This is a genomic window from Pseudomonas sp. (assembly GCF_030698175.1).
Lineage (GTDB): Bacteria > Pseudomonadota > Gammaproteobacteria > Pseudomonadales > Pseudomonadaceae > Aquipseudomonas.
The window spans coordinates 1-113193 of the sequence record NZ_JAUYNT010000025.1 but is presented as its reverse complement, the minus strand read 5'-3'; the positions used below and the strand labels follow the sequence as shown (position 1 = coordinate 113193).

103 protein-coding genes, 1 tRNA gene and 2 pseudogenes (1 of these 106 only partly in view) are annotated in these 113193 nt (G+C 61.0%); 56 read left to right on the top strand and 50 right to left on the bottom strand.

The genetic code is table 11. The features are described from left to right. Positions 1-200 carry the 3' portion of a carboxy-S-adenosyl-L-methionine synthase CmoA gene (gene cmoA / locus Q8R10_RS13370; RefSeq protein ID WP_305654324.1) on the top strand. Its footprint begins 544 nt before the window's first position, so the window shows 200 of its 744 coding nt (coding positions 545-744); the start codon falls outside the window, past its left edge; the stop codon is at positions 198-200. Continuing rightward, positions 197-1156 carry a tRNA 5-methoxyuridine(34)/uridine 5-oxyacetic acid(34) synthase CmoB gene (gene cmoB, locus Q8R10_RS13365; protein ID WP_305654323.1) on the top strand — a complete coding sequence of 320 codons (960 nt, stop codon included), beginning with the start codon at positions 197-199 and terminating at the stop codon, positions 1154-1156. The genes cmoA and cmoB overlap by 4 nt, the downstream gene beginning before the upstream one ends. 139 nt (positions 1157-1295) lie before the next feature. On the opposite strand, the gene Q8R10_RS13360 is transcribed toward cmoB, so the two are convergent. From Q8R10_RS13360 to Q8R10_RS13335, 6 genes are all read right to left on the bottom strand, one after another. Further along, positions 1296-1907 carry a DUF2846 domain-containing protein gene (locus Q8R10_RS13360; protein WP_305654322.1) on the bottom strand — a complete coding sequence of 204 codons (612 nt, stop codon included), beginning with the start codon at positions 1905-1907 and terminating at the stop codon, positions 1296-1298. 116 nt (positions 1908-2023) lie between these two features. Continuing rightward, a complete protein-coding gene (locus Q8R10_RS13355; RefSeq protein WP_305654321.1) occupies positions 2024-3172 on the bottom strand; it encodes a phosphatidylserine/phosphatidylglycerophosphate/cardiolipin synthase family protein in 1149 nt (382 codons plus the stop codon). Between the two features lie 9 nt (positions 3173-3181). Further along, positions 3182-3763, bottom strand: coding sequence for a YceI family protein (locus Q8R10_RS13350; RefSeq protein ID WP_305654320.1), 582 nt, complete (start codon positions 3761-3763; stop codon positions 3182-3184). Between the two features lie 65 nt (positions 3764-3828). Beyond that, on the bottom strand, positions 3829-4182 hold the full coding sequence (locus tag Q8R10_RS13345) for an amidase (protein ID WP_305654319.1): 354 nt from the start codon (positions 4180-4182) through the stop codon (positions 3829-3831). After that, positions 4179-5288: a serine hydrolase gene (locus Q8R10_RS13340; RefSeq protein ID WP_305654318.1), complete on the bottom strand. Its 1110-nt coding sequence runs from the start codon at positions 5286-5288 to the stop codon at positions 4179-4181. The genes Q8R10_RS13345 and Q8R10_RS13340 overlap by 4 nt, the downstream gene beginning before the upstream one ends. Positions 5289-5361: 73 nt before the next feature. After that, positions 5362-6252, bottom strand: coding sequence for an acyl-CoA dehydrogenase family protein (locus Q8R10_RS13335; RefSeq protein ID WP_305654317.1), 891 nt, complete (start codon positions 6250-6252; stop codon positions 5362-5364). 145 nt (positions 6253-6397) lie between these two features. Here Q8R10_RS13335 and olsB point away from each other — a divergent pair, with 145 nt between their 5' ends. The 3 genes from olsB to Q8R10_RS13320 all read left to right on the top strand — a co-directional run bounded on the left by olsB (position 6398) and on the right by Q8R10_RS13320 (position 9536). After that, positions 6398-7153 carry an L-ornithine N(alpha)-acyltransferase gene (gene olsB / locus Q8R10_RS13330; protein WP_305654316.1) on the top strand — a complete coding sequence of 252 codons (756 nt, stop codon included), beginning with the start codon at positions 6398-6400 and terminating at the stop codon, positions 7151-7153. Then, positions 7153-7953, top strand: coding sequence for a lysophospholipid acyltransferase family protein (locus tag Q8R10_RS13325; protein ID WP_305654315.1), 801 nt, complete (start codon positions 7153-7155; stop codon positions 7951-7953). The genes olsB and Q8R10_RS13325 overlap by 1 nt, the downstream gene beginning before the upstream one ends. Before the next feature lie 446 nt (positions 7954-8399). Continuing rightward, entirely contained in the window at positions 8400-9536 is a 1137-nt protein-coding gene (locus Q8R10_RS13320) for a glycoside hydrolase family 5 protein (protein ID WP_305654314.1), read from the top strand. Positions 9537-9684: 148 nt separating this feature from the next. Here Q8R10_RS13320 and Q8R10_RS13315 read toward each other — a convergent pair whose 3' ends face one another. From Q8R10_RS13315 to Q8R10_RS13300, 4 genes are all read right to left on the bottom strand, one after another. Next, positions 9685-11481 carry an ABC transporter ATP-binding protein/permease gene (locus Q8R10_RS13315; RefSeq protein WP_305654313.1) on the bottom strand — a complete coding sequence of 599 codons (1797 nt, stop codon included), beginning with the start codon at positions 11479-11481 and terminating at the stop codon, positions 9685-9687. After that, the gene (gene glk, locus Q8R10_RS13310; protein WP_305654312.1) at positions 11482-12531 is read right to left on the bottom strand and encodes a glucokinase; all 1050 of its coding nucleotides are present in this window, start codon (positions 12529-12531) and stop codon (positions 11482-11484) included. It abuts the gene before it with no gap. Positions 12532-12775: 244 nt separating this feature from the next. Then, on the bottom strand, positions 12776-13273 hold the full coding sequence (locus tag Q8R10_RS13305) for a glutathione peroxidase (RefSeq protein ID WP_305654311.1): 498 nt from the start codon (positions 13271-13273) through the stop codon (positions 12776-12778). Between the two features lie 97 nt (positions 13274-13370). Then, a complete protein-coding gene (locus Q8R10_RS13300; RefSeq protein ID WP_305654310.1) occupies positions 13371-13856 on the bottom strand; it encodes a peptidylprolyl isomerase in 486 nt (161 codons plus the stop codon). On the opposite strand from Q8R10_RS13300, the gene Q8R10_RS13295 reads away from it, so the two are divergent. The 4 genes from Q8R10_RS13295 to Q8R10_RS13280 all read left to right on the top strand — a co-directional run bounded on the left by Q8R10_RS13295 (position 13825) and on the right by Q8R10_RS13280 (position 18643). After that, a complete protein-coding gene (locus Q8R10_RS13295) occupies positions 13825-14253 on the top strand; it encodes a DUF3565 domain-containing protein (RefSeq protein ID WP_305654375.1) in 429 nt (142 codons plus the stop codon). The two genes, Q8R10_RS13300 and Q8R10_RS13295, sit on opposite strands and share 32 nt — an antisense overlap. After that, positions 14253-15455 carry an acetate kinase gene (locus tag Q8R10_RS13290; protein ID WP_305654309.1) on the top strand — a complete coding sequence of 401 codons (1203 nt, stop codon included), beginning with the start codon at positions 14253-14255 and terminating at the stop codon, positions 15453-15455. The genes Q8R10_RS13295 and Q8R10_RS13290 overlap by 1 nt, the downstream gene beginning before the upstream one ends. Before the next feature lie 10 nt (positions 15456-15465). Further along, on the top strand, positions 15466-17577 hold the full coding sequence (gene pta, locus Q8R10_RS13285; protein WP_305654308.1) for a phosphate acetyltransferase: 2112 nt from the start codon (positions 15466-15468) through the stop codon (positions 17575-17577). 157 nt (positions 17578-17734) lie between these two features. Next, positions 17735-18643, top strand: coding sequence for an acyltransferase (locus tag Q8R10_RS13280; protein WP_305654307.1), 909 nt, complete (start codon positions 17735-17737; stop codon positions 18641-18643). A 68-nt stretch (positions 18644-18711) separates the two neighbouring features. Here the strand turns inward: Q8R10_RS13280 and pdxJ are convergent, their stop codons facing one another. The 12 genes from pdxJ to rpoE all read right to left on the bottom strand — a co-directional run bounded on the left by pdxJ (position 18712) and on the right by rpoE (position 29373). Next, positions 18712-19458 (bottom strand): pyridoxine 5'-phosphate synthase, encoded by a 747-nt coding sequence (gene pdxJ / locus Q8R10_RS13275; protein ID WP_305654306.1) that lies wholly within the window; start codon positions 19456-19458, stop codon positions 18712-18714. A gap of 11 nt (positions 19459-19469) precedes the next feature. Next, a complete protein-coding gene (gene recO, locus Q8R10_RS13270) occupies positions 19470-20177 on the bottom strand; it encodes a DNA repair protein RecO (RefSeq protein WP_305654305.1) in 708 nt (235 codons plus the stop codon). A gap of 19 nt (positions 20178-20196) precedes the next feature. Further along, positions 20197-21147 carry a GTPase Era gene (era, locus tag Q8R10_RS13265; protein WP_305654304.1) on the bottom strand — a complete coding sequence of 317 codons (951 nt, stop codon included), beginning with the start codon at positions 21145-21147 and terminating at the stop codon, positions 20197-20199. Beyond that, positions 21140-21847, bottom strand: coding sequence for a ribonuclease III (gene rnc, locus Q8R10_RS13260; protein WP_305654303.1), 708 nt, complete (start codon positions 21845-21847; stop codon positions 21140-21142). The genes era and rnc overlap by 8 nt, the downstream gene beginning before the upstream one ends. Next, a complete protein-coding gene (locus tag Q8R10_RS13255; protein WP_305654302.1) occupies positions 21844-22221 on the bottom strand; it encodes a DUF4845 domain-containing protein in 378 nt (125 codons plus the stop codon). The genes rnc and Q8R10_RS13255 overlap by 4 nt, the downstream gene beginning before the upstream one ends. A 94-nt stretch (positions 22222-22315) precedes the next feature. Further along, positions 22316-23167, bottom strand: a complete 852-nt coding sequence (gene lepB / locus Q8R10_RS13250; RefSeq protein ID WP_305654374.1) for a signal peptidase I — start codon at positions 23165-23167, stop codon at positions 22316-22318. Between the two features lie 163 nt (positions 23168-23330). After that, positions 23331-25130, bottom strand: a complete 1800-nt coding sequence (lepA, locus tag Q8R10_RS13245; RefSeq protein WP_305654301.1) for a translation elongation factor 4 — start codon at positions 25128-25130, stop codon at positions 23331-23333. 158 nt (positions 25131-25288) lie between these two features. Continuing rightward, on the bottom strand, positions 25289-26713 hold the full coding sequence (locus tag Q8R10_RS13240; RefSeq protein WP_305654300.1) for a DegQ family serine endoprotease: 1425 nt from the start codon (positions 26711-26713) through the stop codon (positions 25289-25291). Positions 26714-26752: 39 nt separating this feature from the next. Beyond that, positions 26753-27205 carry a SoxR reducing system RseC family protein gene (locus Q8R10_RS13235; RefSeq protein ID WP_305654299.1) on the bottom strand — a complete coding sequence of 151 codons (453 nt, stop codon included), beginning with the start codon at positions 27203-27205 and terminating at the stop codon, positions 26753-26755. Next, positions 27202-28161, bottom strand: a complete 960-nt coding sequence (locus Q8R10_RS13230; RefSeq protein ID WP_305654298.1) for a MucB/RseB C-terminal domain-containing protein — start codon at positions 28159-28161, stop codon at positions 27202-27204. The genes Q8R10_RS13235 and Q8R10_RS13230 overlap by 4 nt, the downstream gene beginning before the upstream one ends. Positions 28162-28169: 8 nt before the next feature. Next, complete coding sequence (locus Q8R10_RS13225; RefSeq protein ID WP_305654297.1) at positions 28170-28760, bottom strand: sigma-E factor negative regulatory protein; 591 nt, start codon at positions 28758-28760, stop codon at positions 28170-28172. Between the two features lie 31 nt (positions 28761-28791). Then, positions 28792-29373 (bottom strand): RNA polymerase sigma factor RpoE, encoded by a 582-nt coding sequence (gene rpoE / locus Q8R10_RS13220; protein WP_305654296.1) that lies wholly within the window; start codon positions 29371-29373, stop codon positions 28792-28794. Positions 29374-29722: 349 nt separating this feature from the next. Between rpoE and nadB the strand changes: the two genes are divergently transcribed. Then, positions 29723-31339 (top strand): L-aspartate oxidase, encoded by a 1617-nt coding sequence (gene nadB / locus Q8R10_RS13215; protein ID WP_305654295.1) that lies wholly within the window; start codon positions 29723-29725, stop codon positions 31337-31339. Here nadB and Q8R10_RS13210 read toward each other — a convergent pair. Both Q8R10_RS13210 and Q8R10_RS13205 read right to left on the bottom strand, forming a co-directional pair. After that, positions 31308-31760: a protein YgfX gene (locus tag Q8R10_RS13210; RefSeq protein ID WP_305654294.1), complete on the bottom strand. Its 453-nt coding sequence runs from the start codon at positions 31758-31760 to the stop codon at positions 31308-31310. The two genes, nadB and Q8R10_RS13210, sit on opposite strands and share 32 nt — an antisense overlap. Then, positions 31744-31998, bottom strand: a complete 255-nt coding sequence (locus tag Q8R10_RS13205; protein ID WP_305654293.1) for a succinate dehydrogenase assembly factor 2 — start codon at positions 31996-31998, stop codon at positions 31744-31746. Before Q8R10_RS13205 ends, Q8R10_RS13210 begins: the two co-directional genes overlap by 17 nt. 286 nt (positions 31999-32284) lie before the next feature. On the opposite strand from Q8R10_RS13205, the gene Q8R10_RS13200 reads away from it, so the two are divergent. Then, positions 32285-33271 carry a folate-binding protein YgfZ gene (locus tag Q8R10_RS13200; protein ID WP_305654292.1) on the top strand — a complete coding sequence of 329 codons (987 nt, stop codon included), beginning with the start codon at positions 32285-32287 and terminating at the stop codon, positions 33269-33271. Between the two features lie 75 nt (positions 33272-33346). Continuing rightward, complete coding sequence (locus tag Q8R10_RS13195) at positions 33347-34183, top strand: HDOD domain-containing protein (protein ID WP_305654291.1); 837 nt, start codon at positions 33347-33349, stop codon at positions 34181-34183. Positions 34184-34317: 134 nt separating this feature from the next. Here Q8R10_RS13195 and Q8R10_RS13190 read toward each other — a convergent pair. From Q8R10_RS13190 to Q8R10_RS13180, 3 genes and pseudogenes are all read right to left on the bottom strand, one after another. Further along, a pseudogene (locus Q8R10_RS13190) lies at positions 34318-34455 on the bottom strand (uracil-DNA glycosylase); the annotation flags it as partial. A 28-nt stretch (positions 34456-34483) separates the two neighbouring features. Further along, positions 34484-35869, bottom strand: coding sequence for a sensor histidine kinase (locus Q8R10_RS13185; protein ID WP_305654290.1), 1386 nt, complete (start codon positions 35867-35869; stop codon positions 34484-34486). Then, on the bottom strand, positions 35862-36533 hold the full coding sequence (locus tag Q8R10_RS13180) for a response regulator (RefSeq protein WP_305654289.1): 672 nt from the start codon (positions 36531-36533) through the stop codon (positions 35862-35864). The genes Q8R10_RS13185 and Q8R10_RS13180 overlap by 8 nt, the downstream gene beginning before the upstream one ends. A 280-nt stretch (positions 36534-36813) precedes the next feature. On the opposite strand from Q8R10_RS13180, the pseudogene Q8R10_RS13175 reads away from it, so the two are divergent. From Q8R10_RS13175 to Q8R10_RS13155, 5 genes and pseudogenes are all read left to right on the top strand, one after another. Then, positions 36814-36921 (top strand): annotated as a pseudogene (locus tag Q8R10_RS13175) (OprD family outer membrane porin); the annotation flags it as partial. Between the two features lie 123 nt (positions 36922-37044). Continuing rightward, positions 37045-38022, top strand: a complete 978-nt coding sequence (locus tag Q8R10_RS13170) for a tripartite tricarboxylate transporter substrate binding protein (protein WP_305654288.1) — start codon at positions 37045-37047, stop codon at positions 38020-38022. A 60-nt stretch (positions 38023-38082) separates the two neighbouring features. Further along, the gene (locus Q8R10_RS13165) at positions 38083-38541 is read left to right on the top strand and encodes a tripartite tricarboxylate transporter TctB family protein (protein WP_305654287.1); all 459 of its coding nucleotides are present in this window, start codon (positions 38083-38085) and stop codon (positions 38539-38541) included. 1 nt (position 38542) lies between these two features. Further along, entirely contained in the window at positions 38543-40057 is a 1515-nt protein-coding gene (locus Q8R10_RS13160; protein ID WP_305654286.1) for a tripartite tricarboxylate transporter permease, read from the top strand. Then, complete coding sequence (locus tag Q8R10_RS13155; RefSeq protein WP_305654285.1) at positions 40050-41087, top strand: AbrB family transcriptional regulator; 1038 nt, start codon at positions 40050-40052, stop codon at positions 41085-41087. Before Q8R10_RS13160 ends, Q8R10_RS13155 begins: the two co-directional genes overlap by 8 nt. A 49-nt stretch (positions 41088-41136) precedes the next feature. On the opposite strand, the gene ung is transcribed toward Q8R10_RS13155, so the two are convergent. Beyond that, entirely contained in the window at positions 41137-41832 is a 696-nt protein-coding gene (ung, locus tag Q8R10_RS13150) for a uracil-DNA glycosylase (RefSeq protein ID WP_305654284.1), read from the bottom strand. Between the two features lie 163 nt (positions 41833-41995). Between ung and Q8R10_RS13145 the strand changes: the two genes are divergently transcribed. Further along, the gene (locus Q8R10_RS13145) at positions 41996-42409 is read left to right on the top strand and encodes a PaaI family thioesterase (RefSeq protein WP_305654283.1); all 414 of its coding nucleotides are present in this window, start codon (positions 41996-41998) and stop codon (positions 42407-42409) included. A 91-nt stretch (positions 42410-42500) separates the two neighbouring features. Here Q8R10_RS13145 and Q8R10_RS13140 read toward each other — a convergent pair whose 3' ends face one another. Further along, the gene (locus Q8R10_RS13140; RefSeq protein ID WP_305654282.1) at positions 42501-43382 is read right to left on the bottom strand and encodes an AraC family transcriptional regulator; all 882 of its coding nucleotides are present in this window, start codon (positions 43380-43382) and stop codon (positions 42501-42503) included. Between the two features lie 130 nt (positions 43383-43512). Between Q8R10_RS13140 and Q8R10_RS13135 the strand changes: the two genes are divergently transcribed. From Q8R10_RS13135 to mmsB, 5 genes are all read left to right on the top strand, one after another. Then, a complete protein-coding gene (locus tag Q8R10_RS13135) occupies positions 43513-45006 on the top strand; it encodes a CoA-acylating methylmalonate-semialdehyde dehydrogenase (RefSeq protein WP_305654281.1) in 1494 nt (497 codons plus the stop codon). Between the two features lie 102 nt (positions 45007-45108). Next, positions 45109-46272, top strand: coding sequence for an isobutyryl-CoA dehydrogenase (locus Q8R10_RS13130; protein WP_305654280.1), 1164 nt, complete (start codon positions 45109-45111; stop codon positions 46270-46272). A 92-nt stretch (positions 46273-46364) separates the two neighbouring features. Beyond that, a complete protein-coding gene (locus Q8R10_RS13125) occupies positions 46365-47183 on the top strand; it encodes an enoyl-CoA hydratase (protein ID WP_305654279.1) in 819 nt (272 codons plus the stop codon). Positions 47184-47278: 95 nt separating this feature from the next. Next, positions 47279-48382, top strand: coding sequence for an enoyl-CoA hydratase/isomerase family protein (locus Q8R10_RS13120; protein ID WP_305654278.1), 1104 nt, complete (start codon positions 47279-47281; stop codon positions 48380-48382). Between the two features lie 229 nt (positions 48383-48611). Next, positions 48612-49493: a 3-hydroxyisobutyrate dehydrogenase gene (gene mmsB / locus Q8R10_RS13115; protein WP_305654277.1), complete on the top strand. Its 882-nt coding sequence runs from the start codon at positions 48612-48614 to the stop codon at positions 49491-49493. Positions 49494-49603: 110 nt separating this feature from the next. Here mmsB and Q8R10_RS13110 read toward each other — a convergent pair whose 3' ends face one another. The 9 genes from Q8R10_RS13110 to bcsQ all read right to left on the bottom strand — a co-directional run bounded on the left by Q8R10_RS13110 (position 49604) and on the right by bcsQ (position 64583). Further along, entirely contained in the window at positions 49604-50755 is a 1152-nt protein-coding gene (locus Q8R10_RS13110) for a cell division protein FtsQ (RefSeq protein WP_305654276.1), read from the bottom strand. Then, complete coding sequence (locus tag Q8R10_RS13105; RefSeq protein ID WP_305654275.1) at positions 50755-52170, bottom strand: MBOAT family protein; 1416 nt, start codon at positions 52168-52170, stop codon at positions 50755-50757. The genes Q8R10_RS13110 and Q8R10_RS13105 overlap by 1 nt, the downstream gene beginning before the upstream one ends. A gap of 51 nt (positions 52171-52221) precedes the next feature. Beyond that, on the bottom strand, positions 52222-52887 hold the full coding sequence (locus Q8R10_RS13100; protein WP_305654274.1) for a cell division protein FtsQ: 666 nt from the start codon (positions 52885-52887) through the stop codon (positions 52222-52224). Beyond that, the gene (locus Q8R10_RS13095) at positions 52884-53552 is read right to left on the bottom strand and encodes an SGNH/GDSL hydrolase family protein (protein ID WP_305654273.1); all 669 of its coding nucleotides are present in this window, start codon (positions 53550-53552) and stop codon (positions 52884-52886) included. The genes Q8R10_RS13100 and Q8R10_RS13095 overlap by 4 nt, the downstream gene beginning before the upstream one ends. Positions 53553-53562: 10 nt before the next feature. After that, the gene (locus tag Q8R10_RS13090; RefSeq protein WP_305654272.1) at positions 53563-57645 is read right to left on the bottom strand and encodes a cellulose biosynthesis protein BcsC; all 4083 of its coding nucleotides are present in this window, start codon (positions 57643-57645) and stop codon (positions 53563-53565) included. Then, positions 57624-58856, bottom strand: a complete 1233-nt coding sequence (bcsZ, locus tag Q8R10_RS13085; RefSeq protein WP_305654271.1) for a cellulose synthase complex periplasmic endoglucanase BcsZ — start codon at positions 58854-58856, stop codon at positions 57624-57626. The genes Q8R10_RS13090 and bcsZ overlap by 22 nt, the downstream gene beginning before the upstream one ends. A 14-nt stretch (positions 58857-58870) precedes the next feature. Next, on the bottom strand, positions 58871-61099 hold the full coding sequence (gene bcsB / locus Q8R10_RS13080; RefSeq protein WP_371133336.1) for a cellulose biosynthesis cyclic di-GMP-binding regulatory protein BcsB: 2229 nt from the start codon (positions 61097-61099) through the stop codon (positions 58871-58873). A gap of 98 nt (positions 61100-61197) precedes the next feature. Then, complete coding sequence (gene bcsA, locus Q8R10_RS13075) at positions 61198-63291, bottom strand: UDP-forming cellulose synthase catalytic subunit (RefSeq protein WP_305654373.1); 2094 nt, start codon at positions 63289-63291, stop codon at positions 61198-61200. 86 nt (positions 63292-63377) lie between these two features. Continuing rightward, positions 63378-64583, bottom strand: a complete 1206-nt coding sequence (bcsQ, locus tag Q8R10_RS13070) for a cellulose biosynthesis protein BcsQ (protein ID WP_305654269.1) — start codon at positions 64581-64583, stop codon at positions 63378-63380. Positions 64584-64888: 305 nt separating this feature from the next. Between bcsQ and Q8R10_RS13065 the strand changes: the two genes are divergently transcribed. Next, positions 64889-65854 (top strand): IS1595 family transposase, encoded by a 966-nt coding sequence (locus Q8R10_RS13065; RefSeq protein ID WP_305654268.1) that lies wholly within the window; start codon positions 64889-64891, stop codon positions 65852-65854. A 58-nt stretch (positions 65855-65912) separates the two neighbouring features. Here Q8R10_RS13065 and efp read toward each other — a convergent pair whose 3' ends face one another. Both efp and earP read right to left on the bottom strand, forming a co-directional pair. Beyond that, complete coding sequence (gene efp / locus Q8R10_RS13060; protein ID WP_305654267.1) at positions 65913-66485, bottom strand: elongation factor P; 573 nt, start codon at positions 66483-66485, stop codon at positions 65913-65915. A gap of 46 nt (positions 66486-66531) precedes the next feature. Continuing rightward, entirely contained in the window at positions 66532-67665 is a 1134-nt protein-coding gene (earP, locus tag Q8R10_RS13055) for an elongation factor P maturation arginine rhamnosyltransferase EarP (protein ID WP_305654266.1), read from the bottom strand. Positions 67666-67841: 176 nt separating this feature from the next. On the opposite strand from earP, the gene Q8R10_RS13050 reads away from it, so the two are divergent. The 8 genes from Q8R10_RS13050 to Q8R10_RS13015 all read left to right on the top strand — a co-directional run bounded on the left by Q8R10_RS13050 (position 67842) and on the right by Q8R10_RS13015 (position 77982). Then, positions 67842-68822, top strand: coding sequence for a MoxR family ATPase (locus Q8R10_RS13050; RefSeq protein WP_305654265.1), 981 nt, complete (start codon positions 67842-67844; stop codon positions 68820-68822). 10 nt (positions 68823-68832) lie between these two features. Beyond that, positions 68833-69783 (top strand): DUF58 domain-containing protein, encoded by a 951-nt coding sequence (locus tag Q8R10_RS13045; RefSeq protein ID WP_305654264.1) that lies wholly within the window; start codon positions 68833-68835, stop codon positions 69781-69783. Then, positions 69780-70277, top strand: a complete 498-nt coding sequence (locus Q8R10_RS13040) for a DUF4381 domain-containing protein (protein ID WP_305654263.1) — start codon at positions 69780-69782, stop codon at positions 70275-70277. Before Q8R10_RS13045 ends, Q8R10_RS13040 begins: the two co-directional genes overlap by 4 nt. Next, positions 70264-71262, top strand: coding sequence for a VWA domain-containing protein (locus Q8R10_RS13035; protein WP_305654262.1), 999 nt, complete (start codon positions 70264-70266; stop codon positions 71260-71262). Before Q8R10_RS13040 ends, Q8R10_RS13035 begins: the two co-directional genes overlap by 14 nt. Beyond that, entirely contained in the window at positions 71262-72872 is a 1611-nt protein-coding gene (locus tag Q8R10_RS13030) for a VWA domain-containing protein (protein WP_305654261.1), read from the top strand. Before Q8R10_RS13035 ends, Q8R10_RS13030 begins: the two co-directional genes overlap by 1 nt. Beyond that, complete coding sequence (locus Q8R10_RS13025) at positions 72869-74212, top strand: hypothetical protein (RefSeq protein ID WP_305654260.1); 1344 nt, start codon at positions 72869-72871, stop codon at positions 74210-74212. Before Q8R10_RS13030 ends, Q8R10_RS13025 begins: the two co-directional genes overlap by 4 nt. A 439-nt stretch (positions 74213-74651) precedes the next feature. Next, the gene (locus Q8R10_RS13020) at positions 74652-76250 is read left to right on the top strand and encodes an arylsulfatase (RefSeq protein WP_305654259.1); all 1599 of its coding nucleotides are present in this window, start codon (positions 74652-74654) and stop codon (positions 76248-76250) included. 127 nt (positions 76251-76377) lie between these two features. Next, entirely contained in the window at positions 76378-77982 is a 1605-nt protein-coding gene (locus Q8R10_RS13015; protein WP_371133334.1) for a GMC family oxidoreductase, read from the top strand. An 87-nt stretch (positions 77983-78069) separates the two neighbouring features. Here Q8R10_RS13015 and Q8R10_RS13010 read toward each other — a convergent pair whose 3' ends face one another. Continuing rightward, entirely contained in the window at positions 78070-78966 is an 897-nt protein-coding gene (locus Q8R10_RS13010) for a LysR substrate-binding domain-containing protein (RefSeq protein WP_305654258.1), read from the bottom strand. 120 nt (positions 78967-79086) lie between these two features. Here Q8R10_RS13010 and Q8R10_RS13005 point away from each other — a divergent pair, with 120 nt between their 5' ends. The 5 genes from Q8R10_RS13005 (at position 79087) to Q8R10_RS12985 (ending at position 81785) form a co-directional block, all read left to right on the top strand. After that, entirely contained in the window at positions 79087-79737 is a 651-nt protein-coding gene (locus Q8R10_RS13005) for an FMN-dependent NADH-azoreductase (RefSeq protein WP_305654257.1), read from the top strand. A gap of 100 nt (positions 79738-79837) precedes the next feature. Then, on the top strand, positions 79838-80608 hold the full coding sequence (locus tag Q8R10_RS13000; RefSeq protein WP_305654256.1) for an SDR family oxidoreductase: 771 nt from the start codon (positions 79838-79840) through the stop codon (positions 80606-80608). Positions 80609-80689: 81 nt separating this feature from the next. Beyond that, on the top strand, positions 80690-80914 hold the full coding sequence (locus Q8R10_RS12995; protein WP_305654255.1) for a DUF6500 family protein: 225 nt from the start codon (positions 80690-80692) through the stop codon (positions 80912-80914). Positions 80915-81282: 368 nt separating this feature from the next. Further along, positions 81283-81525: a type II toxin-antitoxin system Phd/YefM family antitoxin gene (locus Q8R10_RS12990; protein ID WP_305654254.1), complete on the top strand. Its 243-nt coding sequence runs from the start codon at positions 81283-81285 to the stop codon at positions 81523-81525. After that, the gene (locus tag Q8R10_RS12985; protein ID WP_305654253.1) at positions 81522-81785 is read left to right on the top strand and encodes a Txe/YoeB family addiction module toxin; all 264 of its coding nucleotides are present in this window, start codon (positions 81522-81524) and stop codon (positions 81783-81785) included. Before Q8R10_RS12990 ends, Q8R10_RS12985 begins: the two co-directional genes overlap by 4 nt. Before the next feature lie 90 nt (positions 81786-81875). Here Q8R10_RS12985 and Q8R10_RS12980 read toward each other — a convergent pair. Further along, a tRNA-Ser gene (locus Q8R10_RS12980) sits at positions 81876-81965 on the bottom strand. Positions 81966-82214: 249 nt separating this feature from the next. Between Q8R10_RS12980 and Q8R10_RS12975 the strand changes: the two genes are divergently transcribed. Both Q8R10_RS12975 and Q8R10_RS12970 read left to right on the top strand, forming a co-directional pair. Continuing rightward, complete coding sequence (locus Q8R10_RS12975; protein ID WP_305654252.1) at positions 82215-82907, top strand: crotonase/enoyl-CoA hydratase family protein; 693 nt, start codon at positions 82215-82217, stop codon at positions 82905-82907. 258 nt (positions 82908-83165) lie between these two features. Beyond that, the gene (locus Q8R10_RS12970; RefSeq protein WP_305654251.1) at positions 83166-83891 is read left to right on the top strand and encodes a 1-acylglycerol-3-phosphate O-acyltransferase; all 726 of its coding nucleotides are present in this window, start codon (positions 83166-83168) and stop codon (positions 83889-83891) included. Between the two features lie 223 nt (positions 83892-84114). Here the strand turns inward: Q8R10_RS12970 and Q8R10_RS12965 are convergent, their stop codons facing one another. Beyond that, positions 84115-85359 (bottom strand): NADH:flavin oxidoreductase/NADH oxidase family protein, encoded by a 1245-nt coding sequence (locus tag Q8R10_RS12965; RefSeq protein ID WP_305654250.1) that lies wholly within the window; start codon positions 85357-85359, stop codon positions 84115-84117. Between the two features lie 171 nt (positions 85360-85530). On the opposite strand from Q8R10_RS12965, the gene Q8R10_RS12960 reads away from it, so the two are divergent. After that, complete coding sequence (locus Q8R10_RS12960; protein ID WP_305654249.1) at positions 85531-85833, top strand: helix-turn-helix transcriptional regulator; 303 nt, start codon at positions 85531-85533, stop codon at positions 85831-85833. A 52-nt stretch (positions 85834-85885) separates the two neighbouring features. On the opposite strand, the gene Q8R10_RS12955 is transcribed toward Q8R10_RS12960, so the two are convergent. Together Q8R10_RS12955 and Q8R10_RS12950 are read right to left on the bottom strand one after the other, a co-directional pair. Further along, a complete protein-coding gene (locus Q8R10_RS12955; protein WP_305654248.1) occupies positions 85886-86806 on the bottom strand; it encodes a response regulator in 921 nt (306 codons plus the stop codon). Between the two features lie 2 nt (positions 86807-86808). Further along, positions 86809-88113, bottom strand: a complete 1305-nt coding sequence (locus tag Q8R10_RS12950; RefSeq protein ID WP_305654247.1) for an ATP-binding protein — start codon at positions 88111-88113, stop codon at positions 86809-86811. A gap of 115 nt (positions 88114-88228) precedes the next feature. Between Q8R10_RS12950 and Q8R10_RS12945 the strand changes: the two genes are divergently transcribed. The 3 genes from Q8R10_RS12945 to Q8R10_RS12935 all read left to right on the top strand — a co-directional run bounded on the left by Q8R10_RS12945 (position 88229) and on the right by Q8R10_RS12935 (position 90719). Then, positions 88229-89083, top strand: coding sequence for an ABC transporter substrate-binding protein (locus Q8R10_RS12945; RefSeq protein ID WP_305654246.1), 855 nt, complete (start codon positions 88229-88231; stop codon positions 89081-89083). Positions 89084-89167: 84 nt separating this feature from the next. Beyond that, the gene (locus Q8R10_RS12940) at positions 89168-89335 is read left to right on the top strand and encodes a DUF2897 family protein (protein ID WP_305654245.1); all 168 of its coding nucleotides are present in this window, start codon (positions 89168-89170) and stop codon (positions 89333-89335) included. Further along, complete coding sequence (locus tag Q8R10_RS12935) at positions 89310-90719, top strand: hypothetical protein (protein WP_305654244.1); 1410 nt, start codon at positions 89310-89312, stop codon at positions 90717-90719. The genes Q8R10_RS12940 and Q8R10_RS12935 overlap by 26 nt, the downstream gene beginning before the upstream one ends. 64 nt (positions 90720-90783) lie before the next feature. Here Q8R10_RS12935 and Q8R10_RS12930 read toward each other — a convergent pair whose 3' ends face one another. Next, entirely contained in the window at positions 90784-91569 is a 786-nt protein-coding gene (locus Q8R10_RS12930) for an ABC transporter substrate-binding protein (RefSeq protein ID WP_305654243.1), read from the bottom strand. A gap of 148 nt (positions 91570-91717) precedes the next feature. Continuing rightward, complete coding sequence (locus tag Q8R10_RS12925; RefSeq protein ID WP_305654242.1) at positions 91718-92344, bottom strand: TetR/AcrR family transcriptional regulator; 627 nt, start codon at positions 92342-92344, stop codon at positions 91718-91720. A gap of 225 nt (positions 92345-92569) precedes the next feature. Between Q8R10_RS12925 and Q8R10_RS12920 the strand changes: the two genes are divergently transcribed. From Q8R10_RS12920 to ovoA, 10 genes are all read left to right on the top strand, one after another. Next, on the top strand, positions 92570-94357 hold the full coding sequence (locus Q8R10_RS12920; protein ID WP_305654241.1) for an acyclic terpene utilization AtuA family protein: 1788 nt from the start codon (positions 92570-92572) through the stop codon (positions 94355-94357). 130 nt (positions 94358-94487) lie between these two features. Further along, the gene (locus Q8R10_RS12915; RefSeq protein WP_305654240.1) at positions 94488-95357 is read left to right on the top strand and encodes an SDR family oxidoreductase; all 870 of its coding nucleotides are present in this window, start codon (positions 94488-94490) and stop codon (positions 95355-95357) included. A gap of 4 nt (positions 95358-95361) precedes the next feature. After that, the gene (gene atuC / locus Q8R10_RS12910; RefSeq protein ID WP_305654239.1) at positions 95362-96978 is read left to right on the top strand and encodes a geranyl-CoA carboxylase subunit beta; all 1617 of its coding nucleotides are present in this window, start codon (positions 95362-95364) and stop codon (positions 96976-96978) included. Positions 96979-96995: 17 nt separating this feature from the next. Further along, a complete protein-coding gene (gene atuD / locus Q8R10_RS12905; RefSeq protein ID WP_305654238.1) occupies positions 96996-98153 on the top strand; it encodes a citronellyl-CoA dehydrogenase in 1158 nt (385 codons plus the stop codon). Positions 98154-98452: 299 nt separating this feature from the next. Then, positions 98453-99247 (top strand): enoyl-CoA hydratase/isomerase family protein, encoded by a 795-nt coding sequence (locus Q8R10_RS12900; RefSeq protein ID WP_305654237.1) that lies wholly within the window; start codon positions 98453-98455, stop codon positions 99245-99247. A 158-nt stretch (positions 99248-99405) separates the two neighbouring features. Then, entirely contained in the window at positions 99406-101394 is a 1989-nt protein-coding gene (locus tag Q8R10_RS12895; protein ID WP_305654236.1) for an acetyl/propionyl/methylcrotonyl-CoA carboxylase subunit alpha, read from the top strand. A gap of 194 nt (positions 101395-101588) precedes the next feature. Next, positions 101589-102407, top strand: coding sequence for an NAD(P)-dependent oxidoreductase (locus Q8R10_RS12890; RefSeq protein ID WP_305654235.1), 819 nt, complete (start codon positions 101589-101591; stop codon positions 102405-102407). A gap of 226 nt (positions 102408-102633) precedes the next feature. Next, a complete protein-coding gene (gene ccoG, locus Q8R10_RS12885) occupies positions 102634-104049 on the top strand; it encodes a cytochrome c oxidase accessory protein CcoG (RefSeq protein WP_305654234.1) in 1416 nt (471 codons plus the stop codon). Positions 104050-104119: 70 nt separating this feature from the next. Beyond that, positions 104120-105529, top strand: a complete 1410-nt coding sequence (gene mapR / locus Q8R10_RS12880) for a GntR family transcriptional regulator MpaR (RefSeq protein WP_305654233.1) — start codon at positions 104120-104122, stop codon at positions 105527-105529. 172 nt (positions 105530-105701) lie between these two features. Further along, positions 105702-107819, top strand: coding sequence for a 5-histidylcysteine sulfoxide synthase (gene ovoA, locus Q8R10_RS12875; RefSeq protein WP_305654232.1), 2118 nt, complete (start codon positions 105702-105704; stop codon positions 107817-107819). A gap of 122 nt (positions 107820-107941) precedes the next feature. On the opposite strand, the gene Q8R10_RS12870 is transcribed toward ovoA, so the two are convergent. The 3 genes from Q8R10_RS12870 to Q8R10_RS12860 all read right to left on the bottom strand — a co-directional run bounded on the left by Q8R10_RS12870 (position 107942) and on the right by Q8R10_RS12860 (position 110291). Beyond that, positions 107942-108334 (bottom strand): VOC family protein, encoded by a 393-nt coding sequence (locus Q8R10_RS12870; protein ID WP_305654231.1) that lies wholly within the window; start codon positions 108332-108334, stop codon positions 107942-107944. A gap of 153 nt (positions 108335-108487) precedes the next feature. Then, entirely contained in the window at positions 108488-109090 is a 603-nt protein-coding gene (locus Q8R10_RS12865) for a glutathione S-transferase family protein (RefSeq protein WP_305654230.1), read from the bottom strand. Positions 109091-109124: 34 nt separating this feature from the next. After that, entirely contained in the window at positions 109125-110291 is a 1167-nt protein-coding gene (locus Q8R10_RS12860; RefSeq protein ID WP_305654229.1) for a PLP-dependent aminotransferase family protein, read from the bottom strand. Positions 110292-110373: 82 nt separating this feature from the next. Here Q8R10_RS12860 and Q8R10_RS12855 point away from each other — a divergent pair, with 82 nt between their 5' ends. The 3 genes from Q8R10_RS12855 (at position 110374) to Q8R10_RS12845 (ending at position 112764) form a co-directional block, all read left to right on the top strand. After that, complete coding sequence (locus tag Q8R10_RS12855; protein ID WP_305654228.1) at positions 110374-110829, top strand: MarR family winged helix-turn-helix transcriptional regulator; 456 nt, start codon at positions 110374-110376, stop codon at positions 110827-110829. A gap of 133 nt (positions 110830-110962) precedes the next feature. Then, positions 110963-111577, top strand: a complete 615-nt coding sequence (locus Q8R10_RS12850; protein WP_305654227.1) for a LysE family translocator — start codon at positions 110963-110965, stop codon at positions 111575-111577. Beyond that, on the top strand, positions 111577-112764 hold the full coding sequence (locus Q8R10_RS12845; RefSeq protein WP_305654226.1) for a benzoate/H(+) symporter BenE family transporter: 1188 nt from the start codon (positions 111577-111579) through the stop codon (positions 112762-112764). Before Q8R10_RS12850 ends, Q8R10_RS12845 begins: the two co-directional genes overlap by 1 nt. Positions 112765-113193: the final 429 nt, after the last annotated feature.

Genomic DNA, 113193 nt, shown 5'->3' with positions numbered 1-113193 from the left:
TCACCGAGCTGCATATTGCCTTCAAACGCGCCAACGGTTACAGCGAGCTGGAAATCGCCCAGAAGCGCAGCGCCCTGGAAAACGTCATGCTCCCCGACAGCTTAGAGGAGCACCGTGAGCGTTTGCTGGCCGCCGGCTTCAGCCAAGTCGTGGTGTGGTTTCAGTGCCTGAATTTTGCTTCCTTGATCGCCCTGCCATGATTGATTTAAGCCCCCTGATTCAACGCCTCAAAGGCTCGCCCCTGGAAAACTGGGCGGACGACTTGCAACAGCAACTCGACGCCAAAATGGCCGTCGGTCACGGCGACTTAGGCCGCTGGCAAGCCGCGCTGGATGCCCTGCCGGTGATGCAACCGAGCCAAATCGACTTAGTGAACAGCTTCAGCCTCGACAACGACTGCGACGCTGCCACCCGCCAACAGGTGCGCGACGCGCTGTTCGGCTTGTCGCCGTGGCGCAAGGGACCGTTCAACCTGTTTGGCGTGCATGTCGACACCGAATGGCGCTCGGACTGGAAGTGGGACAGGGTCGCCCCGCACCTGGACCTGCGTGGCAAGCGGGTGCTGGATGTCGGCTGTGGCAACGGTTATTACCAGTGGCGGATGCTCGGTGCCGGCGCCGAAAGCGTGATTGGCATCGATCCCAACTGGCTGTTCTTCTGCCAGTTCCAGGCCATGCAGCGCTACCTGCCCGACCTCCCCGCCTGGCATCTGCCCTTTGCGTTGGAAGACTTGCCCGAGCAGCTGGAAGGCTTCGACACGGTATTTTCCATGGGCGTGCTCTATCACCGTCGCTCGCCCATCGACCACTTGCTGGCGCTAAAAGACTGCCTGAAAAAAGGCGGCGAACTGGTGCTGGAAACCCTGGTGGTGGCCGGTGATGCCCAACAAGTGCTGGTGCCGGAAGACCGTTACGCGCAGATGCGCAACGTCTGGTTCCTGCCCTCGGTGTCGGCGCTGGAGCTGTGGCTAAGACGCGCCGGCTTTGTCGATGTGCGCTGCGTCGATGTCAGCGTCACCAGCCTGGAAGAACAGCGCTCCACCGACTGGATGCGCTATCAATCCCTGGGCGATTTTCTCGACCCTAACGACCCGAGCCGCACCGCCGAAGGCCTGCCGGCCCCCACCCGCGCGGTACTGGTGGGGCGCAAACCTTAACCGTCCCCCCCTGTAGGAGCGGCTTTAGCCGCGATCAGAACGCCAGTCCGGCGCCAATCCCCAGCCTTGTGTCGCGTTCCGGGGCCCCATCGCGGATAAATCCGCTCCTACAAAAGCGCTGCATCAGGTGAGCAGCGCCTTAGATACCGATACTATCCAGCGCCCGCCCAACCGAGCGCCAGAAGCCGCGTTGGGCGCGAATATGCTCGCCGTTGGCGTCGATCCTGGCGAACGGCTGCACCCGGTGGGTGGCGGCCAGCTCCGGCAGGGCGACCTTAGCCGAGACCAGCTGCAAGGGTCCGTCGCCACTGGCCGACAAGCTCTCATCGTGGGGCGGCGGGTTGCTCTCGTCATAGCGCAGGTAGTAGGTGGCGCCGGCCTCGGCGTCCAGGGCGAAGCTGGCGATGCGGGTAAAGTCCATCGGGCTTTCCGCCATCAGCGTCCAGTAGCTGCCCAGCAAGGGCCGACGCATTTCCAGCTGATAACTGGCCACCTCAAACTCCACGGCCAGGTAGCCGTTACTCGGTAGGCTGCCAGTCAGTTGGTTATTAATAAACAGGCCGGGGGCTTCCAGCTCTTGATCCGCCCAAGCACTCTGCGGCCGGTAGAGGTAGACCAGGACATGGTTCTCATCGCTGAGGCTGCGAGCCTTGAACAGCGGCCCATCACTGTCACCAAAAAACGCGCCAGGGCTCGAGCAGCCACCGAGCAGACTGGCCAACAACAATACAAACAGCGGGTAGCGGCGCATGCGCGCCTCCTTGGCAGTTATTTGCCCCGAGCATACCCAGCCGGCCAGCGTCTGACACCCGACAAAAGTCTGGGCTCAACGCCGCATGGCCGAACGTAGCAGTTGTTCACGGCCGGTTAGCGACGGCGATCAAGCAGATTCACCAACAGCCGGTCGAGCAAACCCCACACCCGGCGGCGCAAGCGCTGCCACCAGGGTTTGGCCTGCCATTGTTGCAGGTCGATTTCCAGGCTTTGAGCAAAGTCGGCGTTAAAGCTGGCGGCGACTTGGGCACTCAGGTGCGGGTCGATGGCTTCAAGGTTGGCGTCCAAATTGAAACGCAAATTCCAATGGTCGAAGTTGCATGAGCCGACGCTGACCCAGTCGTCCACCAGCAGCATTTTCAGGTGCAAAAACTGCGGTTGGTACTCGAAAATCCGCACCCCGGCCTTGAGCAATTTGGGGTAATAACGCTGGCCGGCGAAGCGCACCGGCGGCTGATCGGTATTGCGCGCGGTCAGCAACAAACGCACATCGACGCCGCGCAGCGCGGCTTTGCGTAACGCCCGACGGATCTTCCAGGTGGGCAAGAAATACGGCGTCGCCAGCCAGATGCGTTGCCGGCTTTGCAGCAGCGCGCGCAGCAGTGATTGCAGAATATCCCGGTGCTGACGACCATCGGCATAGGCGACTCGGCCGAAACCGGCCCCCGCCGTCGGAGTGCTCGGCAGCCGCGCCAAGCCCCGAACCGGCGCCGGGCGCCAGGCCAAACGAGCCGGCACCGCCTGCCACTGACGCGCAAACAACTGCTGCCAGTCGCCCAGCAAGGGGCCACTAATTTCCACCATCACCTCGTGCCAGGCGTGGCTGTTATCACTGGGCTGCCAGAACTGATCGGTGGCGCCGGTACCGCCGACAAACCCCAGGCGGCCATCGACCAACAACAATTTACGGTGATCGCGGTACAGGTTGCGCACGCCGCGCCGCCAACTCAGCGGGTTGTAAAAGCGCAGCTCGACACCGGCGGCCAGCAGTTCACGGCGTTGCGCGGCCGGCAAACCCAGACTGCCAAAAGCATCCAACAGGCAACGCACCAGCACGCCCCGTTGCGCCGCCCCGCAGAGGGCCGCGACCAACAGATCGGTGCAAGCGCCGCTGGCGACCAGGTACAGCTCCAGCTCCACCTGCTGCTCGGCGGCAGCAATGGCGGCGAGCATGCGCGGGAAAAACTGCGGGCCATCGAGCAGCAACTCAAACTGATTGCCGGCGTGCCAAGGAAAGATCATCGGCGCGACTTAACCGGCGGTGAAGATCAGCACCGCACTGACCGGAACCGCCAAGCTGATGGATTTCAATCCGGCCAGCTTGCGCAGCGTCTCAACCCCCGGCGTCAGGCCAAAATCGGCGGCACTCAATACCAGCGGCGCCAAGGAGACGACTTGAAAGCGCCGATCATCCAGGCGAGTGACCAGCAACTCACTGTTATAGCTGTGGCTGTGACCATGCAGATTGACCGTCAGCGGCAAACGCAACTCCAGCTGCGCGCCGGCAGCCAGGGTCAGGAGCGGGGCAATATCGAGCTGCGCGTCGATTTGCGCCAGGGCAAACTGCTCGACGTCAAACAACTGCTTGCGCAGACGCTCATCGCGCAACGGAATGCCGCTGTCGACCGACTCCATGCGCACCAACACTTGCACCTTGCCGGCATCGTCAACGCTGCCGGCGAGACTGCGAAAACGATTCACTTCCGCCACGTCAGTCTGCTTGGTGGTGGTATACGACAACCGCGAGGACTCTTTGTCCAACTGCCAGGCAGCCTGTGCAGGCAAGCTGAGCAAGGCGGCAAGCAGGCAGGGCAACAGTTTAACGCTCGGCATAACAAGGCTCACTAAAGCAATTCAGCCGCCACCATAGCCGCCACCAGCCGGCTTGCAAAGCCTCCCTAGCGGCTCGGCAGTGCCAGCGCCTGGGGTAATAACTGGCAACCTTGCCGTGGGCTTAGCCAAACGGCGCTGTGGCTGCGGCCCAGGCCAGTGGCGGTGACCTGTTTGTGGGCGACGTCATCGAAGAAATCGCTGACCGGCAGGCTCAATTTCACGTAGCTCGCGCAGTAGTCGGCGGGGTTGTCCATCACATAGCGGCAGGAGCAATACTCCTTGGCGGTGTAGGCACTGACGATGTCCGGGAAGACCTGTAAGTAAGTGCGGTTAGCCCAGGCCCAGGCGCCCGACAGCAGTATTGCCAGCAGCAACAGGCTGCTAAACGGGCGGGTTTTGATCAACTTAATCGGGCTCATTGCGCCACCTCGGGAGCGAAGGCCGCGAGGGCCAATTGCAGTAAGGCGTTGTGCTGATAGCTGTGGTCGCGGTCATCGGCGTAACGCACTATCACCAGCTTCTCGGCGGGCAACACGTACAGCGCCTGGCCCCAATGACCGAGGGCGGCAAAGGTCTCAGCCGGTGCCGCCGGCCAAGGTTTGGCGGAGCCTGCCACCGGCAGATTCAGCCACCACTGACCGCCCGGCACCGCCTCTCCGGCAATTGGCTGATACGCGGCGAACGGGGTGCGATTGAACTCAACCCAAGCCTTGGGCAGCAACTGGCGCTCGCCCCAACGACCGTCACGCTGCATCAACAGGCCGACGCGGGCCAGATCGCGGGCGGTCAGGTAGGCATAGGAGGAAGCGACAAAATTGCCGCGGGCGTCGGTTTCCCAGGTTGCAGAACTGATCCCTAGCGGCTCGAACAGCGCCGTCCACGGATAGTTGGCGTAAGCCGCGTCGCCGAGCATGCCGCGCAGCGCCGCCGACAGCACATTAGTGTCGCCACTGGAGTAGAGAAAGCGCGTGCCAGGCGCGACCGCCACCTGATGGCTGGCGACAAAGGCCGGCATATCGTGGCGGCCACGGGTGTAGAGCATGGCCACCACCGAGGACTTCAGTGGCGCCAGCTCGTAGCTTTCTTCGTAGTCGAGCCCCGAGGCCCAATTGAACAGGTGACCCAGTTTGATTTGCGGGTGCGCGGCAAACGCCGGGTAGTACTGCGCCGCGCTATCGCTGAGCTTGAAGCGCCCCTCGCCATAGGCCACGCCCAGGGTCGCGGCCAGCAAGCTTTTGCTCATCGACCAAGCCAAGTGCGGGGTGCTGGCCTTGGTCGGCCCGGCGTAGCGTTCATAGATGATCTGGCCGTCGCGAATCACCAGCAGCGCATCGGTGCGCACGCCTTTACGACTCTCATCATCACGCGGCGCAAACGCATAGGCTTCCAGCGCCGCAATGGCAGCACTGCTAGGCGTTATTGCCGTGGCCCAATCGGCGCTCGGCCAGGTTTCGGCGCTCGCCAGCGTGGCAACGGCGCACAGGCCAGTCGCCAGACACAGACGACGGAAGAATACAGTGGGCATAAGACCGCCTCATGTGTTATTTGAGGCTGCACCCTAGCACGCACCCAGTGACCGTTTGAAGGATGAACGCGCGCTATTGGGAGCTCATCCCCAAGCTACTCAAGGCCTTTTCCAGCCGCTTGGCCCGTGCGCTGGCGGCGATGTTCAGCAGGTTCTGATCACGCTGCCACAATTGCGCCCAGGTGGGCGGGCCGGCAGCCATGGCGGCGTCCACCTCGGGGCGCAAGGCGGCAAACTGCGTGAACAAGGCGGCCAACAGCAGATGACTGGTGGCCGCGTTCGGGCATTGCCGAGTCAGTTCGGCGCAGCCGGTCAGCAAGGCCAACAAGCGCAGTTGCAGGATCTGCGGCCAGGCGCCGTCTTGCCCGACGCCGTACAGCCAGGCGCCGAGGGCGGCCAGCACATGCAGGTCTTCGATGCTGCGAAACGGTTTCACGTAAGCGTCCCAGCCATCGCCGGCCAGCAGCTCGCAACTGGCTTGCTCCAGGTGCAAACGGGCGTGGCCGATGTCCGGCATCAGCGGCAAGCTCGGCAGCGGTTCGATGCGCACGCCCGGCGCGCCGCGATAGACCACCGCCAGCGACAAATGCACCGGCGCCCCTGCCGGCTCATCGCGGGCCGCCACCAACAACCAGTCGGCCGCTTCGGCTGCGGTGACAAAATCCTTGCGACCCGTCAGCGCCAGCCCACTCAGGCGAGTGTGCATATCGGCCGGGCGGGTGCTCTTGTTCTCGGTCACGCACAGGGCGCCCAGCCCGGCCGGCGCCGAGGGCCAGAGCACCCGTAACGCCGCTTGATAACCAGCCAAAAACGCCAGCCCTGGAGTCGCCGCCAAACGCCCGCCGAGCAGCGCCAAGTGCAGTGGAGCAACCTCGCCCAGTTGCAACTGCACAGCGGCAAACCAGTCTTCTAGCGGCTGCGCCGGCAGTCGTTCGGTGCGTTCAAGTAGCGATTGCCAAGGCATGCAAAACTCCAAAAAACCTAATGTGGGCTGTCATACAAGCATCACCACTCCGTCACGGCAATGACACCGGGGTTACTTAGTCTGAGCTGGCACAAGAAAGTCTACAGACCGCAACCCCATCCGGCTGCTTCATGGAGGCTACATAATGAATACAATCGCCCTCACCCGCGTTGCCAGCACGGAGCGTCGTCTGCAAGCCGAACGGTTAATCGGCGCCAGCGCTTTGCGCGAGGCACAAGCGCTGCGCTATCAGGTGTTTAGCCGCGAGTTTTCGGCCAAGCTGAAAGGCGCCGAACTGGGCCTGGACATGGACGACTACGACCCACACTGCGCGCACATCGGCGTACGGGATTTAAACAGTGGGCGCCTGGTCGCCACCACCCGGCTACTCGACCATCAGGCCGCCGCGACCCTGGGCAGTTTTTACAGTGAAGAAGAATTCAGCCTGCACGGCCTGGCCAAGTTGCAAGGGCCGATACTGGAAATCGGTCGCACCTGCGTCGATCCGGCTTACCGCAACGGTGGCACCATCGCCGTGCTCTGGGGCGAGTTGGCCGAGGTGCTGAATGAGGGCGCTTATCGCTACCTGATGGGCTGCGCCAGCATCCCCATGCAGGACGGCGGCGTGCAAGCCCAGGCAATTATGCAGCGCCTGCGCGAACGTTATCTGTGCCAGGAAAACCTGCGCGCCGAGCCGAAACACCCGCTGCCAAGCCTGGATTTACCCAGCAACGTAATCGCCGAAATGCCCCCGCTGCTCAAGGCCTATATGCGCCTGGGCGCGAAGATTTGCGGCGAACCTTGCTGGGACCAGGATTTCCAAGTAGCCGACGTGTTTATCCTGCTCAAGCGCGATGAACTCTGCCCGCGTTACGCCCGCCACTTCAAGGCGGCGATGTAATGCCGGCGCTGCGACTCGGCTGGCGCAGCCTGTTGTTAGTGCTCTGGGGACTGAGCAGTGTGCTGCTGGCCGGCAGCCTGCGCCTGGCCGAGTACTGCAGCAGACGTGAACTGCCGGGCCTGCGCCAGCAGCTGAGCCAGACGTGTTTTCGCCTGCTGCGCAGCTGCTTACCCGTGCAGGTGCAGGTGCACGGCCAGCTGCCACAGCAGACGGCGCTGTGGGTTAGCAACCATGTGTCCTGGGTCGACATTGCCCTGCTCGGCGCGCTGCAGCCGTTAAGTTTTTTATCCAAGGCCGAAGTGCGCCAATGGCCGCTGGCCGGCTGGCTGGCGGTACAGGCCGGCACCCTGTTTATCCAACGGGGCGCCGGCGACAGCGCCAGAATCGGCCAGCAAATAACCACACACCTGCAAGCCGGGCGCGCCCTGCTGTTATTCCCCGAAGGCACCACCAGCGATGGCCAGTGCCTGCGCACCTTCCATGGCCAGCTACTGAGTGGCGTGATTGAGCAAGCCATCGCCCTGCAACCGGTGGCGATTCGCTACTGGCGCGACGGCCAGCTGGACACTGCGGCGGCCTTTATTGGCGAGGATGATTTACTCAGCCATCTGCGCCGCTTACTCGCCGCCCCCGCCGCCCAGGTGCAGATTCATCTGTTGCCGCCGCTGCTCGCCACCCCTGGCGAGAACCGCAAGCAACTGGCCCGCCGCGCCCAAGCCTGCATCGCCCACTGCCTGGATAATCTGCCAGCGCCACAGTCGCCGACCGCTGCCGTGACTGACCGCGTGCAGCTTAACTAAAGGCCCTGTACCAGTTATGCGTTGCGAGAGACCTAAATTTTAGCGAGAGGGAATTAGCCTTGATACCTGTGTTGCCTGCACCGACCAATCGCGGATAAATCCGTTCCTACAGGGAGGCAGCCGATGAAATTATTGCAGGTGCAGGGCTTGTGTAGGAGCGGCTTTTTGTAACAAAGGGCACCGCGAAGCGAGCGCGAGCACGCTGACAATCCTGCAGGGCCACAAGCGCTCTTTGTCGCACCTTCATCTGGGTCACGAACCAGAGACTACGGGACTTGCGCGCTGCAAGAAGTAACAGGGACATAGCCTAACTAAACACCCGACTGGCTCAAACAAACGGCATTAACCGGGCGATCTATTGGCGCATATCAAGCTCGCGGCAAATCCGCCATCTATGCTTAGGAGGTCACGGCTTATTGCCGCCGCTTTGCTTGAAGGAGCGCCCTATGCAGCAGACCTCTTTGCCGGTATCCGCCCAATCCAACGCCACCAGTAAATTACGCGGAGTCAATCTGGGTGGCTGGCTGGTGTTGGAAAAATGGATGACCCCCAGCCTGTTTGAAGGCCTGCAGGCCACCGATGAAACCACTTGGTGCGCCGAGCTGGGCGCCCAAGCAACCGCCAAACTGCAACGGCACTGGGACACTTTTATTACCCACGACGACTTTGTCTGGCTGCACCAACGCGGCATTAATGCGCTGCGCATTCCGGTCGGCCACTGGATTTTCGGCCCCGGCTATCCCTATCACCGCAGCTATGGCGACAACCGCCAGCCCTTTGTCGAGGGCGGCATCGCGGTGCTCGACCGCGCCTTTGCCTGGGCCGCTGAGCTGGACCTGCGCATTGTGCTGGACCTGCACGCCGCCCCCGGTTGCCAGAACGGTTTCGATAATGGCGGCATCAAGGATGTCTGCGAATGGCACACCCAGGCCGACTACCGCGAGCACTCGCTGAATGTGCTGGAGCGCCTGGCTGAACGCTATCACGCGCAGCCCTGCCTGCAAGCCATTGAAGTGCTTAACGAGCCGCGCTGGGACGTGCCCACCGACTACCTGAAAAGCTACAACCTCGACGCCTACCAGCGCATCCGCAAACACTGCAGCGCGGCGGATGTCAGCGTGGTGTTCCACGATGGTTTTCGCGATTACCACGAATACTTGGGCTTTATGCAGGCGCCGGAATTTACCAACGTGGTGTTCGATATTCATCGCTACCAATGCTTCGAACGCGGCGACATCGACAGCGACATTTACACCCATATCCACAAAGCCAGCGGCGCATGGAAAGCCGAAGCCGACGGCATCATTCAGCAAATGGGCATGCCGGCCTATTGCGCCGAATGGAGCCTGGGGCTGGATTTGAAAGTCGTCTCGCTGTGGGCCGAAGGGCCGTTCAACCATGCGCTGGACCACATGGACAGCTTCCAGCAAAACACCGCCTACCGCGGTTACGCCGCCGCCCAACTGCTGACGTTCGAGAAGTATCAAGGCTGGTTCTTCTGGAGCTACAAAACCGAAACCACCCCCGCCTGGTGCTTTCGAGAATGCGTGCAGCGCGGCTGGTTGCCGGCCAATTTTGCGTAAGCCCTTAACAGGCCGTTGAAAAATGTAGCGAGCGAAGGTCAGGCAAGGCGAAATCAACCGAAAAAGCGCAGTTTACTGGTCGTAAATGAGCATTTTGAGGCTGATTTCAACGCCGCATGGCCGAGCGCAGTAGTTTTTCAACAGCCTGTTAATCTGCCGCCGTAACAACCGGGGTAACGGGCGCCGTGGTCAGCGAACACTCTGAGGTGCTGCAGGTGAGGTATTTGTCTTGCGCCGGCCTATTGAGCAGCAACTTGCGCTGGTAATGACGCTCCAAGCCGGTGTGAAAACTGATGGTCAGCAGCGTTGCATTGGGCAGCTCGCGGTAGAGCATGTCCATCATGCCCTCCTCGCCTTTGGGGTCGAAGGCGTCGGTGGCCTCCTCGATAAACACCCAGGCCGGTTGCTGCAGAAACAACCGGGCAAACCCCAGGCGCTGCTGCGCCCGCAGCGGTAACACCCGATCCCAACTGTCCAGCTCGGTCAGGCGCGGGGCCAGCCAGGCAATCCCGGCGCACTCCAGCGCATGGTGCATGGCCGCCTGGGTGAAGTGTTCGGCCGGCTGCGGATAACTCAGCACCGACTGCAGGCTGGCGTGGGGTAAAAACGGTCGCTGCGGCAAAAAGCTGATCGCCGGGCCCTCGGGCAGCCAGACCTCGCCATGGCCCCAGGGCCACAAACCGGCCACCACTTTAAACAAGCTGATGGTCACCGTTGGATCGCCGGCAATCAGCACGTGCTCGCCGCGACGAACCACCTGATTAAAACCCTCCAGCAGGATCAAGCCGTCAGGATTGGCGATGCACAGGTCGCGCAACACCAGCTCATGCTGAGTGGACTGCGCCACGCTGATGCGATGCTCTTGCGGCTCGCTCGCTTGCTCATCGAGCACTTGCATATCGTTATAGAGGCTCAACACCCGCTGTATCGAAGCCCGGCAATGGGCTAACTCGCCGAGGTTATCAATCGGCCAGGAAAGCGCCGAGGTGAGCTTCTGGAACGCCTGCGCGGCCTGCATCAGCACCCCCAAGGTCATGCCGCCGGCGATGTATTGCGGCGCCATCAGCAAGATCGGGAACACCGGCAACAGTGCGCCGTAACCAGAGGAAAACGACACTATGCCCAGATACCCGAGGGTCTGGCGGTTCCAGCGCTGGCTCAGCCGGGCAAAGAAGGTCTTGGCATTTTGCCGTTCGATGTCCTCGCCATGCATCAGGGCAATCGACTCGGAATTAGAGCGCGAGCGACCCAAGCCAAAGCGAAAATCCGCCTCGGCGGTTTGCAGTTTATTGGTCGCGGTAATTAATGGCCGGCCCAGCAGCAAGCCGAACACTGTGCCGGCGCCAGCATAGGCAAAAGCCAGAATCACCATATAACCGGGCACCATAAACGCGGTACCGGGAAAGGTGGCGCTGCCGGTGACAGTCAGCAGGATGTCGACAAAGCTGCCGAAAATCAGCAGCGAATACACCAGCGAATGGACCAGACCGATGGAGCTTTCAGTGACTATGCGGATATCTTCGGCGATTCGCCCGTCGGGGTTGTCATGCTCGCCACCGACCAATTGCAGTTGATAATGGTGACCGCGAGTCATCCACTGATCGAGCACCTTAGCGGTCAGCCAACGGCGCCAATCCAGCTGCAGCCAACGCTTAACCTGCATATGCAGGGCTGTCACCGCCATGGTCAGAATGAAGATCAAGACGAAGGTGCCGACCTGCATCAACAAGTCATTCAGCGACTTGTCTTCCAGCGCATCAAACAGCTCGCGACTCCAGTAGTTCATCCAGATCGCCAGCGCCACCTGGGCCAGGGTAAACAGCAGCAAGGCCAGGGTATAGCCGCGCACCTGCCACTTATTCGCCGACTTCCAGTAAGGCGTTACCAGGCGCAAAAACTGCCACGACAAGCGCCGCGGCGGCAGTGACGCAAGCGGCGCGCTCATTTACGCGGCTCCCCCAGCGGCCGCGTTTGGGCACAACTGGGCGACCAAATCCTGAGTGGCCGCGCACATAGTTGATCTACCCGAAGCTGCAGCCGAGTCGCAGCACAACTGCGCAGCCAAACTGGCGGCGCCGAACAAACCCAGCTGCTCATTGAGCACCACATGCAGGGGGATAGATTGCAGCAATTCGCGCATCGGCGGCTTGTTGACGAAGGCCTCAAGCACCGTTGGGCTTTGCAGAAAACTGAGGATTTTCGGCGCTATGCCACCGGTCAGGTACAGCCCACCGTGGGCCAAACTGAACAATGCCAAATTACCCGCGCTGGCGGCAAAGATTTGCGCAAACAACGCCAACGCGGCGCAGGCCAATGGCTCGTGTTGCTCGGCGGCTAGCGAGATCGCCCGCGCACTGAACGATGCATCGTTAAGCAGCACTCCCGTGCCGCTGAGAAAGCTGTAAATCCGCTCCAGACCATGGCCACACAACAGCAGTTCTTGGCTGACCCGCCCGTAAGCGCTTTGCAGCGCCTGGCAGAGCGCCAATTGTTCAGGGCCTCGGGGGGCAAAATCGGCCAAACCGCCTTGGCTGGGCAAAGCCTGCCAAAGCCCTGCGCAGGGCACCAGCAGCGCCATGCCCAAGCCCGTGCCGGCGCCCATTAAGGCGCGCACGCCATCGGCCTGGGGCGCACCGGCTTGCAAGGTACACAGCTCGGTTGCGGGTAAGGCATTGAGGCCATAGGCCTGGGCAGTAAAGTCATTCACCAAGCGCACAGTGGCGATGCCAAATTGCCCACTGAGACGCTCTGCATCCAATAACCACGGCAAGTTAGTCATCTGTACCCGGTGGCCTTCGAGGGGACCGGCGACGGCGATACAGGCCACCTCTGGCGGCTCACCGGGGCTGAGAAAAATTTCCAGCAAGGCCTCCAAGCTCGGGTAGTCGCGACCTAAAAAACTTTGCTGACGGATACAGCGCCAGCCAGTGGCGCAAGGCTCACCCAACAACAGGCGGGTCTGTGTACCGCCAATATCGGCTGCCAGAAAAACCATCCTCACCCCCGTAGGTTGTGGCCGTTAACTCGCCAGCTACCAGCCTGATGCAAAGGCTAGGTACCCGTTAACTGTTGCTGGCGGCTTTCGTAGGATGGGTTGAACGTAACGATACCCATCGGCGGCAGTCATGTCGGTAGCCTGCGATGGGTTACGCCACTACGCGGCTAACCCATCCTACAAATGCCCGACCTTCAGTGAACACGACCGCGCCAGGTTTACACCGCCTGGCTAAGAGCCGGCTTTACTCGGCAGCCAGTGCTGCCAAGGCTTTTTCCACCGCATCGATCAAGCCGGGATCGTCGGTAGTGGTGCGCGGGGAGAAGCGTGCAAGCACCCGACCGTCTGGGCCGAGCAGGAATTTTTCGAAATTCCAGCTGATGTCACCGGGAAACTCCGCGCCCTCACCCGCCAATAAACGGTACAGCGGATGACGCCCTGGACCGTTGACTTCTAGTTTGCTGCTGAGTGGAAAAGTGACGCCGTAATTGAGACTGCAAAACTTGCCGATCTCTTCTTCGCTGTCCGGCTCCTGCTCGGCAAACTGGTTGCACGGCAAGCCCAGCACATGAAAACCCTGGGCATGATAGTGCTGATACAAGGCTTGTAGCCCGGCATATTGCGGCGTCAGGCCACACTTGGAGGCAACGTTCACCACCAGTAAAACTTGACCTTTAAACGTCGACAGCGGCAGATCCTGGCCGTCTAGCGCACGCAAATTAAGGTCGTGAAAGGCACTCATGTAAATCTCCCTGTAAATCCTGGCGGACAAAAAAAGCGCCCTCAGGCGCTTTTTTTGCAGCTTGTTATGGCCTTGTCTCAGCTTAGCAGCTGATCAATCAGTGGTGGTGACCACCCTCGCCATGGATGTGACCGTGAGCCAGTTCTTCGGCGCTGGCGTCACGCACGCTGACGATTTTTACTGCGAAGGTCAGACGCTGACCAGCCAATGGGTGATTGCCATCGACAATCACGTCGTCGCCATCCAACTCGCGCACGGTAACGATTTGCATGCCGCCATCGGGACCGGAGGCATGAAACTGCATGCCCACTTCCATCTCTTCAACGCCTTCGAACATGTCACGACCCAGGGTCGCAACCAGTTCGGCGCTGTACTCGCCGTAAGCCTCTTGCGGCTCAACCGAAACAGTCAACTCGTCGCCGGCTTGCTTGCCTTCAAGGGCTTTTTCCAGGCCAACGATGATGTTACCTGCGCCTTGCAGGTAGGCCAGCGGTGCGCCGCCAGCAGAGCTATCGATCACCTCACCGGCATCGTTGGTCAGGGTATAGTCGATAGAGACGGCCTTATTGGCAGCGATCAGCATGGGGCTTAACCTTTTGCGAAAGAATAAAGAACGGACAAGTTTAACCAAGGCCCCGACTGAAAGCGAACCAAGCGCTGACCAACGGATGCAAATCTGCCGACATGAACAACTTTTACACCACGATCACCTGTTGATGAATGACGCAAAAAACCCGGCTAACGCGTCAACTGCGACGCATTCACCACGCCTGCTTGACTTCCATCAGGACGCTGACGGCCACTGGGTGGCAAGCTTGTCGTGCGGTCATACCCAGCATTTACGCCACCAACCACCCTGGCAAAACCGCGCCTGGGTGATGGCGGTCGCGCAACGCCAAGCTAGGCTGAAAGAACCCTTCCCGTGCGGCTGGTGTGCTCAGCGAGCGGCTGATTCGATCAATCAAGACGAGAATGACTGATGCCCTCAGGCACTATTTTAGTAATCAATTGCGGCAGTTCATCGATCAAGTTCGCCTTGGTTAACCCGGATGCTCAGGCGTTTGCCTTGAGCGGGCTGGCCGAACGCCTCGGCTCGCCCGACGCGGTATTGCACTGGCAGGCGGCCGGGCAAAAACACACTAGGGCCATTGCCACAGCCGATCACCGCGCGGCACTAGCGCAATTGTTGCCGCTGGTGCAGCAGGCGGCCGGCGAGCAACTGCTGGGGATTGGCCACCGGGTGGTGCACGGCGGCGAACACTTCACCAGCGCCAGCCTCATCAACCCGCAGACCTTGGCGGCGATTCGCCAAACAGCGCCCTTGGCACCGCTGCACAATCCGGCCAACTTGCAGGGCATAGAAGCGGCGCTGGCGCTGTTCCCCGAGCTGCCGCAGGTGGCGGTGTTCGACACCGCCTTTCACCAAAGCTTGCCCGAACATGCGTATCGCTACGCCCTGCCCGAGGTGCTGTACCGCGAGCATGGTGTGCGCCGCTATGGCTTCCATGGCACTAGCCACCGCTATGTCAGCCTGCGCGCCGCCGAGTTGAGCGGCTTGCCGGTGACTGATAGCAGTTGGCTGTCGGCGCACCTGGGCAATGGCTGCTCGACCTGCGCCATAGTCAACGGCCAGAGCCGCGACACCAGCATGGGCCTGACCCCCTTGGAGGGTTTGGCCATGGGCACCCGCAGCGGCGACGTCGACCCCAACCTGTTTGGCCACCTATCGCGCACCCTGGACTGGAGCCTTGAGCAGATCGAACACATGCTTAATCACGACAGCGGCCTGCTCGGTTTATCGGGTTTGTCCAATGACATGCGCAGCCTGGAGCAAGCCCGCGCCAAAGGGCATCCGGGCGCCACCCTGGCGATTGAGGTGTTTTGCTATCGCCTGGCCAAATCCCTGGCAGCCATGGGGTGCGCCCTGCCGCGACTGGACGGGCTGATTTTTACCGGCGGCATTGGCGAAAACTCAGCGTTGGTGCGCAGCAAAACCCTCGAGCATTTACAGCTGCTGAACCTGCGACTGGACCCCGCCGCCAACCTCGCCTGCGTCGGCGGAAATAGCGGGCCGATTGAGCTGCAGGGACATACGCGGGTGCTGGTGATTGCCACCAATGAAGAGCGGCAGATCGCCCTGGACACGCTTGCCGCGATCAACACAGTCGCGCTACCGAATTAAGGACTGGCACATGCATACTTTTCTTATCGTCCCCACCGGCTTTGGCGTCGGCCTGACCTCCATCAGCCTCGGCCTGGTGCGGGCGTTAGAGCTGGCCGGATTGAAGGTCGGTTTTTGCAAACCCATTGCCCAGCAACACGCCGGCGACTCCGGCCCCGAGCGCTCCAGCGAGCTGATCGCGCGCACCCATGGTTTGCAATCGCCCAAACCACTGGAGCGTGCCTATGTTGAGCGGCGCCTGGGCGATGGCCAGTTGGCTGAGCTGCTGGAAGAAATCATCAACCTGCACCAGCAAGCGGCGGCCGGCCACGATGTGGTGATAGTCGAGGGCATGGTGCAAACCCGCCAGGTCAGTTACGCCGGGCAGCTCAATCAGCACCTAGCCAAGAGCCTGGATGCCGAGGTGATTCTGGTCTCGGCCGCCGAATCCGAGAACCTCACCGAACTGTTCGACCGCATCGAAATTCTGATGCAGATGTTTGGCGGCGCCAAAGCCCCGAAAGTGCTGGGGGTGATCCTCAATAAAGTCCGCTACGAAGGCGCCGTCGTCGAGTTCACCCGGCGCTTGCCGGAGCTCGCCAGCCTGCAAGGCGGCGCGCCGTTGCGCCTGCTCGGCAGCATTCCCTGGCAGAGTCAGCTCAACGCCCCGCGCACCCGAGATGTGGCCGATTTGCTCGGCGCCAACGTACTTAACGCCGGTGACTATGAACAACGCCGGGTGCAGCAAATAGTGCTGTGCGCCCGCGCCGTGCCCAATACAGTGCAGCTGCTCAAGCCCGGCGTGCTGGTGGTGACTCCGGGGGATCGCGACGACATTATTCTGGCCGCGAGCCTGGCCAGCATGAACGGCGTGCCACTGGCGGGCTTACTGTTGTGCAGCGATTTCGCCCCCGATCCACGGATCATGGAGCTCTGTCAGGGCGCGCTGAACGCCGGCTTGCCGGTGCTGACGGTGGCGAGCAACTCCTACGACACCGCCACCAACCTCAATCGAATGAACCAGGAAATCCCCATCGATGACCGCGAGCGCGCCGAGCTGGTCACCGAGTTCGTCGCCAGCCATATCGATCATGAGTGGTTGCGCCTGCGCTGTGGCAGCCCCCGCGAGCCACACCTGTCACCGGCCGCGTTTCGCTATCAACTGGTTAAACAGGCGCAAGCGGCCAACCTGCGCATCGTCCTGCCCGAAGGCTGTGAGCCGCGCACCATCCAGGCCGCAGTCATCTGCCAAAGCCGTGGCATTGCCCGCTGCGTGCTGCTGGGCAATCCGGCAGAAGTGCAAAGCGTAGCCAAAGCCTTAGGGATTGAATTGCCTGAGGGCTTGGAAATTCTCGATCCTGAGCTGATCCGCAAACGCTATGTGGCGCCCATGGTGGAACTGCGCAAAGGCAAAAATCTGAATGCTCCCATGGCCGAGCAACAGCTGGAGGACTCGGTGGTGCTCGGCACCATGATGCTGGCGCTGGATGAAGTGGACGGTCTGGTCTCCGGCGCCATCCACACCACCGCCAACACCATTCGCCCGGCGCTGCAGCTAATCAAAACCGCGCCGGGCTATCAGCTGGTGTCCTCGGTATTTTTCATGCTGCTGCCCGACCAGGTGGTGGTCTACGGCGATTGTGCGGTGAACCCCGACCCGAATGCCGCCGAGCTGGCGGAAATCGCCCTGCAAAGCGCGGCGTCCGCCACAGCTTTTGGCATCGAGCCGCGGGTGGCGATGATCAGCTACTCCACCGGCGACTCCGGCACCGGCAGTGAGGTGGAGAAGGTCCGCGAAGCCACCCGCCTCGCCCGCGAGCGCCAACCACAATTACTAATCGACGGCCCCCTGCAATACGACGCCGCCGCGATTGCCAGTGTCGGCCAACAGAAAGCCCCCAATAGCCCGGTGGCCGGGCGCGCCACGGTGTTTATCTTCCCCGACCTGAATACCGGCAACACTACCTACAAGGCCGTGCAACGCAGCGCCGACTGCGTCAGCGTTGGCCCCATGCTGCAAGGTTTACGTAAGCCAGTGAACGACTTGTCCCGCGGCGCACTGGTCGACGACATCGTCTACACCATCGCCCTGACCGCCGTACAGGCGGCCAATATGTCGGAGAAAACCGAGCAAAGCCGCTAAGCATGCCGGCATTTACGCCAATCTAGATACCGGCGACAGGTTTGCAGCTCCGCCGGCAAGGGTTAATCTGTGCCACGTTTTAGCTTGTGGCATTACTGCCGCGTAAACTTTGACCAATTCAGGGCGCTTAGACGCCGAACTTCAAAGGTTTAACTCGATGCTAGGTTTTCTTCCAGGGCCGCTGCGCGGCGTACTGGCCAGCTTGACGCTGGCACTCAACACCCTGATTTTCTGCTGGCCGCTGTTTATCGGCGCGCTGTTCAAAGCAGTACTGCCGTTTCAGGCCGCCCGCCGCCTGATCAATAAGGTCGTGCATGGCTCGGCCAATGCCTGGATCTCGGTCAACAGCGCCTGGATGTACCTGGTGCAGCCGATTCAGTGGGACGTTCAGGGCCTGGAAAAGGTCAACCTGCGCGAATCCTATCTGGTCACCAGCAACCACCAGACTTGGGTGGATATTCTGATCCTGCAGCACTTGCTCAATCGCCGGGCGCCGTTTCTGAAGTTCTTTCTCAAGCAGCAACTGATTTGGGTGCCGGTGATTGGCCTGTGCTGGTGGGCACTGGAATTCCCTTTTATGAAGCGCTTCAGCAAGCAGTATTTGGCCAAGCACCCGGAAAAACGCGGGCAAGACATGGCCACCACCCGCAAGGCCTGCCAGCGCTACAAGACCAACCCGGTATCGGTGTTTAACTTCCTCGAAGGCACGCGCATGACGGCGGCCAAACAGGCGCAGCAAAACTCGCCCTTCACCTATTTACTCAAGCCCAAGGCCGGCGGCATCGCCTTTGTGCTGGACGCCATGGGCGAACAACTGGCCTCCATGCTCAACGTCACCATCCACTACCCCAATGGCACCCCAACCTTCTGGGACCTGCTCTGCGGGCGTTTGCAGCGAGTGGTGGTGCGCTTCGAGCAGGTTGAGATTCCCAAGCAGTTTATCGGCAAAAACTACGACCAGGACGACGGCTACAAGCTGGCGTTTCAGCAGTGGGTCAATCAACTATGGGAAGACAAGGACGCCCACCTCGGCCGCCTGCATCAAGAATTTCCGCCGACGCCGTAGCGCTAAGCCAACATAAAAAAGCCCGGCGCAATCAATGGCCGGGCTTTTTTCTGGGCGATGGCTAAGTATTAGCGGCGTGCAGCGGCCGCCACTATCAGTTGTTTCATCTCGGCCACCGCCGCTTTAAAGCCGACAAACAAGGCGTGGGCGACTATGGCGTGGCCGATGTTCAGCTCATTGATGCCGGGGATCGCCGCCACCGCCTCAGCATTGTGGTAATGCAGGCCATGGCCGGCATTCACAATCAAGCCATTAGCCAAACCGCAGGCCACACCGACTCGAATTCGCTCAAGCTCTATGGCTGTTTCAGCGGGCGTCTGGGCATCGGCGTAACGCCCGGTATGCAACTCGATAGCCGGCGCACCGACACGCTTGGCCGCCTCGATTTGCGCGGGCTCCGCATCGATAAACAGCGACACTTCGCAACCGATCCGGGCCAGACGCTCGACCGCGGCACGAATGCGTTCTTCCTGACCGGCGACGTCGAGGCCGCCTTCGGTGGTCAGCTCCTGTCGAGTCTCGGGCACCAGACAGACATGGGCCGGGCGGATGTCTTCGGCGAAGGCCAGCATCGACTCGGTCACGCCCATCTCGAAGTTCATCCGCGTTTGCAGCACCTCCTTGAGCACCCGCACGTCACGTTCCTGGATATGCCGGCGATCTTCGCGCAGGTGCACGGTGATGCCATCGGCACCGGCCTCTTCGGCATCCAGCGCCGCCTTGACCGGGTCGGGATAGCGGGTACCGCGAGCCTGACGCAAGGTGGCGACGTGGTCGATGTTGATCCCCAGCAGAATACGCGTTGCCTCAGTCACAAATGGACTCCTTAAAGTTGCTCAATACGGTGGCTCGATTGCAGATTAACAAATAGCTCACGGCTGACCAGCGGCTTGCCACCCAGATGTGGCGCCAAGGCTTGGCGCATCAGCCGTTTAGCCGCCGCCAAGGCGCCAGGGGCGGACCAGTCGGCGCTGGCCATGGCCAATAAATCACGGCCCTGAAAGACCCCAGGTTGCAGCTGCGTCACCGGTTCAAAACCGGCATCCGCGCGCAGGCGATACAGCCTCGGCGCCTCTATCGCCTGCCCGTGCAGGTCTTGATCGAGGGCAAAACCATAGCCTAATTCGTCCAGCAAGCGCCATTCAAAAGCCCGCAGTAACGGCTCCAATGGCCGCTTGGCCGCCAGTGCCAAAATGGTCATGCGATAGTGTTCGAACAGCTCAGGGTGCGGGTCTTCGGCGGGCAATAAGCGAATCAATAGCTCGTTTAGATACAGGCCGCTAAACAGCGCATAGCCCTGCAGAAAATTAGCAATGCCAACACTTTCCAGCCGGCCAATGGTTTTCAGCTCGCCACGGCCGCGCAGCTCGACTTCCAGTGGCACAAAGGCCCGCGCCTGGCTGCCGGCCTTGCCACGCGCGCTGCGCAGCACTGCCCGCAGGCGGCCTTGCGGCGTGAGCAGATCAACCAGCGCACTGCTTTCGCGGTAGGCCCGGCTGTGCAGGACGAAGGCCGGCTGCGCCTGGCTGAGCATGGCTTAGATCCTGATTTAGCTAGATGTCGCCGTAACCCAGCGAACGCAGGGCGCGCTCATCGTCGGACCAGCCGCTTTTCACCTTGACCCACAGATTGAGCATGACTTTGGAGTCGAACAACACCTCCATGTCTTTGCGCGCCTCCATGCCGATGCGCTTGATCCGCTCGCCGCTGTCACCAATGATGATTTTCTTCTGGCCGTCGCGCTCCACCAGAATCAGGGCATGGATATGCAGGGTGCGGCCTTGCTGCTTGAACTCTTCGATCTCGACGGTGATCTGGTACGGCAGCTCGGCACCCAGCTGGCGCATGATCTTCTCGCGCACCAGTTCGGCGGCCAAAAAGCGGCTGGAGCGGTCGGTGATCTGATCTTCCGGGAAAAAATGCTCACACTCCGGCAGGTTCTCGGCCACCAGTTTTTCCAGGGTGTCGAGGTTATGCCCTTGCTGGGCCGAGATCGGCACGATAAAAGCCTTGGGCAGTTGCTGCTGCAACCATTCAAGATGCGGCATCAGCTGGGCTTTGTCGTCGATGCGATCGGTTTTATTAATCGCCAAAATCACTGGCCCCTGCACGTATTGAATGCGCTCGAGAACCATCTGGTCTTCATCGGTCCAACGGGTGCGGTCGACCACGAAGATCACCACATCGACATCTTTCAACGCGGCCGAGGCGGTTTTGTTCATGTAGCGATTCAGGGCTTTCTCGCCATTCTTGTGCAGCCCCGGGGTATCCACGTACACCGCTTGCACCGCGCCCTCGGTTTTGATCCCGAGCATGTTGTGCCGGGTGGTCTGGGGTTTACGCGAGGTGATCGCCAACTTCTGGCCGAGGATATGGTTAATCAGCGTCGACTTGCCGACGTTGGGGCGGCCGACGATGGCGACATAGCCGCAACGCGATACCCCTGGGGTTGGCGCGTCAGTGCCTGGCTCTGTCTCAGTGCCCGGCTCGATATTGTCATTCATGGTCGTTCTCCACACCCAAGGCAATCAGAGCTGCCGCTGCCGCTACTTGCTCGGCAATTCGGCGGCTAGCGCCCTGACCACGGGTTTTATCATTCAAGAGGGCAATCTGGCATTCAACCAGAAAGATCCGGCAATGCGGCTCCCCCTGAATATCCACCACTTCATACTGCGGTAACTCGCAGGCCCGCGATTGCAGAAACTCCTGCAAGCGGGTTTTTGGATCTTTGTTGGTATCCACCAGGGTCAGGCCGGCCAGCTCGCCCGTCAGCCAGGCCAACACCCGCTCACGGGCTGCGTCCATGCCGGCATCCAGGTAGATAGCGCCGATCAAGGCTTCCAAGGCATCGGCCAGAATCGATTCACGGCGAAAACCACCGCTTTTCAGCTCACCGGAACCCAGACGCAGATACTCACCCAAGTCAAACCCACGGGCCAGCACCGCCAGGGTTTCGCCCTTGACCAAGCGTGCCCGCAAGCGTGACAGCTGACCTTCACGGGCCAACGGGAAGCGCACAAACAGCTCCTCACCGGCGACGAAGTTAAGGATCGCATCGCCGAGAAACTCCAGCCGCTCATTGTTGAGCCCGGCAAAGCTGCGATGGGTCAGGGCCAGGATCATTAGCTCCTGGTCTTTAAAGGTGTAACCGAGTTGGCGCTGTAAACGCGCCAATGATGAACTTGCCGCAGTAGAAGAACTCACGGCATGCGCACGCGAAATTCTTTGTCGAAGCGCGCCACCAGATCAAGGTTCTCGATCAATGGCTCACGGGTTTCGTATTTCAGGTGCGCACGAAACTCGTTGTCCTCAATGACCACAGTAAGAATTTCATCAAGCTTAAGATCGCGAATGGCATTGATCGTCATGCTTTTACTGATATGGCTGTAAAACTCAGGCACTGTGCGTATATCGGCGGCCTTATCGGTCTCAACCGAGGCAATGGATTTCTGCAGCGCGTTGTAATCCAGATAATGCGGAACCATCTTAAATACCGCACTGGCAAGAAAGGCCACCAGCGCCAGCATGGTCATCCAGCCCAGTACCGACATACCCTTCTGTGAATGTGCAAATCTCATAATCGACCTCAAGTGCAAAGTAGTTGAATGGCCTGTGGGCTAAACAAAACTATATAAGCTAAAAATCTTGTTGCCTGCGAGTGAGCCGATTTTTCTAGCGAATCAGGCCCACACGGGAAAAACTTGGCAAATTGTGCAGCTTGGGTTCTGGCCAGGTAAGCCAGATGGCAAAGGCCTTGCCGACAATATTTTGGTCGGGAACCATGCCAAGCAATTCTTTAGGGATCTTCTGATCATTCCACAGACGACTGTCGTTGGAGTTATCGCGATTGTCACCCATCATAAAATAGTGCCCTTGCGGTACTTGCCACTGGCCGGCGCCAACGTGATAACGATTCATCTGCTTGCGAATGCGGTGCTCAATGGCGCCCAACTGTTCGCTGTAATGCGCCGCACTGCCCAAGCTTCCCGCCTCTTCGCCGAGCAACTGCTCGGCAACCGACTGATCGTTGACGAACAAGCGACCGTCGGCGCTGTAGCGAACTTTGTCGCCCGGCAGCCCAACGACCCGCTTGATGTAATTGACACTCGGCTCGCTCGGGAAGCGAAACACCATGACATCGCCACGCTGCGGGTTGCCAACCTCGATAATCTTGCGATCCAGCACCGGCAAACGAATGCCATAGGCAAATTTATTCACCAGAATAAAGTCGCCAACTTCAAGGGTCGGCAACATCGAGCCGGACGGAATCTGAAACGGCTCGAGTAAAAACGAACGCAACACCAGCACTATGGCCAGCACCGGAAAGAACGACTTACCGTATTCAACCAGCAAGGGTTCTTTGTTCAGCGTCTCCAGCACCGCCTGATCCGGCTCAACTACCTGAGCGCTGTAAGCCGCGCTGGCTTTGCGCCGGACCGGCGCCAACAGCAGCAGGTCAAACAAGGCCAAGGCGCCGCAAACAGCCACGGCGATGACCAGTAACAGTGGAAAATTCAACGACATCATCCGTAACCATCCAAGTGTTTAGGGAACCTCTGAAAACTACTGCGCTCGGTTATGCTGCGTTGAAATCAGCCTCGAAATGCTCATTTACAGCACGTAAACTGCGCTTTCTCGGCTTATTTCGCCTTGCCTAACCATCGCTCGCTACCTTTTCAGAGGCTCCCTAGCTATCCAACCTGAGCACTGCAAGGAAGGCTTCCTGTGGGATTTCCACGTTACCGACTTGCTTCATGCGTTTTTTACCGGCTTTTTGCTTCTCTAGCAGTTTGCGTTTACGGCTCACATCACCGCCGTAACACTTGGCCAGCACGTTCTTCCTGAGCGCTTTAACGGTAGTACGCGCAACAATCTGCCCACCGATTGCCGCCTGAATCGCCACATCAAACATCTGCCGCGGGATCAGTTCTTTCATCTTCTCGGTCAACGCGCGGCCTTTGTAATGGGCGTTGTCGCGGTGCACGATCAGCGCCAAGGCATCGACCTTGTCGCCGTTGATCAACACATCCAGCTTGACCAAGCTGGCCGACTGGTAGCGATCAAAGTGGTAATCCAGCGAGGCGTAGCCACGGCTGACGGATTTGAGTCGGTCGAAGAAGTCCAACACCACTTCGTTCATCGGCAAGTCGTAGCGGATCTGCACCTGCGAGCCGAGGAACTGCATATCACGCTGTACGCCACGCTTCTCGATACACAGGGTAATGACGTTACCCAAATGCTCCTGCGGGACCAAAATATTGGCCTGCACGATCGGTTCGCGCATATCTTCGACGCCGGCCAGATCCGGCATTTTCGACGGGTTATCGACGTAGATCGTCTCACCGTTCTTCATCAGCAATTCGAAGATTACCGTCGGCGCGGTGGTAATCAGGTCGAGGTCGTACTCGCGCTCCAGGCGCTCCTGAATGATTTCCATGTGCAGCATGCCGAGGAAGCCGCAGCGAAAGCCAAAACCCAAGGCGTCCGAGCTTTCCGGCGAGTACTGCAAGGACGAGTCATTCAGGGTGAGCTTTTGCAGGGCATCGCGGAAATCTTCGAAATCTTCCGAGCTGACCGGGAACAAGCCGGCATACACCTGCGGCTGAATCCGCTTAAAGCCGGGCAGCACATCGACATCAGGGGTGCTGCTGAGGGTCAGGGTATCGCCCACTGGCGCGCCGTGGATGTCTTTGATACCGGCAATGATAAAGCCCACTTCACCGGCTTTGAGGTCGACGGTTTCGGTGTGCTTGGGGCTGAACACCCCGACGCTGTCGACCAGGTGGATCTTGCCGGTGGATTTCACCAGCAACTTGTCGCCCTTCTTCACCCGACCGTGACGCACCCGCACCAGCGAGACCACGCCCAGGTAGTTATCGAACCAGGAGTCAATGATCAGTGCCTGCAGTGGCGCCTCGATATCGCCGGTCGGCGGCGGAATGGTCGCCACCAAGCGCTCCAACACCTCATCGACACCCAGGCCAGTCTTGGCACTGCAGGTCACGGCGTCGGTGGCGTCGATGCCGATAATCTGTTCGATTTCTTCTTTAACTTTGTCTGGATCGGCCTGCGGCAAGTCAATCTTATTCAGCACCGGCATGACCTCAAGGCCCTGCTCGATGGCGGTGTAGCAGTTGGCCACCGATTGCGCTTCGACGCCTTGACCGGCATCGACCACCAGCAACGCGCCTTCACAGGCGGCCAAGGAGCGGCTGACCTCATAGGTGAAATCGACGTGACCGGGCGTGTCAATGAAGTTCAGCTGGTAGGTTTTGCCGTCTTGGGCGGTGTAATAGAGGGTGACGCTGTGGGCCTTGATGGTGATGCCGCGCTCGCGCTCAAGGTCCATCGAATCGAGTACCTGAGCCTCCATTTCACGCGCCGACAGGCCGCCGCACATCTGGATAAAGCGGTCAGCCAGCGTCGACTTGCCGTGGTCAATGTGCGCGATGATGGAGAAATTGCGGATATGGCTCAGATCACTCACGGATCAACACTCAAAAAGGCCGCAGGCAGACTGCCCGCCGAAAATAGCCCGCAAGTGTACCTGAAGCCCGCCTTCAGCGTCACGCCAGCGGCTGACTGGCGCTAAAACTCGCGCGCAAAAAAAGGCGGTAAACCGCCCTTTTCGCCACTCTGCAGGTTTTACTCGGTCAATTTGAAGGTAATAAAGCTGGCACGCCCCTCACGCAGCACCCGCATCGACACCGAGCGGTTCATCGGCAGCGTCTTGGCCACGGCCGCGAACGTTTTACTCGAATCAATCGCCTGATTATTCAGATGGGTGATCACGTCCCCGACACGCACCCCCATCAAGGCTGCTGGCCCCTCTAGGACGCCCTTCACCAGCACGCCATTTTTCAGATCAAGGGCGTTTTTTTGCTCGGGAGTTAACTCAACCACCACCAAGCCGAGCCGATTATTGCTGACCGTCGGACCGGATGCCGCATTGGCTGCGAGCGTTTCATCATCTTCTGGCAAGGCGCCAACGGTCATTTGCAGGGTCTTGCGCTCCCCCGCGCGGACCACATCCAGCTCAGCCTTAGCGCCCGCTTTGAGCGCACCGACCAAATGCGGCAGATCCGCCGACATGATGATCGGCTGGCCATTCAAGTTCAAAATTACATCACCGGCCTGCAACCCCCCCCTGGCCGCCGGCCCATCCGGCATCACTTGGGCCACCAGCGCACCGGCGGGCTTATCCAGACCAAAGGACTCGGCCAGATCCTTATTGACCTCCTGAATCACCACCCCCAACCAGCCGCGACTGACCTTGCCGGAGGCTTTAAGTTGATTGGCGACATCCATGGCCACGTCGATCGGGATAGCAAATGACAAGCCCATAAAGCCACCCGAACGGGTGAAAATTTGCGAGTTGATGCCCACCACATCGCCGTCCAAATTGAACAGCGGCCCGCCGGAGTTACCCGGATTAATCGCCACATCGGTCTGAATAAAGGGCACGTAGTTTTCATTGGGTAGGCTACGGCCCTTGGCCGAGACAATACCGGCAGTAGCCGAGTGATCAAAGCCAAAAGGCGAGCCTATGGCCAGCACCCACTCGCCAACCTTCAAGTCATCCGACTTACCCAGCTTCAGGGTTGGCAGGTCTTTACCGGCAATTTTCAGCAGTGCCACGTCGGTACGCGGATCGCCGCCAATTAGTTTGGCTTCCAGCTCACTGCGATCAGCCAGGCGCACGATTATCTCATCGGCCCCCGTGACCACGTGATTATTGGTCAAGATATAACCATCAGCGGAAATAATAAAACCCGAACCCAGCGATTGCGCCTCACGCTGACGACCACCTGGATTGCGCGGCTGCTGCGGAATACCACGCTCGAAGAACTCGCGAAATTCCGGCGGTAGACCTTCCAGATTGGGAATCTGCTGACCACTGGCGGCATCCGCACGCTGGGTGACTTTCTGCCGGGTGCTGATATTCACCACCGCCGGCGAGGCGGCCTCGACCATCTTGGTAAAGTCGGGCAAATCGGCGCGCGCTAGCAGCGCCTGACTCATCAACAACACGGCAGCCACGGCGCAACTATAGGTTTTTAACGTAAGCATTTAGGCATAAACCTCTGATCGACACGATAAATCCACCAATTAACAACTCAACGGCGCGCCCAGCAGGGCCCGCAGCACCACCGGCTGCAGCGCCGGATCATCCGCGTGACGCCGGCTGTGCTCACGCACAAACAAGCCTGCCAGCAGCAATCCGAGCAACCCTGCAGCGATACTCAAGAGCTCGCCAAACGCAAAATAATCAGCGCCCAAAGCACCCGCAAACAAGCCAAACAAGGGCAGCAGATAGACCAGCAACGCGCTACGCAACAACGCATCCTCACGCAGTCCGATAATCACGTTATCGCCGACCCTCAGCTGCAAGTCAGTCAGAACGCGAACAGTGCCGCGCTGACTGCTAATCGCCAATTTATCCAGCAAGCCCTGCCCGCAGCCGGCATTCGCCGAACAACTGGAACAAGTGCTCTTGCGCAAGGTCTCGACCCAAACGACGCCGTCATCAAGGCTAACCACCCGCCCCGGCTCCTCGATCATGGTGTCGCCTGCTCAGCCGCCAACCCCATCGACAAGACCACGCGCTCGGCGGCGACCAAGGGCACCTCGCCCACCACCGTGACCATTACCGGCCCACTGACACCTTGCATCTGCTGGGAAACCACCACAGTCGGCCCCAGCTGGCGATGTAGATCTTCAACTGCAGTGCTAGGCAAGGCCTCGATAAACACTGAAAAGCGGGCCAAGCCATCGCTAAAAATCAACCAGGTCAGCGACTCATTCGCACTCTGACCGTCACGTTGTTCGGTACCGATCAAACTAAAGCCCGGCGGCAACCATGCAGCCCGCCAAGGGCTGACAAGCGCAGGAGCGACTGGCGCCACCGCTACCGCCAAACAATCAGGGCCAGGCTGCAGCGCCGCATCAGTGAGTTCACTGCGACTGTCTAATTGGGTGAACTGAAAACGCTCGAGCAACTGGCCCTGCTCATTGAGCAACAAGGATTTGAGCGCCAAGCCAGTTTGCTGATCAAGGTGTAACTCAAGACCGTAGCGATATTGATCGCGCGGCAGCAACGCCAGGACTACCGCTGCATGACCTGCGACCCGCGATTGACCAAGGATGCGCAAATCATAGTGAGCGGCCAATTGCGCCGGCTGCAGTTGCTGCACAACCAAACCCGACACCGACGCCCGTTGCTCAACCTGCTGGGTGCTGATGCATTGCAACTGAGCATCGAGGCGCAACATCTCTTGCAGCGGACCATCCAATTGCAACAGTCGCTCACGTACCTGGCCATTTGCCTCAACCCGATGCCAGATCGCATGGGTTGAGAAGCTGCCGTTACGCTCGTAGACAAAGGTGCCTTGATAGCTATGTTGCTGCTCCGCAGCCTGCAACCGCTCCAACCACGCTTGCGCGGTAACTGGCAACGTGGCGGCCTGCACTGGCACCGCCAGCCAAGCCGTCAGCAAAAACGTTCCGATCCCACGCATAGCGAAACTCAGTGAGTTTCTAAACTGGCGGCGCGTGCATAGGGCACCGCAGTTTGACTGCCAGCCGCCGCAGCTTGTTGTGCATGTTGACGGACATAGGCTGGCAAGCGTTGCTGCTGCCACGTCAGCTCAGCGGTTTGCGCCGCATTCACCCGCGCACCCTGCTCAGCACCGGCGTTGGCGCTGTACCCGGCCAAAATCGCCGGGCCTTGCAAATGGGGCGCCGACAGCGTCGGTTGAGCCGAGCTTTGCGCCAGTTGCGTGCTGGTAATGTCGTCCTGATTATACAAACGCACTCCCGCCAGCACGGCCACAGTCACCGAGGCGGCCACCGCTAAACGACCCAAACCGGTCCAGGGCAAACGCCGCGTGACCTTTACCGGCGGCTCATCCGCCAACGCGGCCGAAACCTTTGCCGCCAGATCCAGGTGCGGCAGCAGCAACTCTTTATGCATCACCGCCCGGGCTACCTGATAACGGGCCCAGGTAGCGCGCATTTCACCGTCGTCGCTGGCGGCCAGTAGCCGGCGCAACTCGAGTTCATCGGTTTCGTTATCCAGTAACGCGGACAGCGATTCCTGCAAGGCTTGACCACTCATAACGTTTCCTCTCTCGGCTTGCGCCGCGCTATCAGGAATCCTGCAGTAACGGCTGCAGGGCTTTATCAACAGCTTCACGGGCGCGAAAAATTCGCGAACGTACAGTTCCAACCGGACAACGCATGACTGCGGCGATGTCCTCATAACTCAAACCATCAAACTCGCGCAGGGTTAAAGCCGTGCGTAAGTCTTCAGGCAAGCTCGCAATCGCCCGGTGAACCGTGGCCTCGATCTCATCGCGCAGCAGCAAACGCTCCGGCGACTCAATATCTTTCAGACCATGGTCACCGTCATAAAATTCAGCATCCTCGGCACTAACATCCGACTCTGGTGGTCGCCGACCACGCGACACCAGATAGTTTTTCGCCGTGTTAATGGCGATACGGTACAGCCAGGTATAAAACGCACTGTCACCGCGAAAATTTGCCAGTGCCCGATAGGCCTTAATAAAGGCTTCTTGAGCAACATCCTGAGCCTCATGGGGATCGCGCACAAAACGCACGACCAACCCGAGAATCTTGTGCTGATACTTCAACACCAACAGATCGAAGGCTCGCTTATCACCGCGCTGTACGCGCTCGACAAGCTGCTGATCCTCTTCCTGGGTTTGCATGAACACTCCTCGTTAAGCGTGGGGGAGCGCTGCACCAGCCAACTCATCAGTCTGCAAAAATAGACCAGACGGCGGTGCAAAAGTTCTCCCGGTTACGCAAGCTTGCTGCAGAATCCTGTCGACACTGCTTGGCACAACACAGCCAAACCCTTGCCCAGCTGCAGCGAGCATCTTATTGCAGTTGAGCAGAAATACCGCAATTCAAAAGCCAACAGATTAATTAACCCACATCCGCTATAACCGCACGCGCCTCTGAGGCGTATTTTGGCAAAAAGTTCAAAACGGCTAGGCGCTACTGCACTGCCTGCCCACTCTATATACTGCGAGACGCTTTTTTGCGGATGTGGACATGAGCCAACAGTATCAACACGACGTTTTAATCATTGGCAGCGGCGCCGCCGGCCTGACACTGGCCCTGACCCTACCCACGCATCTGCGCATCGCCGTGCTGAGCAAGGGCGAGCTGGCCAATGGCTCAACCTACTGGGCGCAAGGCGGGGTTGCTGCGGTGCTGGACGACGCCGACACCGTCGAGTCCCATGTTGCGGACACCCTGAATGCCGGCGGCGGCCTGTGCAGCGAAGCCGCCGTGCGCTTTACCGTGGAGCACAGCCGCGCGGCCATCGATTGGCTGATCGAACAAGGCGTACCCTTTACCCGCGACGATGAAGAACCTCGTGAAGACGGCGGCTTTGAGTTTCACCTGACCCGCGAGGGCGGCCACAGCCATAGACGCATCATCCATGCCGCCGATGCGACGGGGGCAGCAATCTTCAACACGCTGCTGGCTGAGGCGAAAAAACGGCCGAATATCGAGCTACTGGAACAACTCGTCGCCGTCGACCTGATTACCGAACGCAAACTCGGCCTGCCGGGCAAACGCTGCCTCGGCGCCTACGTGCTCAGCCGCCAAACCGGCGAAGTCGACACCTACGGCGCCCGCTTTACCGCCCTGGCCTGTGGTGGCGCCGCCAAGGTTTACCTGTATACCAGCAACCCCGACGGCGCTTGCGGCGACGGCATCGCCATGGCCTGGCGGGCGGGCTGCCGGGTGGGCAATCTGGAGTTCAATCAGTTTCACCCGACCTGCCTGTACCATCCGCAAGCCAAAAGCTTTTTGGTTACCGAAGCTCTGCGCGGTGAAGGTGCACTGCTCAAACTGCCCAATGGCCAGCGTTTTATGCAGCGCTTCGACCCACGCGCCGAACTCGCCCCGCGCGACATAGTCGCCCGCGCCATCGACCATGAGATGAAGCGCTTAGGGATTGACTGCGTCTATCTGGACATCAGCCATAAACCGGCCGAGTTCGTTAAAGCGCACTTCCCCACCGTTTACGAGCGCTGCCTGACCTTTGGTATCGACATCACCACCCAGCAGATCCCGGTGGTACCAGCTGCGCATTACACCTGCGGCGGCGTGCTGGTCGACCAGGCCGGGCGCAGCGATATTCCCGGCCTGTATGCCATCGGTGAAACCAGCTTCACCGGTTTGCATGGGGCGAATCGGATGGCCAGCAACTCGCTGCTGGAATGCTTTGTGTATGCCCGCTCGGCGGCGGCGGATATTTGCCAACAGCTGAGCGACGTTAGCGCGCCACCCACCCTGCCGGGCTGGGACGCCAGTCAGGTGACCGACTCGGATGAGGACGTGATCATTGCGCACAACTGGGACGAGTTGCGGCGCTTTATGTGGGACTACGTCGGCATCGTACGCACCAACAAGCGCCTGCAACGGGCCGAGCACCGCGTGCGTTTATTGCTGGATGAAATCGACGAGTTCTACAGCAACTACAAGGTCAGTCGTGACCTGATCGAGCTGCGTAACCTGGCGCAAGTTGCCGAGTTGATGATCCGCTCCGCCATGCAACGCCGCGAAAGCCGCGGACTGCATTACACCCTCGACTATCCCGAGCAACTGAGCGAGGCCCGCGACACTATTTTAGTGCCGCCCACCTACGCCGACTGAACTTCAGCTGCAGCCGCAAGCGCCGGTGCAGGTCGTGTTTGAGTGCATCGCAGGGGATGCACAGGCCGCGCACCCGGCGCTCACCGGCTAGGCGAAAGTGCAGCACCACCACCAAGGGCAACGCCAGGCTACTGGGCCGCAGTTGCACCGTTTGCCAGCCCACAGCGACATTAAACAACTGCCAGCCGGCCGCATCATGGCGCAAGCCGGTGAACGCCTGGGGCGAGCCGAGCAGAATCTGCCGCGGCAAACACCACGCGGCGTGCAGCAGCACCAACACCCCACCCAATAATTGCGCCCACAGCGGCAGCGCCGCCAACCATAACGCCAACAACGCCAAGCCAAATATCAGCAGATAGCCGGCCAACAGCAAGCGCGAGGCCTGCCAGTGGCATTCGAAGGGTTTACTTGGGTTGGACACGGTCCAAAATCATCTTCACGATCAATTTGAGTTCCGGATCATCCGGCTCATTGCGCTGCATAAACCAGCCAAACATATCCTGGTCTTCACAGGTCAACAGCTGCCGATAGCGCTGCTGATTGACTTCATCCAGGGTTGGAAACACCTCACGAACAAAGGGCACCAACAGCACGTCCAGCTCCAGCATGCCGCGCCGGCTATGCCAAAACAGCCGGTTGAGTTCAGTCGCATCGACCATGCAGCAGTTCCTCGAGAGTAAGCATTAGCTTAAAAACAGAAATACAAACTGTGTGAAAACGTAGCGAGCGAAGGGTAGGCAAGGCAAAAACAAGCGAGGACGCGGAGTTTACGAGTTGTAAATGAGCAGTCCGAGCTTGTTTTTAACGCGGCATAACCGAGCGCAGTAGTTTTCACACAGTTTGAATAGGGCGGCATTATAGCGATGCTAGGCACTTGCCTGCACCCGCTGACAAGCCAGCGGCAGCACTCTATGATGACCACCCTGACTTTATTTTGCGAACCCAATGGCCGACCTCGCGTTTACCGACTTAGTTTCCCCCGATTCGGCGCATACCGACTCTGCGTTCTTCTGCGCCTTGACGCACGAAGGGCTGCTCGCCGTACGCGGCCCTGACGCCAGCAAGTTGCTGCAGGGCCAGCTGACCTGCAACCTCAACTACCTCGATGAGCACAACGCCAGCCTGGGCGCTCGCTGCACCCCGAAAGGGCGGATGCTCTCCAGTTTTCGCATTCTGCAGCAAGCCGACGGCTACCTGTTGGCCATGGCCAGCGAACTGCTGACCGAGCAACTGGCCGAGTTACAAAAATACGCGGTGTTTTCCAAGTCCAAATTAACCGACGCAAGCGCCCTTTGGGTGCGCTTCGGCCTGCAAGGGGGCGACGCCGTGCTGGCCAGCCTTGGCCTGCAACTGGCCGAGGCCTGCGACAGCCTCGCCCGTCACGGCGAACTGTTGGCCGTACGCCTGAGCGATGGCCGCAGCGAGCTCTGGGCGCCCAGCGCCAGTGCCGAGCAGCTGCATAAGCAACTGGCCGCGCAGTTGCCGCAGGCACCGCTCAATAGCTGGCTACTGGCGCAAGTCCGGGCCGGCATCGGTCAAGTCTTCGGTGCCAGCCGTGAAGCTTTTATTCCGCAAATGATCAATTTGCAGGCCCTCGGCGGCGTCAGCTTCAAAAAAGGCTGTTACACCGGCCAGGAAATCGTCGCGCGCATGCAGTACCTTGGCAAGCTAAAGCGCCGCCTGTACCGCCTAAGCCTTAGCGGCAATCACATCCCCGACGTCGCCACGCCACTGTTTTCACCAGTCCACGCCAGCAGCGTGGGTGAAGTGGTGCTGGCAGCCCAGGCCGGCGAGAGTGTTGAACTCTTAGCCGTGCTGCAAGAAGATGCGCTCAACGATGGCCGTATTTATCTGGGCAGCCTCGAAGGCGACGCACTGCAGCGCTTGGAGCTACCCTATAAGCTAGATTCTGATCGCGAGATTCAGCGCTGAGCCTGACCACTACACTGCTGACTATTACCCTGATACGGCGACCCGCTTCACAGCCCGCCAGCAAAGAGAGCCTTGATGAGCAAACTTGCCGACAAAGTCCAACAGGACCTGATCCAGGCCATCGAAAACGACGACCTGGTACTGCCCACCCTGCCGGAGGTAGCGCTAAAAGTCCGCGAAGCCGCCGAAGACCCAAATATCAGCACCCTGCAGCTGAGCCGAGTGATTGGCAATGATGCGGCCCTGACAGCGCGCATCATCAAGGTGGTCAACAGCCCCTTGCTGCGCACCAGCAAGGAAATTACCGACCTGCAGATGGCCGTCAACCGCCTCGGCATCAACTACACCTGTAACCTGGCCATCGGCTTGGCGATGGAGCAAATGTTCCAGGCCACCTCCGATGTAGTCGACCGTAAAATGCGCGAGATATGGACTAAAAGCACCGAGATCGCCGGCATCTGCCACGTCCTGTGTAAGCAGTTCACCCGTCTGATGCCGGATCAAGCGACCCTCGCCGGGCTGGTCCATCAGATTGGCGCGCTGCCGATCCTGGCCTATGCCGAAGAGCACAACGACCTGCTCGCCGACTCCATCAGCCTCAACCATGTGATCGAGCAGATTCACCCGATCATCGGCGACAAGATTCTGCGCACCTGGGCATTTCCCGAGCAACTGGCCATCATCCCCAGCCAGTACCTGGACTTCACCCGCGACTCGGCCAAGGTCGACTATGTCGACATCGTGCAGGTCGCCACCCTGCAGAGCTACATCGGCACCGAGCACCCTTACACCAAGCTGGACTGGAGCCAGATCCCGGCCTTCGCCAAGCTAGGCCTGGACCCCAGCAAAGACATGCACGAGGACGAAGACCTCTCGGCCGCCATGGAAGCGGCTATGGGCATGTTGCAGTAAGCAGTTGCAGGGTGGGTTTCAGCCCACCGGCTCTAAACGCAGGCTTCTTGGTGGGCTAAAGCCCACCCTGATACGCGCGAACACTCATCGCTGGCGACTACGCCCAGCCAAAGCGAAGCACAGACAAGCGCGGATTAAAGTGCCGGCAAGCGCCAATCGATAACCGCCTGACCGTTCGGCTGGAGAAACTTATTGGTACGGCTGAAATGGCCGTTACCGATAAAGCCGCGCTAGGCCGACAGCGGCGACGGATGCAGCGACTTTAGAGTCAGATATTTGCTGGCAGCGAGCAGCGCCTATCTACCCGGCGATAAAACTTACCCGAACCTTCAACCCCGCCTGCGCACCATCGTGCAGGCTGATCTGCGCCAAATGGGCGCGGCAGATTTCACCGACAATCGCTAGGCCCAATCCTGAACCGACGCCCTGCTGGTTACTCCGGTAAAAACGCTCAAAGACCCGATCACGCTCCGCCTGTGCAATCCCCGGCCCGTCATCTTCTACTTCCAGTACTGCGGGCACTGTGACGCGCAAGATCACATTGCCGCCCGGCGGTGTATGGGCCAGCGCGTTATCCACCAGATTACTCAACAACTCATTGAGTAGCGTCGGCTCGCCCCGCAACCACACGGGCTCATCCGCCTCCAAGGCCAAAGCAACGCCCCGGGCGTGAGCCAGCGGCGCCATGGCCATGCCTAACTCGCGGGCCAGCTGGCTGAGGTCAAGCAACTGCGCAGCACCCTCGGCAATCGCCCGGGCACCGTTTTCGATACGGGCCAGCGAGAGCAGTTGATTGGCAAGGTGCGTCAGACGATCCGTGCCCTGAGCGGCGCTTTCCAGTGTGGCGTGCCAGGTTTCAGGCTCCGTAGCACGCAGGCCCAACTCAAGCCGCGCCTTTAACGCGGCCAGCGGCGTACGCAGCTCATGGGCCGCATCGGCAATGAACTGCGCTTGACGCTCGGACTGCCCGCGCAAGCGCTCGGTAAAGTGATTGAGTGCGCGCACCAACGGCCACAACTCAAGCTGCACTTCCACCAGCGGCAAGGCACGTAAATCATCCGGCTGACGCTCTTCCACTGCGCTGCGCAAACGCTCCAGCGGGCGTAAGGCTGCGCTGACCGCAAACCACACCAGCAGCAACGCGCCGATCGCCAGCATACCCATCCGCAATAAGGTATCGGTCATCAGACTACGAGCCATGCGGACTCGCGCCTCGTCGGTTTCCGCCACGCGGATTTCCGCCATGCCGTTCATATTGGGCTCACTGACAGGCTTGAGCAGGCTCACCACCCGGACGTTTTGCCCTTGGTATTGGGCATTGTAGAAACGCGCCAGCGCCGGATAATCATCGGTGCGCGGCGTACCTGACGGTGGCCCTGGCAGGTTTTCGTAACCGGAAATCAGCTTCTGATGAATGTCGTTGACCTGATAATAAATCCGCCCGGAGCTGTCATAGGCGAAGGTGTCGAGGGCGACATAGGGCACGTCGGCACTGAGCCCGCCGTCGCGCTGGGAGAGGCCGGCGGCAATGGTGCGTGCCGAGGCCAGCAAGGTCCGATCATAAGCCGTGTCGGCGGCTTCTCGACCGTTCCAATAAGCGCTCAAACCGCTGGCGAGCATCAACACCACCAGCAACAGCGCAAGGTTCCACAGCAACCGCCAACGCAGGCTGCTGGGCTTATGCATCGCGGGTTTCCAGCAGGTAGCCAAGCCCGCGGAAGGTCACGATGGCCACCGGCTGACCATCGAGTTTCTTGCGCAAGCGATGGACGTAGATTTCGATAGCGTCGGGACTGGCCTCTTCGTCCAGCCCAAACACCTGCGCAGCCAGCTGTTCCTTGCTCATCACCCGGCCGGGCCGGGCAATCAGCGCTTCGAGAACCGCCTGCTCGCGGGAGGTCAGGGCCAACAGATCATCGCCCAAGGTAAAGCGCCGCGTGTCCAGGTCATAGACCAAGACACCGCAACGCTGCTGGCGCTCGCCACCCAGCACGCTGCGGCGCAGCAATGCCTTGATCCGCGCTTCAAGCTCGGTGAGTTCAAAGGGTTTGGCCAGGTAATCGTCGGCACCGAGGTTGAGCCCATGAACCCGATCCTTGACGTCGCTGCGGGCAGTCAACATCAACACCGGCAGGCTTTTGCCGCGCGCGCGCAATCGCGCCAGCAGCTCAAAACCGTCCATCCGCGGCAGGCCCACATCAAGGATCGCCACCGCGTACTCCTCACTGCTCAGAGCCAGGTCGGCGGCCACGCCATCGTGCAGCACATCGACGGTCAGACCAATGCTTTTCAGCGCCTGGGCAATACTTGCGGCTAGCTGCAGATGGTCTTCGACAAGCAGAACACGCATGGATCACTACCTCACTCAGGAACGCTCAACGCCATTCTTTGGCCCGGAGTTTACAGCCGCATCCGCCGCTGTGAAGTCTGAAAACAGTGAAAGCCTGCTGAAAGGTTGGCGAAAGGTTGGCCCGTTAGAGTCCAGCCACGGACAGTTTCGACTGCCGTGATTACTGAAAAGTAATTACCGAAAAACGCCTGGAGCGTTTTCGCCAATAACAACAATAACCGAGTACTTCAGCATGCTGCCCATGCCCCCTCAGCCTTGCCCGCCGGTTGGTTTTCCCCGCATCGGGGGCAAACTCAACTCCAGCCCGGATCGTACTGGCAACGGCCTATTACCGAGTCACGATGACGGACGTGCCGCTGACCAATACTCCACGCTTGGCCTGACCGGCGATGAAGTGCGTCTGTTGGAAAGTTACAGCCTTGCCCTTGGGTAATTGATTCGACCGCCAAGGGCGAAAGATCACCGCCTGCGGCAGTTCCTGCACACAAAACAAAAAACTGTGGAGACGACAATGAAATTATCACTGCGAAAATTCGCCCTGGCCGCCAGCTGCATGCTCTTTACCGGCCAATTGCTCGCTGAGCCGAAACGCCCGGAATGTATTGCCCCCGCCTCGCCGGGCGGTGGTTTCGACCTAACCTGCAAACTGGCGCAAAGCGCGCTGGTCAACGAAAAACTGCTGAGCAAACCGATGCGGGTGACCTACATGCCCGGCGGTGTCGGCGCGGTGGCTTACAACGCGGTGGTCGCTCAGCGACCGGCCGACGCCGGCACACTGGTCGCCTGGTCCAGCGGCTCGTTGCTGAATCTGGCCCAAGGCAAGTTCGGCCGCTTCGATGAAAACGCCGTGCGTTGGCTGGCAGCGGTCGGCACCAGCTATGGCGCCATCGCAGTAAAAAGTGATTCGCCCTACAAGAACCTCGACGACCTGGTCCAGGCGCTGAAGAAGGATCCGAGCAAAGTGGTGATCGGCTCCGGTGGCACTGTCGGCAGCCAGGACTGGATGCAGACCGCACTGATCGCCAAGGCCGCCGGGATCAACCCGCGCGACCTGCGCTATGTCGCCCTCGAAGGCGGCGGTGAAATCGCCACGGCCCTGCTCGGCGGTCACATCCAGGTCGGCAGTACCGACATCTCCGACTCCATGCCACATATCCAGAGCGGTGACATGCGCCTGCTGGCGGTGTTTGCCGAGAAGCGCCTGGACGAGCCGGAAATGAAAGACATTCCGACCGCCAAGGAACAGGGCTATGACATCGTCTGGCCGGTGGTACGTGGTTTCTACCTCGGGCCAAAGGTTAGCGACGAAGACTACGCCTGGTGGAAAACCGCCTTCGACAAACTGCTGGCCTCGGAAGACTTCGTCAAGCTGCGCGATCAGCGTGAACTGTTCCCGTTCGCCATGACCGGGCCGGAGCTGGACAGCTACGTGAAACAGCAGGTAGCGGACTACAAGATACTGGCCAAAGAGTTCGGCCTGATTCAGTAATCGCCTCTATCTAGCGCGGTTGCGCGGCTGTTCAGCAGCGGCGCGGCCTTGGAGTTTGCCATGCTCTTACAACGTATTTTCGCAGCGGCCCTGCTACTGGTCTGCATTGGCCTGGCGCTGATGGCCTGGCCTTATCAGGCCGCGTTTTCCTACGAACCGGTCGGCCCACGCGCCTTCCCGTTGTTGATGCTCGGTTTGATGGACGCGGCACTGCTGTACATGGTGTGGCGTCCTACCGCCATTCAACACAGCGACGACGAGCCACCACTGGACCGCGAAACCCTGGCCAAAATCGGCATCTGCGTGGTGCTGTTGCTGGTATTCGCCGGCACCTTCGAACCGCTCGGATTTGTTGTTTCCAGCATCTTGGTCGGCATTCCGATGGCGCGTCTGTACGGCGGACGCTGGTTACCCAGCGTGGTGATTATCAGCTTGATGAGTATCGGTCTGTACCTGCTGTTTGATCGGGTAATGGACGTGCCACTGCCGTTGGGTCTGCTCGACATTCTGGAGAATTGATATGGATACCCTGAATTATCTTAGCCAGGGCTTTGGCGTTGCCTTAACACCGTACAACCTGGTCACTGCATTGTGCGGCACCCTGATCGGCACCGTGGTCGGCCTGTTGCCAGGCCTGGGGCCGATCAACGGCGTGGCGCTGTTGATCCCGATTGCCTTCGCCCTCGGCCTGCCGCCGGAGTCGGCACTGATTCTGTTGGCGGCGGTTTATCTGGGCTGCGAATACGGCGGGCGAATCAGCTCGATTCTGCTGAACATTCCAGGCGAAGCGTCCACGGTAATGACCACCCTCGACGGCTACCCGATGGCCCGTCAGGGCATGGCGGGCGTGGCGCTGTCGTTGTCGGCCTGGAGCTCGTTCATCGGCGCGTTCATCGCCACCTGCGGCATGGTCTTGTTCGCTCCGCTGCTGGCCAAATGGGCCATCGCTTTCGGACCGGCAGAGTACTTCGTGCTGATGGTCTTCGCGATTGTCTGCCTGGGTGGCATGGCCGGTGATCGACCGCTGAAAACCTTTATTGCGGCATTGATCGGCCTGTTTCTGTCGTGCGTCGGGATTGATGCCAACAGCGGCGTGTACCGCTTCACCGGGGACAACATCCACCTCACTGACGGCATTCAGTTTGTGGTGCTGGTATTGGGTCTGTTCTCCATCAGCGAGATCCTTCTGCTGCTGGAAAAAACCCATCACGGCCAAGAAGCCTTCAAAGCCACCGGGCGGATGATGTTCAACGTCAAAGAAGCCGCCGCAGTGTTCTGGGTAAACATTCGTTGCGGCGTGCTGGGGTTCATCATGGGCGTGTTGCCGGGTGCCGGTGCGACTCTGGCCAGCGCCGTCGCGTACATGACCGAGAAACGCCTGGCGGGTGCCAGCGGCACCTTCGGCCAAGGCGACAAACGTGGTCTTGCCGCACCGGAAACTGCCATTGGTGGTGCGGCCTGCGGTGCGTTGGTGCCAATGCTGACCCTTGGCGTGCCGGGTTCCGGCACCACGGCGGTGATGATCGGCGCGCTGTCGCTGTACAACATCACCCCGGGTCCGCTGTTGTTCCAACAGCAGCCGGACATCGTCTGGGGCCTGATCGCTTCGTTGTTCGTCGCCAACGTCATGCTGGTGATCCTCAACATCCCGATGATCCGCATCTTCACCCGGATCCTCGCGGTACCGAACTGGGCACTGGTACCGGTGATCGCGATCATTACCGGGATCGGCGTTTACGCCGTGCATGCCACCACCTTCGATCTGTTCCTGATGATCGGCATCGGCATCTTCGGTTACATCCTGCGCAAGATGGACTTCCCATTGTCGCCGGTTCTGCTGGGTTTCATCCTCGGCGGTTTGATGGAGCAAAACCTGCGGCGTGCGCTGTCGATATCCGACGGTGCGCTGCAGATCCTCTGGTCCAGCCCGATCACCCTCGGTTGCTGGGTACTGACCGGCATCATGCTGCTGATGCCGATCCTGCGCATCTGGCGCAAACGCAGCGTTACCCGGTACGCCATCGCCGATGTCTGATCGGCCGTGCAAAACCTGGTGGGGAACAGCGCTGGTCGGTCTGCTGGGCGGCTACCTCGCCAGCCAGATCGGCTGGCCACTGCCGTGGATGGTCGGCTCGTTACTGGCGACCATTCTGGTGCGCTGCCTGAGCCCTTGGCAGTTGACGCAAATCCCTGGCGGACGCAAGTGCGGCCAGTGGATCATAGGTATCGGCATAGGCCTGCACTTCAGCCCGCAAGTGCTCGAGCAGGTCATCAGCCACTTCAGCCTGATCTTCTGCGGCGCGCTGCTCACCAGCCTCTCGGCGGTGGTCGGCGTCTGGCTACTGCGGCGTACCGGGGAGGATCGCGCCACCGCGTTTTTCTCCAGCATGCCGGGCGGTGCCAGTGAAATGATCAACCTTGGCGCCCGCAATGGTGCCGTGCTCAGTCGCGTCGCGGCGGGGCAAAGTCTTCGGGTGTTGGTGGTGGTGCTCAGCGTGCCGGCCGCCTTCCAATACCTGCTCGGTACAAGCGCGCCGGTACTGCACGCGGCCAACGTCGATTGGCGTTGGCTGACGCTGCTGTTCCCTGCGGGCGCCCTGCTCGCCTGGGTCTGGCAGCGTTTGCGGCAACCCAATCCCTGGCTGTTCGGCCCGTTACTGGTGAGTGCGGCCGCCAGCACCAGCTGGGACCTGCACATCGGTTTGCCGGATGGGGGCAGCCAGATCGGTCAATGGCTGATTGGCAGCAGCCTGGGCTGCCACTTCAATCGACAGTTTTTTCGCCACGCACCGTCATTCATGGGTCGCAGCCTGTTTGGCACGCTACTGACCATCTTGATCGCGGCCCTGGCGGCATTGGGTCTGAGCGCCCTGACCCAGCTGGATCTGCGCTCACTGACATTGGGCATGATGCCCGGCGGTATTGCGGAAATGAGCCTGACCGCCGAAACCCTGCAACTGTCGGTGCCCTTGGTAACAGCGATGCAGGTGATACGGCTGCTGTTTGTGCTGTTTCTGGCGGAGCCGTTGTTCCGGTATTGGAACCGGCAGCCAGAGCAGTCCTGATCCAACGCCCTGTGGCGAGGGAGCAAGCTGCTTCATTTTCTGCGCCGTTTCAAACCGCCGGCAAACGCCAATCGATGGCCGTCTGGCCGTTTTGCTGGAGGAATTTATTGGTGCGGCTGAAATGGCCGTTACCGATAAAGCCGCGATAGGCCGACAGCGGCGATGGATGCACCGATTTCAACACCAGATGCTTGGTGGCATCGATCAGCTTCTCCTTACCCTGCGCATGAGCGCCCCAGAGCAAAAACACCAGGTGCTCGCGGCGCGCACTGACCTCTTCAATCACCCGATCCGTGAAGTGCTGCCAACCCACCTTGGCATGCGCGCCGGCATTCGCCTGCTCCACCGTCAGCGCGGTATTGAGCAGTAACACGCCCTGCTCGGCCCAATGCTGCAAGCAGCCATGCTGGGCTATATCGATATTCAGGTCGCGCTTTAACTCTTTATAAATATTCAGCAAGGACGGCGGCGTCGGCATCCCCGGCTGCACCGAGAAGCACAGGCCATGGGCTTGGCCCGCACCGTGATAAGGATCTTGGCCAAGAATCACCACCTTTACCTGCGCCAGCGGGGTGAGGTTCAGCGCATTAAAAATCAGCGGCCCAGGGGGGAATATCACCTTACCGGCAGCCTTCTCACCGCGCAAAAACTCACCCAGCTCGCGCATATAGGGCTGCTCGAATTCCTCGCGCAATGCTTCCTTCCAGCCGGGTTCCAGTTTGATTCGATCCACCTCAGCGCTCATCGCCAACCTCACCGCCCACACCCAAAGAAGGCCGCACGCTAGACAAGCGCCCCGGGCAAGTCAAGGTGAAGACTGATAGACCGCCATCATGGCGCTGGATGCAGATTGCCACGCACCAGGGGCCAGTCGAGACTGCCGGTACCAGCCCAAAGGAGTAGCCCCCATGGACAGTCCCACCGGTATCAGCCGCGAACGCTTGGAACAGGCCTTAGAGCATTCGGCCTTCGCTAAATTACTCGGCGCCGAACTGCTCGACTTCGCCCCCGGCAAGGTCAGCCTGCAATTGCACAGCCGCCCCGAACTCTGCCAGCACCACGGCTACACCCACGGCGCGGTAGTTGGCTTTATGATCGACAGCGGTTGCGCCTGGGCTGCCGCATCCTTGGTTGGCGACGTGGTCACCAGCGAATACAAGATCAACCTGCTGGCCCCCGCCATCGGCGAAAAGCTGATCTGCCGCAGCGAGGTCATCAAAGCCGGCAAGCGCCAAGCGGTATGCCGCGCCGATGTATTTGCCGTCAACGATGGTCAGGAGAAAATCATCGCCACCGGCTTGGCGACCATTGCCCGGGTGTAAACCCCACGCAACACCGTTGTAGGAGGGGCTTTAGCCGCGACCCCTGAGTCAAAGCATCGCGGCTAAAGCCCCTCCCACAGAGATCACCCTATCAGCCCTGGTGCAGCGCCCGGTAATGACTGGGCGCCATGCCGACCACTTGGCGAAACAGCCGCGAGAAGTAATACACGTCCTCATAGCCCAACTGCTGCGCCACCTGGGCTATGCCCTGACTGCCCTCGTCGAGCAGCCGGCAGGCGTGGGCCATTTTCAGTTGGATAAAATCCTCAATCGGCGCCCGGCCACTGACCGCCCGGTAGGTCTTGGCAAAGTGAAAACGTGACAATTTGAACTGCGCGGCCAGCTGATCGAGGTTCAAGCTGCCGTGCAAATGGGCGCGCATCACCGCCTGCACCGCCTCGACATCCAGCACCCGCCCGGACTTGAGCTTGGCCCGCGCCGGCAACACCGCCAACGAGGTGAGAATCGCCTGCAACTGCTGCGCGGCATGCACGAAGTGCGGCAGGCTCAAGCCTTGCTTATGCACCGCCAGCAAAGCGTCAAAGTCCGCCAGCAAGCGCGGCTGCAGGCCGATATGCTGCAACGGCGTCTTGGCCAGCGGGCGCAAAAACTCCGTCACCAGCTCGCCGTCAAAATGCACCCAGTGCAAGGTCCACGGCCGCTGGCTGTCCGCCCCGTAACTGTGGGCCAGCTGCTTGGGCAGCAGCAACAGATCGCCGCCGCCCACCGCCAAGCGCTCATCGCCCAGCTGCACCCAGCCACAGCCCGCGCGGCAATAAATCAGCAGGTGATCGTCCGGCGTGGCGCGCTGCATCTGATGGCCGCGGGCCTCGGGATAAAAGCCCATGGCCAGCGGGTAGCAGCCCTTGGTCAGCGGATGACTGGCCAGCACCCGGCGCAGCCGCGGCGGGGTAATAAAGCGCAGACCGTTAGCCGGCAACGGCCAACCAGACGTCTCGACCCAATCATTCATAAGGCGTTTACCACTCGAGACTAATGCCAAGATCGTCCATCTAAAGACCAAGATCGTCAATCCACAGCTCAAGCATTGCGCGCTATAAAACCTGCAGACGCGCAAAACCTGTCAGCCACTGGAGCACAAGATGAGCAAAATAGTTCTGCAACTGATCGATGGCCAGTGGCGCGAGAGCCACTCCAAAGAGCTGATCGAAGTGACAGATCCGGCCACCCAGCAAGTGCTGGCGCTGGCGCCCAAGGCCACCCATGAAGAGATCGAAATGGCGATTGCCAGCGCCAAGCTGGCCTTTCTCAGCTGGCGCGAAGTGCCGGTGTCGGAGCGCGCGCGTTTGATGTTGCGTTATCAGCATCTGCTCAAAGAACACCACGACGAGCTGGCCGAGATTCTCGCCCAGGAAACCGGCAAGACCTTCGCCGACGCCAAGGGCGACGTCTGGCGCGGCATCGAGGTGGTCGAGCAGGCCGCCAATATCGCCAGCCTGATGATGGGCGAGACGGTCGAGAACGTCGCCCGCGGCATCGACACCGCCAGCTGGATTCAACCCCTGGGCGTGTGCACCGGGATCACCCCGTTCAACTTCCCGGCGATGATTCCCCTGTGGATGTTTCCGCTGGCCATCGCTGCCGGCAACACCTTTATCCTCAAACCCTCCGAGCAAGACCCGCTAACGCCCAATCGCCTGGCCGAGCTGTTTATCGAAGCCGGCGCCCCCAAAGGTGTGCTGCAAGTGCTGCACGGCGGCCGCGAACAGGTCGACACCTTGCTCACCCACCCGGACATCCGCGCCATCTCCTTCGTCGGCTCGGTGCCGGTCGGCCAGCATATTTATCGCACCGGCACCGCCCACCTGAAGCGCGTGCAAGCCTTCGCCGGGGCCAAGAACCACATGGTGATCATGCCCGACGCCAACAAGGAGCAGGTGCTCAGCAACCTGGTCGGCGCCAGTTGTGGGGCGGCCGGGCAGCGCTGCATGGCGATCAGCGTGGCGGTGTTTGTCGGCGCGTCAAAAGACTGGATCCCCGAACTGCAGGCGCAACTGGCCGAGCTGCAACCCGGCTACTGGAACGACCCGCACGCCGCCTACGGCCCGCTGATCAGCCAGCACGCCAAGCAGCGGGTGCAACGCCTGATCAGTGAGGGCAAGGCCGAAGGCGCCGAGTGCCTGCTGGATGGCTCGCACTGCACGGTGCCCGGCTACCCGAACGGCAACTGGCTGGGGCCAACCCTGTTTCGCGCAGTGACGACCAAAATGGGCCTGTACCGCGAAGAAATCTTCGGCCCGGTGCTGGTCTGCATGGAGGTCGACAGCCTGGAGGAGGCCATCTTGCTGGTGAATGCCAGCCCGTACGGCAATGGCACCTCGATCTTCACCAGTTCCGGCGGCGCCGCCCGCCACTATCAGCACGAAGTGGAAGTCGGCCAGGTCGGCATCAACGTGCCGGTGCCGGTGCCGCTGCCGTTCTTCTCCTTCACCGGCTGGAAAGGCTCGTTCTACGGCGACCTGCACGCCTACGGTAAACAAGGCGTACGCTTCTACACCGAGACCAAAACCGTCACCAGCCGCTGGTTTGATGACAGTGCCGTGGTCGGCCCGAATATGACCATTCACCTTAAATAACTGGGGCTATGGAAAGTGGGGAGTAGGAAGTGGGGAGTAGGAGCGCATCCAACCCACTTCCCACTCTCTACTTCCCACTTCCCACTCATCGAGTAACAGCCCATGGATTTTGACCTAAGCGAAGAACAACGCCTGCTGGTGGACAGCGCCCGGGCCTTTGCCGCCCATGAACTGACCCCGCACGCGGCCGACTGGGACCGTGACCATCACTTCCCGGTGGAGGTGATTCGCCGCGCCGCCGAGCAGGGCTACCTGGCCCTGTATATCAAGGAAGAAGACGGTGGCCTGGGGCTTTCGCGGCTGTCCGCCTCCTTGATTTTCGAACAGTTGTCGGCCGGTTGCGTGGCCACCACGGCGTTTCTGACCATCCACAACATGGCCTCGTGGATGCTCGCCAGCTTCGGCGACCAAGCCTTGAAAGATGCCTGGCTGCCACGCCTGACAAGCGGCGAACTGCTGGCCTCCTACTGCCTGACCGAGCCGGATGCCGGCTCGGATGCCGCCAACCTGCGCACCCGGGCCAAACGCGACGGCGACGACTATGTGCTGGATGGCAGCAAGTGCTTTATCTCCGGGGCCGGCTCAACCGAAGTGCTGATCGTCATGGCCCGCACCGGCGGCGACGGCGCCAAAGGCATCTCGTGCTTTTTGGTGCCAGCCGATGCCGAGGGCGTCAGCTACGGTCGCAACGAATTGAAAATGGGCTGGCGCGCCCAGCCGACCCGCTCAATCAGCTTCAGCAATGTGCGCATCCCGGCCGGCAACCGCATCGGTCCCGAAGGTCAGGGCTTCGTCTATGCCATGCAAGGTCTGGATGGCGGCCGCCTGAATATCGCCAGTTGCTCACTGGGCGCGGCGCAAGCGGCGCTGGAGCAATCGCTGCGTTACGTAGAGGAGCGCAAGCAATTCGGCAAGCCCCTGGCCGAGTTCCAGGCGCTGCAATTCAAGCTGGCCGACATGCTCACCGCCCTCACCGCCAGCCGGCAGATGGTCCGACTGGCCGCCCACAAACTCGACCATAAACACCCGCAGGCCAGCCTGTATTGCGCCATGGGCAAACGCTTTGCCACCGACCAGTGTTTCGAGCTGTGCAACGACGCCCTGCAACTGCACGGAGGCTACGGTTATTTGAATGATTACCCGCTGGAGCGCTGGGTGCGCGACAGCCGCGTGCACCAGATACTCGAAGGCACCAACGAAATCATGCGAGTGATTATCGCCCGCCGGCTGCTGGCCCAAGACGGCATGCTCGAACAGCTACTCTAAATTCGTAGGGCGGGCTTTAGCCCACCAGCGCGCCTGATCGGTGGGCTAAAGCCCACCCTACCCGTTTATTTGCGCGATAAAGGATGCAGTCCATGAGCAACCAAGTAGAAGCCTACCAAAGCCACCCGTTCGATCTGACCCACAAGCTGACGGTGGAAAAACACGGCCACACCGCGCTGGTGACCATCAACAATCCGCCGGCCAACACCTGGGATCGCGACTCGCTAATTGGCCTCAAGCAGCTTGTAGAGCATCTAAATCGGGATGACGCTATCTACGCCTTGGTGCTTACCGGCCAGGGCGCTAAGTTTTTTAGCGCCGGCGCCGACCTGAAATTATTTGCCGATGGCGACAAGGCCCGCGCCCGGGAAATGGCCCGCCGTTTTGGCGAGGCCTTCGAGGCGCTGCGCGATTTTCGCGGCGTGTCGATTGCCGCCATCAACGGCTACGCCATGGGTGGCGGGCTGGAATGCGCGCTGGCCTGCGATATCCGCATCGCCGAGCGCCATGCGCAGCTGGCCCTGCCAGAAGCCACTGTAGGGCTGCTGCCCTGCGCCGGCGGCACCCAGGCGCTGTCTTGGTTGGTTGGCGAGGGCTGGGCGAAACGCATGATCCTCTGTGGCGAACGCCTGGACGCCGACACGGCCTTGCGCATCGGCCTGGTCGAGCAGGTGGTCGACAACGGTGAGGCCCGTGGCCATGCCCTGCTGCTGGCGGCCAAAGTGGCCAAGCAAAGTCCAGTGGCGGTGCGCACCATTAAGCCGCTGATTCAGGGCGCCCGCGAACGCGCACCCAATACCTGGCTGGCGGCCGAGCGCGAAAGCTTTGTCGATCTGTTTGATGCCGACGATACCCGCGAGGGCGTGAATGCCTTTCTGGAGAAACGCGAACCGCAATGGCGTAACAAATAACCCAAAATTTCGCAGGGTGGGCAACCGCGAAGCGTTGCCCAGCAAATGGATGGCGCTGCAGCCATTCACCAAAACCCCACAGGCTGGAAACAACCATGAACGTGCAATTCGAAGAACGGCATTGCCAACACGGCGCCCACATCGGCGTCGCCACCCTGGATGCCACGGCCAGTCTCAACGCCCTGACGCTGCCGATGATCGAGGCCCTGAGCGCCAAGCTCACGGCCTGGGCCACGGACCCAAGCATCGTCTGCGTGGTGCTGCGCGGCAATGGCGAGAAAGCCTTCTGCGCCGGCGGTGACGTGCTCGATCTGGTCACGGCCTGCCGCGAACAACCGGGCCAAGTACCCGATTTGGCGCGACGCTTTTTTGCCGACGAGTACCGTCTCGACCACCTGATTCACCGCTATCCCAAGCCGCTGATTTGCTGGGCCCACGGCTATGTGATGGGCGGCGGCATGGGCCTGATGCAAGGCGCCGGGGTGCGCATCGTCACGCCATCCAGTCGCCTGGCCATGCCGGAAATCAGCATCGGTCTGTACCCGGATGTCGGCGGCAGTTGGTTTCTCACCCGCCTGCCGGGCAAGCTGGGTTTGTTCCTCGGCCTGACCGGCGCCCATATCAATGGCCGCGATTCACTGGACCTCGACCTGGCCGATCGCCTGCTGCTCGACGAGCAGCAGGATGAGCTAATCGCCGGCCTGCAGCAGCTCAACTGGCAGGAGCAATCGGAACTGCAACTCAACAGCTTGCTCAAGGCCCTGGAGCAGCAAGCCATAGCCCAACAGCCAGCGGCGCAATGGCTGCCACGCCGCACCAAGCTCGACGCCCTGTTGGATGTCAGCGACCTGCCGAGCGCCTGGCACGCCATCAGTAGCCTGCTCGATGACCAAGACCCGCTCTTAGCCCGTGCAGCTCGGACCATGAGCAACGGCTGCCCACTGACCGCGCATTTGGTCTGGGAGCAAATCCGCCGCGCCAAGTACCTGTCGCTGGCCCAGGTGTTTCAGATGGAATACGCCATCAGCCTGAACTGCTGCCGCCACCCCGAGTTCGCCGAAGGCGTGCGTGCCCGCCTGATCGACAAAGACCAAACCCCGCACTGGCACTGGCCCGACGTGGCGACGATTTCCCCCGCCGAAATCGACGCGCACTTCCAACCTGCCTGGGAAGGCGAACACCCGCTGGCGGATTTGTAATTTCGTAGATTCGTAGGGTGGGTTAGGCGCATGCAGAAATAGACCTGTGATGAATTTTTTGCACGCCGTAACCCACCATGTTTGATGGTATTGCTGGGGGAACGTATTGGGCCAAATGGCGGGTTACGCCGCTGCGCGGCTAACCCGCCCTACGAATCTATTTCCGACTCCCCACTGTCCACCCACTCCCCACTCCTCCACTCCCCATAACCCCAAAAGGAGAACAACAATGACAACAATCGCCTTTATCGGTCTCGGCCATATGGGCCTGCCGATGGCCCGCAACCTGCTCAAGGCCGGCCATCAGCTGAGTGTTTTCGACCTGGTCGCCAGCGCCGTTGCGGAACTGGCCGCTGAAGGCGCCCGCGCCGCCAGCAGCGCCGCCGATGCCGTCAGCGGTGCGACGGTAATCATCAGCATGCTGCCCGCCAGCCAGCACGTCGAAGGCCTGTACCTGGGCGATGCCGGCCTGCTCAGCCAGATCGCCGCCGGCAGCCTGATCCTCGAATGTTCCACCATAGCCCCGGAGTCGGCGCGTAAGGTCCATCAAGCCGCCGCCAGTCTCGGCTTGCCGATGCTCGACGCGCCGGTGTCGGGCGGCACCGCCGGCGCCGCCGCCGGCACCCTGACCTTTATGGTCGGCGGCAACGCGGCCACCCTGGAGCAAGCGCGGCCGATTCTGGCGGCCATGGGCAGCAATATTCTCCATGCCGGTGAGGACGGCGCCGGGCAGGTGGCCAAGGTCTGCAACAACCAACTGCTGGCCGTGCTGATGATCGGCACCGCCGAGGCCATGGCCCTGGGCGTCGCCAACGGCCTGGAGCCCAAGGTATTGGCCGAGATCATGCGCCAGAGCTCGGGGGGCAACTGGGCGCTGGAGAAATACAACCCCTGGCCCGGCGTGATGCCCGCCGCACCGGCGTCCCGCGAGTACAGCGGCGGTTTTATGGCCGAGCTGATGGCCAAAGACTTGGGCCTGGCCCAGCAAGCCGCGCAAAGCACCGCCAGCAGCACGCCCATGGGCGCCCTGGCACTGCAGTTGTATCGGCTGTTGCTCAAACAGGGCCAGGGCAAACTGGACTTCTCGGCGATCCAGAAGCTGTTTGTGTAAGGTGGGGCCGCAGGCCGTAACCCACCATGGATGTCGCCAGACATCCCCGCAGCCGTCCCTGCGGGCCGGTCGGTGGGTTACGCCGCGCGGCTAACCCACCCTACGTCGGCTTACTTAGCCGGCAGCACTATATCGTCCACATAGGGTGCCTGCAGGTCACGCTCGGGAATCTCCCACACGATCAACTTGGGTGGCGTTTGCTTAAACGCCGAGCTGTCGAAGTAGGCCTTGGCGGCACCGGAAAAAGCTCCGCCATCGAGAGCGAAATTACCCACACTGGCACCCACGGCCCGCTCCAGGAACGGCATAAAGTTTGAGTTGCGCGAGAACGAGGTGCCGATAACCGCAACGTTCGGCAGTTGGCTGTCGCCGAATAAATCGTCCTCCTCTACCGCCTCCGTGGCGGCGGCGCGCACAGTCAAACTGCTGCGCCGTACCTGCTCAACTGGCGGTTGCAGACTGGCCGGCAACCAGTCCAGACCGGCTAGATGCACCAGGTCGCCGGGGCGAACTTCGGGCTCTGATACGCTCAGGTCAAAGCTTTGCGCCGGTGTTGGCTTAATCCCCAGCTCGCCAATCCGTGCCGCCACGGCAATGGCCGCAGCGTTAGCGCCGGCTTCACTCCAATGGGTGTCGGTGCGCAAGAACGCGTCACGGCCTTGCGGCTGCAACACCGGAGTCAAATCCAGCACCGCCAGCCCTTGCGCCTGCACGCTGTCGCGCCAGTGCGTCAGGCGTTGGGCAAACTGCGCCGAACGCGCCACGCCACACAGTTCGCTGGCGGCGATGCGGCTCTTGTCTGGCACCAGCACCAGCAATAACTCGATGTCGCGCTGGCGCAGTTGCTCGCGCAACGCAGTCACCTTGTCGGCCCGTGCTTGAGCATTACGCGCCGCGTTGGGTTGTAGCTTCAATTCATCGACCAGAAACAACCAACCCGGACAACCTTGCCGCACCCGGCTGCCGGTATCGCCGATCAGCAGCCAGCTGGCGCCACGTTCAAGGTGCGCCGCCTGTTCGGCAAAGGGCACGCCGGCCAGCTCCTTGGCGATTCTATGGGTCACGGCGCCATGGCGAATGTCGTCCCAACTGACCTTCGGCGGCAATAAGTCGATTTTGCCGCTGAGCATCGCCCAGCCAGCACAGAGCAAACCGACCACAAGAAACAGCAACAGCACCACACCCCCCAGCGGACTCAGCCGGGTGGTGATGGCGCTAGGTGGCACAGGGGCCGGGGACGAGGGCAGCGAAGTAGTAGTCATCAGAATTGAAAATACAGAAAGGGCACGGTTTCCCGGCTGGCGATCAACGCGAACGACAGCAGAAAACCAAGCACGGGCCAGAGGGAGCCAAGCACAGCAAACAACCTAGTCGTGCCATAGCGCGCTTCGCAACGTTGCTGATACAGCGGCGTAATCACGCAGATCACCCCCAAGAGCGCGCCAATCCCGTGGGCCGGACGCAGGGTCGCGGCCATTGCATCACCCAGGGCAAAAGCATGCAGGCCAAATTGGCCGGCGTACATATTCAGCGCCGTGGCGAAATCCGCCGAGCGAAACAAGGTCCAGGCCAAAGCCACGAACAACAGGGTCATGGCATGGGATAACAACTCCGGCGGGGTAAACATCCCGGCCCGCTCCCAGGCCCGCGCCACACCCAACGCCACGCCGTGGGCGGCGCCCCAGAGCAGGTAGTTCCAACTGTCGCCGCCATGCCAGAGCCCGGCAATCGCCATGGTCAGAAACAGGTTGCGGTACGACAACCACTCACTGCCGCGATTGCCGCCCATCGGGATGTACAGGTAATCGCGGATCCAACTGGACAGCGACAGGTGCCAGCGGCGCCAGAAGTCTTGAATACTGCGCGCCAAGTACGGGCGATTGAAGTTTTCCGGAAAGTGAAAGCCGAGCATCAGACCAATGCCGATGGCCATGGCGCTGTAGCCAGCAAAGTCGAAAAATAATTGCAGCGAATAGGCCAAACAGCCAATCCAGGCATCGACAAAACTCGGCTCGGGCAAGGCAAAAGCCACCCCCACCAAGGGCGAGAGCGTGTCGGCCACCAGCACTTTCATGCTCATGCCGATCATAAAACGTCGCGCGCCGAGACAGAAGTTCTGCCAGCTCATACCACGATGGGCCAGCTCCTCACTGATCCAGCTGTAGCGAATGATTGGCCCGGCAATCGAGTGGCCGAACATCGACAAATAGGTGGCATAGGCGACAAAGCTGCGCTCGACCGGCACCGTATGACGGTGCACATCGACCATATAAGAAATCGCCTGCAGCACGATAAACGACAGCCCTGCCGGCAGCGCAACCTTCTCCCAGCCAGGCGGCAACATGCCCAGTGGCAGCATCAGCTCCGTGATGCTGGCCACCACTATGTTGGCGTACTTGTACCAACACAGCACTGCCACGTTGAGCACGATCAAACTGGTCAGTAAGCGCACGCGCGCCCTGGACTGCTCGGCAATACGGTCAATCGCCAGCCCGCCGAACCAAGAGATAACCGTCAAGACCACATGCAGCAGCAAAAAGGTCGGGCTCAACCAGGCATAGAAGAACCAACTGCCAATTAACAGTACTGGGTTGCGCCATGCCGGCCGCGCCACTGCATAGAGCAGCAGAAAGGCCGGCAAAAACAGCAGAAGAAACTCGAGGGATGCGAAAACCATAGGGATGCCGTCAGTGCTTTTAGGAATGTCGCCAGTAAGTTACAAACGCTGTTAGCGGGCCAAGTTATCCAGCGCCTGGAACAGCCGTGGACCGGTTGCCGAAGGCACCAGGAACAGGCTGTAACGCTCGCCGGCTTTGAACTGGTCGAACACCAATGGCTCACCCACTAGCCCAGCGGCGCAACGCAACTGCACCGACAGCTTCACCGGATTGATCGAGCGACGCTGCACGCTGCCGTTGGCCACCGCCTTGAACAGCTCAACATCACGCCCGGCGACCAGCACGCTGGCATCGCGACAAGCGGCGTCGAGGCTGTAAAAGCCCAGCGACACCTTCAAGCCATTGAAGTCATCCGGTTGCTCGCTGACGGTCAGCACCTGCAGGCCGTTATCCGCCGTTGGCACGCCCACCACAGTGGCAAACTCACCCGGCTTGACGCTCAGGTCCAGCGGGTAACTTTTGCCGGCGCGCAGCAACTGGCCCTTGATCGGCTGGTCCGAACCCACCGTCAGGTAGTCCGACACCCGCGTTGCGCCGTCCAGGCGCAAATGCGCCTCGGAGCCGGCCGCAACCAGCTCCAGGCTGCCGTCAGCGGCATTCACAAAGCGCAGAAAGGCCGCGTCTTCACTGGGCCCGGTGGGGTACAACGGGATGTCTGCGGCATTCGCCGACAGCGCGCCGCTTAAACCAATAATGGCAAATAAAAGGCTTCTCACTTTTTCGCCGCCTTGCTGCTCAGGCTGACGGCCGGCAGTTTGCTGATGGCCTCGGTGATGCCCGTGCCCCAGGCTTGATAGCCTTTAACGGTGAAATGCTGGCCGTCGGTGGTGACCCACTGGCCAGGCTTGGACATCTTCAGCGAGTCGATATAGGCACAAGGCGCCGCGTTCGCCGCCAAGAACTGCGACATCAACTGAGTGCGGGGATCGTTCTTCTTGTACATGCCGCCTTCTTTACCCCAGGCCGGCCCAACCCAGACGCACTTGGTGCCGGTGGCGGCGATCTCTTTGGTCAAGTTGGTGACGCTCTGCCAGGCCCAGGCTTTGGGGAATGCCGGCTTGTCGTAAGAAGCCATGGTGTCGCCAATCACCAGCACCACCAGATCCGGTTTGTCGGCGGCGATCAAGGTTTTGATCGGCGTGGTGCTGGCATCGCGGCCCTTGATGGCCATCTTGCCGCTGCCGGTGCGCTCGGCGCCGCAATCAACTTTTTTCACCAGCAGCCAGTCAGCGGCGCTGGCGCCACAGGCCCCAATGGAATGCACCTTGGCGCCCTGCGCGGTCAGGCTATTGTGCAGCGGTTCCATCAAGTGGTCCGCCAGGCTCATGTGGCTTTCGCCGAGCACCAAAAGGGTCAAACCGGCGAGTGCGGAAGCAGGCATAGGAAACTCCTTAGTTAGATAAGTTTGAATAGGGTGAGCGATACGGACTAACCGGCAAATCCAGCGGCCGGCTCATGTCCTCATACATATAACGCAGGTACATTCCGGCATTCAGTTGCTGATAATCCTGAGCGTTATCTATGCCTAACTCGCCACCGACAAACAGGTTCGAGTTGAACTGGTATTCGCCAGCCCCCGACAGGCTGTAACCAACCCCAGTGCTGCTATCGGAGTCATATTCCGCCGGCTCGCCAATGGCGCTGCTGGCGGCGGCTTGCAAGGCGGCATCGCCAGGGAAATAGTCGGCCGCATCTTGCTTAATGTGCTGCACGCCCAGGGAACCCTTGAGCCGGTAGCTGAATTTATCCCCACGCTGCGCCCACGACACCGGGATGCCCACGGCAAAGAAACTCTGCGGACTGAAATAACCACCATGCCCCAGGGTGTAGTAACCGAGGTTCTCCTGGTAGCTGAGCGCGGTCATGCTCAGGCCGGCGGTAAGATGGCTGTCGGGGTCATTTTGCAGGTACCAATAGACGCCGCCGCCCAACTCGCCACGGTTGTTGGACTCGACATTATTGCCCAGCAGCCGGTGCATCGAGCCGAAGGCATAGGAGCCGATCTCGCCATTGTCCTGACTGATTTGCGCGCGCCCGCCATTGGCCGTAACCCCGCCCCACTGCTCGCCCGTGCGCTTATCCTCGGTACCGGCAAACGACAGCACGCTGTCGACCACCGAACGCCGGGACAGGCTTACGCCATAGCTGGCTTCACTGTTGGATGCAAAGGTGCGTTCAAGGCTGACGCCACCGACGGCGGTGCTGTAGAGAAAGCCCAAGGGCGAGGTGCCCAAGTCCGCCTTGAGCCCCGCCGATGGGTCTTCAAACGCCACGGCCAAGCCCACGCCTTCGGCCTTTTGCGAGCCGACCGAGGCGCCCGGATTGGCCAGCGACGCCACCGGGCCCGAGCCAAACCGTGAGGCTGCTTCATCGCCGACACTGCCGGCGTTTAACGACACCGGCGTAACCCGCACAGCCAGACGATTATCACCGGCGGGGATATTGGCCTCGAAAGGCGCTTCGATGTCAGTGATCTTGCCCATCCCTGACTCGCTGTTGTTACTGCGCACACTCAAGCCTTGGGCCACGAAAGCGCTGCGTTCTTGCAGAATATCGTCGAGCGCTTTGGCCGCAGTGCTCATGCCCTGACGCGGATCAGTCGGCTGCGCGAGAGCCGCAGCTTCAGGCGCAAAAGGATTCAGCACACGGCTGGCAACCACCGGCTGCGGCTGAGCCGCCGGCGCTTGCCAGGCATACGCCGGGGCAGCGGCGGCATTGCTGGCGACTGGTGCCACGGCATAGGTCGGAGCGGCCGCATAGGTGCTAGCCGTTGGTCGCTCGGCATAAGCGATCGGGCGCGCCGCAACCGGCACCGCCGCCGGTATTGCCACATTGGCGACCGGCCAGGGCTGGCTGTCGAACGTGGTGGCTGCTGGACTGCTGGACGCCGGCGGTGGAATTGCCGCGTTACTGGCCACTGATTGCGCATCGCGGCGCTGCCCAGGTAAACCAACAAACGGGTTGGCCGCGCCGCCGCTGAGTGATGTTTGCGCAGCCAGTCTCGGCGCCTGTTCGCGCTGCTCCTGAGCCACCACCCGCGTCAGCAATTCGGCAGCTTTGGCGTTCTGTCCCAAGCGCTGATAAATACCCGCCGCGGTGGTGAGTATTTGCCGGTCTTGGGGGGCTAATGCCAGCGCCTTGCTGAGACTGGTCTCGGCCAAGTCATCTTTACCCAACTGCGCCGCTACGTCGGCAGCGCCCAGCTGTAACTGGGCATTTTGCGGTTCGCGCTGCAGCAATGGCTGATAAATCTCCAGGGCTTTTTGCGCGTTGCCACTGACGGCGTACATACGGGCCAAAGCCGCCAGCGCCAAGCTATCTTGCGGGCGTTGGGCTAATGCCGGTGCCAAGGTGTCGTAGGCGGCTACTAGGTCTCCGCCTTCACGCAGGCGCTCGGCCTGACGCACGCGATAGAGAAACAGCAAGTCGTCGTACTGGCGCCGCGCCGCCGGGCTCAGCAGCTGCCCTTGCAGGTCATGCAAAATGGCGCTGACTTCAGGGTCTTGATCGGTCTTGAGCAACACCCCGGCGTATTGCAGCAGCAACTCCGGGGACTGCCGCGGGCTTTGCGCCAGTAATTGACGCATCAGGGTTAAGCCGCGAGCCGGCTCGCCGACGTCGACATAGGCCGACGCCAGAATGGCCAAACGCTCCGGCTGGCCTTGGGCCAGATGCTCGATGCGCGCCAACAATGCCCGGGCTTCCTGCAACCGGCCGCGCTTGGCCAGCGCGCTGATTTCCGCCAGCTGCGCATTGAACTCAATATCCTTGGCCAGCTTCTGCATGTCGGCCGTGCGGGCCTTAGCCGGGATCCGGGCGATGGTCGCTTGCGCCCGCTGCCACTCGCCCAGCTCAACCGACAACAAGGCACTGGTAAAGAGCGCATCCGGCTGGTTCGGCTGGGTTACCAGCAAGCCATCCACCAGGCTGCGCGCCTCCTTGGTGGCACCGGCTTTTAGATAAATCCGCGCCAAGGCAAAACGCGTCCAGGCGTCATTCGGATCATTGCGCAAGGCGCTTTCCAGCGCTTTACGCGCGCCGGCAGTATCGCCGCGCAGCTCAGCCAGTTTGGCCTGTTGCAACAGCTCGGCGGCGCGCAAACGCCCAATATCGGCGCCCTTGGGCTGCTCGGCGGGCGGTAATTTATCCACCACCTTCAGCGCTTCGCTGCCTTTGCCCGCCTGGGTTAGCACGCTAATCAGCCCACGCTGGGCATCGGCATTGCCCGGCTGCTTGGCCAGCACCTGCCGATAGCCGGCCTCGGCGGCAGCCAACTGGCCGGCTTGCGCCTGCATGTCGGCCAACAGCACCCGGCCTGCGGGGAGCTTGGGGTTCAACTTAACGGCGGCCGCGACCAAGTTCTCGGCCTGACTCTTATTGCCTTGTGCCTGGGCTTTGTTGGCGCGTTCAAGCAGCGACCAATAACGCACATCCTGCAAAGCCGCCTGCCACTGTCGACCATTTTTTTGTTTAACCGCTTGCACCAGCAAGGCTTCGGCATCTTCCAGGCGATGCTGTTGCTGGCGCAAAACACCGAGGCCGCCCAACGCATCGGCGTCAGTCGGACTGGCCTTTAACCGGGCCGACAACTCGCGCTCAGCCGTAGCCTGGTCACCCGCCTCCAGCGCTTTCAGGCCACGGGCTAAACCCGGGTCTTGCTGCCAGGTTGCCGCAACTGCTTTGGGCTGGGTGCGGCCTTTTTTCAGCAGTTCACGAATTTCCTCGTCATCCGGGTGGGCACGCAGAAACTGCTCAAACAAGGGCGCTTGCGTGGCATTCGGCGGGCCTATCCAGGTTAATGCCAGGCGCCAACTCTGATCGGCATCGCCGGCAATTTCTTCACGTTTGGACAGCAGCGCCAAGGCGCGAATACCTTCGGCGCGAGTGCCCTCACGGCGGGCCAGGTGCTTGGCCAAAAACAAGGCCAAAATCGAATCCTTTGGTTGCTCTTGCAGCAACCGTTTCAGGCCGGCATGAGCTTCATTCCAGCCGGCATCAGTAAACGCCAGGGTGTTGTAAAACTCACGGGCCATCAGCCCTTGCGGTTGCCGCCCGGCAAACATCTGGCGGTACACCGGCACGGCTTTGTCGCGTTCTTCGGCGTCGGCGAAACGCCGGGCTTGCTCGAGCAGCTGCTGGTTGGCCGCGCTGGTCAGGGCAATATCCTGCTCTAACTGCAAGGCTTGGCGCGGCACTGGCTGAATGCTTTGCAACTGGGTCAGATACGCCTGCGCCTCTGCCGGCCGCTGCGCTTTCAGTGCAATCGCGCCCAAGCCGTACAAGGCGTCGGCTTGCAGCGGTTCAATCTGCAGCAGCTTCTTCCACACTTCAGCGGCACGCACCGGCTTGTCTTCGGCCTGCCAAAAATGTCCCTGCTGCAGCAATAGCACCCGTGGGTCGTCGGATGCCGCCAGACTGGCGTTATGGATCAGCGCAGCCAATAGCCCAATGGCTAGGGTGTGGTGGCGGAACATGCGGTCTCCCAAGATAGTTTTACGCTTCCGTCGTCGCGAAAGCGGTAACGCTGCTCCGCCCAGCCGAGGCCGAACAAGCTGAGCGCATAGTCGTAGTAATACTGTGCCGGGCGCAGCGTCTTACCGCGCGCCAACGCCGCCGCCAAGCCCTGCTCGGCTTTACGCTGCTGAATCTCGGCCAGCCAGGGTTGGCCTTGGGCGTGAAAATAGGGAATCAAGGCGGCGGAGAAACCAAAAGGCCCACTGCCCTCGGTGGCGCCGCTCAGCACCTTGACCCGTTCCGGCGGCGTGCCGCTGACGCCAGTTGCCTGCGCCATGCCATCCAGGCTGGCCAGCAGCGACTTGGCCAGCGGATCGGTGGCTGCGGTCATGCCGGCCCAGAGGTAAACCCGGATAGCGTCGTAACTGCCGGTCTCGCCCTTGAACGGGTCGCTGACAAAGATGCCACTGCTGGCCGAGGTGCCGCGATAACCGACCCAATCGGCGATCAGCCCCTTGGGCGCCGCCTGCTTAAGCAAGCTCGCCGTATTCTTCGCCACATGCGCCCAAGGCCCCGCCGGATGTTGCTTGGCCAAACGACGCAATAGCGGTAGCGGTAAGTAACTTGGGTTGAGCCGCCAAAGATGATCGGGCTGGGCAAAGCTCACCGCCCCCGGCAATAACATCGCCCCCAATCCTGGCAGCGTCACCACTTCATGGGCCTCGATATTGGCCAGTAAGCGCTCGGCATCCGCTTGATAATCGGCGCGCTGCCAGAGCCGCGCGGCCTCCAGCAAGGCGTAGACAAACCACAGATCGGCATCAGACGCCGAGTTTTGGTCTTGCACGCGCCAAAGCCCGTCTTTGCCCTGCCCCCACAGCCAGGCGGGAAGCTTAGTGGCAGGATCGCCGGCAGACAGATTAGCCACGCTCCAGCGCCAGATCTGTTCGAAGCGGGCTTGATCGTTGGCCACCAAGGCGAAAAACAGCGCGTAGGCTTGCCCCTCGGAGGTGCTGTGATTGGCCTCCAGGCTGGACTCGATAACCCGCCCATCGGCCTGCACGAAGCGCTCACTAAAGGTCTGCCAGGCCGGCCACTGCGGCGCGGCGCAGGTCTGCGCCTGCACCGGCAAGCCAACGCCAAGCGTCAACCCAGCCGCCAACAGGGCGCCGCGCGGCAGCTTGCGCAAGCCAGCCACTAAGGGCGAAACCAGCCTGGCAGATGCCTTCATCATGCGCATCCGGTTCAATCGCCCAACCGTTGCTTGGCCCGCGCACGCAAGCCCGCATAGAGCAAGCCCGTCACCAACAGACAACCAAGTCCGGTGACCAACAGCAGCAACCAGAGGTGGCGCGACAACATCCACTGAATGTACTTAAACAGGCCAAGGCTGCCGACGTAGTAGTCTTGCTCAGCCACCAAGGCGCTGATTTTTTTGCCGCGCACCACGGCCAAACTGCCTTGAATCGGCTGATCGTAAGCATCCCCGCCAACCAGCGCGGCAGTGGCATCGGCCAAGCCTTCAGGCCTGCCGCTGGCGATCACGACGACGCTGCGTTCACTTTCCTGGGGCGACTCAAAACCGGTCAGATAGGTAATATCGCCGCTGCCACTAAAGGCCAAATTACTGCGCGCTTGTCGCACATTGACGCTGGCGTCGGAGTCGATCCAGCTGCGCAACCTAAACAACAAATCAGACAGTTCGAACCGGTGCAGCTGGCCGTCAATCCCGGCCGGCAAATAATCCGCCCACTCTTTAAGCAAGGGTTGGTTGGCACCCGAGGCAAACACCAACAGGTCTTTATCTTCCAGGTCGGCCACTTGCGCGGCCGCGGCCACTGTTACCGCAGTCGCGGGGTAGCCGGTTGATTCGCCAAAGCGGCCCATTACCGCCAGGTAGGCGGTCACTTCCGCCGGGCCGAGGTTGTCCGGCATGATCACCGCGGTTTCCGCCAGGTCGGCCAAGCGGGTAAAGGGGAAACCACTGTTTCTAAACACGCCAAGATCAGGCAGGGCAATAAAGTGATCGTAACCACTCAGATCAATGGTGGAGTCAGGTTCGATGGCGCCGCGCATGTTATCGATGATGATGTCGCGGCAATCGCCCTGCTTTATGTAGTCGTACATATAGCGAAACTGCAAGCGCGACTCTGGCGGGAAGGCATCGACCGGCAAGCGCAGCTGCAACTCTTGCACCAGACTGTCGTCTTTTGCCAGTGCCGCCAGCAAGCTCTCACCGGCGCCCATATGCTCTATGGATGGCAAGTTTGTGGACTTTATAAACTTGTCATTCATGCTGATCAGCAGCGATGAGTTAGTCGATATCGGTTGCGGGGTGTAGCGGTATTTAAGTGTCAACGGCATGCCGGCTTCGCGCCAGCTGAACAAATCAGGGGCAATCCGCAGCGGAATGGTGATGGTGCCAGGGTTATAACCCGAGACATTCAACTGTTTGGCCGTGGCCAGTTCGCCGAGCTTTACCGGGCGGTCACTGGGTAACCAGTTCGGCGCATCGTAAGGTTTGCGCGCTTGCAGGGTGTCGAAGCGATCAACCGTCACCCGCGCCCCCGACAGGGTTTTACTGCCCGTCACCAGGGCCAAGGCTGCCAGCTTGATCTCGGCATCATCACGCCCAGCCACCAGCAATAACTTGCCGTACTGATCATTGGGGTTGGCGACCATCAACAGGGTCGGCCCACTAATCGCCGGCAATTGCAAACCAGCCAGGACACTGGGGTCGGTGCCGCGTAAGAACACAATGGCATTGCCAGTAGCCGGCAACTGGTTCTGGCTCACCGGGAAGTTAGCGCCACGATAGCTGGCCAGCGCACCGAACCACGAGGAGATCATCCCGGCGGCTTCCAGCGCGCGGTTATCCAGGGTGCCGGCGAAGACAAAGGGCAGTTCCAAAGCCTTCGAGTCACGCCGATCAAAAAATGGCAGCGGCAAAATGGCCAGGTCATCCGCCAGCGCAATCTGCGTGACTTGAATCTCCAGCACACTGCTATTGCTGATTTTTGCCCACAGGCTGGAATGCAAAGGGTCTTCGCATTGCATGGTGTAGTGGCCGATCAGCTGCAAGCTCAGGCGGTTGAACTCGGTAATCAGGTGCGGCGGAATTTCTATTACCTGCTTTTGCAGGACGCCGGCCGTTTCTTTGGGTAATGCCAGGCTCGCCACCACCTCGTCATTGACCAGCACGTTGATATTCGACAGGTCCGGCAGCAACGCCGGTGAGTAGCTGTACTCCAACGTCAGGCGTGCACTGGTGACCACTTCATTGGCGCGAATATCGAAGTTAACGCTGTCACTGCCTTCGATGCCGCGCAGGTTCATCACATAATTCATGCCCAATTGCTTGAGCGTAGAGCTGGCGGTACGTCCCTCAATAGGCGCAACAACAGCCTCGGCAACGCCCTCAGCAGCCACCTCGGGCGCGGCTACCGGCGGCTCAACCACAGCCTCGACAGCCATAACCAGGGCACTGTTAGCGGCCAGCACAGCGGCGCAAAAAAACACCCATGCATGCTTGGCAAGCGAGGCTTTTGGCTTGGCGGGGGAGTAACTCAAACTCATGTCTGCCTCAATATTATTTTTTTTGAGAAGGAAAGAAATCGGCTGCGCAACAGCAGTTCGGCCGCCGTTGCCTTGGACAGCAACACAATGCCGCGCAGGCCAACCAGCGAGACTTCACGCAAGGCCGCCAGCGGTGTATCGACCACCCCCTGACCCCAGCCGGCGGCCCACATATCGGCCCGCGAAAAAGTTAAACGGACTAACTCGCTTTGCTGCTGCAGCGACAGATCGTCAAAGCTCAAGCCCAACGACTGGCCGCGACTAAACACCACGGTGGCCGGGAAGACACTCTCGTTCTCGTCGCGAAACAACGACACCTGTAACTGCGTGCCCTGCGGCACTTCAACCTCTGCGGGCAAGCTAATGCCGACGCCGCTCTGGGAAAAATCACTGGTACGGCAGACGATGGTTTTACCGTTGGCCAGACCTAGCATCGCCGGCAACTGGGCAAACACCCGCGGCTCACCGCGAATCTGCCGCGCTTCAGCGGCTACCGCCACGGCGGCGGCGCTCATAATGATGTTGTACAGCGTCCAGCACAGATTGATCGCCAGGGTGGCGTTACTGGCGCTGTCGTCGAAAACCATCTTGCCCAGGCCCACCACCACACCGAGCAAGTTCAGGCCAAGGACGACTATGTAAGGCCGCGCCATCGCCCAGTCGAAATAGCTCTTATCGATGACGCCGCCCTTGGCGGTTACGTTGAAGGTACCCAACTTGGGGTTAACCAGCGCCAACAGCACCGGGCGCATGATGTACCACGCCAGCACCGACTCGTAGACCTCGTTCCAGAACGAGTGGCGAAAGCGCCCCTGCATCGTTGAGTTGGTCACGCTGGCCTGGAAAATGTGCGGCATTGCATAGGCGAGAATCATCAACGCCGACGCCTGAAAAACCTGCGCGCCAAAAAACAGATAGGCCAGGGGCGCGGTCAAAAACACCAAGCGGGGCAAGCCATAAAAGAAGTGCAGCATGGCGTTCAGGTAGCACAGCCGTTGACCAAAACCCAAGCCTTTGCCGAGCAAGGGATTATCGGTACGGAAGATCTGCGCCATGCCACGCGCCCAGCGAATTCGCTGACCGATGTGCCCGGACAAACTTTCGGTCGCCAAGCCGGCGGCCTGGGGAATAGCGATATAAGCGGTGTTATAGCCAAGCCGGTTGAGCTTTAACGCGGTATGCGCATCTTCCGTCACCGTTTCAACGGCCACGCCGCCCACTTCCTCCAGCGGCCCACGGCGCAGAATCGCGCAAGAGCCGCAAAAAAAAGTGGCGTTCCAGAGGTCATTGCCGTCCTGCACCAGGCCGTAAAACAGCTCGTTCTCACCCGGTACAACGCGGAAGGTATTGAGGTTTTTTTCGAACGGATCGGGCGAGAAGAAAAAGTGCGGGGTCTGCAGCATTGCCAGCTTGGGATCTTTAATAAACCAGCCCATGCCCACCTGCAAAAAGGACCGGGTCGGCACGTGATCGGCATCGAAGATCGCCACGAACTCGCCATTGGTGTGCTTTAGCGCCCAGTTGAGGTTGCCGGCTTTGGCGTGGTTGTTATGCGGGCGAACGATATAACCAATCCCGGCATCTTCACAAAAACTACGAAACACCTCGCGCCGGCCATCATCCAGCACATAGACGTTGAGTTTGTCTTTTGGCCAATCAATCGCCTGGGCGGCAAAAGCGGTCAGTTTGACGATATCCAGACTCTCGTTATAAGTCGGGATAAACACATCCACGCTGGGCCAGGTTCGATTGTCTTGCGGCAACGCGGCGGGTTTGCGCTCCAGCGGCCATGAGGTCTGCAAATACCCCAGCAGCAGTACCAGCAAAGCGTAAAACTCAGCCAACACCAAGCCATAGCCAAACATCATGTCGACCCAACCCTCAAACCCCAGAGAGGAGGTCAAGCGCCAGTACATGTAGCGCGTGGAGGCGATGACCGACAACACCACCATCGCCAAAATTGCCAAGCGCCCGGCTTTGCGCCGCAGCACCAGAGTCGCCGCCAGGCAAACCGCCGAAAACAACAACTGTTGGTGCAGGTCCAACGGCGCCGCCACGACCATGGCCATCAACGAGCCGGCCAAAACCATCGGCACTACCCGTGCCAACCAACCGACCAGCGGTGACTGCCGAAGGACAGATACAGCTACGCCATCACGCATCCTTGCCAGCAGGGTCACGCCTGAGGCTCAGCGCGTATTTTCAGCCGAGCTATTACCGCGTGCGCGCAAGCCAAGATGTCATGCGCGCCCTGGCCGCGAGGGTCGTAGTCAAGCACGCTTTGGTTGTAGGCCAAAGCCTCAGAGATTGACTGATCGCGATGGATCAAACCAATCACCTTGTCGCCCAGCGCATTGCGCATGATCTGGGTGATGTCTTTGTTCAGTTGTCGCGAGCGATCCACCTGATTGATCAGATAACCCACTCCCAGAAACTCCGGACGCTCACCGGCATAGGTTTTGATCAGGCTGTCGATCATCGGCAGCGTGTTATAGGAGGCCGCATCAGAAAGACTGACCACCAAGACCAAATTGGCCACCGACAACACCTGCTGCAGGTATACCGAAGGGCCGGGCGGCGTATCCAGAATCACCAACGCGCCATCGGCCAGCTCCAAGCCGGCCAATTGCCGCGCCAGCCAATCGGGATCTTGATCCAACTGCCCCTCAAAAATGCGCCGGCGTTTTTCGTCAACCGCGCCAAAGGGCAACAGGTGCACGTCAACCGGGCTCGGCTGGCAGATGTCTTGCCACGACTGTCCAGCCACAACCGGCTGGGCGATGCCGGCAGTGAGCAGCACATTGCCAGGCTCCGGCTCGACGCCAAGATAATGGTGCAGTGCATTTTGCGGATCTAGATCGACCGCCAGCACGGCGTGCCCTTCGCGCTGCAGGGCTACGGCAAAGTTGGCCGAGATGGTGCTTTTACCCACGCCACCTTTAGCCGAAACCACCGCAATAATTTTGATATTGGCGAGTTGCGCCCGCGGCCGTGCAGCATTCAGCGCAGGCGCCTCATCCTCAGCCTGCGCCAATTTGCCTAACATGCTGCGCAAGCTCAGCGCACCACCGGCAAAGGGCTCACTCAGCTCGGCAGCCAGCGCCGGCAAGACCAGTCGTTCTAGCGCAGCAGGCTGCGGCGCGGGCACAGGTTCCGGCGCAGGAGCAGGTGCAACCTGAGGTAGCGCACCGCTGGCAGCCACTTGCGCACGACTAAAAAGACCGTCACGGGCAGCGGGTGGCGGCGGCACTTCGGCCTTGGCTATTCCGGGCCAGCTCTCCAGCGAAGCACTGCCGGCATCTGCCTCAGCAATTTCTTGATACTGGCTTGCACGCCGACCAAACAGCTTGAACAAACTGGAAATATCGCTCGAAGTACTCATGCGCCGAAAGTGACCAAGGTGGCTTGATAGAATGCAGGCGTCCAGTGCCAATTTTAAGGCGTCAAAAAAATGCAAGCTTTTTTAGACACAGCACACATTCTAAAACAAATTCTTCCTGTAGGTGCGTCAATTCAACACAGCAATTTAAGCGCTGTAGCCACCCAAATCAGTGCAATTAGAAACCATTCGCAACCCGCATAAAAACTCGCCAACAGCATGCACAAGGCAACGTTAACTAAGGCTCTGTACCCGTTAACTGTTGCAAGGTCTAAACTCAAGACGCGTGCTCATCAAGGAGTACCGTTATGGATGCCCAATCCTTTCAACACCTGCTGGTTCGGCTTGATCTGCTCACGATCAAACAGAAATCCATCGTTCAGCACTTTCTCCAGATCAACGTGCTGCGAGATGGCCTTGAAGAAGTCATTCCTGATCTGAAAGCCTGCCCGCACTGTGCCGCTGACGCCGCGCAACTGGCCTCATGGGGCCGCAGTGGCGGCCTGCAGCGCTACCGCTGCCGAGTATGCCGGCACACATGCAATGCCTTGACCGGAACACCATTGGCGCGTCTGCGCAAAAAAGACTGCTGGCTGGATTATGCCCAGGCCCTAATTGCGGGATCTACCGTGAGAGAGGCGGCCCGATACTGCTGTGTCAGCAAGAGCACCTCATTCCGATGGCGGCATCGTTTTCTGCGTGACTCCGCCGACCATCGCGATGCGCGTGAAAGTGGCATTGTCGAGGCGGATGAAACCTTTTTTCTCGAGTCATTCAAAGGTCAGCGCGAGTTGCCGCGCCCACCACGCAAGCGGGGTGGCGTGGGCAAGACACGCGGCACTGGCCCGGATCAGATACCCGTTTTGGTCGTGCGCGACCGTGCGGGGCATACTGCGGATTTCCAGCTAAAAAAACTCGACGCGGCGCATGTGAGCGCCGTTCTTGAGCCGTTAATGGATAAAAAGTCGGTGCTTTGTACCGATGGCGCGGCAGTCTATGCAGCATTTGCGCGCACCAGCGGGATCACGCACAAGGTGGTGTATGCCAGGCCTGGACTGCGCGTCCAAGAGGCAGCTTTCCACATCCAAAACGTAAATGCCTATCACAGCCGGCTAAAGCGATGGATGGTGCGTTTCCATGGTGTGGCGACCAAGTATCTCGTCAATTACTTGGGTTGGCGACGCATGCTAGAGCGGTATGCAAAGCGTATTCAGCCCGAGTTTTGCCTGCAAGAGGCCGTTGGGCGACCCCTTCAACAGTTAACGGGTACATAGCCTAAAAAAAGCCCGACGCTAAGGTCGGGCTGTTTTTACTCGCGATTAACGCCGGTGGTTAAACCGGTGCTTTAGCGCGGGCTTTGTAGTCGCCGGTGCGGGTGTCGATTTCGATCCAGTCGTCGATGTTGCAGAAATCCGCAACCTTAACTTCAGTACCGTTAGACAGCTTGGCAGGCTTCATCACTTTGCCCGAAGTGTCGCCGCGCGCGGAACCTTCGGTGTAGGTGATCTGGCGAACGATGGTGGTTGGCAGATCAACCGAAACAACTTTGCCTTCGAAGAATACGGCTTCGCAGATGTCGTTCATGCCATCAACGATAAACGGCAATACGCTTTCCAGGTCGTCAGCGTTGAGCTCGTATTGATTGAACTCTTCGTCCATGAATACGTAGTTTGGCTCGCTGGCGTAGGAGTAAGTCACGTTAACGCGCTCGAGAGTTACCGGCTCAAGCTTGTCGTCGGCCTTGTACACAGTCTCGGTGGAAGAACCGGTCAACAAGTTCTTCAATTTCATTTTAACGATGGCGCTGTTACGGCCGGATTTGGTGAACTCGGCCTTCTGGATAAGCCAAGGTTGGCCGTCGATCAGGGCCACACTGTTGGGCTTCATTTCTTGTGCGGTTTTCATACTAATGTCCGGATATGGATGGAAAGACAAAATTCTTCGCCGCGTATCATAGCCAATTTCGGTAAAACTGCGCCAGCGCCGTGGCAAGATCTGTCTGCGCTGCCTGCTGCGAGCACCAGTTTTCGGCATGCGCGCTCAGCTCCGGCCACACCTCCAGCAGCGCCTGCCAGCTCGTCCCCATAGCCGCGCCGCTGTTCCAGGCCCGCCACTGGGCCAGTAACGCGGCACTGGCCGCCGGCGACAAAGCCTCGGTGTAGAGCGCCAGAAATGCTTCGAGTTTGTCCAGATGGGCATCTTCTGGCTGCGGATAAATCTGCCAGAGCAGCGGCCGCCCGGCCCATTGCGCCCGCACGAAGGAATCCTCGCCACGCACCGCATTAAAATCGCAGCTCCACAGCAAAAGGTCGTAATCATCCTGGCTGACGAACGGCAGCACTTGAATGGTCAAACTGCCCCGCACCAGCACAGTCCCGACCGCCAACGTATCCAGCTGCAACCAGCGCAGCAGGTCGTTGACTATCCGCCCCTCGGGCACCAATAAATGAGTGGGCTGGGGCTCTGCTGCCAGCAGCTCTAGCCAACTGGCCAGGCCCAAATTTTCATAGGCAAACAGCGAGATCAGCCGGGCATCGGTTTGCGGCGCCACGCCCAAGCCGTACAAAAACGCCTGACGCGCCTGCGGGTCTTGCTGAAAAGCGCGGCGCCGTTCCAGCAGACCAGCCTCACGCAGCAAGCCGCCGGTGTCCGGGCTAAAGCCTGGAAAGAAGAAAAACTTCTGCAAGCCCTTGGGCTGCAACGACGGCAGACCATGACAGCCGCCGACCCAGTCTTCGGCGCTTAAATATTCCAGATTCAGCCAGAGCACCGGCCGCGTACGCGCCGCCATGGCTGCGACATAGGCCGTCGGCAACGCGCAGGCAAAGGCCTCGATCACCACATCGGCAGCTTCCACCGGCGGCCAGTCGGCGCACCAGCGGCGCACCTCGACGCCGTGGCGCAATTGTGTTAAGGCCTGCACGTCGGCCTCTGGACAGACTCGACAAAACGCCGCCAGATCATCCACCCACAGGCGCACCGCACAGCCCTGCTCGGCCACCAGCTGACGGGCCAGGCGCCAGGTCACGCCGATGTCGCCGTAGTTATCGACGACGCTGCAGAAAATATCCCAGCTAACTCGCATATGGCTCAATCCAGCTATTAATCCGCCCCATTATGCCTCCCGCCGCCAACAAAGATTGCCGGCCCGCCATCCCATGCAGCAAACGCATCTAAACAGCAGAAACAATGCATTTGAAATTTGCCAACAGCTTTGCCAACCTGAACTCCAGCCGGAACCACTAAAAACAAGGACTCCCCATGAGCGTTCGCGCCAGCATTCTTGCCCTGCAAGACAGCATCAACCAGGCCGTCTTGGGTCAGGAAGCGGTGGTTCGCCAGGTGTTGCTGGCGCTGCTGGCCAACGGTCATGTGCTCTTGGAAAGCCTCCCAGGCCTGGCCAAGACCCGCACAGTACGAGCCTTGGCCGCGCACCTGGAGGCGCAGATGAGCCGCATCCAGTTCACCCCGGACCTGCTGCCCTCCGACATCACCGGCAGCGAGGTGCTGCACAGCGATGCCGGGCATAACCTGATCCAGTTCCAGCCCGGCCCGCTGTTTGGCAACCTGATCCTCGCCGACGAAATCAACCGCGCCCCGGCCAAGGTGCAGGCCGCCTTGCTGGAAGCCATGGAGGAGCGGCAGATCACCGTGGCCGGCAGCAGCCACCCGTTGCCCGAGCTGTTTATGGTGCTGGCCACGCAAAATCCCATCGAGCAGGAAGGCACCTACCCCTTGCCGGAAGCCCAGATGGATCGCTTTCTGATGAAGGTGCTGCTCGACTACCCGCAGCCCGCCGATGAGGCCCAAGTGCTGCGCCTGCTGCGTTTGGAAGAACGCGCACAAACGACGCACACGCCGGCGCCCGTCACCTTCCATCTGGCCCAGAGCGAGCTGTTTGCCGCCCGCCGGGAAATGGGCGCCATTCATGTGTCCGAGAGCATCGACCGCTACATAATCGACCTGATCAACGCCAGCCGTTTCCCGGCCAACTATGACGCCGAGCTGGCCAGCTGGATTAGCCTTGGCGCCAGCCCGCGCGGCGCCATCGGCCTGGATCGCGCGGCGCGGGCCAATGCCTGGCTGGAGGGCGCCGACTATGTCAGCCCGGATGATCTGCGCCGGGTGCTGCACCCGGTGCTGCGCCACCGCATCCAGTTGTCTTACGACGCCGTGGCCGATGGCATCAGCGTCGAGCAGGTGCTCGAGCGATTGCTCGACAAGGTCGCGATTCCCGCCTGAGGCCGCGCCCATGCAACTCCCACAGCACAGCAGCGATGGCCTGGTTTATGTCTCGATGGCGCAGCTATTGCGGCTGGAACTGCCGGCCCGGCACCTGAGTTTTGCCGGCCGCCAACCACGCGCCAGCCTGCTGGCCGGCCAGCATCAGTCACGCCTGCGCGGGCGCGGGTTGAATTTCGAGGAGCTGCGCCGCTATCAGCCCGGTGACGACCTGCGCCATCTCGATTGGCGCACCACCTTGCGCCTGGGCAAACCCTTCGTGCGCAGCTACAGCGAGGAGCGCGACCGGCCGGCGCTGATCGTGCTCGACCAGCGCATGGACATGTTTTTCGGCTCGCAATACAGCTTCAAGTCCTGCACCGGCGCCGAACTCGCCGCGCTCTGCGCCTGGATGGCCCTGCAAGCCGGCGACCGGGTCGGCGGACTGGTGTTTAACGACCAGCGGATCGAGCGGATTGCACCCTTGCGCAGCCGCAGCCGGGTCGAGCAGCTGTGCGCCAGCATCGTCCGGCAGAATCAGGCCCTGGCCGCCGACAACCCGCATATCGACGGCAGCGCGCAGCTCAACCAGGTGCTACTGGAATGCCGCCGGCATGCCGCTCACGACCAGCTGATTTGCCTGATCAGCGACTTTGCCGGCGCCAACGCCCAAACCTTGCAGTTACTGCGCGAACTGTCCGCCCATAACGATGTGCTGGCCCTGCAGGTCTACGACCCGCTGGCGCTCAAGCTGCCAAGCAACGGCCATTTGCTGGTCACCCAGGGCGAGCTGCAATTGGAGCTGGCGGTTGGCCGCAAGCACGTCCATCAACCCCTCAGCGAGTTTGCCAGCGGTCGCTTGCGTGAGGTGGCCGAGTTGCTACGTCGCAGCCAGATTGCGCTGTTGATGATCAGCACCGGCGAACCGGCCCTGGGACAATTGCGTTTCGAGTTAGGCAAGCTGAACGGACGGCGCCGATGAGCCCGCCCGCCAACATTTCCCAGCTGCAAGACCTGCCGCCGCCCGCCGCCGTCAGCTACCTGCCGCAAACCTGGGGCTGGTGGGCGCTGTTGGTGCTGCTCTTGGTCGTGGGGCTCTGCTATGCCGGTCGCGGCCTGTACCGCTGGCGGCGCAACCGTTACCGGCGCGCGGCGCTGGCCGAACTAAGCCGGCTGGCATTGGCCCTGACTGAACCTGCGCAGGTTGTGACAGCGCTGCGCCAGTTGCCCGAACTGCTCAAGCGCACGGCCCTGTCGATGCCCGATCCGCCCGCCGTTGCCAGTTTTAGTGGCCAAGCCTGGCAGCAGTTTCTGCAAGCCAGCAGCCCGACCCGCCTGCCGGACGACTTTGCCCAGCAACTGGCCCTGCTCGCCTACGCCCCGGATCAGCAATTACAAAGCCTGCCGACAGCGCAAATCAAACAGTTACTGGCGAGCAGCCGGCTCTGGCTGGAGCAGCACCATGTGGCAGTTTGACTATCCATGGTTGTGGCTGCTGGTGCCGCTGCCCTGGCTCGCCTGGCGCTATCTGCCGGCCTATAGAGAAGCTCGGCGGGCGGTGCGGGTGCCGTTCTTCAGCGCCATCAGCCAGGCGCTCGGCGTCAGCCCGGTAAAATCCGGGATCAGCCGCGGTCGCTGGCAGCTACCGCTCAACCTGCTGGTCTGGCTGCTCGTGCTGGCCGCCCTAGCCCGCCCGGTGTGGGTCGAACCGCCGCTGCAACAAACCCAACCGGTGCGCGACCTGTTGCTGGCCATCGATATTTCCCAGTCGATGCAGGCCCGCGATTACCGCGACAGCGCCGGCCAGCAAGTCGACCGCCTGACCGCGGTCAAGCAGGTGGTGCAGGGCTTTATCGACAAACGCCCGAATGACCGCATGGGCCTGATCGTCTTCGGCGGCGGCGCCTATCCCCAGGCGCCGCTGACCCTCGACCACGCCAGCCTGAAAATCCTCCTGGATGACATCGGCATCGGCATGGCCGGGCCCAACACCGCCATTGGCGACGCCATCGGCCTGGGCATAAAAATGCTGGAAAACAGCCAGCAGCCGGACCAGACCCTGATCCTGCTGACCGATGGCAATGACAACCACAGCGCCATCCCACCCGATCAAGCCGCCGCCCTGGCCGCGCAAAAACACATCCGCATCCACAGCATCGGCATCGGCGACCCGGCGGCCAGCGGCGAGAATCGCGTGGATAGCAAGGTTCTTGAACTGATCGCCAAGACCACCGGCGGGCGCAGCTTTATGGCCAACGACAGCGCCGCACTGACGCAGGTGTACGCCACCCTCGACCAGCTCACGCCCCATGAGGTGCAACACCTGAGCTACCAGCCCAAACGTGATTTGTTCTGGCTACCCCTGGGCGCCGCCCTGTTGCTGCTGAGCCTGGCCCACAGCCTGGCGGCGCTGGCGGCCCATTGCTCCAGCCGCCCCGCACCCAGCACGGAGCCCGGCTGATGGAGATCGACCTGAATGCCCTGCACTTTATCCGCCCACTGTGGCTCTGGTTGCTGCTGCCGGCGCTCTGGCTGCCCTGGTTCTGGCGCCGCCAGCGGCAAGCCGGGCATAACCTGCGAACCAGCATCGCGCCGCACCTGCTTAAGCACCTGCTGATTTACCCGCAAGAGCGCCCCCAGCTGCGCCCGGTTTACCTGCTCAGTGCCCTGCTGCTGGTCGGCGCATTGGCGGCAGCCGGGCCGACCTGGCAACAGGATCGCCCGCCCTTTGTGCAGGATCAGGCGGTGCTGATGCTGGCGGTGGACTTATCGCCCTCCATGGATGCCAGCGACGTGCCGCCGACCCGCCTGCAAGCGGTCAAGCACAAGCTGCAGGAGCTGATTCAACGCCGCGCCGGCGCCCGCACTGGCCTATTGGTGTACGCCGGCAGCGCCCACCTAGTGTTGCCGCCCACCGACGACCCCGAGCTGCTCGACAGCTTCGTCCAGGCCCTGGCCACCGACCTGCTCGACAGCCCCGGCAAGAACGCCCTGGCCGTCACCGAGCGAGCCATTCGCCTGCTGCAGGCCGAGCAAGCGCCAGGCACCCTGGTGCTGTTCAGCGATGGCGCCGACACTCAACAACTGCCGGCCCTGCGCCAGTTACTGAGCGACAGCCCGGTGGATTTGCAACTGCTGATTCTCGCCGTCGGTAACCAGACTGGCGGTCTGCTCAGCGACCAAAACGGCGCACCACGGCTGGATCGCGCTGGCAAACCGCTGCTGGCCGAGTTCGACCAGGAGGCCCTGGAGCAGCTGGCCAAGGCCACCGATGCGCCCATCGGCAGCCTGACCCTGAATGCCGACGACCTGGACTGGATTCAACTGCACGCCCAGCAGCATTTTGCCGCCGCCAGCGCCGGTAACGCCGAGGTGCATTGGCGGGATGCCGGCTACTGGCTGTGCTGGCTGCTGCTGCCGCTGGCCTGGCTGAGCATCCGCCGCGGCTGGAGCATCAGCTGGCTGCCGGCCCTGTTGCTGGCCGTCGGCCTGGGCGCCCAGGCGCCAAACGCTCAGGCCGGGGTGCTGGCCGATGCCTTCATGACCGCCGACCAGCAAGGCCGCTGGGCCTTCGAGCGGCAACAGTATCCGGCCGCCGCCGCGCACTTTAACGACCCCTACTGGAAGGGGCTGGCGGCCTACAAGGCGGCCGAGTTCAACCTCGCGCTGGCCAGTTTCGCCAAGCTCGACAGCGCCGCCGCGTACTTCTACCTCGGTAACAGCCACGCCCGCCTGCACCACTACCCCCAGGCCCTGAGCGCCTACGCCGAGGCGCTACGGCTGCAGCCGGCGCTTGCCCAGGCGCAATTCAATCAAGCCTTGGTGACCGAGTTGCAGCGCCAGTTCGAGGCTGATCAGCAGGTGGCCCCCGAAGACGACCCGGACCAAGAGCAGCTCGATGACCAGGGCAAACCCGGCGACAAGGGTGAAAAGGTCATGCTCAACGGGCCAAAAGAAGTCTCGGCCGAGCTATGGCTGCGCAACCTCAACACCTCGCCGGCGGGCTTTCTCAAGCAAAAATTCAGGCTGCAACAGGCCGCCAGCCAGCCTGCGCCGGCGGTGACGCCATGAAGTCCTGGCTGTGGCTGCTGTGCTGGCTGGTTAGCCAGGTGGCGCTGGCGGCTGAGCCACGGGTACGGGTAGAAACCCGACTGAGCCCGGCCGCGCCCTATTTGCTCGGCAGCACCCTGCGGTTGGAAATCGACCTGCTCACCAGCAGCTGGTTTACCCAGGCGCCGCAGCCCGCCGAGCTGCAGCTTCCCGGCGCGCTGATCACCCCGCCCAATGGCCAGGCCGACAAACTGACGGTCAGCCGCGACGGCGAAAGCTACTTTGGCTTGCGCCTGACCTATTTAATCAGCCCGATTCAGGCGCAGAACTTCAGTATCCCGGCGCTGGATTTCAGCCTGCAACTGGGCCAAGCCAGCGGCCCGTTGCGGGTCAGCAGCCAGGCTCTGAGTTTCAATGCCCAAGCGCCAGCGGGTGCTATGGCTGAAGCGCCAGCCGGCAATCTGCTGGTGGCCCAGCAAGTACATTTCAGCCAGCAGATCGAGCGCTCCGCCACGCCGCTGAAAGTCGGCGACAGCCTGACCCGGCGCCTGCTGGTGGAGGCCGACGGCGCCCAGGCCATGCTGATTGCCCCAGCCGAATTTGCCGAAGTCTCCGGCCTCAAAACCTATCCCTTACCCGCCGAGGTCAAGCCGTTGAGCGATGGGCGCGGCGCGGTCAGTGGCGGACAACGGCGCGACAGCCTCAGCTATGTGATCGAGCACGCCGGCAGCTACCGCCTGCCAGCCATGCAGGTACGCTGGTGGGACGCCACAGCCGGACAACTGCGCAGCGCCGAGGTGCCGGCGGTGGACTTCGAGGCCCAGGCCAATACGGCCTATCGACTGCCCTTTGACCTGCAGGCGGATTTGCAGCGCCTGGGCCGTGGCCAGCATCTGCAGCTGTCGCGGCTCAGCCTGCTGCTCATCGGCAGCCTGCTGCTGTTGGGCTTGGCCGGCTACCTTGCCCGCCCTTGGCTTTCGCAACAACGCCGGCGCCTGCAAAACTGGCGAGCACGCCGGCAAGCAACTTGGCTGGCCTCGGAAGCCTATGCCTGGCGCCAGTTGCAACGCGCCTGGCGCCACACAGCGCTGCCGCTGGCGCCGCTCTATGCCTGGCTGCAACGCAGCGGCTGCAACGCCAACCTGCGCGAGCTTGGCCAACAACTGCCGGCCGCCGCCGGCCAAGCCTTGCAACAGGCACTGGCGGCCAGCTATGGCGCACCACCGATGCAATTCGCCAGCACCCAGCAGCTGCGCAACAGCCTGCCAGCCCTGCGCCGCGCCTTGCGCAAACAGGCCCGCGCCAAAGCACCAGCCCTGCGCCCTCTCAATCCGAGGCCAACGCCAAGGCCGCAGGCCTAGAAAGCCCCAGATTGACGGACAATCGCACCTTGCGCTGCGCACGCAAGGCTAAAAGCTAACGCGGTCCCCGTAGGAGGGGCTTCAGCCGCGACCCGCGCCACCACCGCGCTCACTGACACAGCACAAAGCATCGCGGCTAAAGCCCCTCCTACAAAAGCGCCCCACTCTGGGCTGAAAAGCACCTGAACCCCTCTGGCCCGGCATAACAACCATCACCCGACCACGCGGCACGGCCTTAATGCGCAAACCGCATTAAGTAACGCGCAACAATGCATTTGAACCTTCAGCACAGTTTTGTCAGCCTGCTCAGTGTGCCTCGCCTATACCTAGTGCAGCAGCTGAACAGCTGGGCCGTGGTTGTCCGCGACTGGCAACTACGGCCCAAATCAAAACAATGAGTCGCCAACCGCGACCCCTTTGCTGGATGGAGAACTTCCCGATGCGTCTAACCCGACATTGGTTACCCCTGACCCTGGCGGCCGCCGCCTGCCTGGGCATGGCCCAAAGCGTCAGCGCCGCCGCCAAGCCGAATATCTTGGTGATCTTCGGCGATGACATTGGCGTGCATAACATCAGCGCCTACAACCATGGCATTCAAGGCTTTCGCACCCCCAATATCGACCGTATCGCCAAAGAGGGCGCGCTGTTCACCGACGCCTATGGCGAGCAGTCCTGCACCGCTGGGCGCTCAGCCTTTATCCTCGGCGAACATCCGTTCCGCACCGGCCTGTTGACCATCGGCATGCCCGGCTCTGGCGGCGGTATCCCGGAATGGGCGCCGACCATGGCCGACGCCCTGAAAGACCAGGGCTATGCCACCGGCCAATTCGGCAAGAACCACCTGGGCGACCAAGACAAAGACTTGCCCACCAACCACGGCTTCGATGAATTCTTCGGCAACCTCTACCATCTGAATGCCGAGGAAGAGCCCGAGACCTACTACTACCCCAAAGATGCCGAGTTCCGTAAGCAATACGGCCCGCGCGGGGTGATCCATTCCTACGCCGACGGCAAGATCGAAGACACCGGCCCGCTGAACCGTGCGCGCATGCCCACCGTCGACGAAGAAATTGTCGCCAGCACCAAGAACTTCATCGAAAAATCGGTGAAGGCCGACAAGCCCTTCTTCGTCTGGTTTAACAGCACCCGCATGCACGTCTGGACCCATCTGAAGAAAGAGACCGTCGGGCGCACCGGCAAAGGTCTGTACCCCGATGGCATGGCCGAACACGACGAGATGGTCGGCCAGCTGCTCACTCAGCTGGATGAGCTGAAGATCGCCGACAACACCATCGTCATCTACACCACCGACAACGGCGCGCAAAAGTTCACCTGGCCGGATGGCGGCACCAGCCCCTTCAAAGGCGAGAAAGGCACCTCCTTCGAGGGCGGCCATCGCGTGCCCCTGCTGGTCAAATGGCCGGGCGTGATCAAGCCTGGCACCGACTACAACGACATGATTGCCCACAACGACTGGATGCCAACTTTGCTGGCCGCCGCCGGCAACAGCACAGTTAAAGAAGACCTGGCCAAGGGCACCACCCTCAACGGCAAAGAGTTCCGCGTACACCTGGACGGCTACAACTACCTGCCCTACTTCAAGGGTGAGGTGACGGACGTGCCACGCGATGAGTACTTCTACTTCGGCCAGGCCGGCGAGTTGAATGCGGTACGCTGGAAAGACTTCAAAATCAGCTTCGCCTCGGTGGAGGGCAACATCGCCTTCGGCACCCGCAAGGTAACCAACTGGCCGATCATCACCAACCTCAAGGAAGACCCCTACGAGACCGCCCCCTACGAGTCGCAGATGTACGTGAAATGGGCAGCTGACGTGATGTGGATCGGCGTCCCGATCCGCAAGGAAGTCGAGAAATTTCTCGCCACTTTCCCCGAATACCCATTCCAGGAAGGCCAGAACATGAACCCCGCAGGCTTCAACTACCAAACCTACAAAGCCCTGCAGATGGTCAAGCAACTGGAAGGGGTGAAACCCATCTTTGAGAAACTCAAGTCCCTGAAAAAGATGACTGAGTGGTAAGCCGCTAAGGCCAGAGCATATTCAGCAGAGGTTAATGAGGGGCGTGTTTATCGCCTCTTTTTTTGCCTACGCAGCCATCGCGCTCAATGCGCAGCACTGAACGCCGCAATGGCAACACGAGAGAGCCATGATGAATTTTGATTATCTGATTGTCGGTGGCGGTTCCGCCGGGGCCACCCTAGCCGCACGTCTGAGTGAAGACCCAGCCAACACTATTGGCCTGATTGAAACCGGCGGTTATGGTGATGACCTGCTGATTCGCATGCCGGTCGGTTTGAGCGCGATAGTGCCGGGCCGCCTCAAGAGCAACAACTACCGCTATGAAACCATCCCGCAGGCCGGCTTGCATGGTCGCAGTGGCTATCAGCCCCGTGGCCGCTGCCTGGGCGGCTCCAGCGCCATCAATGCCATGTGCTACATCCGTGGCCACCGCAACGACTATGACGACTGGGCCAGCCTTGGCTGCCCCGGCTGGTCATTCGACGAGGTGCTGCCCTATTTCAAGCGCAGCGAAGGCAATCAACGTGGCGCCAGTGAGTTGCATGGCGGCACTGGCCCCCTGCAGGTCGGCGAGCAACAAAGTCCACGGCCGATCAGCCATGCCTTCGTCAAGGCGGCACTGGAGGTCGGCCTTCCAGCCAATCCCGACTTCAACGGCGCCGAGCAGGAAGGCGTGGGCTTCTACCAGGTAAGCCAGTTCTTCCACGGCCCGAAGAATGGCGAACGCTGCTCCGCCGCCGCCGCTTACCTGCACCCGGTCATGCACCGTCCCAACCTGACCGTGTTGACCCACACCCAGGCACTACGGGTCATGCTTGAGGATAAACGCGCCGTCGGCGTGGAAGTGCAACGCGCGGGCCAGCGGCAAGTCATCCACGCCAATAAAGAAGTGATCCTCTGCGGTGGTGCCTTCAACTCGCCGCAACTGTTGATGCTCTCGGGCATTGGCGATCCGGCAGAACTGACCCGCCACGGTATCCAGGTGCGTCATGAGCTGCCAGGGGTCGGCAAGAACCTGCAGGACCACATCGACTTCATCCTCAATTACACCTCCAAGGACTCTGATCTGCTGGGGTTTTCCCCCTCGGCGGCCATGCACATACCAGGCGCCATCCAGGAGTGGAGCAAGACGGGCAAGGGGCTGCTGGCCTCACCCATCGCGGAAAGCGGCGGTTTCGTCAAATCCGACCCGCAATTGGCGCGTCCCGACCTGCAGCTCAACTTCGTCATTGCCTTGCTCGACGACCACGGGCGCAAGCTGCGCTACGGTAATGGCTTCTCCGCCCATGTCTGCGTGCTGCGACCCAAGAGCGTGGGCGAGCTCGGGCTGGTCGACAGCAACCCGCTGTCGGCTCCGCGCATCGATCCGCAATTTCTCTCCCATCCCGATGATGTCGCCGTCCTGCTCAAGGGGGCCAGGCTGCTGCAGAAAATCATCCAGGCACCGGCAATGAGCCACATCCTCGACAAGCCGCTGCTGGAGATCGACCAGCTCAGCGACGAGGAGCTAATCGAGCACATCCGTGAGCATGCCGACTGCATCTACCACCCCATAGGCACCTGCAAAATGGGTACCGACCCGCTCGCAGTGGTCGACCCACAGCTGCGCGTGCATGGCATCACTGGCCTGCGGGTAGTGGACGCCTCGATCATGCCGACCCTGATCGGCGGCAACACCAACGCGCCGACCATCATGATCGCCGAACGGGCCGCCGCCTTTATCCGCGCCTGACCGCCGCCCAAACATGGACCGCCAGACGTGCGCTTGGCGCGAGCGGGCAACCGTTCGCACCGGGGAGTTATCGCCATCGACCGGGCCTCAGCCGCTAACCACCACTGCCCCGCACTCGGCCAACAACCAATCCCGTACCGCGGCGATCGCCGGCGTCTGCTGACGCTCGGCGGCTTGCAGCAGATGGTAGGCACGGCCTTCAAGCGTCGGGCCGAAAGGCGTCACCAAACTGCCCTGCGCCAATCCATCCGCCGCCAGGCAGAGGCTGAGTAAGGCCACTCCCTGGCCAGCCAGTACGGCCTGGATAGCATGACTCTCATCGCTGAAGTGCAGGCTGCCGGCCATGGGCGGTGCCTCGCGCTTGGCCAGGTCGAACCAGCGCGCCCAGGTGGGTTGTTCGGCACTCGCCCGCGTCCAGTCGTAATGAATCAGCCGGGTCGCGGCCAGGTCCGCGGCCGTGCACAGGCCCAAGCTAGGATGCGCCACCGGAGCGAAGCGGTCGGCGAGCAATACCTCGGCCAACAGCCCGGGAAAAGGCCCAGCTGCATAGCGGATCGCCAGGTCGGCCTCGCCAGCCGCCAGGCTGACCGGCTCATCGGTCGCCTGCAGGCGCAGATCGATCTCGGGGTACAGGCGCTGGAAGTTGGCTAACCGCGGCAATAGCCAGTGCCCACAGAAGGCCCGCGTCGCGCTGAGGGTGACGGCGGCGCGGCCGCGCTGCTGGTTCAAGCCATCCAGCACACGAGCGAAGGCATCGAAACCATCGCGCAGCACCGGGTAGAGCAATTGCGCCTCGACCGTCATCAACACCTGCCGTGTGCGCCGCTCGAACAGCTGCAGGCCCAGGGCTTCCTCCAGCTGGCGGACCTGGTGGCTGATCGCCGTGGGCGTGACGCACAGCTCCTGCGCCGCACGCTTGAAGCTCAGGTGGCGGGCGGCGGCCTCGAAGGCACGTAAGGCTGGCAGGGGTGGCAGCTGGCGCATGGGTCATCCGGGAGTTTTATAGCTGAATTAAGCTCATCTATTCGCTGAGAATTGCACCTTTGTCAAGGCGCTGCGCCGAGGCGATCCTGTGCTTCCACAGTCAGCAACAGGATATCCGCCATGGCCACCCTACTGCATATCGATGCAAGCGCCCGCCTCACCCGTTCCCATACCCGCACGCTGTCCAAACGCTTCGTCGAGGCTTGGCTGGCCCAGCGCCCAGGAGATCGGGTGATAGTTCGCGATGTCGGCGCACAAGCGCCCACCCCCGTGAGCCACGACTGGATCGCGGCCGCCTTTACCCAGCCCGAGCGGCGCAGCGCCGCGATGCACGAGGTGCTGCGCGAAAGCGATGCGCTGGTAGATGAGCTGGAAAGCGCCGACATCATCGTGGCCGGGGTGCCCATGTACAACTTCGGTATGCCCGCGCCGATGAAGGCCTATATCGACAATATCGTGCGGGTCGGGCGCACCTTCGGTTTCGACCGTAGCCGTTCTGGCGACCCGTACTGGCCGCTGCTGCAAGGCAAACGCCTGGTCACCCTGAGCGCGCGCGGCGATTACGGATACGAGCCCGGCCAGCGCATCGCCCAGATGAATCATGTTGAGCCACACCTGCGCACGGCTTTCGGTTATATCGGCATCACCGAGGTGCAGTCGCTGGCGGTGGAATACGACGAGTTCGCCGACGAGCGCGTTCGTCAGTCCTTGCAGCAAGCCGGAAATGCCGCGGAACGTTTGGCGATCGAGATCGCCAACGCGTTTGAATAGCCGCCTATTCCGCCGCTCAATAAGCCAGCGCCGGGCTTTAGTCGCGGCGCCAAGCTCGCTAGGGTAATGGCTTGGCCCATCCACTCCCTGGGAGTTGCACATGCACCCTTATTTCAGCCTACAAGGCCGTACCGCGCTGGTTACCGGCGGCACCCGTGGCATCGGCAAGATGATTGCCCGTGGTTTTCTCGAAGCCGGCGCGCGGGTGTTTATCTGCGCCCGTAACGCCCAAAGCTGCGCCGAGGTGGCCGCCGAACTGGCAGCGCTGGGCGACTGTCAGTGGATAGCCGCCGACCTCTCCACCGAAGAAGGCGCCAGGGCGCTGGCCATTGAGCTGGCGGGCAAAATCGACCAACTGGATATTCTGGTCAACAACGCCGGCACCACCTGGGGCGCGCCACTGGAGAGCTACCCGGTAAAAGGCTGGGAAAAAGTCATGCAGCTCAACGTCACCTCGGTATTCAGCTGCATCCAGCAACTGCTGCCGCTGCTACGCAAAGCCGGCTCGTCGCAAAGCCCGGCGCGGGTGATCAATATCGGCTCGGTGGCCGGCATCAGCGCCATGAGCGAACAGGCCTACGCCTACGGCCCGAGCAAAGCAGCCCTGCACCAGTTGTCGCGGATGCTGGCCAAAGAGCTGGTGAGCCAACAGATCAACGTCAACGTCATAGCCCCAGGGCGCTTCCCGAGCAAAATGACCCAATTTATCGCCCAGGATGCCGCCGCCCTCGCCGAAGACACCGCCCACATCCCCATGCAACGTTGGGGCCGCGAAGACGAAATGAGCGCCCTCGCCGTCAGCCTGGCCAGCACCGCCGGCGCCTACATCACCGGCGCCATCATCCCGATTGACGGTGGCTTTCACCTCTAACGCCGCTACTTCGGGTCGCGCCCAGCCCTCGCACCCACAGTGCGAGTAAGCTGAGCCCTCCTGACTGACAGCGAAGCCAGCATGCAAGAAGCCCTAAGGCAAAAAATCATCCGGGTCTGCAACGACAAAATCCACAGCAAGGGGCCAAATGTCGGCCTGTCCTTCTACGCGTTTTTCGCCAACAAAAATGACAACCCGCAACTGCTGATGGAAGCCGCCCAGTGGTGGATACAAACCCACCAACTGGATCACTTCGAGAAGGCCGTGAAGATTAAAGCCATGGTTGAGGGGATGGAGCGGGGTTAGCCAAGTGAAAAGGAAAAAGGACAAATTTATTTAGCCCGGAATGACGAAAGCAAAAATAAATCCGTCCCCTTTTCTCGTCGTCCCCTTTTCTCGTCATCACAGTGCTATGAGCAGCGAAACCCATCGGCTACCGGCAATGCGACCTCCTTCCCTGGCCCACAATCGGCCGACTTCTGCAATTTGCAACCACATTCATCAAGCTGCCTGCAGGCCAATCAACACATGTACTGCGGCACACTTATCGCCAGATCACCTGCAGATGTGCGCCTGAATCCGCTTAGCAACGATACGCCTTAACAATTCGTACGTTTTGGCGTACGATTTTACACCTATGCACCCGCGCCTGTTTTTTAGGAGGCTTATCCACCATGCAAACCCTTACCGCCAGCGAAGCCCGCACCAACCTGTACCGGCTCATGGATCAATCAGCCGAGTCGCATCAGCCAATTTTGATTTCTGGCAAGCGCACTAACTCCGTCCTCATTTCGGCTGAGGATTGGCAAGCGATTCAGGAAACTCTGTACCTGTTGTCCGTACCCGGTATGCGCGAATCAATCAAAGCTGGCATGGCTGAGCCGGTTGACGAGTGCGCCAAGGAGCTGGACTGGTGACTTGGGAACTTGCCTACACCAAGCAAGCCCAGAAAGACGCGCAAAAGCTGGCCGCTGCTGGCTTAAAGGAAAAAGCCAAAGCCTTGCTTGAGGTGGTGCGGGCCAACCCGCTGCAAAACCCGCCACCTTATGAAAAGCTGATCGGTGATCTGGCAGAGGCTTACTCGCGGCGCATCAATATTCAGCATCGGCTGGTCTATCAGGTGCTGCAGGAAGAGCAGGTAGTGAAAATCCTACGTCTGTGGTCTCACTACGACTGATGCCTGATTTTTCTGCACTGCTTAGATATCGACCGTAGCCAGAATGCAAAAAGCCCCTGGAAGCGTAACTTCCAGGGGCTTTTCTGAAGATGGCGGTGAAGGAGAGATTCGAACTCTCGATACGATTTCTCGTATACACACTTTCCAGGCGTGCTCCTTAAGCCGCTCGGACACTTCACCGTACTCGACAAAGCTGGTCTGTCGAGGCGCGCTAATGTAGTCGAAGGAGATCTTTAAGGCAAAAGGTTTTTTCAGGCGATTCATATTGTTATGGCGCCAAGCCGGCGGTGCGCGGGCCTGCCGGCGAGGCGTAAAGCGCTCGGCGCTGGGGTTTGAGCAGCGGGTTAGAGCGGCCAATCCGCCGCTAGGCTTTACCTGGCCGGCACAGGTCGGTAAGGTCTGCGCCACACCACGCTAAGGAGCCCTGTAATGAGCGAACTGATTACTTACCAACTCGAAGATGGCATCGCCACCCTGACCCTGAGCAACGGCAAGGTCAACGCCATTTCCCCGGACGTTATCGCGGCCTTTAACGCCGCGCTGGACCAAGCCGTGCAGGATCGGGCGATTGTGATTATCACCGGCCAGCCGGGGATTTTGTCCGGCGGTTATGACTTGAAGGTGATGACCTCCGGCCCCGAGAACGCCATTAACCTGGTGGCTGCCGGCTCTACCCTGGCGCGCCGGATGTTGGCCCACCCGTTCCCGATCATAGTCGCGTGCAGCGGCCATGCGGTGGCTAAGGGCGCGTTTATTCTGCTCTCGGCGGACTATCGGATTGGCGTTGAAGGCCCGTTCAGCATCGGTCTGAATGAAGTGCTGATCGGCATGACCATGCACAACGTCGGCATCGAGCTGGCCCGTGATCGCCTGAGCAACTCGGCTTTCCAGCGCTCGGTTATCAATGGTGAGATGTTTAACCCGGCAGGCGCGCTTAACGCCGGCTTCCTCGACCAAGTGGTGGCACCGGAAGCACTGCTGGCCAGCGCCCAAGCCGTGGCTCAGCAGATGAAGAAGGTCAACATGACCGCGCACCGGAACACCAAGCTGAAAGTGCGCAAGACCTTGCTGGAAACGCTGGATGCGGCCATCGAGTCGGACAAGCTGCACGCACTGAGCTGATTAACCGCGGTGCACACCCAGAACCCGGCCTAAGCAGCCGGGTTTTTTATGGGTTATGTATCCGTTATGGGTTGAAGGCCGAATGCGCAATGGCGGACTGTTCGCTCCTCCTGAGTCCACCCTACCTCCGCTCGTACCTCTATCGCGTAGGCCGCGCATTACCCCGCGCTCCTTCAGATGGCCGGCGTGGCGGTTTAATTGCCCTGCGCAGTGCACATCCGTACACTGCGCAGCCCTTAATCCGCGACGGACCTTTCGATGCTTTTTCTTCTGCGCATGCTGCTGCTGACTCTGCACTTTGTTGTGGCAGGCGTACTCGGCATCTTGCTGGGCCTGTGTCGCCCGTTTAACCCCGATAACAGCCGCTTGTGTGCGCTGATGTATTCGCGCCCGGCGATGTGGATTCTGGGTTTAAAGGTCGAAACCGACACCCAGAGCTTGCGCGAGCATGTGCGCGGCGCGGTGATCATCGCCAACCATCAGTCCAACTATGACCTGTTCGTGGTCGGCGGCGTGGTACCTGAGCGCACCGTTTGCCTGGGCAAGAAAAGCCTTAAATGGGTGCCGTTCTTCGGCCAACTGTTTTGGCTGGCCGGCAATGTACTGATCGACCGTGGCAACGCGACGCAAGCCAAACAAGCCATGCTCACCACCACCGACACCCTGCAGCACAAGGACACCTCGATTTGGGTGTTTGCCGAGGGCACCCGCAACCTTGGCAAGGGTCTGCTGCCGTTCAAGAAAGGTGCTTTTCAGATGGCGATTGCCGCCGGCGTGCCCATCGTGCAGGTGTGCTGCAGCACCTACGTTAAGCATATGCGGCTCAATCGCTGGCACGGCGGCACCATCATGATTCGCTCGCTGCCAGCGATTCCCACCAGCGGCCTGAGCCTGGATGATCTGCCGACCTTGATGAGCCAATGCTGGCAACAGATGAAGGACTGTATCGACGGCCTCGACGCACAGGTCGAGCGCGCCTGCTGAAAACGCGGTGAACAAAAAGCCCGGCTCAAGTAGCCGGGCTTTTTGTTTGGCGATGTCGCAGTTAGGTGTGCAGCGTCGTAGCCCTTTGTAGGATGGGTTGAGCTTGCGATACCCATCGAGTGTCGATAGCAATCAACGTGATGGGTATCGCTACGCTCCACCACATCCTACGGGCGGTTTGCCAACGGTTAATAGCGATCAACGCATAACGGGCACCTCGCCCTTAAGCGCGCAAACGACGGGTCCTCCAGGTGCCCAGGCCGTTGTGTACGAGGTTGGCGCAGAACGACCAGAGCCCCGACTCATTGGGTTTCGGTGCTTGGCCTATGGCCAGGCGCCGTAGCTGGCGCGAGTACCACACCACTTCCATCAGGGCCATGCGGTCGATGGCTTTGATGCCGGTGCGAATCGGTCGCACCGCATGCTCGGGTTCCTGGCCGGCCAACAGGCGCAGCGGCAAGTCCGGTTCTATGGCCATGCCACGGGCGATGCCGACCAGGTCCAGGGCACCGCTTTCGAGTGCTGCATTCATGCCGCCGACGCTGCGAAAACCACCGGTGACCATCAGCGGTACCTTGACCGCCGCGCGGACCTTCTCGGCAAACTCCAAAAAGTACGCCTCGCGGGCCAGGCTGCTGGCTTTATGCTTACCGCTGTCGCTCATGGCCGGCGCCTCGTAGGTACCACCAGACAGTTCGACCAGATCGATGCCGGCGGCTTGCAGCGCCACTATCACCTCCAGGGATTCCTCTTCGGTAAAGCCGCCGCGCTGGAAATCCGCCGAGTTGAGTTTGATCCCAATCGGGAAATCGGCGCCTACCTCGGCGCGAATCGCCTTGAACAGCTCCAGAACAAAACGCCGACGGTTCTCGGCGTTGCCGCCCCACTGATCGTCGCGCTGGTTGGTCAAGGGTGAGAGAAACTGGCTGACCAGATAACCATGGGCGCCGTGAATCTGCACGCCGCTAAAACCGGCACTTTTAACCACCGCGGCGGAGCGGGCGAAGCGCTGAATCAGCTCGACTATTTCGGCCTCGGTCAACGCCCGTGGAGCGGCAAAAAACGGCTGCAGCGCCTGATTAAAAGGCACCGCCGACGGGGCGACGTTCTCGGCATTCAAGCCCTTGGGCGACTGCCGGCCGGGGTGATTCAGCTGCACCCAGATCTGCGCACCCGTGGCCTGCCCGGCCTCGGCCCAACGGCGCAGCAAGGGCAAGTCGGCCTCATCCTCGATCACCACGTTGTTCGGTTCACCGAGGGCACGGCGGTCGATCATGGCGTTACCGGTAATCAGCAAACCGCTGCCACCCGCCGCCCAGCGCCCGTACAGCCGCACCAGCGCCTCGGTCGGATGATTGTCGGTGGTACCCAGCGCCTCACTCATGGCGGACTTGGCCAAACGGTTCTTCAGCTGGCTGCCATTGGGCAGGCTCAAGGGCTGCTGCAGCAGGGCTTGCGGGCTGTTCATAGAATGTCTCCAGGGTGGGCCAGGCAGCGGCTGTGTAAGCTACTGCGCGCGGTTAAGCGAGCGGCACAGGGCCGGTAAGTGCGGTCACCATAAAAAACGATTCGATAGTTGTCAAACTGTAGAATTGTCGAAATATGTCACAATCCACCCGATCAATCTGTGGATAGCCCCATGAGCAACCCAAGCGCAATCGAACGCGAGCAACTGGCCAAGGCCTTTAAAGCCTTGGCCGCGCCCAACCGTTTGGCGATGTACCTCGACCTGTTGGCGCAAGAAGAAACCAGCGTCGCCCATTGCCGCCTCGGCGACCTGATTGATCGCCTGGAGATCGGCGCGCCGACGGTGTCCCATCACCTTAAGGAGCTGGTCAACGCCGGTCTGATTGAGGTGCAGCGCGACGGTAAATTTATCCGCTGCCGCTTGAATGTGGCCATGCGCAGCCGCCTGGCGGCGTTCTTCAGCGCATCTGAATAGGCCTGAGATTCAGGCCGCATAACCGAGCGCAGTAGTTTTCACCCAGACTGGATTAGGCGCTTAAGCGCTCGCGCAAGCGCCCGAGCATGCCCAGCAGGCTGCCAACTTTCTCCCGTTCACGCTCATCGCGCGGCGCCGTCGGCAAGCGCACCACCCGCTCAGTCGGCTGACTGCGCAACAGCAAGGCTTGCGCTGCCGCCGCCTGCAGGCCTTTGTCGAACAGACCTTTGCGGATCGGCTTGGGCAGATAACGGAAGATCTGCGCCTCGTTGATCAGCTTGAGCAGCGCCTGGGTATCTTGAAACGGCGTAACCACCAAACTGAGCAAACGCGGGTGCAGCCGCGCCAGGGTCTTGAGCAAGGGGACGGTGTTCTCGCCGGCCAGTTTCAGGTCGCTGACCAGCAGATCAATCGACTCTTGATTAAGAAACTGCAACGCCTCAGCCAGATTGGCCGCACGCAGCAGGCGATGGCCACCGGCCACGCAAAACTCGGCAACCACCGCCAGGGTTTGCGGATCGTCATCGAGCAATAACAGCTTCAGCGCCGTCTCGGCCGGCACCGGCGACTCAAGCACTGCGGCCGTGGCCGGTACTTGACGCAACGCCAACTCGCCGGCTTGGCGCAAGGTAAAGGCCATCTCCTGGGCGTCCCAGGGCTTGGTCAGATAGCGGAAAATGCCGCCATCGTTGAGCGCCGCCACCGCCGCATCCAGGTCCGAATAGCCGGTGAGCAAAATTCGCAACGTTTGCGGGGCGATTTGTTGCGCCGCCGCCAGCAACTCGGCGCCGCTCATGCCGGGCATCCGCTGATCGCTGACCAATACATGCACGGTTTCGCTCTTCAGCCGCTCGAGGGCGCGGTGCGGATCGCTTTCGGTGAGCACCTCGTACTCACGGCGAAACTGCAGGGCGAGGCTGCGCAAAATGCGCTCTTCGTCATCGACGAAGAGGATGCGAATTCGCTCACTCATGTTCAAGCGCTCCTTTTCAGCTGGTCAGCTTGGCGCCGTGGCAAGCGCAGCACGAAGCGCGTGCCGCGCCCCAGCACCGAGGCCACGCGAATAGTGCCGCCGTGGTCCTGAATGATTTTAAAACTGATCGACAAGCCCAAACCGGTGCCCTCGCCCACCGGCTTGGTGGTGAAGAACGGATCAAAAATCCGCTTCTGCACCGCCGCCGACATGCCACGGCCACTGTCCTCAATGGAGATCAGCACGTAGTCGGCTTCGGCCCAGGTTTTCACCTGAATCCGGCCGAAACCGTCGATGGCTTGCGCGGCGTTATTCAATAGATTGAGCAGCACCTGATTGATCTGCGACGCCGCGCAGGCGATGGCCGGCAACTCACCGAGCTGTTGCAACACCTCGGCCTTATCCTTGATGTTGTTGCGGGCGATCAGCAAGGCGCTGCGGATGCAGTCGTTAAGGTCAACCTCCTCGCTCATGGCGCGGTCCAGCCGGGCAAAATCCTTCAGGCCAACCACTAATTCTGCGATCTGTCCGAGGCCATAACCGGTGTCGGCAAACAACTGTTGCAGGTCTTCGGCCAGCAGTTCCGGGGCGGCTTGCGCGCGGCTAGTGGCCGCCGAGTCCAGCGCTGCGGCCAAGCGCGGCTCGTCGCAGCTGGGGTCGGCCAAACAATCGGCCAACTCGGCCTGCGCCGTGGCCAACTGCAACAGCGGCAGGCTCAGCTCACGCAGCAACTGCACGTTGTTGGTGACATAGCCCAGCGGGGTGTTCAGCTCATGGGCGACGCCGGCGACCATCTGCCCAAGGGAGGCCATTTTCTCCGACTGCACCAGCTGCACTTGCGACTCTTTAAGGTCGACCAAGGCTTGGCGCAGCACGCGATTGCGTTGGCCGACGCGGCTCTCCATGGCTTTGAGCACATCCAACACAGTGCCCAGGCCGCAATACCGGCCTTGGGCATCGATCAGCATAAAATCGTCACGAATCGGCGATTGCAACTGCGCGGTAATTTGCCGGGCCGCTTCTTCTAGGCTGGTATCCAGGCGCACCAGCAAGGGCTGCGGGTTCATCACCTCGCTAACCGGCTTATTACCCCAGAGATCACGACCAAAGCGCTGCATAAAAATATTCTGCAGCGCATAACGGCTGACCAAGCCCGATGGCCGGCCTTGCTCATCAACCAGCGGTAACGACAAAAAGCTGCTGTGCGCCGCCAGCAAAAAGCACTCGGCCACCTCACTGATGCTGGTGTTGACGGACAAAGGTTGCACAGCACGAAGCAACTGGGCGAGCGCAGGAGCGGTGTTCATAGGCAATCCGGGCGACTAAGACTGGAACCGCATTGAACCAGCGCCAAGTTTCGGTCAGATGACATTGGCGATTTTTCCCAGCCACGGCCCTACAGAGCCTAACCCAGCAGCCTGCATGCTCAGCCACGCTGAATCCACGAGTGCTAAAAGCCTCAGCTATATTGGTTTCAGCGTATTCGCCAATGCGCCGCACACGGAGAGCCTGGCCATGGGCTATTGCATTCGTTTTTGTTGGGCACTACTACTGCTCAGTGGCAGCGTTCAGGTCAGGGCAGACGAGACACTGATCTACGTCACCGAGGACTACCCACCCTACAACTTCAGCGATAACAATATTTTGCGCGGCATTGCCGTGGATCTTTTAGTGCTCGCCAGCCAGCAGACCGCGCAGCCGGTACTGCGCAGTCACATCCGCCTGATGCCTTGGGCGCGCAGCTACCGCAGCACACTGAAAAAACCCAACCACGTATTGTTCTCCACCACCCGCACCGCCGAACGCGAAAAGCTCTTTAAATGGGCCGGGCCTATTGCCAGCAGCCGGGTCGTGTTACTGGCCAAAAAATCCCGCGCCCTCCGCATTGATGCGGTCACCGATTTGCAGCGCTATCGAATCGGCAGCATTCGCGACGACGTTGGCGAACAATTGGTTCGCAGCCTGGGCGCGCAAGACAGCCAATTGAACCTCGCGGCCAACTCCGACGCCTTGGTGCAACAGTTACAGGCCGGGCGTATCGATCTTTGGGCTACCAATGAAACGGTTGCGCACTGGTTCCTGCGCAACGCAGATTTAGACCCCGACGACTTCGAAAGTATCTATCTACTGCAAGCGGGTGAGCTGTGGTACGCCTTCAATCCGCAGGTCAGCGATGAGAAGGTCCAAGAACTGCAAAAAGCCATAGATCGAATCCGCCAGACGCCGGGAATCTCCGGCAAGACGCGCTACGACGACATCCTGATCGACTACCTCTAGCCCCCGCAGCGCGACATTTGCGGCTGGGCCGCGGGCTTGAGGCGGCGTATGGTGGAGTTACACACAACCCTCAGGAGAACGACCATGCCTTGGTATGCCTGGCTGATAATGCTACTGGCCATCGGCTCTATCGTCGGCGGTTTGTTATTGCTGCGCGATAGCGCCCAGCCTTTACCTTTAACCGACGAACAACTGCGCCGTATCCATGCACGCAATGCCGAAGCGGATGCCAAAGACGCGCACGACCGCTAGCCTCGCCGCCGCTTTATGGCTAACCGGCTGTGCCCAGCAACTACCCAGCACCGGCACTGACTGCGCCGCGTTGTTTGCCGCGCGCGAGGTTGCTAGCGCAACCAGCCACGACGCGCAGTACCAGCCCTTAAACGGTTTTGTTGGCCTGCGCAGCGACCGCGTGCTGGCCGCCCTTGGCCCCACGGCGCACAGCCGTGCACAGCGCAGCCTGTGGTTACAACGTTTGGCCGAACGCGATATCGAGGCCAGCAATATTGAGCTGGGTAATTTAGCGCCGGCGGTGACGCGACACTGGCGCAGTGCGGCGCGCCAAGAGCAACTGCAAAGTTGCCGTGACAGCCAACGCCAGCAATTGCTCGAGCAGCCGGACGACTTTCAGCGGGCGGTAGCGGCCGCGCAGCAGCCTGATGCTTACCGTGGCTGGGCACGAGTGCTGGGGCTTTATCCATTGCTCAAACCGCTCTACCGGCAACTGATTGTTCGCGCGCAGCTGGCCAGCGAGCAGGCCCCGGCGCCGCGGGACAGCGCCCGCTGGCTTGGCTATCAGCCGCTGCCGGGCGCGCCAACACTTGCGTCGCGGCAGAGCATTGATGCCTTGGGCCTGCCGCAGGCCGATCCGCAGCAACTGGCGGCGCTGTTTGCCCGCCATGCGCCCTGGCTGAAAGTCGAGCAAGCCAGCCGCGCTGATCGTCTCGGTAGCCCGGTGTTTACGGCCAACGGGCAGCGCGATTTCGACCGGCAAGCAACCCAAGTGTTTGAGCAGATCGGCTGGAGCAGGCTCAACGGCCGCTGGCATTTACAGCTGATCTACCAGTTCTGGTTCAGCCACAGGCCCAAGCCGCGGCCCTGGGATCTGTATGGCGGTGAACTGGATGGTTTGCTCTGGCGCGTGACTCTCGATGAGCAGGGGGGCGCGCTGCTGTACGACAGCATTCATCCTTGCGGCTGTTGGCAGAACTTCTTTCTGCCCGCCGACTCGCCCTGGCAGGCCCGTGAGCCAATGCCGCAACCGAGCGAGCTGGAACCGCGCAGCGTGCGCCGCATCGACAGCACTGGCGACCAGGCGCCAACCCTGTGGCTGAGTGCCGGCGAACATAGCCTGCTGAGTGTCGACGACCGGCGCTCGCCCTACCCGGCTATGAGCTATCAACAGCGCCCCCTGAACGCACTGCGGCAACTGGCCCACCCACAAGGACGGCGCAGCCTCTACGACGACGAGGGTTTGGTAAGCGGGACTGAACGTTTGGAGCGTTGGCTGCTATGGCCATCGGGGGTGGTATCGCCGGGGGCCATGCGCCAATGGGGGCAACACGCCACAGCCTTTGTTGGTCGTGCCCAGTTCGATGACCCGGACTTGTTAGAACGCTACTTTGTCGCGCCCTAAATAAGGCTCTGTACCCGTGATGTGTTGAACGTCGATTTTGGGTGGGCTTCAGCCCACCCTACATTTAGTGCTGGGCGATAGAGCCCAGTGGGCGCAATTGGTACTGCACGTACAGTTTGCTCAACAGGCCTTGGCTACGCAGTTGTTGCAGCAAGGCCCCGAGGGTGGCGCTGCTGATCGGCGCCTGTGGGCGCAACAGGGCCTCATGGTGGTAGATCTGGTCGGCTTTGCTGGAGGTCAACAGCTGCGCCCGCTGCTCCGGGAACGTCCGTTCAAAGCTATGCAGGTAGGAGCGCGTCACCACGGTGATATCGGCGCGGCCGCGCTGCACCATCAGCAGATTGCTCTCATGGGAGTAGTTGAGCATCGCGTTGAACTCACGGGCCAAATACTCAGGGTCGGCATTAAAATTCGCAAACCCATAGTGATAGCCGGTATAGAGCGCCAAACGCTTGCCTTTGATCTGCTCGAAATACGCTTGGGTGCGCCCCGGCTCTGCCTTGGCCACGTAGATATCGGCATCCTCAACCTGCAGATCGAGGTTAGTCAGGGCGATGCCCTGCCAACCCCAAGCGGCTGATTCGAACAAGATGATGTCAAACCGGGCATTTTGAAAGTCACGATAACGGCGGGTGACCGAGGTGGGCACCAACTCGAAGTGATAGTCGTTTTGTTGCTGGTTTAAGACGGCCAATAAATCGGGCAGCAGGCCTTGCGGCTGCTCGCTTTCCGCCTTGAGCACATAAGGTGGATAGTTGTAGGCACCGACCTTAATCAATTGCGCCGCCCATACCGATTGCGCGGCACAGCAACTGAGTGCAAACAGCACCAGGCAATGAACAACACGCACCACAGCCACCCCTAGAAAGTCCCTTATGGGCTGGAGTGTATGCGAAGAATCTCGCAACACATACTGGCACTTTGCCTTCAAATCAAAAAAACCGCTAAAGCAGTCAGCTTTTAACCCCACAGAACCCAGCAGCGTGGTTTCCACAGCCTTATTCAGGCCCTTTGACCACCAGCAACAGCGCCTGCTCGGCCAATTGATCCAGGCTCAACGAGCCATCGGGACGAAACCAGGTTGTGGTCCAGGACAGCGCCCCGGCCAGTAAGCGCCGTAAAATAAAGGTCTCGGCCTGAAAATATCCAGCTGCCTTGGCCTCCTCGAGCACGTCCAGCCAGATCTGCTCGTAGTTATCGCGCAGCGCCAAAATATAAGACTTGCCCTCGGGCGAGAGCGCCCGCCATTCGTAGACCAGTACCGCCATGGCCTCGCCAGTGCCGCCCATGATTGACTGCAACTCGCAGCGAATCAGCGCCAGCACCCGCTCGCGCTGGTTGCCGGCATCCGTCAAGGCGGCGCGCATCAAGGCGGTGTTGTAGATAATGGTTTCCTCCATCACCGAGCGGAGGATTTCATCCTTGCTTTTAAAGTGATGAAAAATGCTCCCCGACTGGATGCCCACCGCGCTGGCCAGATCGCGCACCGTAGTGCGATCAAAGCCTTTGCTGCGAAACAAATGCGCCGCGGTTTGCAACAATTTGCCCCGCGCACTCTGCGCATCGGTGACCTCTCCGCTGGCCACCAGGGCCAACATTACCTCTTGGGCTTTTTGTTCATTCACGCCTGCCACTCCCAAAATCATTCATAGCCCTTGCCCGATCTACACATCGGCGATGTGCCTGGTTAAACCCAAGACGGCGGCAAGTGCTTGTCATTATTGATTAAATTTAGGCTCAGCGGGCAAACCAAGCAAGCGCTTGGGGAAAACTAGTATTTTGATCTTTTCAACCAAGCGCTTGCTTGGTAAGCTCCAATTCATCCCCTCACTGCGTTGCGGACCATTCCAATGACCCAAACAGTACGTATCGGCTGCGCCTCCGCCTTCTGGGGCGACACCTCCACCGCCGCCGCCCAGCTGGTACAGGGCGCCGAGCTGGATTATCTGGTGTTCGACTACCTGGCCGAAGTGACCATGTCGATCATGGCAGGCAGCCGTATGAAGCAGCCGGATGCCGGCTACGCCAGCGACTTTATTGAAGTGCTGAGCCCGCTGTTGGGCGAGATCGCGGCCAAAAAGATTCGCGTAATCAGCAACGCCGGCGGAGTTAACCCGACGGCTTGCGCCAAAGCCCTGGCGGCGGCCTGTGACAAAGCCGGGGTGAACCTGAAGATCGCCGTGCTGCATGGCGATAATTTGCAGCCCAAGCTGGGCGAGCTGGCCAAAGCCGGCACAGTGGAGATGTTTACCGGCGCCGCCTTGCCACCCATGTGCGTGTCGATAAACGCCTATCTCGGTGCGCCGGGCATAGTCGAGGCACTCAAGCTCGGCGCAGATATCGTCATCACCGGTCGAGTGGTTGACAGCGCGGTAGTTAGCGCCGCCTTGGTGCACGAATTTAACTGGGCCTGGAACGACTACGACAAGCTGGCCCAGGCCGCTTTGGCCGGCCATATCATCGAATGCGGCGCCCAGTGCAGCGGTGGCAACTTCACCGACTGGGAGTCGGTGCCGGATTACGAGCACATCGGCTTCCCGCTGATCGAAGTGAGCGCCGATGGCGGCTTTATCGTCAGCAAACCGATCAGCTCCGGCGGTCTGATCAGCCCCTTCACGGTCGGCGAGCAGATGCTCTACGAGATCGGCGACCCACGGGCCTACTTCTTGCCCGATGTGGTCTGCGACTTTACCCAGGTCGAACTGAGCCAGGTCGGCGACAATCGCGTGGCCCTCAAAGGCGCCCGTGGCCTGCCGCCGAGCGCCGACTACAAGGTCAGCGCCACCTATATGGACGGTTTTCGCTGCACCGCCAGCTGCCTGATGGCCGGCATAGACGCGGTGAAAAAGGCCCAACGGGTCAGCCAGGCCATCATCAACAAGACTCAGGAACTGTTTATCGCCCGTGGCTGGGGGCCGTACACCGAGGTCAATATCGAACTGCTCGGCAGCGAGGCCACCTATGGTTCACATGGCCGTCGGGCCGATAGCCGCGAAGTCATAATCAAGCTCGGCGTGCGCCACCCGAAAAAAGAAGCGCTGGTCCTCTTTTCCCGCGAGATCGCCCAGGCCGCCACCGGCATGGCCCCAGGCTTGACCGGCATAGTCGGCGGCCGGCCAACGGTGTACCCGGTGATTCGGCTGTTCTCCTTTCTGGCGGACAAAGGCAAGTGCAGCCTGGAAGTTGAATTGAATGGCGAACGCCATCCGCTCAGCCTACCAAGCCTCGCGTGTTTTACCGTCAGCCAAGTCACCGACGCCGTAGCCGCGCCGCAGCCCCAAGGTCAGGCCGACGCCTGCGTACCGCTGATCAAGCTGGCGGTGGCGCGCTCCGGCGACAAAGGCAACCACAGCAATATCGGCGTGATGGCCAGAAAGCCCGAATATCTGGCGTGGATAGCCGCTGCGCTGAGCGAAGCCGCCGTGGCCGAATGGATGCAGCATGTACTGGACGGCCAGACCAGCAAAGTCAGCCGCTGGTACCTGCCCGCCAGCCACAGTTTGAATTTTTTACTGGAGAACGCCTTGGGCGGCGGCGGCGTCGCCAGCCTGCGCATCGACCCGCAGGGCAAGGCCTTCGCCCAACAGCTGTTGGAGTTCCCGGTGCCGGTGCCCAAGGCCATCGCCGAGCAATTGTGAAACCTAGGGTGGGTTAGCCGCAGGCGTAACCCACCGAAAAGCCTCAGCCGAGCCGGTAATGAGGCGCCGTATCCATGGTGGGTTACGCCGCTTCGCGGCTAACCCACCCTACAAAAGGCGCGTATTCGACATGACCTACGACTCTATCTTCAAAGCCGGCCTGTTCGACGGCCAAACAATTCTGATCACCGGCGGCGGCAGCGGCATCGGCCGTTGCACCGCCCATGAGCTGGCCGCCCTCGGCGCCCATGTGGTGCTGGTGGGGCGCAAGCTGGAAAAACTGGAAAGCACCGCCGGTGAAATCCGTGAAGACGGCGGCAGCGTCAGCTTTCAGGTCTGCGACATTCGCGACGAAGAGTCGGTCAAAGCCATGGTCGCCGCCGTGATTGCCGAGCGCGGGCCTATTCAACATCTGGTCAATAACGCCGGCGGCCAATACCCCGCCCCGCTCGCCTCGATCAACCAAAAAGGCTTCGAGACGGTGGTGCGCACCAACCTGGTCGGCGGCTTTCTGGTGGCCCGCGAAGTGTTCAACCAGAGCATGAGCAAACACGGCGGCAGCATCGTCAATATGCTCGCCGACATGTGGGGCGGCATGCCCGGCATGGGCCACTCCGGTGCCGCGCGTGCCGGCATGGAGAACTTCACCAAGACCGCGGCCTTCGAATGGGGCTACGCCGGCGTGCGGGTGAATGCCGTGGCGCCGGGCTGGATCGCCTCCAGCGGCATGGACACCTACGAGGGCGCGTTCAAGGCGGTGATCCCGACCCTGCGTGAACATGTGCCGCTGAAACGCATCGGCACCGAATCGGAAGTCTCGGCGGCGATTATTTTCCTGCTCTCGCCGGGGGCCAGCTTTATCAGCGGCAACACAGTGCGTATCGACGGCGCCGCCACCCAGGGCAGCCGCGCCTGGCCGCTGCACAAGGCGAAAAACAGCCACTCCTACAACGGCTTTCACCGGGCTTACTTGCCCGACGTATTGAAGGATCAGGAGTGAGCTGATGCCCATCATTCAATCTGAAATCGACGCCCACAGCCTAGGCTTTGCCCAGAACCGCGAGGCCATGCTGGCCACTATCGAAGGCTTTCGCGCGGTCGAGCAGCAGGTGCTGAACAAAGCATTTGAAGCCAAGGCCAAGTTCGAGAAACGCGGCCAGTTGCTACCCCGCGAACGCCTGAACCTGCTATTGGACGCCGGCGCGCCCTTTCTGGAACTGGCCTCACTGGCCGGCTACAAGTTGCACGACGACAAGGACGGCAGCATGGCCGGCGGCGGCCTGGTGGCCGGCATCGGCTATATCCAGGGCGTGCGCTGCATGGTGATCGCCAATAACAGCGCGATCAAAGGCGGCACCATCTCGCCCTCTGGCCTGAAGAAATGCCTGCGCCTGCAGCAGATCGCCACTGAAAACAAATTACCCATGGTGACCCTGGCCGAGAGCGGCGGCGCCAACCTCAACTACGCCGCCGAGATCTTCGTCGAAGGCGCCCGCGGCTTTGCCAATCAGGCGCGCATGTCGGCCATGGGCCTGCCGCAAATCACAGTAGTGCATGGCTCCTCTACTGCCGGCGGGGCTTACCAGCCGGGCTTGTCGGATTACGTGGTGGTGGTGCGCGGCAAGGCCAAGCTGTTTCTCGCCGGCCCGCCGCTGCTGAAAGCCGCCACCGGGGAGGTGGCCACCGATGAAGAATTGGGCGGCGCCGAGATGCACGCACAAACCGCCGGCACCGCCGAATACCTGGCCGAAAACGACGCCGATGGGGTGCGCATCGCCCGCGAGATAGTCGGCATGTTGCCCTGGAATGCGCAGCTGCCGCTGCGCGCCAAACGCAGCTATCAAGAGCCGTTGTATGCGATTGAAGAGTTGCTCGGCATAGTCCCCAATGACGCCAAGAAGCCCTATGACGTGCGCGAAATTGTCGCCCGCATCGGCGACGGTTCGAGCTTTCTGGATTTTAAAAACGAGTTCGACAGTCAGACCGTCTGCGGTCACCTGGCCATCGAAGGCCAGCCCTGCGGCTTTATCGGCAACAACGGGCCCATCACCCCACGGGGCGCGGTCAAGGCGGCGCAATTTATCCAGCTGTGCGAGCAGAGCAACACGCCGATTCTGTTCTTCCACAACACCACCGGTTTCATGGTCGGCACCGAGTCCGAGCAGAACGGCGTGATCAAACACGGCTCCAAGCTGATTCAAGCGGTGGCCAATTGCAGCGTGCCCAAGCTGACCATAGTGGTCGGCGGCTCTTACGGCGCCGGCAACTACGCCATGTGCGGTCGCGGCCTGGACCCGCGCTTTATCTTCGCCTGGCCCAATAGCAAAACTGCAGTCATGGGCGGCGCCCAGGCCGGCAAGGTGCTGCGCATCGTCACCGAGGACAAGCACCTGAAGATGGGCCAAGAAGCCGACCCGAAAATGCTCGACATGCTGGAAACCGTCACCGCGCAGAAACTCGACAGCCAGGCCACCGCGCTGTACGGCACCGCCAGCCTGTGGGACGACGGCCTGATCGACCCCCGCGACACCCGCAAACTCTTGGGCTTTTTGCTCGACATTTGCGCCGAGGCCGCAGTGCGGCCGCTTAAAACCAACAGCTTCGGCGTAGCCCGCCTGTAACCCTTCGGAGAATAAAAATGATCTTTACCCAAGAACACGAAGAACTACGCCGCACGGTTAAGACCTTTGTCGAGCGCGAGATCAATCCCCACGTCGACGAGTGGGAAAAAGCCGGCACCTTCCCGATCCACGAGATTTTCAAGAAGGCCGGCGACCTGGGCCTGCTGGGCATCTCCAAGCCGGAGAAATTCGGCGGCATGGGTCTGGATTACAGCTACTCGATAGTCGCCGCCGAGGAATTTGGCACCATCCGCTGCGGCGGTATCCCCATGGCGATTGGCGTGCAGACCGACATGTGCACCCCGGCCCTGGCACGCTTCGGCTCCGATGAACTGCGCGAAGAGTTCCTCCGCCCGGCCATTGCCGGCGACATGGTCGGCTGCATCGGCGTGTCGGAAGTGGGCGCCGGCTCCGATGTGGCCGGCCTGAAAACCACCGCCCGCAAAGACGGCGACGACTATGTGATCGACGGCAGCAAGATGTGGATCACCAACTCGCCCTCCGCCGACTTTATGTGCCTGCTGGCCAACACCAGCGACGACAAGGCCCACGTCAACAAATCCTTGATCGTGGTGCCGATGAACACCCCCGGCATCAGCCTCAGCGCCAACCTGGACAAGCTCGGCATGCGCAGTTCGGAGACCGCCCAGGTGTTCTTCGACAACGTCCGTGTGCCCCAGCGCAACCGCATCGGCCACGAAGGCGCGGGCTTTATGATGCAGATGCTGCAGTTCCAGGAAGAGCGGCTGTTCGGCGCGGCCAATATGATTAAGGGCCTGGAATACTGCATCGACAGCACCATCGACTACTGCAAGGAGCGCAAGACCTTCGGCAATGCGCTGATCGACAACCAGGTCATTCACTTCCGCTTGGCCGAGCTGTCGACCGAGATCGAATGCCTGCGCGCCCTGGTCTATCAGGCCACCGAGCTGTACGTGCGCGGCCAGGACGTGACCAAGCTGGCCTCCATGGCCAAGCTCAAGGCCGGCCGTTTGGGCCGCGAAGTGTCCGACTCCTGCCTGCAATACTGGGGCGGCATGGGCTTTATGTGGGACAACCCGGTGTCGCGCGCCTACCGCGACGTGCGCCTGGTCTCGATTGGCGGCGGCGCCGACGAAATCATGCTGGGCATCATCTGCAAACTGATGGGCACCCTACCGGGTAAGAAAAAATAGCCGGGAGCTATTTTTAACGTCGCGTAGCGACGGCCCGCAGGGTGGCCGCCAAGGATGGCAGGCCATCAAGAAGGGCTAAGAAACCCACGACCGTAACCGTAGGATGGGTTGAGCGCAGCGATACCCATCAACCCAACCACGATGGGTATCGACGCTGCGTGCCTCAACCCATCCTACGTTCCTGGCGACCGTAAGACGGCTGTAGGGTGGGCTTCAGCCCACCATTAATTTCCTCCATGGCGGTGGGCTAAAGCCCACCCTACGGCCCAGGCGCTGCTAATTTTTTGAGGTTGTCGAGGATGTCTCTACCGAACTGCGAAACCCTGTTGCTGGAGTTGGTCGAAGGCGTGGTCTACATCACCCTCAACCGCCCGGACAGCCGCAATGCCATGAGCCTGGCGATGGTCGAAGAACTGCGCGCGGTACTCGCTGCGGTGCGTCACAACCCTGAGGTGCGTGCACTGGTTCTGCGCGGCGCGGGCGGGCACTTCTGCGCCGGTGGCGACATCAAGGACATGGCCGGTGCGCGCGCCAAAGGTGGCGACGCCTACCGCACGCTGAACCGCGCCTTCGGCAGCCTGCTGGAAGAAGCCCAGTACGCGCCGCAAGTGCTGGTCGCGGTATTGGAAGGCGCGGTGCTCGGCGGTGGTTTCGGCCTGGCCTGCGTCTCCGATATCGCCATCACCCATCAAGGCGCCAAGTTCGGCCTGCCGGAAACCAGCCTGGGGATTTTGCCGGCGCAGATCGCCCCCTTCGTGGTTAAGCGCATCGGTCTGACCCAGACCCGCCGTCTGGCCCTGACTGCGGCGCGCTTCGACGGCGCGGAAGCGCTGCGCCTGGGGCTGGTGCACTTCTGCGAGAACGACGACCAGGCCGTGGTCGACCGCCTCGCCCAATGCCTGCAGCAAATTCGCCAGTGCGCGCCCGCAGCCAACGCCGCGACCAAGGCACTGCTGCTGGCCACCGAAACGGAAAACCTCAGCAGCCTGCTCGACCACGCCGCCGGCCAGTTCGCCGAAGCCGTGCTGGGCAGCGAGGGCAGCGAAGGCACCATGGCCTTTGTGCAAAAGCGCAAACCGAGTTGGGCGCTGTAATCACCACAACCTGTAGGAGCGGCTTTAGCCGCGAAGCTTTTAAGGCTTATCGCGGCTAAAGCCCCTCCTATAAAAACAACACAGCCGCGTAGCCCGGATGCAATCCGGCTAACACACCCCGGACTATCTCCGGGCTACGCCGAGCAGGAGCCACACCCATGCCCGCCTTCAACAAGATTCTGATCGCCAACCGTGGCGAAATCGCCTGCCGGGTGATGCGCACCGCCATCGAGCTGGGCTACCGCACCGTGGCCGTGTATTCGATTGCCGACGCCGGCGCCCGCCATGTGCAAGTGGCCGATGAGGCTGTGTGCATAGGCCCGGCCCAGGTCAATCAGTCCTATCTGCTGATTGAAAACATCATCGCTGCGGCCAAGAAAACTGGCGCCGACGCCATTCACCCCGGCTACGGCTTTCTCTCGGAGAACGCCGAGTTTGCCCGCGCCTGTGAAGCCGCCGGCATCGTCTTTATCGGCCCGACCGTGGAAGCCATCCACCTGATGGGCAGCAAGCGGTTGTCGAAGATCGCCATGTTGGCCGCCGGCGTGCCGTGCATTCCCGGCTACGAGGGCGAGGCTCAGGATGAAGACAGCCTGATCCGCGAGGCCGGCCGCATCGGCTATCCGCTGATGATCAAAGCCAGCGCCGGCGGTGGCGGCCGTGGCATGCGCCTGGTGCATGAGGCGGCCGAACTGGCGACCCAGCTGCGCACCGCCCGCTCCGAGGCGCAAAACGCCTTCGGCTCCGGCGAGCTGATTCTCGAACGGGCGGTGATCAAACCCCGGCACGTGGAAATCCAGGTGTTCGGCGACCAGCTGGGCAACATCCTCTACCTGGGTGAGCGCGACTGCTCGGTGCAGCGCCGCCACCAGAAGGTGGTCGAAGAAGCACCCTGCCCGGTGATGACCCCGCAGCTGCGTAAAGCCATGGGCGAAGCCGCGGTCAAGGCCGCCGCCTCGGTGAATTACGTCGGCGCCGGCACTGTGGAATTTCTGCTGGATCAGAGCGGTGAGTTCTTCTTCCTGGAGATGAACACCCGCCTGCAGGTGGAACACCCGGTCACCGAGCTGATCACCGGCCAAGACCTGGTGGCCTGGCAGATTCGCGCCGCCGCAGGGCAACCGCTGCCGCTCAAGCAGGATGAAATTCACCTGACTGGCCATGCCATGGAAGTGCGGCTGTACGCCGAAGACGCCGCCCATAACTTCCTGCCGCAAACCGGCCAAGTGCTGCGCTGGGAGCCGGAGTTGCTGGACGGCATCCGCATCGACCACGGCCTGGTCGAAGGCCAGGAAATCAGCCCGTTCTACGACCCGATGCTGGCCAAGATCATCGCCTATGGCGCCACCCGCGACGAAGCCCGCCGTAAGCTGGTGCGCGCCGTCGAGGAATGCGTGCTGCTGGGGGTGAATGGCAACCAGCGCTTCCTCGCCAACCTGCTGGCGCACCCCGAATTTGCCGCCGGCAATGCCACCACCGCCTTTATCGGTGAGCACTTTCATAACGACCCAAGCCTCAGCCCGCAAGCGCCAGCCGCCACCGAGCTGGCCGTGGCCGCCGCCCTGCTCTATCAAGAATCCGCCAACAGCCGCGCCCACCAAGGCGAGCTGGCCGGCTGGCGCAGCGCCGGCAGCGCGCCGTGGCAATTCACCCTCAAGCACGGCGAGCAGAAATACAGCGTCGAGCTGGAGGTGCTGACCGCCGGCAGTCAGCCAAGCCTGCGCGCCAAGGTTGGCGACAGCTGCGTCGAGCTAAAGCTGTTGGCCAGCGATGGTCGCTGGTTAACCCTGGAGCTGGACGGCATCCGCCGGCGCATCGCTTACCAACACAACGGCGAGCAACTCTGGCTGTATGGTCAGCGCGGCAATCTGGAGCTGCAGGACGTCACCCACGAACCGGCCGGCGGGCAGAACGCCGCCAGCTCCGGCACCGTCAAGGCACCGATGGATGGCGCCATAGTCGAGGTGCTGGTCAGCGAAGGTGAGCGGGTCAGCAAAGGCCAGCTGCTGGTGGTGCTGGAAGCGATGAAGATGGAACACCCGATGAAAGCCGGAGCCTCTGGCATCATCCGCCGCATCGGCATCAAGCAGGGCGAACAGGTGAAAAACCGCCAGCTGCTGGTGGAAATCGAAGCCGACGAGGCTTAAACGTAGGGTGGTCAACGCGAAGCTTGGCCACCAATTGACCGGGATATGCATTGGACGGGATAACCATCATCGGTGGCCACCTCGCCCCAATAACCACCAGCGGTGGCCAACGCTTCGCGGTTGACCACCCTACGCTCCCACACTCGCAACCAATTGAATCAACCGAAAACAACAACAATTTCAGGAGCACCCCCATGTCCCTTTCAGGCAAAACCCTGTTTATCACCGGCGCCAGCCGTGGCATCGGCCGTGAGATCGCCCTGCGCGCCGCGCGCGATGGCGCCAATATCGTCATCGCCGCCAAGAGCGCCGAGGCCCATGCCAAGCTGCCCGGCACCATCCACTCGGTGGCGGCGGAAGTCGAAGCCGCCGGCGGCCAGGCCCTGGCCCTGCAACTGGACGTGCGCGACGAAGCGGCGGTGAAAATCGCCATGGCCAAGGCCGCCGCACACTTCGGCGGCATCGATGCAGTGATCAACAACGCCGGCGCAATCAAACTGGTCGGCGTGGAAAAACTCGAACCCAAGCGCTATGACCTGATGTTCCAGATCAACACCCGCGCGGTGATGGTCTGCAGCCAGGCTGCGCTGCCCTACTTGAAAGAAAGCCGCGGCCATATCCTCAGCCTGTCGCCACCGCTGAACCTGGACCCCAAGTGGTTCGCCAACTACGGCCCCTACACCACCACCAAGTACGGCATGAGCATGCTCACGCTGGGCATGCACGAGGAGTTCAAGAAGTACGGCATCAGCGTCAATTCGCTGTGGCCGCAGACCGTGATCGCCACCGCCGCCATCGAGTTCGAAGCCGGTGGCATGGCCGTGATGAAGGCCGCGCGCCTGCCGGCGATCATGGCCGACGCCGCCTACGCCATTTTGTCCAGCGGCGAGCGCAGCATCAGCGGCCGCCTGCTGATTGACGAGGAAATCCTCCGTGAGCAGGGCCAGAGCGAGTTTGAGCAGTACCGTTACGATCCGGCCGGCAAATTGATGACCGACCTGTTTGTCGACTAAGGCCGCCGCTACTCAGTCTGCTGCTCCTGATGCAGCAGACTGTGACACATGCTCGGCGGGCTTCAGCCCACCAACACGGTCTTCAGGGTGAACCAAATCCCAGCCGCCAAAAACCATCACGCCTCGCCATCTGCTCCGCTTTTTATTTGATTTTCTGAATCTGTTTTCAATACAGCTGCGCCGCGATCATTTGCGCCATCGCTTTAAGCTCGATGGGGCCGCCCGCATGACCAATCGTATTCCCGCCACGCTGATCGAGAGCATTGACCCGCGCAGTCCCATTCGCCTGACGCCCGCCCAGGCCGGCGGCGCCATCCATACCCGCAGTTTCACCGGGCTGTATCGCAGCCTGCGACTGTACGGTGCGGGCACGTTGTTTCTGCTGTTTTTCGGCAGCCCCTGGCTGGTCTGGGGCGACCACCAAGCCGTGCTCTGGGACCTGAGCAACAGCCAGATCTATCTGTTCGGCCTGACCCTTTGGCCGCAAGACTTTATCCTGCTCTCGGCGCTGCTGATCATCGCCGCCTTCGGCCTGTTTTTTGTCACTGTGCTGGCCGGCCGCGTCTGGTGCGGCTACACCTGCCCGCAAAGCGTCTGGACCTGGCTATTTATGTGGGTGGAAAAAACCGTCGAAGGTGAACGCAACCAGCGCATCAAGCTCGACGCCGCGCCCTGGAGCCTGAACAAACTAGGCCGGCGCAGCGCCAAACACGGCCTCTGGCTGGCCGCGAGCCTGGCCACGGCGCTGACCTTCGTCGGCTACCTGACACCGATCCGGCCACTGGCCGGCGAGCTGCTCAGCTTTGATCTGGCGCTCAGCAGCGGTTTTTGGCTGCTGTTTTTTACCAGCCTCACCTACCTGAATGCCGGCTGGATGCGCGAGCAGGTGTGCCTGCACATGTGCCCTTACGCGCGGTTTCAGAGCGTGATGTTTGACCGCAACACCCTCAACGTCGCCTACGACAGCCGCCGTGGCGAGGGCCGTGGTTCACGCAAAAAAGGCGCCGACTACCGGGCCGAAGGTCTTGGCGATTGCCTCGACTGCAGCCTGTGCGTGCAGGTCTGTCCCACCGGTATCGACATCCGCGACGGCCTGCAACTGGCCTGCATCAGTTGCGGCGCCTGTATCGATGCCTGCGACAGCGTGATGGACAAGATGGACTATCCCCGTGGCCTGGTGCGCTATGCCAGTGAAAACAGCTTGGCCGGCGGCAAAACCCAGCTGCTGCGCCCGCGCCTGCTCGGCTACGCCGCCACCCTGCTGCTGATGATCGGCGCCTTCGTCTGGGCGCTAGAGACCCGCAGCCTGGCGTCGCTGGACGTGGCCAAGGACCGCAGCATGTATCGCGAAAACTCCCTGGGGCAGATCGAGAACATCTACAGCCTGAAAGTCATCAACAAAACCCAACAAGCCCACAGCTATACCGTCGCCCTGGCCGACTCTGCGCACTTAGAGTTACAGGGCGCCCGCGAACTGCAACTGGCCCCCGGCGAAATGCGCAGCCTGGCGGTGAGCGTGGTGCTGACCGGCGAACCCGCCGCCAGCACACCCGAGCCGATTAGCTTCACCCTGGCCGACCGCGACGAGCCAAGCAGCAGCGTCAGCACCGCCAGCACCTTTGTCGCACCACAGCAGCGCTAGAGATCGCATGCAGGCTAATCAGCCAGTACAGTGTCCGCCTCTAGCACAGTGTTTGATGGGCTCCGAGCGGATGAAACGTTACGAACAATTTGCCGAGCAGATTGCCGCGCTGATTCGCAGTGGAGTGCTGGCGCCCGGCGAAAAAGCCCCCTCGGTGCGCCAGGCCAGCCGCACTTACGGGGTCAGCCCGTCGACGGTATTCCAGGCTTACTACCTGCTGGAAGATCGCGGGCTGATCCAGGCCCGGCCGCGCTCGGGCTACTTCGTCCGCGCGCAGGCCCAACGGCCGCTGCCGGAACCGCAACTGAGCAACCGGCAGGCGCAAACCAGCGAGGTGGATGTCAGCGAACTGGTGTTCTCGGTGCTCGGCTCGCTGAAAGACCCAAACACAGTGCCATTCGGCTCGGCCTTCCCCAGCCCCGAGTTGTTTCCGCTGGCGCGCCTGGCCCGTTCCATGGCCCACGGCCTGCGCGACATGCCGGCCCACGGGGTGATCACTGACATGACCGAGGGCAATCCCAACCTGCGCCGGCAGATCGCCCTGCGCTATATGCTCAGCGGCGTGCACCTGGCCCAACAGGAACTGGTGATCACCAACGGCGCCATGGAGGCGCTGAACCTGTGCCTGCAATGCGTTACCCAACCGGGCGATCTGGTGGCCATCGAAGCGCCGGCCTTTTATGCCTGTTTGCAGGTGCTGGAGCGGCTGAAACTCAAGGCGGTAGAGATCCCCGTACACCCGCGCGAGGGCATCGATCTCGACTGCCTGGCCGACAGCTTGCAACGGTTGCCGATCAAGGCCTGCTGGTTTATGAGCAGCCTGCAAAACCCCCTGGGCGCGAGCATGAGCGAGGCGAAAAAACAGGCGCTCTATCAGCTGCTTCAACAGCACCAGCTGCCCTTGATCGAGGACGATGTCTACGCCGAGCTCTACTACGGCAGCCAGCCGCCCAAGCCGGTGAAGAGCTTCGATCGCGACGGTCTGGTGATGCACTGCGGCTCGTTCTCCAAGTGCCTGGCGCCGGGCTACCGGGTCGGCTGGGTGGCCGGCGGGCGCTATGCCGAGCGGATCAGCCGGCTCAAACTGATGACCACCATCTCGCCTTCGGTGCCGGCGCAAGCGGCGCTGGCCGACTACCTGCAGCACGGCGGCTACGACCGCCACTTGCGCAAGCTGCGCCACAGCCTGGAAACCCAGCAAGACGCCATGCTGGCCTCGGCGGCGCGCTACTTCCCGGCCGACAGCCGCGTCACGCGACCGAGTGGCGGCTATTTTCTGTGGTTTGAGTTCCCGGCCCAGGTGGATTCCCTGCAGCTGTTTCAACTGGCGCTGGCACAAGGCATCAGCCTCGCACCGGGGCCGATTTTCTCGGCGACCCGGCGCTTCGGCAACTGCGCCCGGCTCAATTACGGCCATCCCTGGAACGAGCAAAACGAGCAAGCGATGAAAGTGCTCGGGCGCATTATCGCCTCCTTCTAACCCGCTACCGCCGACATTCTTGCCAGTGCCGTCAGCGCCAGTCGGCGCCCCTGGCAACACTAACGATGCCTCGGAGTTGCAACAACAGTTCACGTTTTGCCCGGCAAAAAAACGTGGCGCCAGTCACATTTGCGGGGCTATGGTTAGCCCATCGCTTTTTTGAGAACTGTCCATGCCAGGCCCAACCACTGTGCGCACGCCCAGCCTGCTGGCTGGCGATGTGGCAAGCAAACGCGAAGAGATCCTCGCCTACTTTCTGGCCACCTTTAGCCGCTATGAGCAATTGTTCGAGCTGCTGGCCGATGAACGTGGCTTCCTGCAAAAATCGATCAACCTGCGCCATCCGCTGATCTTCTATTTCGGCCATACCGCGACCTTTTTCATCAATAAACTGCTGTTGGCGCGACTGATCAACGAGCGGATCAACCCGCGCTTCGAGTCGATCTTTGCCGTGGGCGTCGATGAAATGAGCTGGGACGACCTCAACGAAGATAACTACGACTGGCCCAGCGTGGCGGCCGTGCGCGACTACCGCCGGCAAGTGCGCGAGCTGGTCAGCCAGGTGATTCGCACGGCGCCTTTGAGCTTGCCGATTGATGCCCAGAACCCCTGGTGGGCGATTCTGATGGGCATCGAGCACGAGCTGATCCACCTGGAAACCTCCTCGGTGCTGATCCGCCAACACCCGCTGGAGCTGGTGCGCGCCCATCCACAGTGGCGACCCTGGCCGAGCACGGCGCAAACCCAGGCGCCGCTTAACCAGCTGTTGCCGGTGCCGGCCGGTGTGGTGCAACTGGGCAAGGCGGCCAGCGATGATCTGTACGGGTGGGACAACGAATACGGCCAGCACCGGGCCGAGGTGCCGGCCTTTGCAGCCAGCCAGTTGTTAGTCAGCAATCAGGAGTTCTTGGCCTTTGTCGCCGACAACGGTTACAGCGAGCCGCGCTGGTGGGACGCCGAAGGCCTGGCCTGGCGCGACTATGCCGAGGCTCACTGGCCGACGTTCTGGCGCCACAGCGACAGCGGCTGGCGCTTGCGCCTGCTGACCGAAGAGATCGCCATGCCCTGGGACTGGCCGGTGGAGGTCAATTACCTCGAAGCCAAGGCTTTTTGCAACTGGCAGGCCGCGCAACTTAACCGGCCGGTACGGCTGCCAAGCGAAGACCAATGGCAGCGTCTGTACCAGCACACCGGCGTTAGCGACGAGCGCCCCCCTGAGCGTGCCACGGCCAATATCCAGCTCGACCACCATGCCTCGCCTTGCCCGGTGGATCGGTTCAAGCATGGCGATTTTTATGACGTGCGCGGCAATGTCTGGCAGTGGAGCGAGACGCCGACCTACCCCTTCGATGGCTTTGCAGTGCTGCCGATCTACGACGACTTCAGCACGCCGACCTTCGATCAGCGGCACAACCTATTCCAAGGTGGCTCGTGGATCTCCTGCGGCAATCAATCGCTGCGCAGCGCCCGTTACGCCTTTCGCCGGCATTTTTTCCAGCACGCCGGTTTCCGTTACATAGTCGCCGAGAGCCCCGCCATGATTCCCGCGTCCAATTACGAACACGACAAGTTGCTCAGCGAATATGCCGAGTTTCATTACGGCGACAGCTACTTCGGCGTGCCGAATTTCTCCCGCGCTCTGGCGCAATTGGCCATCCAGGCCATGGCCGACCAGCCGGCATTAAAAGCCCTGGATCTGGGCTGCGCCTGCGGACGGGCCAGTTTCGAGCTGGCCAAACACTTTGCCCGGGTGACGGGGATTGATTTTTCAGCGCGCTTTATCGGCCAGGGCGTGCAACTGGCTGAGACGGGCCAGCTGCGTTACACCCGCTGCGAAGAAGGCGAGTTGGTCAGCTACCAAACCCGCCGCCTCGACGAGCTGGGGCTGGATCAGGTGCGCGATAAGGTCGAGTTTTTCCAGGGCGATGCCTGCAATCTGAAGCCGCAGTTCAGTGGCTACGACCTAATCCTGGCGGCCAACCTGATTGATCGTCTGTACGATCCCGCGCAGTTTTTGGCCGCCGTGCATAAGCGGCTCAATCTGGGCGGTATCCTGCTGCTGGCCTCGCCCTACACCTGGCTGACCGAGCACACCCCGCGCGAGGCTTGGCTGGGCGGCTTCAAAAAAGATGGGGAGAGTTTCAGTACCCTCGACGGGCTCAAGGCCATCCTCAACCAACACTTTCAGCTGCTGGCGCCGCCACAAGAAGTCCCCTTCGTGATTCGCGAAACCCGCCACAAGTTTCAGCACAGTTTGTCTGAGGTCAGCCTCTGGCGGCGGGTTAGCTGAGGCTCGACCTACGCGATTGGTAGGGTGGCCTTTAGCCCACCGCATCTGAACGCAACCCTTGGTGGGCTGAAGCCCACCCTACGCTGTGCATACCGCCAAGATCAGAGTGCACCGACGAGCGCTTAGCCTTCCATAGTGGTGCACAGCTCCACCAAGCTGCCATCCGGGCAACGCACATAGGCCACTTCCTGCCCCCAGGGTTTGCTCTGCGGCGCGGCAATCGCCACGGCCCCGGCGGCCAGCGCGCGGGCATAGGCGGCCGGCACATCTTCGGTAACGAAGCCCAGTTCAATGCCCAAGGGCTTGGGCGAGCTGTGGGCGGCCACATGGCCTGCGGAGAAATTCATCGCTGCCAGTTCATGGTCGGCAAAGGCCAGCGCGGTGGCGCCGGTTTCCAGCTCGCCATAGGTGCCGGACTCATGCAAAAAACGCCGGGTAAAACCAAAGGCCTGTTCAAAGAAGCTCAACGATGCTTCAACGTCTGGGACGTAAACGATGGTGTAAGCGAATTTCATGATTGCCGCTCCACTAAATAAAAAGGCCATGGCGCAATTATGCGTTGTCGGCGAGTTTTCGTAGGGTGGGTTAGCGGCGCCACGCAGGCTCAAAACCTCACCTAGCAGTCAGTGCGCCGCGTAACCCACCGAGCGGTTTCCGACTCTACACAGTTAGCCCAGCATTTCCACATGCCCTGGCTGGCTAGTCACCCGTGCCAGCCAGGCGCGTATGGCCGGATAAGGGCTCAGGTCAAAGCCGCCCTCGTGAGCCACGTGGGTGTAGGCATACAGGGTGATGTCGGCTATCGAATAATGCTCGCCGACCAAAAATGGCGTGCGCGTCAGTTGCTGCTCCATGACCTTGAAGGCCTTGTAGCCACGCACATGGCACTCTTGGTACTCCGTCAAGCGCTCGGCCGGCATGCCTTGATACAGCTGGATAAAGCGTGCCACCGCCACATAGGGCTCATGGCTGTACTGCTCGAAGAACTGCCACTGCAACACCTGGGTGCGCAGCCGTGGTTCGCTGGGCAAAAACGCCGTGCCGTCGGCCAAAAAATTCAGAATCGCGTTGGACTCCCACAGGCAGGTGCCATCGTCCAGCTCCAGCACCGGAATCTTGCCATTCGGGTTCTTGGTCAGGAAGGCTTCGCTCTGGGTGTCACCCTTGAGGATATCCATCGCCACCCATTGATACTCAATGCCGAGCAACTCCAGCATCAGTTTGATCTTGTAGCAGTTGCCCGAACGGTAATCGCCGTAAACCTTGTACATAACAGCCTCCTTAATCAGCTTGTTTGGCCCCAACTCACGCCAGCTTATCGGCCTGAGCCTGCTGAATAACCGCAGCCAAACGCTTAAGACCCTCGTTTAGGCGTTCTGGTGCCACGTGGCTGAAGTTAAGCCGCAAATAACCAGGATGCTGGTCCGGATCGACAAAAAACGGCTCACCCGGCATAAAGGCCACGTTTTGCGCCAGGGCCGGTTTGAGCAGGGTGCGGGTGTCCAGGGGTTGCTTCAAGGTCAACCAAAAGAACAGCCCACCTTGCGGGATCTGCCACTCGGCCAGCTCGGCGAAATGCTCCAGCAAGGCCGTTTGCATGGCGTCGCGGCGCAGGCGGTAAAAGTCCCGCAGCTCGGCCAGATGGCCACGGTATTTCTCGCTGCCCAGCCATTGCAGGGCCTGCCATTGGCCGATGCGATTGGTGTGCAGATCCGCCGATTGCTTCAAGCGCAGCAGGTGCGGATAGAGGTCCGGGGTGGCGATCAAAAAACCGACCCGCAGGCCCGGTAACAGGGTCTTGGAGACGGTGCCGGTGTAGATCCAGCTGGCGCTTTTCAGGCGGCTGACGATAGGCGTGGCGCTGCCCGCATCGAACACCAGCTCGCGGTACGGCTCGTCTTCGATCAGGGTGACGTTGAACTCATCCAACAGCGCCGCGACCGCATCGCGTTTGGCCTCGCTGTAACGCACCGCCGAGGGGTTCTGGAAAGTTGGAATCAAGTAAGCGAAGGCCGGCTTGTGCTGCTCCAGCCGCGTGCGCAACTCAGTCAATTCGGGGCCATCGACCTCTTGGGCGACGGTGATGCAATCGGCGCCGAATAGCTGAAAGGCTTGCAGGGCGGCCAGATAGGTAGGTGCTTCGAGCAGCACTTCGGTGCCCGGATCGATAAACAGCTTGGCGGCCAGATCCAGGGTTTGCTGCGAGCCGCTAACGATCAATACCTGATTGGCATCGCAAGGCACGCCCAAGGCGCGGGCATCAAAGGCAATCGCCTCACGCAGCGCCGGCTCGCCTTCGCTCATGCCGTATTGGCCCATGCTGGCGGGCATCTCGGCCCACTCGACTTTCGGCAGCATGGCTTCGGCGGGTAAGCCGCCGGCGAATGACATCACTTCCGGGCGCTGGGCGGCGGCCAGAATTTCACGGATCAAAGAGCTTTTCAGGCGGGTAACACGTTCGGAGAAGGCCATACAAATCACCGGTGGCAAAGACGCAATAAATTAAGTCAAACTGATTGACCGAAATTACTCCAGCCACAGTAGATACGTCAACATGCTTGACCTTAAAAGCACGGCCACTCAGCAGGCCGCCATGGAAGCTTTCTTCTTCGGCTACCAGGCCTTTACCGCCAAGCCCGACGAGATGCTGGCGCGCCGGGGTTTAAGTCGGGTGCATCACCGCATTCTGTTCTTTATCGCCTGTTATCCGGGCCTGAGCATGAAGGAGCTGTTGGCCGCCCTGGGGGTGAGCAAACAGGCCTTGAATATCCCGCTGCGCCAATTGATGGAAATGCAGTTGGTCGAAAGCCAAACGGCCGCCGATGACAAGCGCAAACGCCTGCTCGGCTTAACCCGCGAGGGCGCCAAGCTCGAACAGGCCCTGCGCCGCGAGCAAGCCAAGCTGCTGCAACGGATTTTCACTGATGCCGGTGAAGCGGCGGTGAATGGCTGGTTGGCGGTCAATCAGGCACTAGGGAAAACCCGCCAACCGACGGCCGGTGACGAGTAAGCCAGCACAGAACACCGATTGTACGGCTGCAGTTACCGGCGCAAAAAACTGTACGGGCGATCAACTCAGTCGCTGTACCGCGACGCTTTAGCGCTTCCCGCATAGCCTATAAGCCATTGCTGGAGCGACCTATATGACGACTGAATTACTGCTGGCCTTTATCGCCTTTGCCTTTGTCACCTCGGTGACGCCGGGGCCTAACAACATGATGCTGCTCAGCAGCGGGATTAACTTCGGCCTGCGCCGCAGCCTGCCCCATTTGCTCGGCATCAGCCTGGGGATGCTGGTGATGGTCAGCGCCATCGGCTTTGGTCTCGGTGAGTTATTAAAACTCTTTCCGCCGCTCTACAACGTGCTGCGCTACGGCGGCGCCGCCTATTTGCTGTATCTGAGCTGGAAAATCGCCACCGCCGGTGCGCCCCAGGCCAACGGTCAAAACAGCGGTTCGCCGATGAGTTTTATCCAGGCGGCGGCCTTTCAGTGGGTCAACCCCAAGGCCTGGATCATGGCCATCGCCGCCATCAGCACCTATGCCCCGGCACAACCCATAGCCACGCAGATTCTGTTGATCGCAGGCCTGTTTGCACTGATCAACTACCCCACTTGCTCGCTGTGGATATTGGCCGGCAGCCTGCTGCGCCGTGCCTTACAAAACCCGCGCAGGCTACGGCAGTTCAATTATGTGATGGCGCTGATGCTGGTACTGTCGCTCTACCCCATATTGCTGCCGCCGCCAGGAGTAGTTTGATGCCCCGGATACGCCTGCCGCGCTTCCTCGCCGACAGTTCAGTCGCAGCCTTGGTCGCCGGATTTATTGCCATGCTCACCGGCCACACCAGCGGCCTGGTGCTGATTTTTCAAGCCGGCCAAGCCGCCGGCCTCGACAGTGGGCTGATCACCTCGTGGATCTGGGCGCTGTCGCTGGGCATGGCGGTGTGCACCATCGGCCTGTCGCTGCATTACCGGGCGCCAATTGTGGTGGCCTGGTCGACGCCCGGCGCCGCCCTGCTGATCAGCAGCCTGCCGGGGGTGAGTTTTAACGAGGCAATCGGCGCCTATCTGGTCTGCGCGCTGCTGCTGACCCTGGTCGGCCTGACCGGCAGCTTCGAGCGCTTGATGCGCCACCTGCCCGCTTCCCTGGCCAGCGCCCTGCTGGCGGGCATTCTGTTTCGGATCGCCAGCGCCATCTTCCCGGCCGCCCAACAGCAACTCCCCTTGGTGCTGGCGATGCTGTTCAGCTACCTGTTGCTCAAGCGCTGGCAGCCGCGCTATGCGGTGCTCGCGGCGCTGTTGGTCGGCAGCCTGCTGACTTACAACCTGGGTTTGCTCGATCTGTCCAGCGTGCCCCTGAGCCTGGCGCTGCCGCAGTGGACCACGCCAAGCTTTACCCTCAACGCCATTATCAGTATCGGCTTGCCGTTGTTTGTGGTGGCGATGGCCTCGCAGAATATTCCAGGCCTGGCCGTACTGCGCGCCGATGGCTATAACGTGCCGGCCTCACCCTTGCTCAGCGTCACCGGCAGCGCCTCCTTGCTGCTGGCGCCCTTCGGCGCCCACGGGGTCAACTTGGCGGCCATCACCGCCGCCATCTGCACCGGCTCCCATGCCCACGAAGACCCGCGCAAGCGCTACACCGCGGCCATCTGGTGCGGAGTGTTCTATGCCCTGGCCGGTGTGTTTGGGGCCAGCCTGGTGGCGCTGTTCGCCGCCCTGCCCACCGCGCTGCTGCTGTCGGTGGCGGCCATCGCCTTGCTCGGTTCGATCGGCAATGGCCTGAGCGCCGCCCTGCACAACCCGCGCGAGCGCGAAGCGGCGCTGCTGACCTTTATGGTCTGCGCCTCAGGGATTAGTTTTTACGGCATTGGCTCGGCGTTCTGGGGCTTACTGGCCGGCCTATTGACCCTGCTGATCGTCAATGCCGGCCGCGATAACTAAGGCGAGATGCTCGTTTCGCCGCCTTTCGTAGGAGCGGCCTTGGCGCCCCACACGGATGTGGGAAGTGCAGTGAGCCGTATGGAACGGCTGCCGCCCGCGATTGGGCCGCAATCGCAGCACAAATCCCACTTTGGTCGCAGAATCGTAGGGTGGGTTAGGCGCATGACCACAGACTCTCTACCGCTACGGAGTCAGTTGCGCCGTAACCCACCAGCGGTTGTCAGTCGATCATCGCTTGGTGGGTTACGCGGCGCCCGTCTACCGCTACGACTCTGCAAACCCAGCTCTGCGCCACTAACCCACCCTTGTATGTTGAGGTCATCGTTAAACAGTAGGCTCAAACACGCTGTTGACGATAATCAGTAAGGTTCCGGGGAGGCCGTCCCACCCTAGAGACGCATTGCGATCTCGTTTGTAGAGAGGCCCCCC

Excerpts from the sequence above, each read along its gene's own strand:
- cmoB (WP_305654323.1), top strand. The coding sequence starts at position 197 with ATGATTGATTTAAGCCCCCTGATTCAACGCCTCAAAGGCTCGCCCCTG.
- Q8R10_RS13360 (WP_305654322.1), bottom strand. The coding sequence starts at position 1,907 with ATGCGCCGCTACCCGCTGTTTGTATTGTTGTTGGCCAGTCTGCTCGGT.
- Q8R10_RS13355 (WP_305654321.1), bottom strand. The coding sequence starts at position 3,172 with ATGATCTTTCCTTGGCACGCCGGCAATCAGTTTGAGTTGCTGCTCGAT.
- Q8R10_RS13350 (WP_305654320.1), bottom strand. The coding sequence starts at position 3,763 with ATGCCGAGCGTTAAACTGTTGCCCTGCCTGCTTGCCGCCTTGCTCAGC.
- Q8R10_RS13345 (WP_305654319.1), bottom strand. The coding sequence starts at position 4,182 with ATGAGCCCGATTAAGTTGATCAAAACCCGCCCGTTTAGCAGCCTGTTG.
- Q8R10_RS13340 (WP_305654318.1), bottom strand. The coding sequence starts at position 5,288 with ATGCCCACTGTATTCTTCCGTCGTCTGTGTCTGGCGACTGGCCTGTGC.
- Q8R10_RS13335 (WP_305654317.1), bottom strand. The coding sequence starts at position 6,252 with ATGCCTTGGCAATCGCTACTTGAACGCACCGAACGACTGCCGGCGCAG.
- olsB (WP_305654316.1), top strand. The coding sequence starts at position 6,398 with ATGAATACAATCGCCCTCACCCGCGTTGCCAGCACGGAGCGTCGTCTG.
- Q8R10_RS13325 (WP_305654315.1), top strand. The coding sequence starts at position 7,153 with ATGCCGGCGCTGCGACTCGGCTGGCGCAGCCTGTTGTTAGTGCTCTGG.
- Q8R10_RS13320 (WP_305654314.1), top strand. The coding sequence starts at position 8,400 with ATGCAGCAGACCTCTTTGCCGGTATCCGCCCAATCCAACGCCACCAGT.
- Q8R10_RS13315 (WP_305654313.1), bottom strand. The coding sequence starts at position 11,481 with ATGAGCGCGCCGCTTGCGTCACTGCCGCCGCGGCGCTTGTCGTGGCAG.
- glk (WP_305654312.1), bottom strand. The coding sequence starts at position 12,531 with ATGGTTTTTCTGGCAGCCGATATTGGCGGTACACAGACCCGCCTGTTG.
- Q8R10_RS13305 (WP_305654311.1), bottom strand. The coding sequence starts at position 13,273 with ATGAGTGCCTTTCACGACCTTAATTTGCGTGCGCTAGACGGCCAGGAT.
- Q8R10_RS13300 (WP_305654310.1), bottom strand. The coding sequence starts at position 13,856 with ATGCTGATCGCTGCCAATAAGGCCGTCTCTATCGACTATACCCTGACC.
- Q8R10_RS13290 (WP_305654309.1), top strand. The coding sequence starts at position 14,253 with ATGCCCTCAGGCACTATTTTAGTAATCAATTGCGGCAGTTCATCGATC.
- pta (WP_305654308.1), top strand. The coding sequence starts at position 15,466 with ATGCATACTTTTCTTATCGTCCCCACCGGCTTTGGCGTCGGCCTGACC.
- Q8R10_RS13280 (WP_305654307.1), top strand. The coding sequence starts at position 17,735 with ATGCTAGGTTTTCTTCCAGGGCCGCTGCGCGGCGTACTGGCCAGCTTG.
- recO (WP_305654305.1), bottom strand. The coding sequence starts at position 20,177 with ATGCTCAGCCAGGCGCAGCCGGCCTTCGTCCTGCACAGCCGGGCCTAC.
- era (WP_305654304.1), bottom strand. The coding sequence starts at position 21,147 with ATGAATGACAATATCGAGCCGGGCACTGAGACAGAGCCAGGCACTGAC.
- Q8R10_RS13255 (WP_305654302.1), bottom strand. The coding sequence starts at position 22,221 with ATGAGATTTGCACATTCACAGAAGGGTATGTCGGTACTGGGCTGGATG.
- lepB (WP_305654374.1), bottom strand. The coding sequence starts at position 23,167 with ATGTCGTTGAATTTTCCACTGTTACTGGTCATCGCCGTGGCTGTTTGC.
- Q8R10_RS13240 (WP_305654300.1), bottom strand. The coding sequence starts at position 26,713 with ATGCTTACGTTAAAAACCTATAGTTGCGCCGTGGCTGCCGTGTTGTTG.
- Q8R10_RS13235 (WP_305654299.1), bottom strand. The coding sequence starts at position 27,205 with ATGATCGAGGAGCCGGGGCGGGTGGTTAGCCTTGATGACGGCGTCGTT.
- Q8R10_RS13230 (WP_305654298.1), bottom strand. The coding sequence starts at position 28,161 with ATGCGTGGGATCGGAACGTTTTTGCTGACGGCTTGGCTGGCGGTGCCA.
- Q8R10_RS13225 (WP_305654297.1), bottom strand. The coding sequence starts at position 28,760 with ATGAGTGGTCAAGCCTTGCAGGAATCGCTGTCCGCGTTACTGGATAAC.
- rpoE (WP_305654296.1), bottom strand. The coding sequence starts at position 29,373 with ATGCAAACCCAGGAAGAGGATCAGCAGCTTGTCGAGCGCGTACAGCGC.
- nadB (WP_305654295.1), top strand. The coding sequence starts at position 29,723 with ATGAGCCAACAGTATCAACACGACGTTTTAATCATTGGCAGCGGCGCC.
- Q8R10_RS13205 (WP_305654293.1), bottom strand. The coding sequence starts at position 31,998 with ATGGTCGATGCGACTGAACTCAACCGGCTGTTTTGGCATAGCCGGCGC.
- Q8R10_RS13200 (WP_305654292.1), top strand. The coding sequence starts at position 32,285 with ATGGCCGACCTCGCGTTTACCGACTTAGTTTCCCCCGATTCGGCGCAT.
- Q8R10_RS13195 (WP_305654291.1), top strand. The coding sequence starts at position 33,347 with ATGAGCAAACTTGCCGACAAAGTCCAACAGGACCTGATCCAGGCCATC.
- Q8R10_RS13185 (WP_305654290.1), bottom strand. The coding sequence starts at position 35,869 with ATGCATAAGCCCAGCAGCCTGCGTTGGCGGTTGCTGTGGAACCTTGCG.
- Q8R10_RS13180 (WP_305654289.1), bottom strand. The coding sequence starts at position 36,533 with ATGCGTGTTCTGCTTGTCGAAGACCATCTGCAGCTAGCCGCAAGTATT.
- Q8R10_RS13170 (WP_305654288.1), top strand. The coding sequence starts at position 37,045 with ATGAAATTATCACTGCGAAAATTCGCCCTGGCCGCCAGCTGCATGCTC.
- Q8R10_RS13165 (WP_305654287.1), top strand. The coding sequence starts at position 38,083 with ATGCTCTTACAACGTATTTTCGCAGCGGCCCTGCTACTGGTCTGCATT.
- Q8R10_RS13160 (WP_305654286.1), top strand. The coding sequence starts at position 38,543 with ATGGATACCCTGAATTATCTTAGCCAGGGCTTTGGCGTTGCCTTAACA.
- Q8R10_RS13155 (WP_305654285.1), top strand. The coding sequence starts at position 40,050 with ATGTCTGATCGGCCGTGCAAAACCTGGTGGGGAACAGCGCTGGTCGGT.
- ung (WP_305654284.1), bottom strand. The coding sequence starts at position 41,832 with ATGAGCGCTGAGGTGGATCGAATCAAACTGGAACCCGGCTGGAAGGAA.
- Q8R10_RS13145 (WP_305654283.1), top strand. The coding sequence starts at position 41,996 with ATGGACAGTCCCACCGGTATCAGCCGCGAACGCTTGGAACAGGCCTTA.
- Q8R10_RS13140 (WP_305654282.1), bottom strand. The coding sequence starts at position 43,382 with ATGAATGATTGGGTCGAGACGTCTGGTTGGCCGTTGCCGGCTAACGGT.
- Q8R10_RS13135 (WP_305654281.1), top strand. The coding sequence starts at position 43,513 with ATGAGCAAAATAGTTCTGCAACTGATCGATGGCCAGTGGCGCGAGAGC.
- Q8R10_RS13130 (WP_305654280.1), top strand. The coding sequence starts at position 45,109 with ATGGATTTTGACCTAAGCGAAGAACAACGCCTGCTGGTGGACAGCGCC.
- Q8R10_RS13125 (WP_305654279.1), top strand. The coding sequence starts at position 46,365 with ATGAGCAACCAAGTAGAAGCCTACCAAAGCCACCCGTTCGATCTGACC.
- Q8R10_RS13120 (WP_305654278.1), top strand. The coding sequence starts at position 47,279 with ATGAACGTGCAATTCGAAGAACGGCATTGCCAACACGGCGCCCACATC.
- mmsB (WP_305654277.1), top strand. The coding sequence starts at position 48,612 with ATGACAACAATCGCCTTTATCGGTCTCGGCCATATGGGCCTGCCGATG.
- Q8R10_RS13110 (WP_305654276.1), bottom strand. The coding sequence starts at position 50,755 with ATGACTACTACTTCGCTGCCCTCGTCCCCGGCCCCTGTGCCACCTAGC.
- Q8R10_RS13105 (WP_305654275.1), bottom strand. The coding sequence starts at position 52,170 with ATGGTTTTCGCATCCCTCGAGTTTCTTCTGCTGTTTTTGCCGGCCTTT.
- Q8R10_RS13095 (WP_305654273.1), bottom strand. The coding sequence starts at position 53,552 with ATGCCTGCTTCCGCACTCGCCGGTTTGACCCTTTTGGTGCTCGGCGAA.
- Q8R10_RS13090 (WP_305654272.1), bottom strand. The coding sequence starts at position 57,645 with ATGTTCCGCCACCACACCCTAGCCATTGGGCTATTGGCTGCGCTGATC.
- bcsZ (WP_305654271.1), bottom strand. The coding sequence starts at position 58,856 with ATGAAGGCATCTGCCAGGCTGGTTTCGCCCTTAGTGGCTGGCTTGCGC.
- bcsB (WP_371133336.1), bottom strand. The coding sequence starts at position 61,099 with ATGGCTGTCGAGGCTGTGGTTGAGCCGCCGGTAGCCGCGCCCGAGGTG.
- bcsA (WP_305654373.1), bottom strand. The coding sequence starts at position 63,291 with ATGGTTTTGGCCGGCTCGTTGATGGCCATGGTCGTGGCGGCGCCGTTG.
- bcsQ (WP_305654269.1), bottom strand. The coding sequence starts at position 64,583 with ATGAGTACTTCGAGCGATATTTCCAGTTTGTTCAAGCTGTTTGGTCGG.
- Q8R10_RS13065 (WP_305654268.1), top strand. The coding sequence starts at position 64,889 with ATGGATGCCCAATCCTTTCAACACCTGCTGGTTCGGCTTGATCTGCTC.
- efp (WP_305654267.1), bottom strand. The coding sequence starts at position 66,485 with ATGAAAACCGCACAAGAAATGAAGCCCAACAGTGTGGCCCTGATCGAC.
- earP (WP_305654266.1), bottom strand. The coding sequence starts at position 67,665 with ATGCGAGTTAGCTGGGATATTTTCTGCAGCGTCGTCGATAACTACGGC.
- Q8R10_RS13050 (WP_305654265.1), top strand. The coding sequence starts at position 67,842 with ATGAGCGTTCGCGCCAGCATTCTTGCCCTGCAAGACAGCATCAACCAG.
- Q8R10_RS13045 (WP_305654264.1), top strand. The coding sequence starts at position 68,833 with ATGCAACTCCCACAGCACAGCAGCGATGGCCTGGTTTATGTCTCGATG.
- Q8R10_RS13040 (WP_305654263.1), top strand. The coding sequence starts at position 69,780 with ATGAGCCCGCCCGCCAACATTTCCCAGCTGCAAGACCTGCCGCCGCCC.
- Q8R10_RS13035 (WP_305654262.1), top strand. The coding sequence starts at position 70,264 with ATGTGGCAGTTTGACTATCCATGGTTGTGGCTGCTGGTGCCGCTGCCC.
- Q8R10_RS13030 (WP_305654261.1), top strand. The coding sequence starts at position 71,262 with ATGGAGATCGACCTGAATGCCCTGCACTTTATCCGCCCACTGTGGCTC.
- Q8R10_RS13025 (WP_305654260.1), top strand. The coding sequence starts at position 72,869 with ATGAAGTCCTGGCTGTGGCTGCTGTGCTGGCTGGTTAGCCAGGTGGCG.
- Q8R10_RS13020 (WP_305654259.1), top strand. The coding sequence starts at position 74,652 with ATGCGTCTAACCCGACATTGGTTACCCCTGACCCTGGCGGCCGCCGCC.
- Q8R10_RS13015 (WP_371133334.1), top strand. The coding sequence starts at position 76,378 with ATGATGAATTTTGATTATCTGATTGTCGGTGGCGGTTCCGCCGGGGCC.
- Q8R10_RS13010 (WP_305654258.1), bottom strand. The coding sequence starts at position 78,966 with ATGCGCCAGCTGCCACCCCTGCCAGCCTTACGTGCCTTCGAGGCCGCC.
- Q8R10_RS13005 (WP_305654257.1), top strand. The coding sequence starts at position 79,087 with ATGGCCACCCTACTGCATATCGATGCAAGCGCCCGCCTCACCCGTTCC.
- Q8R10_RS13000 (WP_305654256.1), top strand. The coding sequence starts at position 79,838 with ATGCACCCTTATTTCAGCCTACAAGGCCGTACCGCGCTGGTTACCGGC.
- Q8R10_RS12995 (WP_305654255.1), top strand. The coding sequence starts at position 80,690 with ATGCAAGAAGCCCTAAGGCAAAAAATCATCCGGGTCTGCAACGACAAA.
- Q8R10_RS12990 (WP_305654254.1), top strand. The coding sequence starts at position 81,283 with ATGCAAACCCTTACCGCCAGCGAAGCCCGCACCAACCTGTACCGGCTC.
- Q8R10_RS12975 (WP_305654252.1), top strand. The coding sequence starts at position 82,215 with ATGAGCGAACTGATTACTTACCAACTCGAAGATGGCATCGCCACCCTG.
- Q8R10_RS12970 (WP_305654251.1), top strand. The coding sequence starts at position 83,166 with ATGCTTTTTCTTCTGCGCATGCTGCTGCTGACTCTGCACTTTGTTGTG.
- Q8R10_RS12965 (WP_305654250.1), bottom strand. The coding sequence starts at position 85,359 with ATGAACAGCCCGCAAGCCCTGCTGCAGCAGCCCTTGAGCCTGCCCAAT.
- Q8R10_RS12960 (WP_305654249.1), top strand. The coding sequence starts at position 85,531 with ATGAGCAACCCAAGCGCAATCGAACGCGAGCAACTGGCCAAGGCCTTT.
- Q8R10_RS12955 (WP_305654248.1), bottom strand. The coding sequence starts at position 86,806 with ATGAGTGAGCGAATTCGCATCCTCTTCGTCGATGACGAAGAGCGCATT.
- Q8R10_RS12950 (WP_305654247.1), bottom strand. The coding sequence starts at position 88,113 with ATGAACACCGCTCCTGCGCTCGCCCAGTTGCTTCGTGCTGTGCAACCT.
- Q8R10_RS12945 (WP_305654246.1), top strand. The coding sequence starts at position 88,229 with ATGCTCAGCCACGCTGAATCCACGAGTGCTAAAAGCCTCAGCTATATT.
- Q8R10_RS12940 (WP_305654245.1), top strand. The coding sequence starts at position 89,168 with ATGCCTTGGTATGCCTGGCTGATAATGCTACTGGCCATCGGCTCTATC.
- Q8R10_RS12935 (WP_305654244.1), top strand. The coding sequence starts at position 89,310 with ATGCCAAAGACGCGCACGACCGCTAGCCTCGCCGCCGCTTTATGGCTA.
- Q8R10_RS12920 (WP_305654241.1), top strand. The coding sequence starts at position 92,570 with ATGACCCAAACAGTACGTATCGGCTGCGCCTCCGCCTTCTGGGGCGAC.
- Q8R10_RS12915 (WP_305654240.1), top strand. The coding sequence starts at position 94,488 with ATGACCTACGACTCTATCTTCAAAGCCGGCCTGTTCGACGGCCAAACA.
- atuC (WP_305654239.1), top strand. The coding sequence starts at position 95,362 with ATGCCCATCATTCAATCTGAAATCGACGCCCACAGCCTAGGCTTTGCC.
- atuD (WP_305654238.1), top strand. The coding sequence starts at position 96,996 with ATGATCTTTACCCAAGAACACGAAGAACTACGCCGCACGGTTAAGACC.
- Q8R10_RS12900 (WP_305654237.1), top strand. The coding sequence starts at position 98,453 with ATGTCTCTACCGAACTGCGAAACCCTGTTGCTGGAGTTGGTCGAAGGC.
- Q8R10_RS12895 (WP_305654236.1), top strand. The coding sequence starts at position 99,406 with ATGCCCGCCTTCAACAAGATTCTGATCGCCAACCGTGGCGAAATCGCC.
- Q8R10_RS12890 (WP_305654235.1), top strand. The coding sequence starts at position 101,589 with ATGTCCCTTTCAGGCAAAACCCTGTTTATCACCGGCGCCAGCCGTGGC.
- ccoG (WP_305654234.1), top strand. The coding sequence starts at position 102,634 with ATGACCAATCGTATTCCCGCCACGCTGATCGAGAGCATTGACCCGCGC.
- mapR (WP_305654233.1), top strand. The coding sequence starts at position 104,120 with ATGAAACGTTACGAACAATTTGCCGAGCAGATTGCCGCGCTGATTCGC.
- ovoA (WP_305654232.1), top strand. The coding sequence starts at position 105,702 with ATGCCAGGCCCAACCACTGTGCGCACGCCCAGCCTGCTGGCTGGCGAT.
- Q8R10_RS12870 (WP_305654231.1), bottom strand. The coding sequence starts at position 108,334 with ATGAAATTCGCTTACACCATCGTTTACGTCCCAGACGTTGAAGCATCG.
- Q8R10_RS12865 (WP_305654230.1), bottom strand. The coding sequence starts at position 109,090 with ATGTACAAGGTTTACGGCGATTACCGTTCGGGCAACTGCTACAAGATC.
- Q8R10_RS12860 (WP_305654229.1), bottom strand. The coding sequence starts at position 110,291 with ATGGCCTTCTCCGAACGTGTTACCCGCCTGAAAAGCTCTTTGATCCGT.
- Q8R10_RS12855 (WP_305654228.1), top strand. The coding sequence starts at position 110,374 with ATGCTTGACCTTAAAAGCACGGCCACTCAGCAGGCCGCCATGGAAGCT.
- Q8R10_RS12850 (WP_305654227.1), top strand. The coding sequence starts at position 110,963 with ATGACGACTGAATTACTGCTGGCCTTTATCGCCTTTGCCTTTGTCACC.
- Q8R10_RS12845 (WP_305654226.1), top strand. The coding sequence starts at position 111,577 with ATGCCCCGGATACGCCTGCCGCGCTTCCTCGCCGACAGTTCAGTCGCA.